The sequence below is a fragment of the Pseudaquabacterium pictum genome, from assembly GCF_005403045.1.
Taxonomy (GTDB): Bacteria; Pseudomonadota; Gammaproteobacteria; order Burkholderiales; family Burkholderiaceae_C; genus Pseudaquabacterium; species Pseudaquabacterium pictum.
Genome location: NZ_BJCL01000003.1, coordinates 340286 through 455628, shown reverse-complemented (window position 1 = coordinate 455628; position 115343 = coordinate 340286). Strand labels below are relative to the sequence as shown.

Below are 115343 nucleotides of genomic sequence, written 5' to 3'. Positions count from 1 at the left end.
TGGCCACCGTCGGACCGCATGCCCACATCTTCATGCATGAGCGGGCCACCGGCCAGGTGCGGCAGCTGACCTCGGGGCCGCATGTCAATTCCGAGCTGCGCTTCTCGCCCGATGGCCAGCAACTGGCGTTCTCGAGCAACCGCGATGGCAACCTCGAGATCTACACCATGCGCAGCGACGGCAGCGCCCAGCAGCGGCTGACCACGTTCGACGAGGACGACACCACGCCAGTGTGGAGCCCGGACGGCCGCCACATCGCCTTCCTGCGCAACCAGGACCGGCGCGATGTCTGGGTGATGCGCGCCGACGGCAGCGGGGCCCGCAACCTGACCAGCACGCCCAAGGTGGACGATGTCGAGCCGGTCTGGTCGCCGGACGGCAGCCGCGTGCTCTACGGCACCCGGCGCAACGACGCGGTGACGATCTCGTCGGTGGCGCTGGATGGCAGCGACCGGAAGACGCTGATCGCCAACCAGGCCTTCAACCACTCGCTGGCGTTCTCGCCGGATGGTCGGCAACTGGTCTGGGTCAGCAACACCGGCGGCAATGGCACCAGCAGCCTCTGGCTGGCAGACGCCGACGGCAGCGGCGCACGTGCGCTGACGCAGTCGACCCGCGAGGACCTGCATCCCGCCTGGCACCGCGATGGCCAGCGGGTGTTCTTCACCAGCACCCGCACCGTGCGTCCGGCGATCTTCAGCGTCGCCCGCGACGGCACCGACCTGCAGCAACTGACCTGGGTGACCGGCCAGGATCTCCAACCGCGTGTCCGGCCCGTGCCGGGTGCACGTGTCGCCGATGCCGGCACCCCGCGGCGCTGAGCGCCCCAGACAACCCCCGCCCGAGGAACACTGACATGGCACTGCACCGCCCCACCGCACCGCTGCGCGCATTGATCGCGGCAGGCGCGGTCTGCCTGGCCGCCTTCTCGGCAGCCTCGCTGGCCGTCACCAAGGTCTACACCGTGGACGCCGATTTCGACCTGGGCACGCTCGATGGCGTCAACCACGACGCCCCGGGCAACAACCAGCTGCAGCTCAACCGCATCGGCACCACCTTCCCGGTGCTGTGGATCGCCAATGCCGGCGAGGACACGCTGTCACGCATCGACACCAACCTGAACAAGGAGACGGCGCGCTACCGCACCGGCTTCGGCCCGGCCGGTCAGGCGGGCCATTCGTCGCACCTGGGCAATGCCTATGCCGGGCCAGCACCGTCGCGCACCGCGGTCGACATCAATGGCAACGCGTATGTGCTGAACCGCCACTTCGACGGCAAGAGCGCGGTGCTGATCAAGATCCTGGCCGAGGGCGGCATCGACCGCAACGGCAACACCGTCATCGACACCTCCAGCGATCTCGACAACAACGGTGTCATCAACGGTGCCGAGATCAAGCCGCTGGCCGACACCAACGGCAATGGCTACATCGATGCCAACGAGATCCAGGACGAGCGCATCGCCTGGGCCGTGCGGGTACCGGATGGTGTCACCGCCCCCTTCGTCAATGGGCGGCTCGGCCGCAGCCTGTGCATCGCGCCGGACGGCAACCTGTGGGTCGGCCTGTTCGACAGCCGCGCCTACTACAAGGTGTCGTCGTCCAACGGCGCCACGCTGAGCGGGCCGCATGCCTTCCCGGTCACGCCCTATGGCTGTCTGGTCGATTCGGCCGGCATCCTGTGGAGCGCCGACCTCGGCAACAGCCTGGGCCGGCTGGACACCAGCAACCCGAGCAATGTCACGTCGTTCAACTTCAGCATGTCGAACTATGGCATCGCCATCGGCAACAACCGCGTCTACCTGGCCACCTACGGTGGCGCCAACGGCAAGCCCTTCGCCCGTTTCAACCCGGGCACCAACACCTTCGACACCCCGGCAGCCAGCAACTACGGCGCACTGGGCATTGCGGTGGACGGCAGCGGCAACATCATCGCCGGCAACTATTCCAGCGGCGGGGTCACCAAGTTCGATTCCAGCGGCGCGGTGCTGTGGAGCCGACCCAACCAGGGTGGAACCGGCGAGGTGCGGGGTGTGGCCATCGATGCCAACAATGACGTCTGGCTGATCCACCGCACCACGGCCAATGTGTCGAAGTTCCGCGGCAGCGACGGCACGCCGCTGGGCGTGTTCCCGGTCGGCGACCAGCCCTACACCTACAGTGACGCGGCCGGCTTCGCCATCCGCAACTCGACCAACAACACCGGCACCTGGACGGCGGTGCTCGACGGCTCCAGCAACGGCCTGGCCTGGGGCACGTTGCAATGGAACGATCTGGTGCCGGCCGGCGCCAGCGTGCAGGTGCAGGTGCGAACAGCCGACACCGTGTTGGGCTTGCCGCTCGTGGCCTACGCCCCGGTGGCCAAGAACGTGGCCTTCAGCGCGACGGGCCGCTTCCTCCAGGTGCAGGTCCGGTTCAATGCCAACACCGCGGGCGAGTCGCCGCTTCTCTATGACCTGACGGTGCAGAGCCGCACGACTTCCTGCGACATCGACAACGATGGTGACGTCGACCGGAACGATGTCAGCCTGATCCGCGCCGCGTTGGGCCAGACGGTGGCGGTCAACGATCCGCGTGATCCGAACGGCGACCGCAAGATCACGGTGGTCGACACCCGCACCTGCGCCACCCGTTGCACACGGCCGAACTGCGCCCCGTGACCTCGGCTCCCATCACAGTCCTCGCCCGAAGGAGTTCCACCATGAAGTTCCACCGCATCGCAGCAGCCGCCATCCTCGGGATGTGCGGGCTCACCTCAGCGTTGGCGGCCCCCACGCTGTCAATCCTGCCCGCGCAGCAGACCATCGCGCTTGGCGACGCCGTCAACGTCGACATCGTCATCAGCGGCCTCGACAGCGTGGGTGAGATCGCCAGCGCCTACGACCTGAATCTGCTCTACAACCCCGGCGTGCTGAACATCTCGGTCATCACCCAGTTTCTGACGCAATTTGGCGGGTTCTCCAACGTGCTGGTCGACGCTTCAGCCGACCAGGCGGCAGGCAACGCAGGCGGTGACCTCACGTCGTTCCTCACTGACGACGAACTGCACGGTCTGCAAGGCGACGGCTTCACGCTGATGCGCTTCAGTTTCCTGGGCACGGCCGATGGCGTGTCGCTGCTGAACTTCGGCGCTGACCCTGACTTTGCGCGCCTGGTCACCGGCCGGCTGGACGCCCTGGGCAACGCCGGTGTGCTGGACCTGCGCTACGTCGGCGCCTGCGTTGCGGTGGGCACTGGCAGTTGCCCGACCGTGAGCGTGCCCGAGCCGGCGTCCTATGGCCTGGCGGCCCTGGCCCTGCTGGGCTGCGGCCTGGCCACCACACGCCGCCGCCGCACCGGCGCACCCGCCGCAGGCTGACAGCCTCCGCGCTGCAATGGAAAAAGGGCCGGCATCTGCCGGCCCTTCTGCGTTGGCGGGCCCGTGGCCGCCCAAAAAAGAGCCCCCGGCGCAACGCGCGCCGGGGGCAATGCTCCTCATCGCAAACGCCGCGGAAGGCTGCAACGCCGCTGCCGGCAACTTCACGGCAGCACGGGGTCAGCACGCCACGACAGGCCCAGCGTACGCCGATGGCCACACCATGCCATCGGTACAAATGCAGAGGAACCAAGGCGAGCGTGCAGACTCAACGCTCGGCGTGTGGATGGATCGTCCGGCAGCGGCTCAATCGCCCAGGCACACCCCCAGCGCACGGGCCGCGGCCAGCGTGGGGCTGTCTGACGGCACCGGGCGGTTGCGGCCGGCCACGTCGGCCAGCGGCACCAGGCCCAGGCGGTCGCCCTGCAGCACCACCATGCCGCCCCAGCAGCCCTGGCGCACCTGCTCGGCGGCATGCCAACCGAAGCGGGTGGCCAGCACCCGGTCGAACGGCGTCGGCGAGCCGCCGCGCTGCACATGGCCCAGCAAGGTGGCGCGCACCTCGCTGTGCAGCAGCGGCTGCAGCTGGTGGGCCAGCAGCGCGCCCACGCCACCCAGGCGCAGCGGGTCGGGGCTGTCGGCAATCGTCTGGGCCACGCTCAGGCCCGCACCGGCGGCGTGGGCGCCCTCGGCGATGCAGATCAGGCTGTAGCCCTCGCGGGCCTCGCGCGTGCGGCAGCGGGCGACCACCGCGTCCAGCGACCACGGCACTTCGGGCAGCAGGATCACGTCGGCCGCGCCGGCCATGCCGCCTTCCAGCGCAATCCAGCCGGCATAGCGGCCCATGGTCTCGGCGATCATCACCCGGCCATGGCTGCGTGCGGTGGTCTCCAGCCGGTCCAGCGCCTCGGCCACCACCGCCACCGCGCTGTCGAAGCCGAAGCTGCGGTCGGTGTGGCACAAGTCGTTGTCGATGGTCTTGGGCACGCCCACCACCGGCAGGCCCTTCTGGTGCAGTTGGTGGGCGATGGCCATGGTGCCATCGCCGCCGATGACCACCAGGCCGTCCAGCCCCAGCACCTTGGCGTTGGCCAGGGCCTGGTCGGACACATCGGCGCCGCCGGCGCCGAAGTAGTGGAACGGATCGCAGCGGTTGTGGGTGCCCAGAATGGTGCCGCCCTGGGCCAGGATGCCGGCCACCGCCGCCGCGTCCAGCGGCAGCACCTCGTTGGTCAGCAACCCGAGGAAACCGCGGCGGATGCCGGTGACCCGGGCGCCGCACTGGTGCACCAGCGCCAGCGTCACGGCGCGGATCACCGCATTCAGGCCCGGGCAGTCGCCGCCGCCGGTGAGGATGCCGATGTGCACGCGCCGCTCCGGCGCTCAGGCCGCCAGCCAGGCGGCCAGGTCGGCATGCAGCTGGGCCAGATCGGCCTGGCGGGTGTACATCATGTGGCCGGCATCGTAGTAGCGGTGGGTGATGCGCGCCAGCACGGCCGGCGGGGCGTCGAGCTGTGCTAGCGACCAATCGGTGGCGGAATACGGCGTGCCCAGGTCGTAGCGGCCGCTGGCCACCAGCACCTTCAGGTTCGGGTTGCGGCGCATGGCACGGGCCAGGTCGTCGCTGGTGGTGGTGAAGCCGGCCGAATCGCCGCCGGGTGAATCCGACGGGCCACGCACCCAGCGCCAGACCTTGTGGGCGTCGCCCGACATCACCTCATAGCGTTGGTCGGTCGGCAGACCCAGGCTGGCCTGGTAGGCCATGGCGGCCGCGGTGTAGGGCACCAGCACCGACTCGATGCCGGGGTCGAACAGCATGTCGCGCTCACGACGGGCACCCAGGGGCGCGGTGGCACGGCTGTCGAGCCGGCCCACCAGCAGGCCGCGGGCGCGCAGGCCCTCGACGAAGTAGCAGGCATCGCCGATGCGCAGGTTCTGTTCCTCGACCACGCCGCGGGGCAGGCCGGTCAGCTCGGCCACCCGCTGGGCGGTGCGGCCGAAGGCCTGGCTGGTGAGCCGGGCGCCGGCATGCAGCGCGGCCAGGTAGTCGCCTGACGCAAATTCCTCGGCCGCCACGCGGGCCGCCTCGGGCGAGGCGCCCAGCGCGCCTTGCAGGGCGCCGTGGTACTGCGCGGTGACGGCGAAGGCCGGCAGGAACAGCGCATACGGCAGGTCGTTCTTCGGCCGGAAGACCAGCGTCTGCAGGTCCATCGCGCAGGACACCAGGATCACGCCCGTGAAGGCCAGGCCCAGGTCGGTCATCTTGTCGGCCAGTGCGGCGCCGCGGGTGGTGCCGTAGCTCTCGCCGCACAGGTACAGCGGGGCGCCGAAGCGGCCGTTGGCGGCCAGCCAGCCGCGCATCACCTCGGCCAGCGCCTCGACGTCGCCGTCGACCGACAGGTGCTGCTTGCGGGCGTCTTCACTCGCGCTGACCGACCAGCCGGTGTGCGGCGGATCGATGAACACCAGGTCGAAGTGGTCCAGCCAGGTCAGCGGGTTGTCGATCACCGCATACGGCGGCGGCGGCAGGCTGGCGTCGTCATTGACCCGCACCCGCTTCGGGCCCAGCGCGCCCAGGTGCAGCCAGATCGACGACGAGCCCGGCCCACCGTTGAACGCGAAGCACACCGGGCGGGCCGGGCCGGCATCGCGCAGGCTGTAGGCGGTGGTGAAGACGGCCGCCTGCGGCTCGCTGGCCACCAGGCCCAGGCCCTGGCCGAGCACCGGGATGAAGCCGGCCTTCACCGTGTAGGCCAGCGTGCGGCCGTCGGCCAGCACCACGCTGTCGTCCTTGGTCACCGCGGGGCGGGTCAGCAGGCGCTCTGCGCGCTCGCGCAGCCGCTTGGCGGTGTCGTTGCTGTCGGCGGAGGTCTTGTCGGTGTCGGACATGTGGGGGCTCCTCAGGCCGGGGTGGCCAGCATTTCGGCATAGCGCGGCAGGTCGACATTGCCGCCGGACAGGATGACGCCCACACGGGCGCCGCGCCAGGTTTCCACGCCTTCCAGCAGCGCGGCGGCTGCCAGGCAGCCGGTGGGCTCGACCACCTGCTTCATCCGCTCGGCAAAGAACTGCATGCTGCGCACCAACTGTGCGTCGCTGACGGTGACGACGCGCGCCACCAGCGCCTGGATCACCGGGAAGGTGAGCTGGCCGCTGGCCTGGGTCTGCGCGCCGTCGGCGATCGTCTTGGGCACGTCGATGTGCACGATGCGGCCGGCGGCCAGGCTCTGCTGGGTGTCGTTGCCGGCTTCGGGCTCCACACCCACCACGGTGATGCCGGGAAGGCGGTGCTTGGCCGCCACCGCGCAGCCCGAGACCAGCCCGCCACCGCCCACGCAGACCAGCAGTGCATCGAGGTGGCCCACCTCGTCGATCAGCTCCAGTGCGGCGGTGCCCTGCCCGGCCATCACATGCGGGTGGTCGAACGGTGGAATCAGCGTCATGCCCCGCTCGGCGGCGATGCGCTGGCCGATGGCGGCGCGGTCTTCGGTGTAGCGGTCGTAGATCACCACCTCGCTGCCTGACTGGCCTTGCTGGTAGGCGCGGGTGGCCGCCAGCTTGGCGGCCGGCGCGTCGTGGGGCATCACGATCACCGTGGGAATGCCCAGCAGCCGGCCCGACAGCGCGATCGCCTGCGCATGGTTGCCCGAGCTGAACGCCAGCGCGCCGGCGCGGCGCTGCTCGGGCGTGAAGGCCGCCAGCGCGTTGTAGCCGCCGCGGAACTTGAAGGCGCCCATGCGCTGGTGGTTCTCGGCCTTGAAGAACACCTGGGCGCCGGTGCGCTCATCGGCGGTCCGGGAGCGCAACACCGGCGTGCGGTGGGCCACGCCGGCCAGGCGGGCGGCTGCGGCCTCGATGTCGGCGAAGGAGATGGCAAGTGCAGTCATGGCCGCAGCATAACCAGTGCCCTGGCGGCCTGGCCGCCAGGACCGGCGGGTGGGAATTCCAGCAGGCCGCACTGGCCCCGCCTCGGCGATACTCCAGTCAGGTTAAACGTTTAATCTTCGATCTGGAAGTTGCCATGTCGCTCGTCCATGTCTTGCTGACCGCCCTGCTGCTGACCGCGCTGCCAGGCCAGGCCCAAACCGCCACCGCCGCCCCGGCCACCCGCCACGCCGGCCAGTTCATCCTGGGCGCCGATGTGTCGACGCTGGACGCGGTGGAGCGTGGCGGCGGCCGCTTTGCCACCGCCGACGGCACGCCGGCCAGCGCGCTGCAGCTGCTGAGGGCAGCCGGCTTCAACTGGGCGCGGCTGCGGCTGTGGCACACGCCGGTCAATGCCGACGATGTGGTCGACAACGGCCGCGTGGTCTCGCGCGCCGGCGAGCCGGTGGGCGGCGGCAACAACGGCCTGGACGTGACCATCGCGCTGGCGCGCCGCGCCCAGGCCCAGGGCCTGAAGCTGCTGCTCGACATCCATTACAGCGATTTCTGGGCCGACCCCGCCCACCAGCGCAAGCCCGCCGCCTGGGCCGCGCTGCAGGGCCCGGCCTTGCAGGCCGCCGTGCGCAGCTACACCGCCGATGTGCTGCGCCAGCTGCACCAGGCCGGCGTGCGGGTGGACATGGTGCAGGTGGGCAACGAGATCAACGGCGGCATGCTCTGGCCCGACGGCAAGACCTGGCAGCAGACGCCGGGCGAAGCCATCGGCGGCACGGCCGGTTTCCATGCGCTGCTGAAGGCCGGCATCGCCGGCGTGCGCGACACCGATGCGCTGCGCGGCGGCGCGCCGTTGCCGGTGATGCTGCACCTGGCCAAGGGCGGCGACAACGCGCTGTTCCGCCGGGTGTTCGACGGCTTCCTGGCCGACGGCGTGGCCTTCGACGTGATCGGCCTGAGCTGGTACCCCTACTTCGACAGCGCGCTGGCCAGCCTGCGCAGCAACCTCACCGACCTGTCGACCCGCTACGGCAAGCCGCTGGTGGTGGTGGAGACGGCCTACGGCTGGACGGCCGAGCCGCCGGCCGGCCATCCCCAGGTGCTGAACCCGGAGCGGGTGGCCGCCTCGGGCTACCCGGCCACGCCGGCCGGCCAGGTGGCGCTGCTGGCCGATGTGGTGCAGGCGGTGGCCGACGTGCCGCAGGGCCTGGGCGTCTTCTACTGGGAACCGGCCTGGTTGCCGGTCCCCGGCGCCGGCTGGCGCACCGGCGACGGCAATGGCTGGGCCAACCAGACGCTGTTCACGCCCGAGGGCAAGCCGCTGCCCGGCCTGGGCGCCCTGCGTGCCGCCGCGCCCTGGGCGCCGCGCGCCGGCGCGCCGGTCAGCCCTTGACGCCGCCGGCCGTCAGGCCCGAGACCAGCCAGCGCTGCATCAGCATGAACATCAGCGTCAGCGGCAGGCCGGCCAGGATGGCGGTGGCGGCGAAGTCGCCCCAGAGGTAGCGCTGGTTGAACAGGAACAGCCGCGAGCCCACTGCCAGCGTCAGCTGCTGCTCGTCATGCAGCAGCACCGAGGCCACCGGGTACTCGATCATCGCGCCCAGGAAGGCCAGCACGAAGACGACGGCCAGCACCGGCCGGGCCAGCGGCAGCAGCACCAGCACGAAGGCCTGGAAGCGGCTGGCGCCGTCCACCGCGGCGGCCTCTTCCAATTCGGCTGGCACGCTGTCGAAGTAGCCCTTGATCAGCCAGATGTGCTGGGCCACCGCGCCGGTGTAGGCCAGGGCCAGGCTCCAGTGGCTGTTCAGGCCCAGCCAGGGCACCCAGTCGCCCAGCCGGTCGAACAGCGCATACAGCGCCACCAGGGCCAGCACCGACGGGAACATCTGCAGCAGCAGCATGGCGTTCAGCGTGGCCTGGCGGCCGGCAAAGCGCAGCCGCGCAAAGGCATAGGCGCTGGTCACCGACAGCAGCAGGCCGGCGGTGGCGCTGAGCAGGGCCACCTTCAGCGAGTTGGCGATCCACTGCAGCACCGGGAACGGCGGCGGCACCAGCTGGCCCTGCGCATCCAGCACCGGCAGGCCCAGGGCCAGGCGCCAGTGCTCCCAGCTGATCTCGCGCGGCAGGATGCTGCCGCCGGCGAAGTTGCCCGGCCGCAGCGAGATCGACACGATCATCAGCAGCGGCAGCAGCGACAGCGTGATGAAGCCGATCAGGAAGGCATGCAGGGCCAGCACGCGCCAGCGCTGCGAGCGTTTCATCACCATGGGCATGGGCGGTGTCTCCTGGCGGGTGGCGGTGGGTCAGCGGGCGGGCGGGCGCGGGCGGAACAGGCGCAGGTGCAGCACCGCCAGCGCCGCCACCAGCAGGAACACCAGGGTGGAGATGGCGCAGGCCAGCGCGTAGTTCTGGCCGCCGTCGTTGAAGGCGATGCGGTAGGTGTAGCTGGCCAGCAGGTCGGTGGCGCCCACCGGCACCTCGGTGTCCAGGCGGTCGGGCGCGCCCTCGGTCAGCAGGGCGATCAGCGTCAGGTTGTTGAAGTTGGCGGCGAACGAGGCCACCAGCAGCGGCGCCATCGGCCGCGCGATCAGCGGCAGGGTGATGCGGAACAGGTTGGTCAGCGGCCCGGCGCCGGCCAGGGCCGAAGCCTCGTACAGCTCGTCGGGGATGGCCTGCAGCAGACCCATCACCAGGATCATCATGTACGGGTAGCCCAGCCAGGTGTTGACCGCCAGCACCATGGCACGGGCCAGCGTGGCATCGCTGAACCAGCCGGGGCGCACGCCGAACAGCATGTCCAGCACCAGGTTGATCTCGCCCAAGTTCTCGTTGAACAGGCCGCGGAACACCGGGATCGAGATGAAGGCCGGCACCGCATACGGCAGGAACAGCGCCAGCCGGTAGACATGCCGCCCGCGCAGCGCCGGCCAGCTGACGGCCACCGCCAGCACCAGGCCCAGGCCGAAGGTGAACAGCGTGTTCAGCGTGGCGAAGCTCACCGTCCAGGCGAAGACCGAGATGAACGGCTGCAGGAAACGCGGATCGCCGAAGATGCGGGCGTAGTTGGCCAGGCCCACGCCGGTGCGGAAGCCCGGCTCGAGCGCGCGGCCGTCGGCATCGCGCCACTGGCCGGCGGCCAGGTCGGCGCGCAACGGGCGGCCGTCACGCAGGTCCTGCAGGGTCTGGGCATCGACCTGGCGGTAGCGCGGCGCCTGGTCGGCCACGCGCTGCAGGCTGGCCAGCCGGTAGGCCAGGCCGTCTGGCCCGGCCAGCGCCAGGGCCTGCAGCTGCGGCAGCAGGGCCACCAGCGCACGGGCGTCCAGCGGGGCGCTGGCCGGCGCATCGGCGGCGGGTTGCAGCGGCAGCGGCGCTCCGGCGGCCGTGGATGGCTGGAACGCCGCGCTCTGCCACGCCCGGCCGGCATCGTCGACCAGGTGGAAGCGCAGCTGGCCGCCATCGACCGGGTGCAGCCGGAAATCCATGCCGCGGCCCTGACTGTCGGTGCGGGCCAGCAGCACCGCCGTGGCGCGGTCGAAGGACAGCAGGTGGGCCGAGCTGTAGTTGGTCAGGCTGATGGCCAGGGTGAAGCCCATCGGCAGCACGATGAACAGCGCCACCGCCAGCAGACCCGGCAGCACATAGCGCCAGGCATAGAGCCGGCGCGACAGCATCAGCGCCACCAGCAGCGCGGCCAGCGCCAACGCGCCGGCGGCCCAGCCGGGCGCGCTGGCCCGGTGCATCAGCACGCTCAGCGCCAGCGCACCCAGCACCGCGAGTGCGCCGATGCCGCGCACCGCCCACAGCCAGCCGGTCACCGGCTTCATGCGCCGCCGCCCCGCACCCGCCGCGCCGCCCGCGCCAGGCCCGGGCCCACCGCCTCGCGGCCCTGGGTGATGCTCTGCACCGCGGTGTTCATCGCCGTCCAGAAACGGGCCATCTCGGGGATGTTGGGCATGGTCTCGCCCAGCGCCGCGGCGGCATGGGTGCCGGCGATCAGCGGGCTGCCGGCGCGCAGCTCGTCCAGCAGCGCGCGGTCGGCCGGCACGCCCAGCGGCACATGGTCATTCATCGCCCGCAGGCCGGCCGGGCTGAGCAGGTACTGCTCGATGAAGGTGGTCGCCAGCACCGGCTGGCGGCTGTTGGAGCTGAGCATGGCCCCCAGCACGCCCACCATCGGCCGGCCGGGCTGGCCGCCCAGCGCCGGCAGCGGCGCGGCGGCCACGCGCAGGCCGCTGCGGCGCAGGTTGTTCCAGGCCCAGGGGCCGTTGATCGTCATCGCCACGCGGCCCTCGTTCATGGCCGCTTCGCTTTCGGCATAGGTGGCCGTGCGTGGCACCAGGCCCTCGCCCACCAGGCGCTGCAGCAGCGCCATGCCGGCCTGGGTGCCGGGGTGGTCGATGCCGTTGTCGGCGGCGTCGAAGCTGCCGTCGCTGTGGCGGCGGAAGGCATAACCGCCACCGGCCGACATGATGGCGTAGGTGTAGTAGAACTCGTTGTACGGCCACATGATGGCCCGCTTGCCGCGGGTGCGCAGCTGGCGGTCGATGGCGAACACCGCCTCCCAGTCGCGCGGCGGCTCAGGCACCAGGTCGAGGTTGACGAGCAGCGCCACCGATTCGATGGCGATGGGCCAGCCCCAGGTGCGGCCACCCATCTGCCAGGCGCTCCAGGCCAGCGGCTCGATGGCTTCGCGCAGCCGGCGCGCCGGTGCCACCGGCCGGATCAGGCCGCTGGCGGCCCAGCTGCCGGCGCGGTCATGCGGCCAGATCCAGATGTCCGGGCCCTTGCCGGCGGCTGCCGCCTGCTCGAACTTCGAGACGCCGTTCTCCGGATGCTCCACCCGCAGCGGCACGCCGGTGTCGCGGGTGAAGTCGGCGCCGATGCGGGCGATGCCCTCGTAGCCCTTGTCGGCGTTGATCCAGAGCAGCAGGCCATCGCCCTGGGCCGGCTGGGCCGATGCCACCGCCGGCCCCAGGGCCAGGCCGGCCTGCAGCAGGGTGCGACGGCGCCAGCTCATGCCGCGGGCGTGAACAACGGGCCGCTGGCCGGCGCCAGGCTCTGCCCGTCGGCACCGAACAGATGGGCGTGGGCGGCGTCGGGCTGCAGCGCCAGCGCATCGCCCAGGGCTGGCGCGACCGTGGGCGGCAGACGCAGCGCCAGGTTCAGCCCGCCCGGCGTGGCCAGGAAGGCCAGGCTCTGGTCGCCCAGATGTTCCAGCCACTGCACCTTCGCCAGCAGCGCGGTGCTGGCCGCGGCAGCTGGTGGCTGCAGCTGCCAGTGCTCGGCGCGCACGCCCAGCGTGATGGCGCTGCCCACCGCGGGCATGGCCACACCCGCGGCCAGCGGCGGCAGCTGCAGCAGCACACCGCCGGCGTCCAGCTGCAACTGCAGGCCGGCGGCGGTGTGGCCCGCCACCTGGGCCGGCAGCAGGTTCATGCGCGGTGATCCCAGGAAGCCGGCAGCGAACAGATTGGCCGGCCGGTGGTACAGCGCCAGCGGCGCGCCGATCTGGGCCACGCTGGGCCGCAGCATGCCGGCGGCCGGCGGCTGCAGCAGCACCAGCCGGTCGGCCAGGGTCATGGCCTCGCCCTGGTCGTGGGTGACGTAGACACTGCAGGCCCGCGGCTGCTGGCGGTGCAGGCGGGCGATCTCCTGGCGCGTCTGCTGGCGCAGGGCGGCATCCAGGTTCGACAGCGGCTCGTCGAACAGAAACACGCCCGGCTGCCGCACCAGCGCGCGGCCGATGGCCACCCGCTGCCGCTGGCCGCCCGACAGCGCCTGCGGCAGGCGGTCGAGCAGGTGGTCGATCTGCAGCAGGCGCGCCACCTCGGTGGTGCGGCGGGTCACCTCGTCGCGCTTCAGCCCGGCCAGGCGCAGGCCGAAGCCCAGGTTGGCGGCCACGCTCAGGTGCGGGTACAGGGCGTAGTTCTGGAACACCATGGCCACGTCGCGCTCCGACGGGGCCAGGTCGTTGACGCGGCGGCCGCCGATCTCCAGCGTGCCGGAGGTGATGTCCTCCAGGCCCGCGATCATGCGCAGCAGCGTGCTCTTGCCGCAGCCGCTGGGGCCGACGAAGACGCAGAACTCGCCCTCGGCGATGGCCAGCGAGACGCCGTGCAGCGCGGCGGCGCCGTTGGCGTAGGTCTTGCCGACCTGGTGCAGGCGGATGTCGGCCATGCTCAGTCGCCGACGGCCGGCAGCGGCCGCACCCGGTCCACCGCCTCCAGTTGCAGCTGCGCGCCCTGCAGCACCGCGCCGCCATGGGCGGCCGCGGCCCGGGCCTGGGCCCGCGCGGCATCTTCCAGGAACACCGGCAGCTCGGGATCGATCGGCAGCGCCGTCAGCGCCAGCACCGGCCAGCCGCCGCCGGGCTGCTGCCAGCGGTCGACGGCCAGCGTCCAGGGCGAGCCGTCGAAGAAGCGATCGTCCACCACCGTGCCATCGGCCCAGAGGCGCAGCACATCGCCCACCACGTCGAGCTGCAGCCACAGCCGCGCGCCGGGCGAGCGGGCCTGCAGCGCAGCGAAGGCGGCGGTGGCCGCGGCTGGCAGCGGCAGCGCCCAGCGGGCGGCTGCGGCGTGGTCGGCCTCGTCGGGCACCAGCGGCACGGGGCCATCGCGCCAGGCCAGGTGCGGGCCCCAGCGCAGCGCTGGCGTGGGGCCCGGGGCCTGTTCAGCCACCGGCTGGAGCGGCCAGGGGCCGCTGTCGGCATCGGCGGCCACGCTGCGGGCCCAGGCGCCGGGCAGGCCGGGCAGCGGCAGCGGACCGGGCGCTGCTGACAGGCCCTCACCCGGCCACAGCTGCCACCAGCCGGGCTGGTGGGCCGGCCGGTGCAGCGCCAGTTCACCGGCCGGGCTGCAAGTGGCCGGGTGGCTGGACAGCAGCAGCCGCGGCTGGCCGCCGATCTGCACCCGCTGGCAGGCCTGGGCAAGCGCCTGGGGCAGCACCAGCAGCTGGTGCGCGTGGCCCTGCACATCGGTCAGCGCCAGCAGCAACGGCTGGTCGACGGTGCCCAGGCGCAGCAGCCAGTGGGTGCCCTGACGCTGCAACAGGCCGCCGCCGGCCAGCGCGGCGGTGGAGCCGTCGAGCGCCAGCAGCGGCAGCGGCTGCCCGTCCAGCGTGGCAGCCGCCAGGCCGTCGGCGTCGATCACCAGCTCGGCCGGCAGGCCGTCCAGCGCCACGCCCACCCAGGTGCTGGACGCACCGGCCTGCCAGCGGGTGAAGGGCTGCAGCGTGGCCTGGGCCAGGCGCACGCCGCCCAGCCGCTGGCCCACCGGCCAGATGGCGCACTGGCCCGGCTGCAGCGCCAGCGGCCCGCCCAGCGGCATCGGCTGCGCCGGTGTGCCCTCGGCCTGCAGCAGCCACTGCAACGCCGGCAGCGGCGGCAGCGGGTGGTGGCGCACATGGTGGTTGGCAAAGACGAAGCCGGCCACCGCATCGCCGCGGCCTGCCGCGCGCAGCGCCAGGCGCGGCTGGTCACGGTCGGCGGGATCGAACGGCCCGGCGGCAGGCAGCACCGCGGCCAGCGGCGCCAGCTGGTCGCCGAAGCCCTGCATGAAGCTGTGCAGCAGCCGCAGCCTGCCCCAGGAGGGCCGCACCTGTCCATGGGCGCCCAGCGGCGCATGGAAGTCATAGCCCCACTGCGGCACGTCATTCGGGTAGCCGCTGGCCTGGGTCTCGTTCAGCGGTCCGGTGGCGCAGACCGGGTTGGTGCCGCCATGGAACATGTAATAGCCGACCAGGTTGGCGCCCGAGCCCAGCTGCACCAGGATGGTGGCCACCACGTCGTCGGCGCCCAGCACCGGGCGGCGGTGGTAGCTCTGGTGCATGCCGCCGCCGGCCTCGGCCAGGCAGAACGGGTAGCGGCGGGTGTCGATCAGCCCGGCAGCGGGCGTGCCGTCGACATTGCCCATCTCGCCGATCACCCGCCGGGTGTTGAACAGGAACACGCCCGACGGCGGCAGCGGCCCGCGCGCGCCCTGCCAGAAGCCGTCGGCATAGGCGCCGGAGACCGGCAACACCTCGCGTGCCGGGATGTCCAGCGTGGGCCAGCCGGTGACGGTGTACAGCGGCACGGTGAGGCCGGCGTCCAGCGCCAGCTGCTTGAGCGCGCTGATGTGCTCGGCACCGCGGCCGGGGCCGGTCTCGCCGTACTCGTTCTCCAGCTGCAGGCCGATCACCGGGCCGGCATCGCGCCACAGCAGGCCGCGCACCTGCTGCGCCACCTGGCCGAACAGCGCCGCCACCCGCCCCAGGTAGCCGGCATCGTTGCAGCGCAGTGGGCCGGTGGCCGGCAGCCAGTCGGGGAAGCCGCCCAGCCGCACCTCGCCATGGCACCAGGGGCCGGGGCGCAGGTAGACCAGCAGGCCGGCCGCGGCCGCCAGCTGCAAGAAGCGGCGCAGGTCGCGCTGGCCGTCCCAGCGCCAGCGGCCGGGCTGCGGCTCATGGTGGTTCCAGAACACGTAGGTGGCCACCACGTCGACACCGCCGGCGCGCAGCTTGGCCAGCTCGGTGGCCCACTCGCCGGCCGGGCAGCGGCTGTAGTGGAACTCGCCCATCACCGGCATCCAGGGCCGGCCGTCGAGGCTGAGGTGCTGGCTGTCGATGGCCAGCGTGCGCAGCGGGTGAGGGTGGTGACCCAGGTTCAGGAAGCCGCGGTCCGGCACCGGCGGGGCCGGGGGCACGGCCAGCACAGGGCGGTGGTCTTCGGACAGGGCGGCCATGGCGCAGGGTCGGCAGTGCAGCGGGTTAATCGTTTAATCCACCATCAGTAGAGCAGCAGCCCACTGGCAGCGGCAATGCGGGTTAACCCGTGATCACGAGGGCACATGGCCACGCCGCTGGATGCAGTTCCCCCTGCGCCAAACCGTTGGCGCAGCGGCCTGGCCGCAGGCGGCCACGGTGGTTGACAGCCGCACCCGTCCCTTGCTCCAATCGAAGTTAATCGCTTAACTGAATCACACCGTGACCCTGGACGACCTGCCCCTGCGCCTGGGCGTTTGCTACTACCCCGAGCAATGGCCCCGCCACCTGTGGCGCGACGACGCCCGGCGCATGCGCGAACTGGGCCTGCGGGTGGTGCGCATCGCCGAGTTCGCCTGGGCGTTGATGGAGCCCGAAGCCGGCCGATTCGACTGGGCCTGGCTGGACGAGGCCATCGACACCCTGGCCGCCGAAGGCCTGCAGGTGGTGCTGGGCACGCCCACCGCGGCGCCGCCGCACTGGCTGGTCGATGCCCACCCGGACGTGCTGCCGATCGACGCCCAGGGCCAGCCCAAGGCCTTCGGCTCCCGCCGGCACTGCGACTTCAGCAGCCCGGCCTTCCTGGCCGCCAGCGACCGCATCGTCGGCGCGATGGCGCAGCGCTACGGCCGCCATCCGGCCGTGGTGGCCTGGCAGCTGGACAATGAATACGGCTGCCATGACACGGTGGCCTCGTACTCGCCGGCCGCGCTGGCCGCCTTCCGCCACTGGCTGGCGGCACGCCACGGCAGCATCGACGCGCTGAACGCCGCCTGGGGCACGGTGTTCTGGAGCGCCCAGTGGGCCCGCTTCGACGACATCGGTTTCCCGGTGGGCCAGCCCGGTGGCGCCCTGCCCGCCCATGCGCTGGACTGGCGCCGCTTCTGCGCCGACGCGGTGCTGGCCTACCACCGCCGCCAGCGCGCGCTGCTGGCCGTGCATGCGCCGGGCGTGCCGGTGCTGCACAACTTCATGGGCCTGTTCACCGATGTCGACGCCCATGCGCTGGGCGCCGACTGCGACATCAGCAGCTGGGACAGCTACCCGCTGGGCCACACCGACATCGCCCCCGGCCTGGACGAGGCCGAGCGCCTGCGCTGGGCCACCACCGGCGCGCCCGACATCACCGGCTTCCACCATGACCTCTACCGCGGCTGCGGCAGTGGCCGCTGGTGGGTGATGGAGCAGCAGGCCGGCCCGGTGAACTGGGCCGCCTGGAACGCCCTGCCCGCGCCGGGCATGGTGCGCGCCTGGACCTGGGAGGCCTTCGCCCACGGTGCCGAGCTGGTGTCGTACTTCCGCTGGCGCCAGCTGCCCTATGCGCAGGAGCAGATGCACTCCGGCCTGCACCGGCCCGATCTGGAACGCGACACCGGCGGCGACGAAGCCGCCGCGGTGGCCGCCGAGCTGGCCGCCCTGCCCGCCCAGCTGGCCCGCCTGGGTCTGGACGCCCAGGCCCTGGCGCCGCGGCCGGCGCCGGTGGCACTGGTGCTGGATTTCCCGTCGCTGTGGATGGCGGCGGTGCAGCCGCATGGCGCCGACATGCCCGGCCTGGGTGTGGCGATGCGTTACCACGCGGCGCTGCGGGGGCTGGGGCTGGACGTCGACATCCTGCCGCCGCACGCGCCGCTGCAGGGCTATGCGCTGGTGGTGGTGCCGTCGCTGCTGCATGCGCCGCCAGCCTTCACCGCCCAGGCGCTGGCCCTGCCCGGCGTGGTGGTGCTGGGCCCGCGTGCGGGCAGCAAGACGGCCGACATGGCCATCCCGGTGCCGCTGCCCCCGGGCGACCTGGCCGCCGGCCTGCCGATGCGGGTGCACGGCGTCGAATCCCTGCGGCCCGGCCGCCAGCTGCCGCTGCAGCAGCCCGATGGCCAGGCGCTGGCCGAAGGCGCCCACGGCCTGCAATGGCGCGACCTGCTGGCGCCGGCCGACGGCGTGCAGGTGCAGGCCACCTATGCCGACGGCTGGCCGGCCTGGCTGCAGCACGGCCGCTGGCATGCGCATGCCGGCGTGGTGGATGCCGGCACACTGGGCCAGTGGCTGGCCGCTGCCGCCGCCCAGGCCGGCCTGGTCACCACGCCGTTGCCCGACGGGCTGCGGCTGCGCCGCCGCGGCGCGCTGCAATTCGCCATCCACCGTGGCGAGCAGCCGGTGGCCGTGCCGGCGCCGCCGGGGGCGCAGTTCCTGCTGGGCGGGCCCACGCTGGCGCGTGCCGGCGTGGCGGCCTGGTGGGTGCCGGAAGGCCCGGCCGCATGACCACGCTGGTGGAGGTGGCACGCCATGCCGGCGTCACCGCGGCCACGGTGTCCAACGTGCTGCGTGGCCGCGGCAAGGTGGGCGAGCAGACCCGCCAGCGGGTGCTGGCCGCCGTGCAGGCCCTGGGCTACCAGCCCAACCTGATGGCCCGCGCCCTGGTCGAGGGCAAGCCGGCCACGCTGGCGCTGATCGTCTCCAGCATCGCCAACCCGTTCTATCCCGAGTTCGCGCTGGCGGTGGAGCAGGCGGCGCGGCAGGCCGGCTACTTCCTGCTGGTCTGCAACACCAATGACGACCCGGTGCAGGAGCGCGCCTACCTGGATGCGGTGGGCGGCGCCCTGGCCCAGGGCGTGATCGTGATGCACGGTGACTTCGTCGTGCCGCAGGCGCTGGCCGCGCTGCGCCAGCGCGGCGTGCCGGTGGTGCTGTGCATGTGGGAGCAACCCGACCAGCCGCCCGCCCTGCCCTGCGTGGCGGTGGACTTCCGCCAGGCCGGCGTGCTGGCTGCCGAGCACCTGCTGGCCCTGGGCCACCGCCGCATCGGCGTGGTGATGGCCAGCGAGCCCAGCGGCAACCACCGCTGGCGCTGCGCCGGCTTCGTCGACACGCTGGCGCGCGCCGGCGTGGCCCTGCCGCCGGCGCAGCTGCGCCATGGCCACGACAGCATCGACGACGGCCGCAATGCCGCCCACAGCCTGCTGGCCGCCACGCCCGGCCTGACGGCGCTGTTCGCCACCAACGACCTGCCGGCCATCGGCGCGCTGCAGGCCGCCGCCGAGCTGGGCCTGGAGGTGCCGCGCGACCTGTCGGTGATCGGCATCACCGACATCCAGCTGTCGCGGCAGATGCGCCCGGCACTCAGCACCGTGGCCGTGCCCACAGCGGAAGCTGCGCGGCTGGCGGTGGAGATGCTGCTGGCCGAGATCAGCGCCCGGCCCGACGGCGCACCGCCGATGGCGGTGACGGCGCCGCCGCGGTTGGTGGTGCGGGCCTCCACCGGCCGGCCGGTGTCACCCGCTTGACAGTGGATTCCCCCGCCCGGCGCACCGGGCTTTGGCGCCACCATGGCCGTCCCTGCCACGCTGGAGACTGCCCATGCCCACCCGTGCCGCGCTGCTGCGCACCCTGCTTGCCGTTGCCACCGGTCTGAGCCTTGGGGTTGGTGCCCAGGCCCAGACCTTCCCGATCGCCGGCAAACCGGTGCGCATCGTCGTGCCCTTCCCGGCCGGCGGGCAGACCGACATCCAGGCCCGGCTGCTGGCCAACAAGCTGCAGCCGCTGCTGGGCACCTCGGTGCTGGTCGACAACAAGCCCGGCGCGTCCAGCATCCTGGGCACGATGGAGGTGGTGCGCGCGCCGGCCGACGGCCACACCCTGCTCTACACCATCAGCGTCACCGCGGCGCAGAACCCGCACCTGTTCAGCAAGCTGCCGTACGACCCGTTCAAGGACCTGACGCCGGTGATGTTCGCCGCGCGCAGCACCACGGTGCTGACGGTGCCGGCCAACTCGCCGTTCAACAGCGTGATGGACATCGTCAAGTTCGCCAAGGCCAACCCGGGCAAGCTGAACTACGCCAGCTACTCGCTGGGCAGCACCTCGCACCTGGTGTGCGAGCTGCTGCAGCAGGCTACCGGCACGCAGATGACGCACATCCCGTTCAAGGGCTCGGCCGACGCCGGTCTGGCGCTGATGGGCGGCCAGGTGGATTTCCTGTTCGACGGCCCCACCACCGCGCTGGCCAATGCCAAGGGCGGCAAGGTGAAGATGCTGGCCTACACCGACCCCAAGCCCTACGTGGCGCTGGGCAAGCTGCCCAACATGGCCGAGGCCGGCGTGCCAGGCGTGGACGTGTCGGGCGGCCTGCAGTTCTTCGGCCCGGCCAAACTGCCGGCCGATGCGCTGGCCAAGATCAACGCCGCCCTGGCCACCGCGCTGAAGGACCCGGAGATCGTCAAGGCCTTCATCGATGGCGGCAGCGAAGTGCTGGCCTCCACCCCGGCCGAGCATGCAGCGGCGGTGAAGGAGCAGCACGAGCGCTGGGGCGGGGTGATCCGGAAGCTGGGGTTGAAGATGGATTGACGGCGGGCGGACGGCCCGTGCGGGCATGGCACGCGGTAGCATCCGGCCCGCGGCGCGTTCAGGGCGCCCCCGGATCCGCGGGCAGGGTTGAACCCACCTGAGCTGAGATGCCCTGCCGGGCGCTCTCGATGCCCTCAGTCGGCCTGAACCGCGCGGATCGCAGGCCCTGTGACTGGGAGGCCTCATGCCTGACTCCACTTCCCCTGCGGCCGCGCCGTCGGCCCGCCGACCGGGCGCTCTGCCCGACCATCCCCACCTCGACCATCTGCGCCGTCAGGCGCGCGACCTCCACCGCGCGCTGAAGCGGAGCGACGCCGCGGCGCTGGCACGCGCCGCACCGTACCGGGTCGACGCCGGGGCCTCGCTCGCGCAGGCGCAGCTGGTGCTCGCGCGCGACCTTGGATTCGCGAGCTGGCCGCTGCTGGTCGAGGAAGTCGAGCGGCGCCGCGCCCGCGCGGCTGACGATGCCGGCTTCTTTACTGCCTGGCTGCCGTGGGCGATCGGGCAGGGCTACAGCCGGCCGCGGCCCGAGCGTGCCTGGGCGCTGGCGCAGACGCGTGCGGTGGCGCAGCGCGATGGGGCGCTCGTCCTCGCGCTCGCCTGTGGCGACCTCGCCACCGTGCAGCGCTTGCTGCCGCCGCCGCAGGTGCACGCGCCGCTGCCGCCGCTGGCCGCGCCGCCGATCGCGATCGCCGCGTTCTCGGGCCTGGCGCGCATCGCCGCGTGCCGCGAGGGGCTGCGCGCCACGGTGCGCTGGCTGCTCGCGCAGGGGGCAGATGCCAACACCCGGCTGGGTCTGCCGGGCGTTGAACACCCTCTGCCAGTGCTCTACGGCGCCACGGCGCATGCCGGTGACGGCGAGACCGTGCGCGCGCTGCTGGCCGCCGGCGCCGATCCCAACGACAACGAATCGCTCTACCACGCCACCGAGCAGGCCGACCGGTCCATCCTCGACGCGCTGGTGCAGGCCGGTGCGCGCTGGGCCGGCACCAATGCGCTGTTCCGCCAGCTCGACCACGACGACCTGCCGGGCCTGCAACAGGCACTCGCGCTCGGTGCCGATGCGAACGAGCTGTCCCCCACCATCGGCATGCGGCCGCTGCACCACGCACTGATGCGCGGCCGCGGCCTGCCCGTCGTCCAGGCGCTGGTGGCCGCCGGCGCCGACCCGGCCGCGCACGACAGCCACGGCCTCGCCGTGGCCTGGCATGCCGAACGCGTGGGCATGGCCGATGTCGTCGCCTGGCTCGCCGCCATCGGCCATGCGGTGCCCGCGCACGACCTGCGGTCACGCTTCCTCGCCGCCTGCGCTGCGGCCGACGCAACCGGTGCCCGCGCCGCGCTCGCGGCGCAGCCCGGGCTGCTGCAGCAGCTCGGCCCGATGGACCTGCGCCTGCTGCCCGAGCAGGCGCAGCGTGGGCAGACCGCGTCGGTGCGGCTGATGCTGGCGCTGGGCTGGCCGGTGTCGGTGCCCGGGCCTTGGGACGCGAGCGCGCTCAACCAGGCGGCCTTCCGCGGTGATGCCGGGATGGTGGCGCTGCTGCTCCAGCACGGCGCCCGCTGGGACGAGCGCAACGGCTACGGCGGCAATGCACTCGGCAGCTGCCTGCACGCGGGTGTCGACGAACCGGTGCCAGGCGGCGACTACGCGGCCGTGCTGCAGCTCTTGCTGGACGCCGGCGCGCCGGTGCCACAGCCCGAGCCGCACTGGCCCGATGCGATGGCGACAGTTGCCGAGCAGGCGGCCGCTTCGGCGCCAAGGGGCAGCCGCCTCGGAACGTCCTGACGCGGCGGGACTTGACCCGGCACCCCGGTGCCGGGTTTAACCTCGGGCCCATGCAATCCACTTCTGCCAACCTCGCCGACCGGTCCGCCCGGCCCGGCCGCCCGCCGCGGACGGCCCGCCCGGCCGCCCCGCTCACCACCGCCCGGCTGTGCGCCGCGGCGCCCGCCACCCGCGGCATGCTGCGGCTGTACGAGCGCGAAGGGCTGATCCGCCCGCCGCAACGCAGCGCCAGCGGCTACCGGCACTACGCCCAGGACACGGTCGACCGGGTGCGCGCCATCCGGCTGCTGAAGGACCTGGGACTGTCGCTGCGCGAGATCGGCCTGCTGCTGTCTGAAAGCGACACCGACTGCCTCGACGCCGACCGCATGCGGGCGCTGGCCGGCGCCCAGCTGCAGCAGATCGACGCCCGCATGGCCCGCCTGGCGCTGCTGCGCAGCTACCTGGCCCCCTTGGCCGCCGGCGACTTCGGCGTGCTGGACCAGGATGCCGACTGCCGCTTCCTGGCCGACTTCCTGGCCGCGGCGCCGGTGGGCGCGGAGGCCCGCGCATGAGCACCCGCCGCAAATTCCTGCTGGGCACCGCCGGCGTCGCCGTGGCCGGCACTGCACTGGTGGTGGGCTGGGGCCTGTTGCCGGTGCGCCAGCGCCTGCAGACGAGCCAGCCGCTGCCCACCGCCGCCGGCCAGCAGGCCTTCAACGGCTGGGTCAAGATCGGCACCGACGACACGGTGACGGTGATGGTGCCCAAGAGCGAGATGGGCCAGGGCGTGCACACCGCGCTGGCCATGGTGCTGGCCGACGAGCTGGACGCCGACTGGGACCGCGTGCGCACCGAGCATCCGCCGCTCGATCCGATCTACAACAACCTGGCCACCGTGGTCGACGGCCTGCCCTTCCACCCCGACGACGACGGCCGCCTCAAGCGCCTGGCCGGCCACCTGACGGCCAAGACCATGCGCGAGATCGGCCTGCAGGTCACCGGCGGCTCGTCCAGCATCAAGGACCTGTGGGAGCCGATGCGCACCGCCGGCGCTAGCGCCCGCGCCATGCTGGTGGCCGCCGCCGCCCAGACCTGGGGTGTGCCGGTGGCCGATTGCACCGTGGCCAAGGGCGTGGTGATGCATGCCGCCAGCAACCGCCGCCTGCGCTTCGGCGAGCTGGCCGAGCGCGCCGCCACGCTGCCGCTGCCAGAGGCGCCGGTGCTCAAGACCCCCGCCCAGTTCACCCTGATCGGCCAGCCGCAGCGCCGGCGCGAGGCGGCGTCGAAGCACGACGGCAGCGCCCGCTTCGGCATCGACACGCTGCAGCCCGGCCAGCGCTTTGCCAGCGTGCTGCTGTGCCCCACGCTTGGCGGCACGGTGGCCTCGTTCGACGCCAAGGCCGCGCTGGCCCTGCCCGGCGTGCAGCAGGTGGTGGTGGTGCCGCCGCTGCATGGTGGCACCGGCGGCGTGGCCGCCATCGCCGCCACACCCTGGCAGGCCATGGCTGCCGCCAAGGCGGTGGTGGTGCAGTGGAACCACGGCCCTGCCGCTACCCTCAACAGCGCCGGCATCACCCAGCAGCTGAAGGCCCAGCTGGCCGCCGAAGACGGCTTTGCGTACTTCAAGCAGGGCGATCCCGCCGCCGCGCTGCAGCAGGCCGCGCGCAGCCTGCAGGCCGAGTACAGCGCGCCGCTGCTGGCCCATGCCACGCTGGAGCCGCAGAACTGCACCGTGCTGTACACGCCCGATGCCAAGGACGGCCCGCGTGCCACCGTGTGGGCGCCCACCCAGGTGCCCGGCCTGGGCCGTTGGGCCGCCGCCGAGGCCCTGGGGCTGGACAGCGACCAGGTGGCGATGCAGGTCACCCTGCTCGGCGGCGGCTTCGGCCGCCGGCTGGAGGTCGACTTCATCGCCCAGGCCGCCCACGTGGCCAAGGCCCTGCCCGGCGTGCCGGTGCAGACGTTCTGGAGCCGCGAGCAGGACAGCACGCATGACTTCTATCGCCCGCCCTGCGTGGCCCGCTACCAGGCCGGCTTCGACAGCCAGGGCCGGCTGACGGCCTGGGTGGCGGCCTCGGCCGGGCCGTCGATCGTGCACCAGTTCCTGGGCCGCCAGTTCGGCCTGCCGGGCAGCGGCCCGGACAAGACCACCGCCGAGGGCGCCTTCGACCAGCCCTATGCCTGGCCCACCGCGCGCATCAGCCATGCCATCGTGCCGCTGCCGGTGCCGGTGGGCTTCTGGCGCAGCGTGGGCCACTCGCACCAGGCCTTCTTCAAGGAGAGCTTCGTCGACGAGGCCGCCCATGTGGGAGGGCAGGATCCGCTGGCCTTCCGACTGGCCCTGCTGCAGGGCCACCCGCGCCATGCCGCGGTGCTGAAGCGCGCGGCCGACAAGGCCGGCTGGGGCCAGCCGCTGGCACCGGCGGCCGATGGCGCGCCCAAGGCCCGCGGCATCGCGCTGCACCAGAGCTTCGGCAGCATCGTGGCCCAGGTGGCCGAGGTGTCGCTGGACCCGGCGGACGCCAAGCGCATCCGGGTGCACCGGGTGGTGGCCGCCATCGACTGCGGCACCGCCATCAACCCCAACCACATCCGCCAGCAGATGGAGAGCGCGGTGGTGTTCGGCCTCGGCGCCGCGCTGTACGGCGAGGTGACGCTGGAAGCCGGCCAGGTGCAGCAGACCAACTTCCACCAGCAGCCGCTGCTGCGCGGATCGGACTGCCCGGTGATCGAGACCGAGATCCTGCCCAGCACCGCGCCGCCCGAGGGCGTGGGCGAGCCCGGCACGCCACCGATCGCCCCCGCCGTGGCCAATGCCCTGTTTGCCCTGACCGGCCAGCGGCTGCGCAGCCTGCCGCTGAAGTTGGCATGACCGCTGGCTTGAACGAGACCACCCGATGACCACCACCCTCCAAGTCAACGGCACGACCCAGACCGTGGCCGCCACCCCCGACACCCCGCTGCTGTGGGTGCTGCGTGGCGATCTGCAGATGACCGGCACCAAGTTCGGCTGCGGCATGGCCCTGTGCGGCGCCTGCACGGTGCAGATCGACGGCCAGCCCACCCGCAGCTGCGTGACGCCGCTGTCGGCCGTGGGCACGCGCAGCGTCACCACCATCGACGGCCTGCAGGGCCCCGAGATCACCGCACTGCGCCAGGCCTGGACCGAGCTGGACGTGGTGCAGTGCGGCTACTGCCAGAGCGGCCAGCTGGTCTCCGCCAGCGCACTGCTGAAGGCCACACCCAAGCCCACCGATGCCGAGATCGACGCGGCGATGGACGGCAACCTGTGCCGCTGCGGCACCTACCCGCGCATCCGCGCTGGCATCCACCGGGCGGCGGTGCTGCTGGCAGGCGCGGGCTGACCCGGGCGGGCCAGGGCGCTCAGCCGGCGCAGCCGCGCTGGCGCTGCTGCAGGAAGGCCCGCACCGCCGGATCGGCCTCCAGGCCGATGGCGCGGTCGTAGGCAGCGGCGGCTTCGGCGTGGCGGCCCAGGCGCTGCAGCAGGTCGGCCCGCGCGGCCCAGGCGGGCTGGTAGTCGGCCAGGCGGGCATCACCGCCCACGGCCTCCAGCGCGGCCAGGCCGGCGGCCGGGCCGGCGGTCTCGGCCAAGGCCACGGCGCGGTTCAGCGCCACCACCGGTGAATCGGTGAGCCGTGCCAGCGCGTCGTACAGCGCCACGATGGCCGGCCAGTCGGCCACGCCGGTGAAGCGGCGCACGCCGTGGGCCGACTGGATCGCCGCTTCCAGCTGGTAGCGGCCCACCCGCGCCACACCGGCGCCTGGCGCCAACGCCAGTGCGCCGGCGCGGTGCAGCAGGCGCTCGGCCTCGCGCAGCATGCGCGCATCCCACCGGGTGGTGTCCTGCGCGGCCAGGGGCACATAGCGGCCGGTGGCATCCCGCCGCGCAGCGCGGCGGGCATGGCTGTGCAGCATCAGCGACAACAAGCCCAGGGCCTCAGGCTCGTCGGGCAGCAGGCTGGCCAGCAGGCCACCCAGCCACAGCGCCTCGTCGGCCAGGTTGCGGCGCTGGGCATCGGTGCCGGCGGGGTCGCTCCAACCCTCGGCATAACAGGCGTAGACGGCATCCAGCACCGCCGACAGCCGCGCCGGCAGATCGGCCAGCGCCGGCACCGCGAACGGGATGCCGGCCTGGCGGATCCGGGCCTTGGCCCGCACCAGGCGCTGGCCCATGGTGGCCGGCGCCACCAGGAAGGCCGAGCCGATGGCGGCCGCATCGAAACCCAGCAAGGTCTGCAGCATCAGCGGCGCGCGCAGTGCCGCGTCGATGGCCGGGTGGGCGCAGGCGAACATCAGCGCCAGCCGGCGGTCGGGGATCTCGGTGCGCTGGCCGGCCACGTCGGTGGCGGCCTGGGCCCATTCGCCCAGCAGCAGCAGGGTGTCGGCCGCGGCCGCGTGGGTCTGGCGGGCGCGTGCGGCGTCGATCAGCCGGTGGCGCGCTGCCGTCAGCAGCCAGGCCTCGGGGTTGGCTGGCAGGCCATGGGCCGGCCAGTGGGCCAGCGCGGCGGCGAAGGCATCGCCCAGGGCATCTTCGGCGGCGGCCAGGTCGCGGGTGCGGGCCGACAGCAGCGCCACCAGCTTGCCGTAGCTGCGGCGCGCCACCGCCTCGGCGGTGGCGGCCGTGTCCGCATCGCCGGTCACATCTCCCAGACCGGCCTCACCTCGATGGTGCCGTGCGGCGCGCTGGGGCAGCGGGCGGCCCAGTGCAAGGCGGCGTCCAGGTCGGGCACGTCGATCATGAAGTAGCCGCCCAGCTGCTCGCGGGTGTCGGCATAGGGGCCGTTCAGCAACTCGGTCTTGCCGCCGCGGATGCGCACGCTGGTGGCATCGCCGGTGGGGCGCAGGCGCTCGCCGCCCACCATCACGCCGGCCTCGGCCATCGCGCCAGCATACGCGCCGTAGGCGGCCATCTCGGCCTGGGCGTCGGCTTCGGTCATCGTGGCTTCGGCCGCTTCGTTGGTGTAGATCATCAACAGGTATTTCATCGCAGGCTCCATCGGTGGACGACCGGTGCACCGTGCACCGGTTCTGACAATGACGGCCGGGCCGGCGGGGTTTCGACAGCTCGGGGAAAAAAAAATTGCTCAGGCCGCCACCACGATGTCGAAGCTGGCGCGCAAGCCGTCAGCGCCGGGCGTGAAGGGCACGGTCAGCGCGGCACGGTCGGCCTCGCTGAGCCGGCGCCACAGGAAGTCGGCGGCATTGCCAGGGTCACCAGCCACGTACAGCTGGGTGGTCAGCAAGGTGCGGCGGCCCTGCTTCACCTTGAGATGGATGTGCGGCGTGCGGCCGCTGTAGGCCACCGGGCGCATGGTGCGGAAGCGGTAGCGGCCCTGGGCATCGGCCACCACCCGGCCGAAGGCCTGGAAGGCCGGGTCAGCACGGTCGCCATCGCCGGGGTGGCGGTAGTGGCCCTCGGCATCGCACTGCCAGATCTCCACCACCGCACCGGCCAGCGGCTGGCCATCGGTGCCGCGCACCAGGCCATCCAGCCAGCAGGGCTGGCCCTTGGCGTAGGCGGCACCGCCCTGGCGCAGCAAGTCGAAATCGGTGTCGGCCGGCAGGCTGACGGGGTAGAACGGGCCTTCGGTCTGGGCCGGTGTCGGCCGCAGCGGCTGCCCGGCCGGCGCCTGCGCCCGCGCGGGCCGCCAGGCCACCACTGGCAGCAGCGCGGCCGCCAGCATCAGGCGGTGGCTGCGGCGGCGGCCGGGCAGCGCAGGGGTGGCGGGCAGGGATCGGTCCGTCGTGGTCATGCGGGTCTCCGGAGTGACAAGGTCGGGTCGGTTCCATTTTGCGGCCTGGTCCACCGCCGCACCAGCGCACGGGCATGGGCTGAACGGACCATGGCGCGGCCCTGTGCCGCCGTCACCAGGTCACCGCCGGCCGCGACCATGCGGCGCATCGGCAACACCGGGTCTGTCCAGCGCCCGGCGCGCACGACAAGACCTGACCCGAGGAGAACTCCCCCATGCGCTCCACCCTCACCGCCCTGGCCGCGGCCAGCCTGTGCCTGGCCCTGGCCGCCCCGGCCTCGGCCGCCTGCACACCCGGCACCGTGTCCGGCAACGTCAACCTGGGCACCCTGGCCACGGCCGTGCCCGACCGCTGCGGCGCCGACGGTCTGTCGGTGGACGACCGCATCGCCGATGAAGCGCCCTGGGGCAACCAGGCGGCCTTCCTGGCCCATGTGGGCAACGTGAGCCTGGCGCTGCAGCGCAGCGGCCTGATCAGCGCCACCGAGCGGGTGCGGCTGCAGATCGCCGCGCAGCAGTCGGGCATCGGCAGCACGGTGAAGGTGCAGCTGATCAGCTTCAACGACTTCCACGGCTACATCAAGCCAGGCGAAGGCTCGTCCGCCAACCCCGGCGTGGCCCGGCTGGCCACCCGCATCCAGGCGCTGAAGGCGGCCAACCCGCTGCATGCAGTGGTGTCGGCCGGCGACATGATCGGCGCCAGCCCGCTGACATCGGCCCTGTTCAAGGACGAGCCCACGATCGAGGCGATGAACCGCATCGGCATCGACTTCAACGCCGTGGGCAACCATGAGTTCGACGAAGGCAAGGCCGAGCTGCTGCGCATGCAGCACGGCGGCAACCACCCGACCGACCCGTACACCGGCCTGGGCCTGCCGCAGGACAAGCGCCCCGATGGCCAGTTCGCCGGCGCGAAGTTCGGCTTCCTGGCAGCCAACGTGGCGGAGGCGCTGACCAACAAGACCCTGTTTCCCGCCTATGGCGTGAAGGACTTCCTGGGCAACAAGGTGGCCTTCATCGGCATGACGCTGGAGGGCACACCCACCATCGTGTCGCCCGCGGGCGTGGCAGGGCTGAACTTTGCCGACGAGGCCGACACGGTGAACGCGCTGATCCCGCAGCTGCGGGCCCAGGGCATCCGCAGCATCGTGGTGCTGATCCACGAAGGTGGCCTGGCCACCGGCGGCCTGGCGGGCTGCCCCAGCATCTCGGGCGCGATCGTCGACATCGTCAACCGCCTGGATCCGGAAGTCGACCTGGTGATCTCCGGCCACACCCACCAGGCCTACAACTGCCTGGTGAACAAGGCCAATGGCCAGCCGGTGCGGGTGACCTCGTCGGGCTCAAACGGACGCAACCTGGGCGACATCCAGCTCACCATCGACACCCGCAGCAAGGATGTGACCGCGGTCAGCGCCAACATCCTGACCACCGGCACCACCACCGCCGAAGATCCGGCACTGACCGACCTGGTGGCGCACTACGACAGCCTGTCGGCCGTGCCCAAGGCGCGGGTGATCGGCAAGATCACCGCCGCCATCAGCCGCAGCACCAATGCCGCCGGCGAGTCGGCCTTGGGCGACGTGATCGCCGACGCCCAGCTGGCCGCCACCCACGGCGCCGGCACCGGCGCCGCGGTGGTGGCGTTCATGAACCCGGGCGGCATCCGCGCCGACCTGCCGTTCAATGCGGGCGGCCTGGTGACCTACGGCGACGCCTTCACCGTGCAGCCCTTCGGCAACAGCCTGGTGACGCTGACGCTGACCGGCGCGCAGATCAAGACCATGCTCGAGACCCAGTTCGCCAACTGCCTGGGCCAGACCAGCTTCGACCGCATCCTGCAGGTCTCGGCCGGGTTCAGCTACACCTGGACGGCGGCCAATGCCTGCGGCAGCAAGGTCAGCCAGATCGCCATCGGCGGCATGCCGGTGAACCCGACATCCAGCTACCGCGTCACCGTCAACAGCTTCCTGGCCGATGGCGGCGATGCCTTCGCAGTGCTGGCACAGGGCACCCAGCGCCTGGGCGGCGCGGTGGACACCGACGCCTTCGAGGCCTACCTGCTCAGCCAACCCGCCGGCGTGGCCCCCGGTCCGCAGAACCGCATCACCCGGCAATGACGGCACGCCGCGGCGTGCCGCGGCACCGCTCCGCGCGGACCACCCGCCCCCTCTCTTCAGGAACCACCATGCGCTTGAACACCCTTCCCCGACTGCACCACCTGGCCTTGGCCGCCGCCCTGCTGGGCACCGGCCTGGCCCAGGCCGCCGGCCTGGCCATCACCAGCGGCAGCGTGACCGGCCATCTGGACTTCCGGGCCGACGCCAACGGCCAGCCGATCAGCCGCAGCGCCAGCCTGGCCGATGCCTCGGGCCAGGACGTGCTGCTGGGCTTCGGCAACCTGGGCGACAGCCTGGCGCTGACCGGCAGCGGCAAGACCACCACGCTGGAGCCGCTGTGGGCGGCCAGTGCCTCGCTGGACGCCAGCGAGGCGACCCAGCTGAAGCTCAACCTCGACGCCACCAGCGTGCTGCGCCTGGGCGGTGACGGCAACTTCGGTGGCGGCACCGAACAGACCAGCCTGCTGCTGGAGGCGGAACTGGCCGTCACCAGCACCGGCGAGGCTGCCGGCACCGCCGTGCGCCTGGTCTTTGCCGGCACCGCAGACGCACTGGCCGGCAGCACCGGCCCGCTGCTGGATGTGACGCCCAGCTTCGACCTGGTGGTGCGCGATGCGCACAGCAACATCCTGGCCAGTTGGCAGGGCCTGGACGCCGGCAGCAGCGCTGCCTTCCGCTTCAGCCTGGACACCCGGGTGGGTGACAGCCTGTGGCTCAGCCTGAGCCATGCCAGCACCAGCCTGCTGGGCAGCGCCGACAGCCTGAGCGCCGGCGGCGACACGCTGGACACCACCGCCCTGCTCAGCGGCACGGTGCAGGTCACCGCCGTGCCCGAGCCCGGCACCTACGCCCTGCTGCTGGCCGGGCTGGCTGCCGTGGGCCTGCTGCACCAGCGGCAGGCGCAGCGCCGCCGCTGATGCCCGCAACCGCCCTGCCCCCGATTCCTCACACTGCCCTGGAGACTGCCATGCCTGCCCTGTCCCTTCTGCGCCGCAGCCTGCTCGCCGCCCTGGCCGGCGGCCTGCTGGCCACCAGCCTGCCGGCCGCTGCTGCCGGCGAGTACATCCGCCCCGGCGTCTCGTTCGCGCTGCTCGGCGACGTGCCCTACGGCGTGGCCGAAGAGCCCAAGTTCGACCGCGTGATCGCCGACATCAACGCGTCGCGCAATGTGCGCTTCGTGCTGCACACCGGCGATGTCAAGCAGGGCAGCGAGCGCTGCGACGACGCGGTGTTCATCAAGCGCTTCAACCAGTACCAGAAGTTCGACGACGCCTTCATCGTGACGCCGGGCGACAACGACTGGACCGACTGCCACCGCACCAACAACGGCAGCTACCTGCCCACCGAGCGCCTGGCCAAGTTCCGCGAGATCTTCTACCCGGCCATCGGCCGGAGCACCGGCAAGCGGCCGATGGCCCTGCTGTCGCAGGCCGCCACGCCAGGCCAGGCCGCGCATGCCGCCTATGTGGAGAACACGCTGTGGCAGTTTGCCGGAGCCACCATGGCCACGGTGCATGTGGTGGGCAGTGCCAACAACCTGGCGCCCTGGAACCAGCTGGCCGGCGGTGACCGCCCGGCCGAGCGCCAGGCCGAGTTCGACGCCCGCCTGGCCGCCAGCCTGGCCTGGATCGACGAGATCTTCAACCGCGCGGTGGCCGCCAACAGCGCCGGCGTGATGCTGGCCATGCAGGCCAACCCGGGGCTCGAGTACGCCGCCGGCAGCCCGCAGCGCCTGGGCTTCGACGAGGTGATTGCCCGGATCACGGCCCGCAGCATCGCCTTCGGCAAGCCGGTGCTGCTGGCCCATGGTGACAGCCACTACTTCCGTGTCGACAAGCCGCTGGTCAACGCCGGCGTGTCGCTGGAGAACCTGACCCGTGTCGAGAACTTCGGCTCGCCCAATGTGCACTGGGTGGAGGTGTTCGTCGATGCGCGCGACCCCAACGTGTTCAGCGTGGTGCCGCGCATCGTGCCGGGCAACGTGGTGACACGCTGAGCACCGCGGGGGCGCCGCGGGAGGCGGGGTAACCTCAAGCCCCGCCGACCGCACGCCGCCGCACCATGACCACCACCGTCTACGCCGCCCGCCGCATCCACACGATGAATCCGGCGCAGCCGGTCGCCACCCATGTGGCGGTGCGCGACGGCCGCATCCTGGCGGTGGGCGACCTGGACCGCATGGCCGCCTGGGGAGCCTTCACGCTGGACGAGCGCTTCGCCGACAAGGTGCTGCTGCCCGGGTTCGTCGAGGGCCACTGCCACCTGAAGGAAGGCGGCATGTGGGAGATGCCCTACCTCGGCTGGTTCGACCGCCGCGACCCGCAAGGCCGGGTGTGGCCCGGCCTGCGCAGCATGGATGCGGTGGTGGGCAAGCTGACCGAGCTGGACGCGCAACTGGCCGCCTCCGGCCAGCCGGCCAGCGCGCCGCTGGTCACCTGGGGCTTCGATCCGATCTACTTCGGCGGCGAGCGCATGACGGTGCAGCACCTGGACCGCGTGGGCGACGGCACCCGCCCCATCGTCGTCGCCCATGCCAATGGCCACCTGCTGAACGCCAACAGCGCGATGCTGGCCATCGCCGGCGTCGATGCCGACACCGACGTGGAAGGCGTGGTCAAGTTCGAGGCCGGCCCGCAGCAGGGCCAGCCCACCGGCGAGCTGCAGGAGCCGGCCGCCATGTCGCTGGTGTTCCGCCATGTCGGCAACGCCGGCCTGCTGGCGCCGCTGGACGATGCCGGGCTGCGCGCCTTCGGGTCGATCTGCCGGCTGCAGGGCGTGACCACCGCCACCGACCTGGTGAACCGCCTGGGCCCGCGGGACCTGGAGGTGCTGCGCCGCAACACCGGTGACGATGCCTTCCCGGTGCGCATCGTGCCGGCCTACCAGGGCTTCCACGGCAGCCAGGGTGCGGCCGAGGGCGCGGCCTACGTGCAGTCGCTGCTGCCCACCAGCACCGACCGGCTGCGCTTCGGCCTGGTGAAGATGATGCTGGACGGCTCGATCCAGGGCTACTCGGCGCGGCTGCGCTGGCCCGGCTATGTGAACGGTGCGCCCAACGGCATCTGGGTGACCGCGCCCAGCCAGTACGAGGCCGATTTCGAGGTCTACCACCGCGCCGGCCTGACCATCCACACCCACACCAACGGCGACGAGGCCAGCCTGGCCGCCATCGACGCGGTGCAGCGGGTGCTGGCCCGCGCGCCGCGCCCCGGCCACCGCCACACGCTGCAGCACGGCCAGATGATCGACCGGCCGATGTTCGAGCGCATGGCCGCGCTGGGCCTGGCCGCCAACCTGTTTGCCAACCACCTGTGGTACTGGGGTGACCAGCACCACGACATGACCATGGGCCCCGACCGCGCCCACCGGCTGGACGACTGCCGCGCTGCGCTGGACGCCGGCGTGCGCCTGGCCATCCACAGCGACGCGCCGGTGACGCCGCTGGCGCCACTGTTCACCGCCTGGTGCGCAGCCAACCGCGTCACGCCCAGCGGCCGGGTGCTGGGGCCGTCGCAGCGCCTGCGGGTGGACGAGGCGCTGCATGCCATCACCCTGGGGCCGGCCTGGACGCTGGGGCTGGAGCACGAGATCGGCAGCATCGAGGTGGGCAAGCGCGCCGACTTTGCGGTGCTGCACGACGATCCGATCGCCGGCGACCCGATGGCGCTGAAGGATGTGCGCGTGTGGGGAACGGTGCTGTCGGGCCGGGTGTTTCCCGCCGGCAGCTGACCGCAGCGCAGCGGCCGTGGACCGCATCCCGTTCACCGTGCTCGGCGGCTTTCTGGGCGCCGGCAAGACCACGCTCTTGAACCGCTGGCTGGCGGCGGCCGATGGCCTCCGCATCGCCGTGCTGGTCAATGACTTCGGCGCCATCAACATCGATGCCGGTCTGGTGGCGCAAGCCGGCAGCGACGCCATCGCGCTGAGCAACGGCTGCGTCTGCTGCGCCATCGGCGACGACCTGTCGGCCGCCATCGCCACGCTGCTGCAGGCCAGCCCGCCGTTCAACGCGGTGGTTGTCGAGGCCAGCGGCGTGTCCGACCCCTGGCGCATCGCCCAGCATGCGCTGGCCGAGCCGCGGCTGCAGTTGCAGGCGGTGCTGCTGCTGGTGGACGCCGCGGCGCTGGCCGGCCACCTGGCCGACCCGCTGCTGACCGACACCCTGACCCGCCCGCTGGCCCATGCCGACCTGGTGGTGCTGAACCATGCCGACCGCGCCAGCGCGGCCGATCTGGGCGCAGCCCGCGCCTGGGTGCAGGCCGACGCCGCACAGCGCGGCCAGCCGCCACCGCCGCTGCTGGAGGCCCGCCACGCCGACCTGCCGCTGGCCCTGCTGCAGGACACGCTGTACCAACCCCACGGCGGCGGCCTGCAACCGGCCGACCACGGCGCCCAGTTCCAGGCCTGGCAAGTGCAACCCGCCGGTGTGTTCGACGAGGCCAGGCTGCGCGCCTGGCTGCGCACGCTGCCGCCGGCGGTGCTGCGGCTCAAGGGCTGGCTGCCGCTGGCTGGCGGCCAATGGCTCAGCCTGCAGTGGGCCGGCCGCCATGCGGGCGTGCGGCGGCTGGCCGCGCCACCGGCCGGCGCCGCCGCCCTGGTGACCATCGGCCTGGCCGGTCAATTGCCGGTGGCCGCGCTGGCCGCCGGGCTGCAGGCCTGCATCGACGAAAATGGGGGCAAAGAACCCTGAAGGAGACAAACGATGGGCGACTCCACGCTCCACGTGCAACCGCTGGGCCCGGCCATCGGCGCCCTGGTCAACGGCCTGCAGCTGTCCGACGGCATCAGCGATGCCCAGCGTGACGCCCTGCTGGCCGCCCTGCTGCAACACCATGTGCTGTTCTTCGAGCAACAGGCACTGACGCCGCTGCAGCAGCGGGCGCTGGCCGCGCGCTTCGGCGACCTGCACATCCACCCGGTGTACCCGCAGGCACCCGGCGTGCCCGAGATCATCGTGCTCGACACCAGCGACAACAACCCGCCGGACAACGACAACTGGCACACCGACGTCACCTTCCTGGCCGCGCCGGCCATGGGCGCCATCCTGTCGGCCCAGCTGCTGCCGCCCAGCGGCGGCGACACGCTGTGGGCCAGCGGCGTCGCGGCCTATGCGGCGCTGTCGGCGCCGTACCGCCGCATGCTGGCCGGGCTGACGGCCGAGCATGACTTCCTGAAGAGCTTTCCGGCCCACCGCTTCGCCCGCACACCCGAGGAGAGAGTGCGCTGGGAGAAGGCCCGCCACGACCACCCGCCGCGCCTGCACCCGGTCATCCGCACCCACCCCATCAGCGGGCTGCAGGGCCTGTTCGTCAGCGAGGGCTTCACCACACGCATCGTCGAGCTGAATGCCACCGAGAGTGACGCGGTGCTGCGCCAGCTGTTCGCCCACCTGGCCAAGCCCGAGTTCACCGTTCGCTGGCGCTGGAAGCTGGGCGACGTGGCCTTCTGGGACAACCGCCTGACCCAGCACTACGCCACCGCCGACTACCTGCCCGCCCGCCGTGTGATGCACCGCGCCACCATCCTGGGCGACGTGCCGTTCTACCGGGCTGACGCGGACTGATCGGCGGGCTGGGCGTCTGGCGTCATGCCGGCCACTGCGGGTGCCGCCATCGTTGCCTGGACTGGCCACCCCGTGACGATGTTCCCGGGTTGACCGGAGACAAACAGCTCGATGTTGTCGACCAGTTGATCCGCCAGGGACTGCTGGGCTTCTTCGGACGCCCAGGCGACATGCGGCGTGAGGATCACGTTCGGCCGCGCGGCCACGCGCATCAGCGGATGACCGGCCGCGGGTGGCTCGCCCTCGGTCACGTCGAAGCCCGCGCCGCCCACCCAACCCTCGTCCAGCGCCTCCACCAGCGCCGCCTCGTCCACCAAACCACCCCGTGCCGTGTTGATCAGCAGCGGCCGACGTCGCATGGCACGGAACTCGGGCCGCGCAATCATGCCGCGCGTCTGCGGCGTCAACGGGCAGTGCAGCGTGATGACGTCGCTGGTCTCGATCACCTCCTGCCAGGGCGTGAATGCAGGCCCCATGTCGCTGCGGCCCTTGTGCGCGGCGATCAGCGGCACCATGCCGAAGGCCCGCGCCAGCGCAGCCACACGCTGGCCCAGCACACCTGCGCCGATGATGCCCAGCCGTGCGCCGGCCAGGTCGCGGATGGGGTGATCGAAGAAGCAGAAGCGGCCAGACGCCTGCCAGCGCCCGGCGATCACGTCCTGCCGGTAGGCGACGAGGTTGCGCCGCAGCGCCAGCATCAGGGCGAACGTGTGCTCGGGCACTGTGTGCACCGCATAGCCACGGATGTTGCAGACGACCACGCCATGCCGCTGGCAGGCCGCCTTGTCGATGCAGTCGGTGCCGGTGGCGGCCACGGCCACCAGACGCAGATCGGGCAGCCGCGCGAGCGCGGCGGCCGTGAGCGGCACCTTATTGAGGATGGCGATATGCGCGCCGGCCAGCCTTTGCACGACCTGGTCGGCTGCGGTGTCGGCGTGCTCGATCATCTCGTGGGCAAATGCCGGTGCGCGCAGCCGCACCTGCGGTGCCAGGGTTGAACGGTCGAGGAAGACGATGCGGTGCATCATGCCGGGCCGTGTGCGGGTTGGGGCGCCGTGGCGAGCAGCCGCTGCGCCTCGGCCACGATGGCCTCGGGCGTGATGCCGAAGTGCCGGTACAGCACATCGGCCGGACCCGAGGCACCAAAGCCACGCATGCCGACAAACCCGCCGCGATCGCCCAGCCAGCGGTCCCAGCCGAAGCGCATCGCGGCCTCGCAGCCCACCCGCACCGTGCCGGGGCCGAGCACCTGCGACCGGTACGCCGCGTCCTGTTCAGCGAACAGCTCCCAGCTCGGCATCGACACCACCGCGGTTGGTATGCCGGCAGCCTGCAACAGGTTGCGCGCAGCCAGCGCCAGGGCGACTTCAGAGCCGGTGGCCAACAGCGTGACCCGGCGCGGCCCGCCCTCGGCGTCGGCCAGCACGTAGGCGCCGCGCCGCGACAAGTTCTCTGCAGCCGCTGCGGTGCGCACATGCGGCAGCGCCTGTCGCGCGAAGACCAGCGTCGACGGGCCGGTGCGGTGCGCCAGCGCGATGGCCCAGCATTCGGCGGCTTCCACCGCATCGGCCGGCCGAAGCACCAGCATGTTGGGCATGGCGCGCAACGACGCCAGGATCTCCACCGGCTGGTGCGTCGGTCCGTTGCGGCCGATGCCGATGGAATCATGGCTGAACACGAAGTGCACCGGCAGCCCCATCAGCGCGGCCATGCGCATAGCCGGACGCTCGTAGTCGGCAAAGGCCAGGTAAGTCACGGCCAGCGGCACCGCGCCGCCGTGTGCGGCAATGCCGTTGGCCATGGCGCCCATCACATGCTCGCGCACGCCACAGTGCACATACGTGCCGGCCCGGTCCTGCGCGGTGAAGGCCTGCAGCCGGCGCTTGTGGTTGGTGGGTGCCTCGAGGTCGGCGCAGGCCACCAGGCGCTCGGGCATCAGCTCGGTCAGCGCGTCGTGGATCTCGGCCGAGATGAAGATGCCGCTGGCCAGCGGCTCGCGCGCCAAGGCGCTGCGCTGGTAGTTCGCCAACACGTCCTGCCAGCCCAGCGGCAGCTCACCCGCCAGCACGCGCTCGAACTCGGCGCGCTGCGCTGCAGGCAGCGCGGCCACGCGGGCCTGCCAGGCCTGTCGATCGCTGCGGTGGCGGGCGCCGGCAGCCAGCCAGGCATCACGCACCTCGGCCGGCAGCGCGAAGGGCGGATGGTTCCAGCCCAGCGCCTGGCGGGCCGCGGCAGCGTCCTCGGCGAACAGCTTGCCGCTGTGCCCGCCGCGCTGGCCCTGCAACCGCACGACGCCCTTGGCGATGACGGTGCGGCAGGCCAGCAGCGACGGCCGCGGGTCGGCGTGGGCCTGCTCCAGCGCGTCCGACACGGCCTCCAGGTCATGCCCATCCAGTTCCTGCACATGCCAGCCCGCCACGCGGAAGCGGTCGGCCACGTCCTCGCTAATGGACAGGTCGGTCGACCCATCGTCGGTGATGCGGTTGTCGTCCCACAGCAGCGTGAGCTTGCCCAGCCGCAGGTGCCCGGCCAGCGCGATCATTTCCTGGCCGATGCCCTCCTGCAGGCAGCCGTCGCCGACGAAGGCATAGGTGCGGTGGTCCACCAGGCCGGGGCCGAAGCGCGCGTTCAGGTGGGCCTCGGCCACGGCCATGCCGAAGGCGTTGGCAATGCCCTGGCCCAGCGGGCCGGTGGTGACCTCGATGCCCGATGCCAGGTCGCGCTCTGGGTGGCCTTCGCAACGCGAGCCGAAATCGCGGAAGGTGCTGACCTGGTCGATGCCCATGCGCGCATGGCCGGTCAGGTGCAGCAGGGCATACAGCAGCATCGAGCCATGGCCGTTGGACAGCACGACGCGGTCGCGGTCGGGCCAGGTCGGGTCGGCGGCGTCGAACTTCAGGTGCCGGGTGTAGAGCGCCGTGGCGATCTCGGCCATGCCCAGCGGCACGCCCTGGTGGCCCTCGCCGGCGCGAACGATGGCGTCGATGGACAGCATGCGGATGGCATTGGCCAGCATGCCGGCCACGGGAGCGTCTGGCAGCATGCTGGCCGGTGCAACAGTGGTGGACATCTCTAGGCCAGCCATGCCTTGATGCGGGCGCCCAGCACGCTGCGGCTGATGCCGTAGCGGTCATGCAGCGTGGGCAGCGCACCGGCGTCGAGGAAGGCATCCGGCAGCCCCGCCAGCAGGAAACCCGCCGGCTGCACCCGGTGGCGCAGCAGCGTGCTGGCCACGGCCTCGCCCAGGCCGCCGATGACCGAGTGGTTCTCGGCCACCACCACCAGTCGGTGCTTGTAGCGCACAGCCTCGAGGATGGCCGCCTCGTCCAGCGGCTTGATCGTGGGGCAGTGCAGCACCGCCACCCCCACGTTGTCGGCGGCCAGGTCCTGGGCCACCTCCAGCGCGCGCATCGTCAGGATGCCGCTGCTGATGACCAGCACGTCGCCGCCGTCGCGCAGCAGCTTGGCCTTGCCCAGCTCGAAGCGGTAGCCCTCGATCTCGTCCAGCACCATCGGCACCTGGCCGCGCAGCAGCCGCATGTAGACAGGGCCCTTGTGCGCGGCGATCTGCGGCACGGCCTGCGCGATGTCCAGCGCATCGCAAGGGTCCACGATGGTCAGGCCCGGGATGCCGCGCATCATGGCCAGGTCTTCGGTGGCCTGGTGGCTGGGGCCGTAGCCGGTGGTCAGCCCCGGCAGCGCACAGCAGATCTTGACGTTGAGGTTCTCCTCGGCAATGACCTGGTGGATGAAATCGTAGGCGCGCCGCGTGCCGAACACCGCGTAGGTGGTGGCGAAGGGCACCAGCCCTTCCTTGGCCATGCCGCCGGCCGCGCCCATCAGCAGTTGCTCGGCCATGCCCATTTGGAAGAAGCGCTCCGGGTAGGCCTGTGCAAACAGGTGCAGGTCGGTGTACTTGGCCAGGTCGGCGGTCAGGCCCACCACCTCGGGGTGGCTGGCGGCGTATTCCACCAACGCCTTGCCGAATGGCGCGGCCTGGACCTTCTGTCCTTCGGAGGCGATGGACGCGATCATCGCCGACGTGGTCAGGCGCGGCTTCTTCTCGGCGGTAGTGCTGCTCATGCCAGGGCTCCTTGGGGCTGGTTCTGGTCCAGGATGGCCAGCGCCTGCTGCCATTCAGGCGGGTCGACACGGATGAAGTGGTTCTTCTCGCGCTGCTCCAGGAAGGGCACGCCCTTGCCCATCAGCGTGTCGCACAGGATCACGCGCGGCTTCGCCTCGGTCAGGGCACGAGCGGTGTCGAAGGCCGCCAACACGGCGGGCAGGTCGTTGCCGTCCACACGCTGCACATGCCAGCCGAAGGCCGCCCACTTGTCGTGCAGCGGCTCGAAGCCCATCACCTTGCCCGAGGGACCGTCGGCCTGCTGGTTGTTGATGTCCACCAGGCAGATCAGGTTGCCCAGGCCGTGGTGCGCGGCGCCCATGGCAGCCTCCCAGGTGGAGCCTTCGTCGAGCTCGCCATCGGACATGGAGTTGTAGACAAAGGCCGGGTTGCCCTTCAGACGCAACGCCAGCGCCATGCCCACGCCAATCACCAGGCCCTGGCCGAGGGAGCCGCCGGACATCTCCATGCCCGGCGTGTAGGTGGCCATGCCCGACATCGGCAGACGGCTGTCGTCGCTGCCATAGCTGTCGAGCTCGCTCTCGGGGATCACGCCGGCCTCGATCAGTGCCGCGTAGTGGGCGATGGCGTAATGGCCGTGCGACAGCAGGAAGCGGTCACGGCCCTCCCATTCGGGGTCGGCCGGGCGCAGCTTCAGCGCATGGCCATAGGCCACGGCCAGCACATCGGCCCAGCCCAGGGCCTGGCCGATGTAGCCCTGGCCTTGCACCTCGCCCATACGCAGCGCATAGCGGCGGATGCGCCAGGCGGCCTGCGTCAGGGACAGCAACGGTTGGTTCATGCGGGATTCCTTGAGGGGGATTACTTGAGGATGCTGGCCGGCACGTACGACACCAGGGCCAGCACGCCGAAGGCGACCAGATAGAACGGCCCCAGTTCGCGCACTGTCTGCCCCACCTTCACCTTGGCCAGCGCGCTGGTGATGAACAGCGTGGTGCCCACCGGCGGCGTGTACAGGCCGATGGCCAGGTTGACGACCATCATGATTCCGAGCTGCGTCATGTCCATGCCGATGCCCTGGGCCAGCGGCACGAACACCGGGGTGAGCAGCAGGATGGCTGCCGGCAGGTCGATGAACATGCCCAGGAACAGCATCAGCAGATTCATCAGCAGGATCACCATCCACTTCACATGCACGTTCTCCTGCACCCAGTGGGCGATGCCCTGCGGCATCTGGTCGAAAGTCAGCAGCCAGCCGATGGCGCTGGATGCCATGATCACCAGCAGCACCACGCCCGTGGCCAGGCCGGCATGCACGATGGCGTCGTTCAGGCGCTTCCAGCCCAGATCGCGGTAGACCACGGCCGACACGAGGCCGGCGTACAACGTGGACAGCACGGCCACCTCGGTCGGCGTGGCGATGCCGAAGCGCAGGAAGATGATGATCAGCACCGGCAGCACCACCGCCGGTGAGGCGTACAGCAGGTGGCGGCGGAACGCCGGTCCGTTGAACGGCGTGAGGTCACGCGGCAGGTTGCGCCGCTTGCCCACCCACCAGCACGCCGCCATGAAGCCGCCGCACATCAGCAGGCCCGGCAGCACGCCAGCCACGAACAGCGCGGCGATGGATGCGTTGGAACTCAGCGCGAACAGGATCATCGGGATCGACGGCGGGATCAGGATGTCGATCGTGGCCGCCGAGGCCAGCGTGGCGGCCGAGAACGCCGGCGGGTAGCCCAGCCGCTTGTGCCAGGGGATCAGCAACGAGCCGATGGCCGAGGCGTCGGCCACCGCCGAGCCCGACACGCCACCGAAGAGCGTGGACGACAGCACGCCGACCTGCGCCGGGCCGCCGTGGAAGCGGCCGATCAGCGCCGACAGCACGCCCACCAGCGCCTCGCCCAGCTTGCCGCCCATCATCAGCGTGCCGGTGAGCATGAAAAATGGAATGGCGATGAGCGGAAAGCTCTGCACCTGCGACACCATCTGCTGCACCAGCAGATCCAGCGGCACGCGGTCGGAGGTGGCGGCGGCGGCCATCGCGGCCACCAGCAGCGCGTGGGCGATGGGCATGGCCGCCACGGCGGCCAGCATAAAGACGGCGAGGATCAATGCGCTCATGGCGACTCCTTGAAGAGGCGGGCCATCACCAGTGCGCCACCGGCACGCGCGGCGCAGCATCGGCCGCGGCCGGAGCCGTCGGATGCACGCGCCAGGCCCGGGCGGCCGACTGCAGGGCCAGCAGGGCCAGCAGCGCCATGCCCACCATCACGCAGGCGTAGGTGATGGAGCCGGGCACACCCAGGATGGGCGATTTCTCGTCGTGCACCAGTTCCAGCATGCGCAGCGTGGCCACGGCCAGCGTGCCGTACAACGCCGCCACCACCATCCAGCTGCCGGTGGCCACGATGCGGCCCACGCGGGCGGGCACCGCATCCATCAGGAAGGTGGTGGCGATGTGCGCGCCCTGCTGTGCGGCCAGTACCACGCCCGACATCACCAGCCACGGGAACAGCAGCTCCGGCACCTCGTTGGCCCATTGCAGGCTGGACCCGCTCGCATAGCGCAGCACCGTGTTGCCCACCAGGATCACGAAGATAATCACGGTGGACAGCCACAGCACGCCGCGGCACAGGCCGCCGATGGCCCGCTCCATCCATCCCGGCTGTGCAGCCTGCATGGTGTTCTCCTGTCAGTGGGCGGTGGGCCGGATCACTTCGCGCGCGCGGCGGCGATGACCTTCTTCACGTACGGGCCGATCGGGCCGGCCATCCACTTGTCGTCCACTGCCGAGGTGCCTTTTTCGAACGCGGCCTTGTCGACCGTGTCCACGCGCACGCCCTTGGCCTTGAGGTCGGCGATGAGCTTGTCGTCGGACTCCTGCGACAGCTTGCGCTGCAGCGCGGTGGCCTCGGCAGCCGCTTCCATCACGGCCTTGTGGTCGGCATCGCTCAGGCGGTCCCAGCTGCGCTTGCTCATCAGGAACGGCGTCATCTCGTACTTGTGGCCGGTCAGCGAGATGAACTTCTGCACCTCATACAGCTTGCTGGCGTGGATGTTCATCAACGGGTTCTCCTGCCCGTCGACCACGCCCTGCTGCAGCGCCACATACAGCTCGGCAAACTTGATCTGCTGCGCCTCGGCGCCCAGCGACTGCATGATGTCCACGGTCACGGCGTCGGGCGGCGTGCGCATCTTCATGCCCTTCAGGTCCTCGGGCTTGAGCAGCGGCTTCTTGCTGTTGCTCATGTGGCGGATGCCGTTGTCCCAGTAGCCCAGCACAACCATGCCCTTCTCGGCGGTGCGGTCGGCCAGCTCCTTGCCCAGCGGGCCGTCCAGCACCTTCCACACTTGCGGCAGGCTGGTGAAGAGGAAGGGCATGCCGAAGGCCGCGTACTCGGGCACCGCGTTGGCCAGCGCGCCCTGCGAGTTGGCGCTCATGTCCAGCGCGCCGGTGCGCAGCGCGGTGACCATGGCCGCGTCATCGCCCAGCTGCGCCGAGGGCGCCACCTGCACCTCGATGCGGCCGCCAGTCTTGGACTTCAGCACGTCCGCGAAACGGACGGCCGCCTCGTGGCGCGGGTTGCCGGGCGCGGCGCCATGGCCGAGCGTGAGCTTGGTGGCCTGCGCCTGGGCAGCCAACGGCAGCAGTGCGCAGGCAGCAGTGGCAACCAGGGTGCGGACGAAAGTGTGGCGTTGCATGGTGTCTTGTCTCCTTGTGTTGTGTGGGAAGGGCAGCGCGCGGGATCAGTGGATGAGCATCCCGCCGTTGACGTCGAGCGTCACGCCGGTGAGGTACTTGGCCAGGTCGCTGGCCAGGAAGACCACGCAGCCGGCCACGTCGTTGGGCTTGCCGATGCGGTTGAGCGGGATGCCTTCGAGGATGCCCTTCATGCGGTCCTCGGGGATCAGACCCTTGTTGATGTCGGTGGCGATCAGGCCCGGGGTGACGCTGTTGACGCGCACGTTGTCGATGCCGTACTCACGCGCCATCGCGCGGGCCAGGCCCAGCACGCCGGCCTTGGCCGCCGAGTAGTGCGGGCCGCCCAGGATGCCGCCGCCGCGCTGTGCGCTGACCGACGAGATGCAGACGATGGCGCCCGACTTCTGCTGGCGCATGGCCGGCAGCACCGCCTGCGACATGTACAGCGTGCCGCGCAGGCTCACGTCGAGCACGGCGTCGTAGTCGGCGCCGGTGATGTCCAGCGTCTTGCGCGGCTGCGTGATGCCAGCGTTGTTGACGAGGATGTCGATGCGGCCCAGCGCCTGGAGCACCTGCGCTGCGGCGGCGTCACACGAGGTCTTGTCGGTGACGTCGGCGACCACGCCCATGTGGTGGTCGCCCAGCCGGGCGGCGGCGGCTGCGGGTTCGGCGCGCGCCAGGTCGAGGATGACGACCCGGGCGCCGTGCTCGGCCATCTGCCGTGCGGTGGCGAAGCCCAGGCCGTTGGGGCCGGCACCGCCTGTGATGACCGCGATCTTGTCCTTGAGCAGCATGTTGGAGGTCTCCTGAGCGTGGGGTGTTGGGAAGGTGCCGGCATCTTCGGCAAACGCTTGCCTGACAGCAAGCGACGAGTTTTCAGCCCAAGGTGACAATCTGTCATCCAACAACCGGGTTGCCCCCATGTCCCTGTTGCCCCCCATCGCCAGCCTGCAGGCCTTTGAGGCCGTGGCGCGCCGCCGCAGCTTTGCGCTGGCTGCCGCCGAACTGCATGTCACCGCATCGGCCATCAGCCACCAGGTGGCGCGGTTGGAGGCCCAGCTCGGCGTCCGCTTGCTGGAGCGCAGCGCGCATGGCGTGCGCCTCAGCACCGCCGGCGAGCAGTACCTGTCACGCGTGGCCGGGGCGCTCACGGCCATCGGCGCCGCCACCGACGACGTGCGGCACGGCGTGGCCAACAGCCTGTACGTGCACGCCTCGCCGAGTTTCGCCACGCTGTGGTTGATGTCGCGGCTGCCGGCCTTCGCGCAGGCCAACCCGGGCATCTCGATGAACCTCTCGGCGGCGCACATCCACAGCGATTTCGCGCTCGGGCAGGCCGACCTGGACATCCGCTACGGTGTGCCGAACTGGCCCGATCTGGTGGTCGAACCGCTGTTCGAGGAGCGCATCCTGCCGCTGGCCAGCCCAGCATTCATCCGTGCGCACCGGCTCAAGCGCATCGAGCAGTTGCTGGACGCGCCGCTGATCCAGAGCAATGTGAGCGTGGTGCAGTGGATCGACTGGTTCCGCGCGTTTTCGGACAAACGCCCGCCGGAGCGCTTCACGCTGCGCTTCGACCGTGCGCAGATGGCGCTGGAGGCCGCTGTGCTCGGCCTGGGCGTGGCGCTGGAGAGCGCCACGCTGGCAGAGCGACACTTGAGCGAGGGCCGGCTGCGCCCGCTCTTCGGCTTTGACAAGAGTCTGCGCGTGAAAGCCCACTTCGCGGTTTACCCGGCCCGCCACGCCAAGCGTCCGCCCGTCGAGGCCTTTCTGGCCTGGATCCACAAAGAAGCCTCCCGCACCATGCAGGGTGTTGGCTGACGCCTCTGGGCTTGCTACAGACTTCCTGAATGGGCATTCGGGTGCGCTGAGGGGTGACCCGCTCCCCTCCGGCCTGACACCGACCGTGGCGGCGGTGGCGGAGCCGCTCCGCTACTTGTCCGTCTGACCGGGAAACGATTCAGACGCCGATGCATGCCGCCCATGGATGCATGACTCACTCCACCACGAAGAGCGGCTTGATTTGCGTGAGGCAACTGCCATTGGGCGCTTGCCTGGGGTTGGCAAGAAAGTCAGTGGCGATCTGGATCACGCAGTCCGTCGCCGGCATGCCCGGCGGCGGAAAGAACGACCCGTGACCCAGGCCGGGGAAGGTGTAGACATGGGCATGCTTCAGGTTCCTGGCCACGGCCTCCCCGTAGGGCTGGGGCGTCACCGGGTCGTAGGCGCCGTTCAGCACCAGCGTCGGGATCTCGCGATTTTCCAGGACAAACGGTGGCGTCAAGTCGGCTTGGAGAACGTCGCAGACCTTCATCACCGCTTCGCCTTCGCGGAGGCCCCAAGGAATGAGTTGCGGAAAGGCTGGCGGCAAGACCTGGGTGGGCGTCGCCTGCACCGATCTGGCCCGGGCGCAGAGCACGCTGTGGTACATCCCCTTCGCGCTGCCGTCACTGCTTTCCAGGTCCGCGGACAGGCTGTCTGCAACCCAGCCGAAGTTCCCCTGGCTTGCGGCCTGGATGTACCTGGGGATGGACGTGCCGCGGGCGGTGTTGCCGGAATAGGGCCGGGCCAGCAGAGGCAGCAAGGCCGTGGCAAAGGCATTGCCGTCAACTTGGCTCACGACCGCCTGCTTGCCCAACGGCGTGGTCAGGGTCAAGGCAACCGGCTTCTGGTTGAGCTGATCGACGATGGCCAGAAACTTCTGCTCAAGGTTGGGATAGGCCTGGCCACAACGTTGATCCTGGGCGCAGGCGTGAAACAGGTTGCGCAGGGCATGGCTCAGGGTGTGCCCCGCCGCCAGATTGAAGTCGATGTCCGGCCGGACGACGCCATCGAGGATCACGCTGCGGAGTTTCGCCTTGTGCTTGTCCGCCTGGGCGATGACGTATTGCCCCAGCAGCGTGCCGTAGGACACACCGTAGTAGTTGAATGACCGGATGCCCAGCGTCTCGGCGACGAAATAGACATCCGCTGCGTTCTCGCGGGTGTTGAAGGCGTTGAGGTTGATGCCCTGCGCCTTGAAGCGCTCCTGGCAGGTCTTGAACCAGCTGGGGTCGGTGTAGGCCATCTCGCCCTTGGCAACGGCGATGTTCCTGGCGTCGTACTCCGGGCAGGACAGGAAAGGCTTGGAATACCGCGTGCCCCGTTCCTCGACGAAGACCAGGTCACGGCGTTTCAGAACGGCTTGCAGTTCGGGCAGGTTCGGCACTGCCGAATCGACGATCACCCCGATGGTGGAGTCCCCCGGGCCACCCTGTTCGACAAACAGGGGATCGGCAGCAGCGCGCTTGCTGGTGCTGCGGATGCGCACCACGGCCAGCTGAATCGTGCGTCCCTTGGGCGCCGCGTGCTGTTCCGGCGCCGTGACATACCCGCAATCCGACTGGGCCGCCACGGCGGCAGGCACGTCGAAGGTCTTGCAGTCGACGGTTTGCCATGCCGCGCCGAACTTGGCGCGGGCGGAGGCCGCGGCCTGGGCGGCCGGGCTGCCGGCCATGACAGCCCCGACCGTGATGCCCAGCAGCAAGCGGCGATGCAACAGCGCACGTGCCAGGTTCGCCGCGCGGATGTTGCGGCCCAGGCCGGGCGCTGGACGTGCAGGTGCCGTCATGGTTGGAATCTCCGGATGGTGTTGAACGCCAGGGGGGCAGTTTCCGAGGCCGGCCGGCGGATGCACCACAGCGGCGGGGTCACGGCAGCGGATGTGCCAGGCGACGGGTGCATGGTCGGCGAAGTCGTCATGCTCGCATGGTCTGTCCGTGACGGCGGCAGCACGCATGCGTTGTGTGCCGGGCGTGGCGGCAGCCGTGCGCGTGCACGGGGGTCCGCGCCGACATCCGTCAACCCCCGGTCGCGGCCAACCGCCGTGGCCTGGGCCGCAGCGTCGCCGGAACAAGCGCGGTTGGCCAGCGTCTGTCGCGCATCGGTCGGCTGGGTCCGTGCACGCCACACGCCTCGGCGCTCTCCAGCACAATGCTGCGCTTGACCCGCTCGCCTCCACGCCTGATCACGCTGACGCTGCTCACCGCGCTGTCAGCACTGACCCTGAACATGGTCCTGCCGTCGCTGCCCTCCATGGCGCGCGACTTGGCCGCACGCGAATCGGTGACGGCGCTGGCGGTGTCCGGCTACATGCTGGCGTCGGCGCTGTTCCAGTTGGGTCTGGGGCCCGTCTCCGACCACTTCGGCCGCCGGCCAGTGATGCTGGGCGCCCTGCTGCTGTTCATCGGCGCGTCGCTGGGGTGCATGCTGGCGCCCAACGTGGCCGTGCTGCTGGCCTGCCGGGTGCTGCAGGCCGTGATCGTCGCCGGCGTTGTCGTGTCCAGCGCGGCCATCCGCGACCAGCACTCCGCCGTCGAGTCGGCCACCAAGCTGAGCCTGATCGCCTCGGCGATGGCCGTGGCGCCGATGCTGGGGCCCATGCTCGGTGGCGTTCTGGACGTGAGCCTTGGCTGGCGCGCGGTGTTCGCGCTGTATGCCCTGCTTGGCGGCGCGCTGCTGCTGCTGGCCTGGGCCGACATGGGCGAGACGCGTGCCCCGGGGCTGCCCGCGCCGCGGCTGGCGGACTGGGCGGCCTTGCTGCGCTCCAGCCGCTACTGGGCCTACGTCCTGTGCACGGCCTTCTCGGTGGGGGCCTTCTACGTGTTCGTCACCGGCGTGCCCTATGTCGGCAAGGCGGCCTGGGGTCTGTCGCCCGCCGAGGTGGGCCTCGGCGTGGGGTCGATCACCGGCGGCTTTCTCGTGGGCGCTGCCATCAGCGCGCGGCAGGCGCGCCGGCTGGGTGTGGGCGTGCCGCTGGTGGCGGGCCGGGTGGTGGCCGTGCTGGGCATGGCGCTGGGCCTCGGCGTGTTTGCGGCCGGTGCCGCGCACCCGCTGGCGCTGTTCGGCTTCACACTCTTCATCGGCCTGGGCAACGGCCTGACGCTGCCCAGCGCCAACGCCGGGACCTTGTCGGTTCGCCCGGCCTTGGCCGGCACGGCCGCGGGACTGGGCGGCGCGCTGGTGATGGCATGGGGGGCGGTGCTCAGCACGTTCACCGCCTTGGTGGTGGAGGTGTCGCCCACGCCCGTCGCCTTGCTCACGCTGCTCACAGGCTGCGTGCTGCTGTCGCTGGCGGCGGCGCTGGTGGCCCTGCGCCTGGAGCGCGCCGCAGCGCACGGGGCTGCGCCGCGCCCAGCCGAGGAGGAGACGGCGGGTGGCCTGCACGGTGCGTCACGCGACGCGTAGGCACCGCTGACTGGCCCAGCGGGCGTCCTGCGCCGGATGCACGGGCACCGCCCCGCACCTCGCTGTCGCGCCTAAGCCTGGCCCTGCGCGCCCACCGCCTGCTGCGCCCGCAACCGGGCATTCACGTACGCCCCCTGCGGCACATGCAGCAGATCGGCCACCCGCCACAGCACGTGGCGCTCATGGTCGGCCAGGTGGCCGTCGGCATAGGCCACCTGCCACATCAGCTCGACCATGTGCAGCTTCTGCGCCATGTCCAGGCGGTCGTTCAGCTTCGAGGTGAAGCCGAACAGATCGGTCGCCTGCTGCGCGGTGGTGGTGGCAAGCTCGGTCAGGCGGGCCGCTTCGTCGTCGTCGAGCGCGAACACCCGGCGCAGTGCTGCCAGCACGGCCTGGCGCTCTGCCGTGTGGAAGCTGGCATCGGCCCGCATCACCTCCACCAGCAGCACTGCAGTGGCCAGTTGCAGGGTGTGCTCGGCCGCCTCCGGCGTGCCGCCGGCCGGCGCCAGCAGGCTGTCGAACAGGTCTTTCAGGGTCTTCAGCATGCGGCCATGATCACACGGCCGGTGCCGGCTTGCTGACCCGCAGCAGCGCCAGCGCCGCGCCGCCCAGCACCAGCAGGAAGCCCAGCCAGTCGGTGGCCGACGGCCGGTCGCCCACCAGGGCCATCGCGCCCAGCACGCCCACCACGGGCACCGCCAGGGTGGTGAGTGACGACACCGTGGCGGTGGCCGATTCCAGCAGCCGATACCACAACACATAGGCCACTGCGGTGGCGATCAGCACATGCCAGGCCAGCGCCACCAGCACCCGCAGCGGCCACACCGTGGGCAGGTGCTCGCCGGCGGCCAGTGCCGCCACCGTGGCCACCAGCGCGCCGATGCCCAGCTGCCAGGCGGTGATGACGATGCGGTCGCCCGGCGGCGGCCAGCGCTTGGTGGCCACCGTGCCCAGCGCCCAGGCCAGCGCGGCGGCCAGCGGCAGCAACAGACCCCACAGCGCGGTACCCGGTGCGGGCGTCCCGGCACCGGACGCGCTGGCCGCGGCAGCCAGCGCCTGCCCCACCGGTACCGCCAGCATCGCCACGCCCAGCCCGCCCAGGCCCAGCGCCACCTGGCTGCGGCGGTCGGGCCGGTCGCCCAGCAGCCACCAGGCCAGGCAGGCCGACATCAGCGGCATGGTGAAGGTGAGCACCGCCGCCCGCGAGGTGCTGGTGGTCAGCTGCGCAAACGCCGTGCAGATGTTGAACACCGCCACCGTCAGCAGCCCGCCCACCCAGATGGCCGGCCAGGCACGCCGCTGCGGCCACAGCGCGGTGCGCCGCAGCAGCGCCAGGCCCAGCAGCAGCAGCACGCCCAGCCCCAGGCCCAGCGCCCGGGCGGAGAACGGCGGGATCACCGTCAGCATGGTCTTGACCGCCGGCCAGTTCAGGCCCCAGGCGACGGCCAGCACCGGCGGGATCAGCGCCGGGCGCAGCATGGGGGAAGCGAGGCCATGGGATCGCGGTGCGGCATGGCACCATGCTGGCACGCCGGCGGCGCCCCCTGCGTGCCGCAGGCGACAGCCGGCCAGCCATCCACCAGCCCGACGGAGACCCGCCCCCATGTCACCGGACACCGCCACCGCCACCGCGCCTGCCGTGCGCCGCTTCGACGACCTGCCCGGCCCGCGCGGCCTGCCGGTGGTGGGCAACCTGCTGCAGATCCAGCCGCAGCGCCTGCACCTGCAGATGGAGCAGTGGTGCCGGCAGTACGGCCCGGTGTTCCGGATGCAGCTGGGCCCGCGCCGGGCGGTGGTGTTCGGCGACCACACGCTGGTGCAGGCCACGCTGCGCGACCGGCCCGACGGCTTCCGCCGCACCAGCCGGCTGCGCGAGATCGTGGAGGAGATGGGCCTGCCGGTGGGCGTGTTCAACGCCACCGGCGACACTTGGCGGGCGCAGCGCCGGATGGTGATGCACGGCTTCGACCCCGGCCATGTGCGGCGCTACTTCCCGTCGCTGCAGGGCGTGGCCCAGCGGCTGGTGGCGCGCTGGCAGCAGGCCGCTGCCGGCCAGTCGGCCATCGACCTGCAGGCCGACCTGATGCGCTACACCGTGGACACCATCGCCGGCCTGGCCTTCGGCGCATCGGTGAACACGCTGCAGAGCGACGACGACGTGATCCAGCAGCACCTGGACCAGATCTTCCCGGCGATCACCCGCCGGGTGTTCGCGCCGCTGCCCACCTGGCGCTGGTTCCCGTCGCAGGCCGACCGCGACCTGCAGCGCAGCCTGGTGGCGGTGAAGGCCGCCGTGGACGGCTTCATCACCCAGGCCCGCGACCGCCTGGCCGCCGAGCCCGACCGCCGCACCCAGCCGCAGAACCTGCTGGAGGCCATGCTCACCGCCGCCGATGAACCCGGCAGCGGCATCGACGACAGCCAGGTGGCCGGCAATGTGCTGACCATGCTGCTGGCCGGCGAGGACACCACCGCCAACACCATCGCCTGGATGATCCACCTGCTGTGGGAGCATCCGCTGACCCTGGCCCTGGCCACCGAGGAGGTGCGCCGGGTCTGCGGCCGCAGCGCCCTGCCCACGCTGGAGATGGTGGAGCAGCTCGACTACGTGGAAGCCTGCTGCCACGAGACCATGCGCCTGAAGCCGGTGGCCCCGCTGATGCCGCAGCAGGCGCTGCGCGACTGCGTGGTCGGCGGCGTGCAGATCACCACCGGCATGATCGTCTTCGGCCTGATGCGGGTGGACTCGGTCAGTGATGCCCATGTGCCGCAGGCGGCGCAGTTCCAGCCGCAGCGCTGGCTCGCCGAGGGCAACCCGGGCCAGGCCGCCAGTGCGGCCAAGCGCATCTCCATGCCCTTTGGCGCCGGCCCGCGCATCTGCCCTGGCCGCTACCTGGCGCTGCTGGAGATGAAGATGGCGATGGCGGTGCTGCTGCAACACTTCGACATCGCCGGCGTGGCCACCGACGACGGCCAGCCGCCGGTGGAACAGCTGAACTTCACGATGACGCCGGTGGGGTTGCGCATGCGGCTGCAGGCGCGCGACCCGGCCAGCGCCTGAGGCTGCACAGGTCCGGAAACGGCCAGACCGCGCGGCGTGGCGCGGTCAGCATCGGTGCATGACTGCCCCTCTGCCTGTCCAGCCGACAACCACCGATCCATCCCGCCTGGCCACCCCGCTGCCTCCAGCCTTCCAGCGCCTGGCAGGCGCCAATTTGGCTGCACAGTCCGCCGAGCAGGTGAGCCTGGCGGCCGTGCCGATGGTGGCGGTGCTGGCGCTGGGCGCCGGGCCGGGCCAGATCGGCCTGCTGCACACGGTTCAGAGCCTGCCCTTCCTGCTGCTGGCCATTCCGCTGGGCCTGCTGGCCGACCGCCAGTCGCGCCGGCGGCTGATGGTGGTGGCCGAATCGCTGCGGGCGTTGTCGCTGGCCGCCCTGCTGCTGGGCACGACCACGGGGCAGTTGTCGCTGCTGCTGCTGGGCTTGCTGGGCTTCATCGGCGCAGCCGGCACGGTGGGCTTCAGCGTGGCGGCGCCCGCCCTGGTGCCGGCCCTGGTGCCGCGGGGTGCGCTTGGCGTGGCTAACAGCCGGCTGGAACTGGCGCGCAGCATCGCCTATGCCGGCGGCCCGGCGCTGGCCGGTGCGCTGGTGGGCTGGGCGGGCGGCGGCCTGGCCTTTGCGCTGGCCACCGGGTTGTCGCTGGCGGCCGTGGCGCTGCTGGTGCGCCTGCCCGAGCCGGCGCGCACACCTGCCCCGGCGCGCCACCCCTGGCTCGAGCTGAAGGAAGGCGCCGCCCAGGCCTGGCAACACCGGCTGCTGCGGCCCATCTTGCTGACCGCCGTGGCCTGGAACCTGTCGTGGTTCGTGCTGCAGGCGGCCTATGTGCCCTACGCCATGCGCAGCCTGGGGCTGGATGCCCAAGCCGTCGGTTTCACCCTGGCCGCCTACGGTGTGGGCATGGTGCTGGGCGCGCTGGCGGCGCCACGCATCCTGGGCGCCCTGCCCTTCGGCACGGTGGTGGTGTTGGGGCCGCTGTGCTCGGTGCTGGCCATGGCCACCATGGCGGCCAGCCTGCTGTGGCCCGCCGGTGCGCTGGCGGGCGCCAGTTTCTTCCTGTTCGGCGCCGGGCCGATCCTGTGGACCATCAGCAGCACCACGCTGCGCCAGACCGTCACGCCGCCTGCGCTGCTGGGCCGGGTGTCGGCGATCTTCCTGACGGTGAACATGGGCGCGCGACCGCTTGGCGCGGCCCTGGGCGCGGCGGTGGGGGCGCAGTGGGGCGCCGGCGCCTGCCTGCTGCTGGCGCTGGCCGGCTTCGGGCTGCAGGCGTTGGTGATCATCGCCTCGCCGGTGCGCACGCTGGCCGCGCTGCCCGCCCACGCCGCTTGACGCCGCCGTCAGCCGGGCGGATGCTGAAGACCATGCAACGCCGCACCCTCTGCCTGGCGCCGCTGTCGCTGCTGGCGGCCTGTGCCACGCCACCCGCCGCGGCGCCGTCCGACCTCTGGTTCATCCTGCTGGAGGCCGGCCGCCCCACCCCGCCCGACAAGGCCGCGGTGGCCGCGATGCAGACCGGCCACATCGACAACTTCAAGCGCCTGTTCGCGCAGGGCCGGCTGCTGGCGGCCGGGCCGCTGTCCGACCCCGGCGGCCCGCGGCGCGGCATCGTGGTGGTGCGGGCCGACAGCCTGGCCATGCTGACCGGCTACTTCGAACCCGACACCTATGTGCGCGAGGGCCACATGACGCTGAATGCCCGCCGCGCCGTGGCCCACCGGCCGCTGCACACCGAGGGCATCGACGCCAGCCGCATCGAGGAGGTGCGCATCGTGCTGATCGGCCGGCCTGCCGGACCCGATCCGTCGGCCGACCGCCGCAGCGCGCTGCTGCGCGGGCTGGTCGATGCCGGCCGGCTGGGCGCCTGGTACACACTGGCCGACGGCCCGGTGGCCGAGGTGCTGCTGGCCCGCGGCACCGACTCTGCCGCGCTGCAGTCGGCGCTGGCGCCCTACGCCGACGCCGGCCCAGCTGTCCGGGTGGAGGTGCTGCGGCAGTGGATCGCGCCGGGCGTGGTCGGCCCGCGCTGAGAAACCATCTCAGGGCCGCGTGCGGATGCCCGCGCCCAGGTGCTTCCACGGCAGGTCACCCGGATCGGCGGCCATCGGCCCGGCGGCCTTGGCCACCAGCACGCTGCTGGCGACGGGCGTGAAGTCGGCGCGGAAGTGGTTGCTGCTCTTGACCACGATGATGCGCATGGCCTCGGCGGTGATGCCCACCATGCGCAGCAGCTCGCGGTCGAGCAGCTGCTTCTTGCCGCTGACCACGGCCACCAGGATGCCGTCGATCTCCAGGCAGGCACTCGGCCCCAGGTTGACGGTGACGCCACGCATCATCGGGCCCTTCAGCGTCACCCGGCCGTCGCTGACCGCGCGCACCTTGAAGCGGCCGCGCACCGGCGGATCGCTCAGGCCACCGGCGAAGGTGGGCACCGCGGTGCCCAGCGCCAGGTCCAGCTCGGCGCCCACACCGGCCTCCAGCGCGGCACGGCCGGCGGCAGCGTCGAACACCATGCCCAGCGCCACCTGGCCCGGGAAGCGCCTGCCTGCGCCCTGGGCGATCAGCGCGTGCAGCAGGCCGGTGGTGTTGCTGTCGCCGCCGGCGCCGGGGTTGTCCTGGGTGTCGGCGATGACCACCGGCTTGCCGGCCCGGTCGGCCAGCGCCAGCGCCTGGCTGACGGCCTCGCGCGCCGGCAGGATCTGCTGCTGCCACTGCGCCGGGTCGGCCACCAGGGCGTAGAGCTGCTCCACCGCCGCTTCGGCGTGTTCACCATGGCCCCAGACCATCGGCGCGCATTCGTCGAAATCGCTGGCCGGGAAGCCCATGCAGAAGCTCAGCACCGTGCCGTGGCGCTTGTCCAGTTCGGCCAGCGCGGCGTACAGGTCCTGGGCGGGCTGCATCCAGGTGCTCTGCGCATTCAGCGGGATCAGGAAGGGCAGGCGCCGCGCATGCTGCGGCTCGCGCTGGCCGGCCTTCAGGCGGCGGGCCAGCAGCTGCGCCGCCAGCACGCCGGTGTCGGCCATGTCCACATGCGGATAGGTGCGGTAGCTGACCAGCGCATCGGCCTCGCGCAGCATGCGGTGGGTGACGTTGGCATGCAGGTCCAGGCTGGCCACGATGGGCAGCTTGGGGCCGACGATGGCACGCAGCCGGCCCAGCAGCTCGCCCTCGCTGTCGGCCGCATGCTCGGCCACGGCGGCGCCGTGCAGATCGAGGTAGATGCCGTCCAGCCCGCCGGCGGCAGCGGCGCGCACGTCGGCCACGATGGTGTCGGCGATGCGCTCGAAGGCCTCGCGGGTGACGAAGCTCGACGGGATGGCACCCGCCCAGCACGAGGGCAGCAGCGTCCAGCCATGCGCCTTGGCCGCATCGATGAAGCCGCCGATGGGGATGTTGACACCGGTCATCGCGTCCTGCATCGCCCGGCCCTGGCTGAAGGCAGGAAATGAATCACCACGGGTGAAGGCGGCCCAGTCGGCCAGGCTGGGCGCGAAGGTGTTGGTCTCGTGCTGGAAACCGGCGATCAGGATGCGGGGCATGGTGGAACGGGTCAGTGGACGGGCGCCGGCAGTATCGCCCGCCGGATGGTCTGGCTGGTGCGGCTCAGCTGCGGTCGGCCACGACCCGGTCGCGGCCCTGGGCCTTGGCCGCGTACAGCGCGCGGTCGGCAGCCACCATCAGGCGGTCGATGTCGGGTTCGCCATGGCCGAGGCCGGCCCATCCCGCCACGCCGATGCTGACCGTGAACGGCAGCGCTTCGCCGGCCACCTGGGCCGGCTGGGCCTGGATGCGCTGGCGCAGGCGCTGGGCCAGCACCACCGCACCGTCCAGCGTGGTCTGCGGCAGCAGCGCCGCGAACTCCTCGCCGCCGACACGGCCGAACACGTCGCCCTGGCGCATCACGCCCTCGGCGGTGGCGGCAAAGCTGCGCAGCACCGCATCGCCACCGGCATGGCCCAGGCGGTCGTTGACCGACTTGAAGTGGTCCAGATCCATCATCAGCAGCGCCACCGGCGTGCCGTGGCGCAGCGCGCGTGACAGCTCGTCGGACGCCAGGTCGGTGAAGCGGCGGCGGTTGAGCACGCCGGTCAGCGCGTCGGTGTGGGCCAGCCCCTCCAGCCGCACCTCGGTCTCCTTGCGGCGGGTGATGTTCATGCGCAACCCGGCCACGCGCAGCGGCTCGCCGTCGGGTGCGCGTTCCACCACCCGGCCGCGGGCCTGCATCCACACCCAGTGGCCCTGCTTGTGGCGGATGCGGAATTCGGCCTCGAAGGTGCTGGTGCTGCCCAGCAGGTGGGCCTCCCAGGCCAGGATGCGGGCGGTGGCATCATCGGGATGCACCAGCGCGTCCCAGGCATCCAGGGTGTCGGGCACGTCATCGCGGGCGTAGCCCAGCATGGCATGCCAGTGGCCGTTGACCGAGCTCATGCGGCCGGTGCGCAGGTCGGCGTCCCAGAACACCAGGTCGGCGTCCATCATCGCCAGGTCCATCAGCGCGGTCAGCTCCTGCTGCCGCTGCTGGTAGCGCAGCTCTTCGGTCACGTCCGACAGCACCGACAGGTGCACACCCGGCAGCACATTGGCCACGGCGTTGTAGAGCGCATCGACCTCGCTGCCGTCCTGACGGCGCAGGCGCACCCGGCCGCGGGCGCTGCCGCTCTGACGGAACTTGGCCCAGGTGGTGGGCGTGTCGGAGCGCTCGGGCACCACCAGCTCGGCCACCTGGCGGCCCACCAGCTGCGCATGGCTGTAGCCCAGCAGTGTGCAGGCGGCGGGGTTGGCGTCGATGTAGCGGCCATCGTCGCCAGCCAGCAGGATGGCATTCAACGCATGCTGGAAGATTGCCGTCAGCCGCGCCTGCGATTGCGCCAGCGCCTGCTCGGCGCGGTAGCGCTCGGTGATGTCGCGCCAGCGCACCACCAGGGCCGGCACGGCGTCCGGCACCTCCAGCGGCGAGACCTGGCGCTCGAACACCCGGCCGTCGCGGAGCACCAGGGTGTCGAACACCCGGCTCTGGTCGGTGGCCAGCAGGGCTTCCATGCCGTCCAGGTAGGCCTGCGGGTCCTGCAGCATGCCGGCGGTGTGGCGGCGCCACTCCATCGCGTCGCGCCGGGCCAGCATCGCATCGCTGAAGTTCAGCAGGTTGCGGTAGGCCCGGTTGTAGGCCAGGATGCGGCCATCGCGCGACAGCACCAGCACGCCGTCGGGCGCCGACTCGAACGACGCCCGCACCATGGCCGCATCGGCCTGCGGATCGGCCAGGGGCCCGAAACCGCCGGCCGGGCTGTCAGCCACGCTCAGCAGCGGCCACGGCCGGTCCGCAGTGTGTTTGCATGCTGCCCCACCATGGCGACGGTCGGCTTCGGCGTGCCCCGTCAGGCGGTGCCGAAGGCGAAGTCGCGGCCCGGTGCGGCCGCGAACAGCGCCTGGGTGTAGGCATGCTGTGGCCGGCCGAAGACCTGGTGCGCCGGGCCGTACTCCACCACCTCGCCCTTGCTCATCACCGCCAGGTGGTCGCAGACCTGGCTGGCCACCCGAAGATCATGGGTGATGAACAGCATGGCCAGGTTCAGACGGCTGCGGATCTCCTCGAACAGCTGCAGCACCTGGGCCTGCACCGACACATCCAGCGCGCTGACCGCCTCGTCGGCCACCAGCAGTTCGGGCTCCATCATCAGGGCGCGGGCGATGCAGATGCGCTGGCGCTGGCCGCCGCTGAACTGGTGCGGATAGCGGTCCATCGCGCTGCCGTCCATGCGCACCAGGGACAGCAGGTCGCGGGCACGCTGCATGGCGGCCGTGCGGCCCAGGCCGTAGTTCATCGGGCCCTCGATCATGGCCTCGGCCACGGTGCGGCGCGGGTTCAGCGAGCGGTACGGATCCTGGAAGACGATCTGCACCCGCTGGCGCAGCGGCCGCAGGCGGGCGGCCGACATCATCGCGATGTCCTCGGCCTGTTCGCCGGGGCGGTCGCCGCCCAGCATCACGCTGCCGCCGCTGGGGTCGATCAGCCGCACGATGCAGCGCGCCACGGTGGATTTGCCCGAGCCGGATTCACCGACGATGCCCAGCGTCTGGCCACGCTTGATCTCGAAGCTGACCGCCTTGGCCGCATGCACGTTGCGCGCGGCACCGAACCAGCCCTTGCTGCTGTAGACCTTTTCCAGTCCCTGCACCTTCAGCACCACCGGTGCGGCGGGGTCGCTGGGGCGCTCCTTCAGGTGCAGCGTGGGCACGGCGGCCATCAGCATGCGGGTGTAGTCGTGCTGCGGCCGCTGCAGCACATCGGCCTTGGGGCCGATCTCGACCAGGTCGCCCAGGCGCAGCACCGCCACGCGGTGGGCCACCTCGGCCACCACGCCGAAGTCATGGGTGATGAACAGCACGCCGGCGCCGTGGCGGTGCTGCAGGTCCAGCACCAGCTTCAGGATCTGCGCCTGGGTGGTGACGTCGAGCGCGGTGGTGGGCTCGTCGGCGATCAGCAGCACCGGGTCGAGCACCAGGGCCATCGCGATCATGATGCGCTGGCGCTGGCCGCCCGACAGCTGGTGCGGGTAGCTGGCCACCATGCGCTCGGGGTCGGGCAGCAGCACCTCGCGCACGATGTTCAGCACCTTCTCGCGCCGCTCGGCCTGCGACAGGCTGGTGTGCTGGCTGAGCACCTCGTCGATCTGGTCGCCGCAGGTCATGACCGGGTTCAGGGCCGTCATCGGCTCCTGGAAGATCATGCTCATGCGGGTGGCGCGCAGTTCCCGCAGGCGGCTCAGCGGCGCATGGGTGATGTCCTCGCCTTCGAGCAGGATCTGCCCGCCCTGCACCGGCAGGCTCTTGGGCAGCAGGCCCATCACGCTCTGCGCGATGACGCTCTTGCCCGAGCCGGATTCACCGACCAGGCAGACGATCTCGCCGCGGCCGACGCTGAAGGAGACATTGCGCACCGCGGTGGCACGGTCGCCGCCCGCGGGCAGCGCGATGGTGAGGTTCTTGACCTCGAGGATGGGGCCGGCGCTGCTCATCCGCGTTTCGCCATCTTCGGGTCGAGCGTGTCGCGCAACCCATCGCCCAGGATGTTGACCGCCAGCACCGTCACCGCCAAGAAGATGCCCGGGAAGAAGATGTTGTGCGGGTACTCGTTGAACTGTGCCCGGCCTTCGGCCATCACATTGCCCCAGGTCGGGATGTCCGGCGGCAGGCCCACGCCCAGGAACGACAGCGCCGCCTCGGTCAGGATGCCGGCGGCGCAGATGAAGGTGCCCTGCACCACCAGCGGCGCCACGGTGTTGGGCAGGATGTGCCGGCCCATGATCTTCCAAGTGGGCGTGCCCAGCGAGATGGCGGCCTCCACATAGGGCTCTTCACGGATGGTCAGCACCAGCGAGCGCACCAGCCGCACCACCCGCGGGATCTCGGGGATGGCGATGGCGATCACCACCGTCGTCAGGCTGCCGCGCCACATGGCCACCAGGGCAATGGCGATCAGGATCGCGGGGATGGCCATCACGCCGTCCATCACCCGCATCAGCGGGCCGTCCAGCCAGCGCAGGAAGCCGGCCAGCAGGCCCAGCACGATGCCGAAGGCCAGCGCCACCAGGGCGGTGAACAGACCGACGATCAGCGACACCTGGGTGCCGTAGATCACCCGGCTGTAGATGTCGCGGCCGAAGCTGTCGCTGCCCATCAGGAAGCGGTGCTTCAGCTGCTCGCCTTCCAGCGTGGTGATCTCGCCGGTCTTGCCGGGCAGCAGGTCGCGGCTGGCGGGGTCGAACAGCGACGGGTCCACCGTGCCCAGCCAGGGCGCAAACAGCGCCACCAGCACCAGCAGCAGCATCACCGTGCCGCCGATGCGCACCGACAGGTTGCGCCGCACCCGTTGCCAGGCACTGAGCTGCACATGGACCGTCGCGCTCTCGACCGACAGCGCCTCGAAGTCTGGAGTGGCGGCCATGTCAGTAGCGGATGCGGGGATCGAAGAAGACGTACGACAGGTCGACCAGCAGATTGACCATCACGTAGATGAAGGAGAACAACAGGATCACGCCCTGGATGGTGGGGAAGTCGCGCGCCAGCACCGCGTCCACCGTCAACCGGCCGAGGCCGGGAATGGCGTAGACCGATTCGGTGACCACCACGCCGCCGATCAGCAGCGCGACGCCGATGCCGATGACGGTGGCGATCGGCACCGCGGCGTTGGCCAGCGCATGGCGCATCAGCACCGCCACCTCGGGCAGGCCCTTGGCGCGGGCGGTGCGGATGTAGTCCTCGCCCAGCGTCTCCAGCACGCTGGCGCGGGTGACCCGGGCGATCAGCGCGATGTAGACCAGGCTCAGCGTGATGGCCGGCAGCACCAGGTGGTACAGCCAGGGCCCGATGCCGTCGCCGATGCGCTTGTAGCCCTGCACCGGCAGCCAGCCCAGGTGCAGCGAGACCAGCCAGATCAGCAGGTAGGCGCTGACGAACACCGGCACCGAGAAGCCCAGCACCGAGAAGGCCATCAGCCCCTTGTCCAGCCAGCCGCCGAAGCGCCAGGCCGCCAGCACGCCCAGCGGCACGGCGATCAGCACGGCCAGGGTGATGGTGATCGCCGCCAGCGAGACGGTGGGCTCCAGCCGCTGGCCGATCAGCGTGGTGACGGCGGTCTTGTAGTAGTAGCTCTGGCCGAGGTCGCCCTGCAGCAGGTGGCCGGCCCAGATGAAGAACTGCTCGGGGATGGAGCGGTCCAGCCCCAGGCTGGTGCGGATCTGGGCGATCTGTTCGGTGCTGGCGGCGTCGCCTGCCAGCACGGCGGCCGGGTCCCCGGGCGTGAGCCGGAGCATCAGGAACACCAGCACGGAGACGATCAGCAGGACGGGCAGCGTGGACAGCAGCCGCTTGACAAGGAAGTTCAGCATCGGGTTGGTGGCAGCTGGCCCGGGGCCGCCTCAGCGGCGGCCCCGGTGCGCGGCAGGCCTCACTGCTTCTTCAGGTTCCAGTAGATGTTGCCGTTGGTGACGAAGAAGCCGCTGATGTTCTTGCGCGCGGCCATCGGCTGCATGTACTCGCCCAGCGGCGCATGGGTGGCCACCTCGTAGGCACGGGCGTGCAGCTGGTCGGCCAGCTTCTTCTTCTGGCCATCGTCGGTGGCGCGCATGAACTCGTTGCGGATGGTGACCATCTTGTCGTCCGAGGCCCAGCCGAACCAGCCCGACTTCTCGCCGCGGGTGTCCATCGTCGGGTTGGCGATCGGGCTCCAGACGTCGAAGGTCTGCCAGGCGGTCAGGAACATGTGCCAGCCGCCCTTGTCCGGTGCGTCCTTCTTGGCGCGGCGGCCAACCAGGGTCTGCCAGTCCATGGCCTGCAGGTCGACCTTGAAGCCGGCCTGGCGCAGCAGCTGGGCGGCCACGTCGGGCAGCTTCTGGATGCTGGCCAGATCGGTGGGCTTCATGATGACGATGGGCGTGCCGTCGTAGCCGCTGGCCTTGAGCAGGTCCTGCGCCTTCTTCATGTTGCTCTTGCCCTGGATGTCGCTGCCGGCGGTGGTGCCGTAGGGCGTGCCGCAGATGAACATCGAGTAGCAGCTCTTGTACAGCTCCTTCACGCCGACCTGGGCGCGCAGGAAGGGCTCCTGCGTCATCGCGGCAATGGCGGCCTGGCGCACCTTGGCATTGTCGAAGGGCTTGTGCAGGTGGTTGAAGCGCGCCATGTACTGCAGGCCGTAGGTGGCGTACTTCGGCATCTGGATGTTGGCGTCGGCCTTGGCGGTCTCGAAGTGGTCGAAGCCCAGCGCCTCGATGATGTCGACCTCGCCCTTCTGCAACGCATTGACCTGGGCCTGCGCATCACGCAGCGCCAGGTTCCATTCCACCCGGTCGACGTAGACGTTCTTGCCGCCGGTGGTGCCCGACGGCGGCTCGCTGCGCGGCACGTACTTCGGGTTCTTCAGGTAGACGGCCTTGTCGCCGGGCTTGAACTCGTCGCGCTTGAAGATGTAGGGGCCCGAGCCGATGTGCTCCTCGATCTGCTTGAAGGCATCGGTCTCGGCGATGCGCTTGGGCATGATGAAGGGCACGTTGGAGCTGGGCTTGCCCAGCGCCTCCAGCATGAAGCCGTTGGCCTCGCCCAGGAAGATGCGGAAGGTGTCGGGCGTGGGCGAATCCATGCGCTGGATGAACTGGAACAGCGCCGAGCCCATGGCATCCCGCTTGCCCCAGCGGGTGAGCGAGGCGATCACGTCCTCGCCGGTCACCGGCTTGCCGTCGTGGAATTCCAGGCCCTTGCGCAGCTTGAAGGTCCACAGCCGCTTGTCGGGGCTCTCGGTCCAGCTCTCGACCATCTGCGGCTTGACCTTGGCGTTCTCGTCGGTGCCGAACAGGGTGTCGTAGATCATGTAGCCGTGGTTGCGGCTCATGTAGGCGGTGGTCCAGATCGGGTCGAGGATGGCCAGGTTGGAGTGCGGCACGACACGCAGCACGGTGCCCTGGGCCAGGGCCGGCAGCGCGGTGGACAACGACAGCACGGACAGTGCGGCAGCAGCGGCCAGGCGACGGTTCAAGTTCATGTGAGTCAGGCTCCGGAAGAAGTCGGGCAAACCGGGCAGGCTGCCCGGATCGGCGCCGCAACGCTAACCGATTCCGGCAGCCCGATCGCTCGGGGTTTTCTCAAACTGGACAGCAAGTCCTGCGCCAGCCCGCCGCGGTCCAGGGCCCCGGCTCAGGCATCGATCGGCCAGCGCGGCCGGCGGATGTGCCGGTAGGGCAGCTGGCGCAGATCGGCCGACACCGTGCCCGGTGCGGCGCAGTACAGCACCTGCACCGCCAGCGGCGCATAGGCCGCGCGGAAGTGCTGCGACGACTTCACCACCACGATGCGCTGCGCGGCCAGGTCGCAGCCCAGCTGGGTGAACAGGTCGGTGCCCATGGCCTGGCTGCGGCGGCTGATCAGCACGACCTGCACGCCGTCATCACCGCCGATCCGCACCAGCGCGCAGTCGCCCAGCGGCTGGGTCGTGCCGGCCAGCGCCGACATCGCCATGTCGCGCTGCAGCGCCAGCACGGTGCAATCGGCATCCAGCGGTGCACCGGACAGCGGCCCGACCTTGCCGCCCAGGCGCAGCGGCAGCCGCGCGCCGATGCCGGCCTCGAAGGCGATGCGCACCGCCTGCGGATCCCACAGCGGGCCCAGCGCCGCTCTGCGGATGCCGCGCTCGACCAGGCGGCGCAGCACGAAGGTGCTGTCGCCGGCCGCACCGCCGCCGGGGTTGTCGGCGCTGTCGGCGATGACCACCAGGCCGGGCGGCGCAGCCAGCGCCGCGTCCAGCGCGGCATCGATGCCCAGCCAAGGTGTCTCCAGGTCGTCGCGCAGGGCCACCAGCTCATCGGCCAGCTGGCGGGCCAGGGCATCGCCGACATCGGGCCGGCCGTCGGTGTAGACCAGCACCTGGGTGCCCATGTCGGGCACGTCGCCCCAGGGAAAGCCGTGGGTCAGGCTGATCGACAGCACGCCGTCGCGGCCCTCCAGCGCCTGCAGCCGCTGAACGAAGCCCTGCGCCGGCTCGCGGGTGGTGTGCACCATCACGGCCATGCCGGTGTCGACCACCGAGGGCACCGGCCGCCGGCCATGGGCCACCTGGGCGGCGCACAGGTCGACCAGTTCCTGCGCCCGCTCCAGGATGTCGGTGTGCGGGTACTGCTTGAAGGCGATCAGCAGGTCGGCCTGGGCCAGCATGGCGCGGCTGAGGTGGTGGTGCGGGTCCAGCTCGGCGCCGACCACCACGCCGGGGCCGACGATCTGCCGCACCCGGGTGAGCAGGTCGCCCTCGCAGTCGGGGTAGCCGTCGGCCACCATCGCGCCGTGCAGGCCCAGCAGCACCATCTGCACCGGCAAGGCGGCACGCAGGTCGGCCAGGATCTGGTCGCGAAGCGTCTCGTAGGCCAGGCGGGTGGTGGTGCCGCCGGGCTGGGCCGCGGCCACCAGGCCCTCGACCACCGTCCAGCCCAGCGTCTGCGCCCGCTGGCGGGCGGCGTGCAGCGGGCCGGCGAACATGCTCATCGCGGCCGGATGGGCGCCGCCGGGAAAGTAGCCACCCTCGTCGCGGAACGACGCCAGCCCGGTGGGCATGGGCGCAAAGGTGTTGGTCTCGGTGGCCAGGCTGGCAGTGAACACGCGCATGGAAGTCGGCATCGGCAGAGTACGGAGCCCCACGCTAGCCCAGGCCCGGTCGCAAGGTCAATGCTGGTGCACACCGGCCCGCGCAGGAACGGTGTTACGGTCGAGTAAATCCAGGACCCCCATGAAAACCCTCAGACCGTTGCAGCACCCGACGAAGCTGCGCCCATGATCCGGCTGCGCCTGCAACTGGAACTGGATTACCTCGTCGCCCCGCCGGGCTGCGACTTCATCTTCAACATCCATGCCGCGCACACCGCCCGCCAGGTGGTGCTGCAGGAGCAGCTGACGCTGAGCCAGGATGTCCCTTCGCGCGTGGACACCGACCCGGCGACCGGCAACCGCTACCTGCGGCTGAGCGCCCATGCCGGGCCGCTGCGGGTGGGCTACAGCGCCACCGTCGACCTGGTGCACCACAAGGCCTGGCCGGCGGCCATTGCCGAAACGCCGGTGGCCCAGCTGCCCACGCCGGTGCTGGGCTACATCTACCCCAGCCGCTACTGCCAGAGCGACCGCCTGACCCGCCTGGCCACGCGGGAGTTCGGCCAGCAGTGGCAGGGCCACGGCCGGGTGCAGGGCATCCGCGACTGGGTGCTGCAGCGCACCGCCTTCACGCCCAACACCAGCAATGCCAACACCTCGGCGATGGACACGCTGGTTGACGGCGTGGGCGTCTGCCGCGACTTCGCCCACCTGATGATCGCGCTGTGCCGGGCGGTGAACATCCCGGCGCGCTTTGCCACCGGCATCGACTACGGCGCCGACCCGGCCCTGGGCCCGACCGACTTCCATGCCTACGTGGAGGCCTACCTGGACGGCCGCTGGTACATCTTCGACCCCTCGGGCACCGCCATCCCGATGGGCTTCGTGCGCTTCGGCACCGGGCGGGATGCAGCGGACGTGGCCTTCGCCACCATCTTCGGGCCGGTGCAGTCGTCGGCGCCGCGCATCACCATCGAGGTCCTGGCGGGCGATGATGGCCGGCTGGAGATGCCCTGGCATTGCGCCGAGGCCTTGTCGACCGACGGCTGAGCCGAGGCGCCGGACTCAGGCCGCCATCGCCTGGCCCATGCGGATGGGGCCACCGGGTGCCCAGGCCGGGTTGAACCGCAGGCCCTGCATCTGCGCGCGGGTGAACAGCATCACCACGGTCGATCCCAGCAGGAAGCGGCCCATCTCGGCGCCGCGGTCGAGTTGCACGGCCTGGTCGCCGGTGTAGTGCCAGTCACGCACCGTGCCGGGCCGCGGCGGGTTCACCAGGCCATGCCACACAGTGGCCATGCTGCCGACGATAGTGGCGCCCACCAGCACCAGCACGAAGGGCCGGCCGGCCGCATCGTCGAACACGCAGACCACCCGCTCGTTACGGGCGAAGAGTCCGGGCACGCCGCGGGCGGTGGTCGGGTTCACCGAGAACAGATCGCCCGGCACATGGAGCATGCGGCGCAGCCTGCCGGCGCAGGGCATGTGGATGCGGTGGTAGTCGCGCGGGCTGAGGTACAGCGTGGCGAAGTCGCCATCGGCAAACGGCGCGGCCAACGCCGCGTCGCCACCCACCAGCGCGGTGGCGCTGTAGCTGTGGCCCTTGGCCTGGAACACCTGGCCCTGCTGCACCGGGCCGAACTGGCTGATCGCGCCATCGACCGGGCACAGCAGCGGCGCATCGGCCAACGGGCGAGCGCCGGACCTGAGCGCGCGGGTGAAGAAGTCGTTGAAGCTGGCGTAGGCCTCGATGCGCGGGTCGGCGGCCTCGGCCATGTCGACGCCATAGCGGGCGACGAAGCGGCGGATCAGCGCGGTGGTGAAGGCGCCACCACGGCGCCGCGCCACGGCGCCAGCCAGCTGGGTCAGCGCCTGCTTGGGCAGCAGGTATTGCGGCAGGACGGCAAGGCGGTCGGACACGGGCGGTGGGGCAACGGCGGCGGGGCGCCAGTGTATCGGCGCCGGTGGGCATGGCGGGCCCGGCGCGGACCACGGGCTGCGGCGGCAGCAGGCCCTCAGACCGCCGGCAGCTCCCAGCTCACCGCCAGGCCGCCGCGCGGCAGGTCGAACACCGAGAAGATCAGGTCTGCCAGCAAGGCCACCACCTCGTCGACATCGGCCTCGCCCGCCGGCCCGAAGCCGCGGGCAAAGGCCAATCCCTGCCCGGTGAGCACCTGGAAGCCCAGTTCATCGGTGAGCCGCTTGCGGGCCGGGTGGGCCAGGCTCAGCACCTGCGGCAGTTCCTTGTTGCCCCACACGGCCACCAGCAAGTCGCCGGAATCACCGACGAAGGCACACAGCAGGTCGGCCCGGGCATCACCGGCCAGCGCGAACACCCGCAGTTCGGACCCGACGCTGCGGTCGTAGAGCAGGCGGCTGATGCTGTCGTTCAGATCGGCCTTCATGTCGGCCAGCAGGTGGCTCCAGACGGCCTGCTCCTGGGCCTGCGCGCCCGCGGGGGCGACGATCACCGGGCCGGCATGCACGGACTGCGCCGCTGGCGGCGCCTCAGGCACGCTGGCCGCGGCATCAGCAGCGTCGATCAGCCGCTGCAGGATGGAGGTCAGCAGCGTCGCCAGATCGGACGTGGCCACGCTGCACGGCACGTAGAGCACTGTGCCGTTGGGTGCGACCACCTGGGTCTTGTCCTTCACCGTGAAGACTTCGCCACATTGGGCCATGAGCACCATGTCCGACCACTGCAGATGGAAGTCCTTGGTGTCCCCATGGTCGTGGTGGTAGTCGATCCCGATCGGCCCGATCAGCAGCGCGTCGCTGGCCGATCCGAAGACCGTGAGGTCGAGCAGACCGAGCACCGGCTCGTCCGATGGCACGTTGCAGGACCGGCGTGCCCGGTCGAGCTTGGCGGCGGGAATCTTCGGCGCCACATGCAGGTCGCCGCCATGGCCGCACTCGGCAAGGACCGTGGCCACCACCTCGACGACGTCGACGTCGGCCAGCAGATCCTCCTGCTCGGCGGCCACCGGGGCGGGCGCAGGCACAGGCGCATCCAGGATGCCGAAGATGTCGTCCAGGTCCGCTGGCGGAAGCGGCGCCGGCGCAGGCGGTGGCTCGGGCAGCGCCGCCGCCGCCGGCGGGACCTGAGGCACCGGCGGGGCCGCAGCCATGGGTGGGGCGGCTGGCACTGGCGGCGCCGGTGGGGCAGGTGGTGCCGGGGGCACCACGGGCGCCGCGGCAACCGCCTCTCGCGCCCGCTGGTGGCGTGCCTCGGCCTCGGCCAGGATCGGCGCCTCCACGCGGTCGGCATCCTCGTCCTTCAGGCCGAGGTCGCGCCGGCGCAGCTTCAGGTCTTCACGCAGCTGCTCGCCGATCGGGTATTCCTCGTCGATCACCTTCAGCAGGGTGCGCTTGTAGCGCTCCAGATCCTCGCTGTACTTGGTCAGCGGCTCGGCCGCCTTGGCCTCGATCGCCCGCGCCTCGGCTGGCGTGAGCTTCAGGTCGTCGCGCAGCTCGTCCAGCGTGTCGCGTTCGACCGGCGAGATGCGGCCGTCCGACAGCATCTCCAGCACCTTGGTCTGGTAGCGCTCGCGGGCAGCGTCGCGCTGCAGCGCCTGCTGGCGGCGCAGCTCCAGCACCCGCATGGCCTCCTCGCGGATGCCTTCGGCCACGATGACGTAGGCCTCATCGCGGTCGGCCCAACCGTTGATGGCCTTCTTGTCGCGCGGCAGGCTCTGCAGGTGGGCCACCGGCGAGGCGCTCCAGGTGAAGGTGCGCAGCACCACCGGGATCACCACCGCCTCGCCCGCGGCATGGCGCGCCAGCGCGGCCGGGATCTCGTGGACGGCGCAATAGTCGGACGCGAGGTAATCGGGGCTGAGCAGCAGCACGATGATGTCGGCAGCGCGCAGCTTGGACTGGATGGCCGCATCCCATTCGGTCCCGGCGCTGATCTTGCGGTCATGCCAGGCGGCGATCAGCCTGTCGCGGCGCAGCGGCGCCAGGTGCACGTCCAGCGCGTTGCGCAGTTCTTCGTCCTTGTGTGAATAGGAGAAGAAGACCGAGACCGAATCCACCACCGCGTTCCCCTCGTGCCGGACTGCAGGCCGGCTCCCGTCGATCCATTGGACGGTCAAGCACCGCGGGCGTCAAGGCTGGCAAGCGCCCATGCGGCGCCGTCCGCCTGCCGTGCAGTGGACGCGGCCCGGCGCGCGGTCAGTAGGTGCCCGGGTAGGCGCCGCCGTCGATCAGCAGGTTCTGGCCGGTGATGTAGCCGGCCTGCAGGCTGCACAGGAAGGCGCACAACTCGCCGAACTCGGCCGGCGTGCCGAAGCGCTGCGCCGGCACCAGCACGCGGCGGCGGTCGGCCAGTTCCTCGGGCGACACGCCGGCCTTGGCGGCATTGGCCTTGAAGCCCTGCTTGAGCCGGTCGGTGTCGAAGGAGCCGGGCAGGATGCTGTTGATCGTCACGCCGCGGCCGGCCAGCTGCGGCTGGCGGGCCACGCCGGCGACGAAGCCGGTCAGGCCGCTGCGGGCACCGTTGCTCAGGCCCAGGAAGTCGATCGGCGCCTTCACCGACGACGAGGTGATGTTGATCACCCGGCCATAACCCCGTGCCGCCATGGCATCGACCGTGGCCTTGATCAGCTCGATCGGCGTGAACATGTTGCCCTCCACCGCGGCCAGCCAGGCGGCGCGGTCCCACTGGCGGAAGTCGCCCGGCGGCGGGCCGCCGGCGTTGTTGACCAGGATGTCGACCTGCGGGCAGGCGGCCAGCGCCGCGGCGCGGCCGGCCTCGGTGGTGATGTCGCCGGCCACGGTGCGCACCTGCACGCCGGGGGCCATCCGGCGGATGTCGGCGGCCGTGGCTTCCAGCGCCTCGGCACCGCGCGCGGTGATGACCACGTTGACGCCTTCGCGCGCCAGCGATTCGGCGCAGCCGCGCCCCAGCCCCTTGCTGGCGGCACACACCAGCGCCCACTTGCCTGCGATGCCCAGATCCATGCGTGCTCTCCTCGTTGGTTGGATGAATCGGTGAAGCCTACCGTGTGCGCGCCAGCAGCGCCACGCCGCCCAGCACACACAGCGTGCCGGCGGCCACCCAGGCGGTGAACGGTTCGCCCAGGATCAGCACGCCCATGGCGATGGTGGTCACCGGCCCGACCATGCCGTATTGCGCCGCCTTGGCCGAGCCGATGCGCTCGATGGCCATCATCACCATCAGCACCGGCAGCACGGTGCACAGCGTGCCGTTGACCAGGCTCAGCCACAGCACCGGCGCCGGGATGTCGGCCACGCCCGCCAGCGGCCGCAGCAGCGCGAACTGCGCCAGGCACAGCACGCAGGCCACTGCGCTGGCCCAGCCGGTGAGCCGCAGCGCGCCGATGCGCTGCACCACCTCGCCGCTGTAGAGCAGGTAGCCGGCGTAGCTGAGCGTGCTGGCGACCACCAGCGCCGTGCCCAGCGCCACGCGCGGGCCCTCCAGCGTCAGCTCGTGGCCGAACACCAGCACCAGGCCGAAGTAGGCCAGCGCCATCGCCAGCCACTGCCGCGCGCTGGCCCGGCGGCCATACAGCGCCCAGGACAGCAGCAGCACCACCGACGGCGTCAGGTACAGGATCAGCCGCTCCAGACTGGCGGTGATGTGCTGCAGGCCGAGGAAGTCGAGAAAGCTCGACAGGTAGTAGCCGCTGAAGCCCAGCGCGGCGGCGATCCAGCGGTCGCGCCAGGGCAGCGGCGTGCGGCCGCGGCCGGCCCACCAGCACATCAGCAGGAAGAACGGCAGCGCCACCGCCATGCGCAGCATGATCAGCGTCACCGCATCCACGCCATGGCGGTAGGCCAGCTTGACGATGATGGCCTTGCCGGAGAAGGCGACCGCGCCGGCCATGGCCAGCAGCGGGCCCACCCAGCGGGCCTGCAGTGGCAGCGTGGTCATGCCGGGATTCTAGGGAGCCCGTGCCCAGCCGGGCCACGCCGGCTGCTGCGCCATACTTGCCGGCACTCGACAGCAGCAACAACAACATGAACGAGTCGTCCACCACGGCCAACGCCCTGCCCCGCACCGAACCCGAGACCGACAGCCTCGCCCACATCGTCCTCCGCGGCCTGGCCCTGGCCGTGCTCTGCGCGGCCCTGCAGGCGCTGCTGCCGGCCTACACCCTGGGCACGGCCATGCTGGTGCCACTGTCGGTGGTGCTGGGCGTGGCCGCCGCGGCCGCCATCGCCCGCGGCCGCTGGACGGTGCCGGCCGCGCTGGCCGGTGTGCTGGTGGCCGACCTGGCGGTGCGCGGCATCGCCTGGCAACCGGCCCTGCTGGCCACTGCGGTGCTGGGCCTGCAGGCCACGCTGGTGGGCTGGCTGATGCGCCATGCCGCCGATCCCGACCTGCTGCTGCTGGACACCTGGCCGCGGCTGCGCCGCCTGGTGCTGGTGGCGGCGCCGGCAGCGGCCGCACTGGGCGTGCTGGGCGGCGCGCTGGGCACCTGGGTCCAGGAGACCGTCACGGCGGCCCAGCTGCGGCCGCAGCTGGCCGGCGCGGTGGGCCGGTTCATCGCCGATGCGGCCGGCATCATCGTCACCGCCCCGGTGCTGCTGTGCTGGCTGGCCCGCCCCGCGGCCCCCTGGCGGCCACGCCGCCGATTGGTGGCGCTGCCGCTGGTGCTGATGGTGGCCGTGCTGCTGCCGGGCCTGCACCAGGTGGCCAGCCGCGACGAACAGCGCCTGCAGGTGTACTTCGACCGCGAGGCCAACCTGCGCCGGGTGCGGGTGCAGCAGTTGCTGGCCACGCCGATGGATGCGGTGCTGACGCTGCGCGGCGTGCTGACCGTGGCCGGCGGCCAGGACACGGCCCTGTTCAACCAGCTCAGCAACGGCTGGATGGGACGCATCGCCGGCCTGCGCGCCACCGGATGGCTGGAACGCGGCAGTGCAGACGGTGAACTGTTGCTGCCCCATGCGGTGCAGCAGACCGGCGAAGCCACTGCCCTGCCCGCACTGCGGCCCGGCGCCAATGGCCAGCTGCAGCCCGATGCCGGCCTGGCCGCGGCCGTGGAGCGGGCGCTGGCAGGGCCTGGCCAGCCGGTGCTGCACCCGCTGGTGGCGGCCGCACCGGCCGCAGCCCAGCTGCTGGTGCTGCAGGGAGTGGCCCCGGCGGCGGCCGGCAGTGCGGCCACCCGGCTGGTGTTTGCCCGGGTCGACGCCCATGCGCTGCTGGCCCCGGTGCTGCCCGACGACGACGACCCCAACCTGCGCGTCTGCCTGCTGGAGGGCAACAGGGATGCCGGCAAGGGCAGCCGCCAGCGCCTGGCCGGCCCCCGTGGCTGCGAGGCCGACGTGCCGGCACGCGCGCTGCGGGCAGCGGCCTATGCGCTGACCGTGGGCGAGCAGCGGCTCGACCTGCTGGTCACCGAGCCGCCCACTGCCGACAACCGGCTGTTCACTGCCGTGTGGCTGCTGGCCCTGCCAGCGGTGGCCGGCATGGCCATGCTGGGCGCGCTGCTGCTGGCACTGAGCGGCCGGCTGCGCCGCATCGAGGACCGGGTGCAGGAGCGCACCGCCGCCCTGCGGGCCGAGGTCGACGAACGCCGCCAGGCCGAGGCCCGGCTGGCCGTCAGCGAGCAACGCTTCCGCGCCATCTTCGACGGCGTGAACATCGGCGTCACCGTGGTCGACCCGGCCGGCCGCATCACCGAGGTCAACCCCGCCTTCTGCCAGATGATGGGCTGCCCGCCGGACGCGCTGCTGCAGCGCCCGCTGGCGGACTTCCGCCTGCCCGACGTGGCCGAGGACGACGGCACCGCCGCGGCCATGGGTGGCGGCCAGGCGCGGCGCCAGCGCTTCCTGACGCCCGACGGCCGGGTGCTGCAGGTGGCCGCCAGTCTGCGCACCCTGCACGACGCCAGCGGCGCGCCGGTGGCCACCGTGGGCGCACTGCAGGACCTGACCCAGGTGCTGCGCCTGCGCGAGGCCGAACGCGAGCGCGACCAGGCCGAGGTGGCCAGCCGCACCAAGAGCGACTTCCTGGCCCGGCTGAGCCATGAGCTGCGGGCACCGCTGAATGCCATCCTCGGCTTTGCCCAGATGCTGGGCAATGACGACATGGCCGGCGGCGAAGGCCTGCAGCCGCAGCAGCGCCACGGCCTGGCGCAGATCCGCCAGGCCGGCTGGCACCTGCTGGACATGATCAACGACGTGCTCGACCTCTCGCGCATGGAGGCCGGCGGCCTGCGGCTGACGCTGGAACCGGTGTCGCTGCCCGACGTCGCGCAGGAGGCCATGGCCATGGTCGAGCCGGCGGCGCAGCAGGCGCAGGTGCAGGTTGAACTGTCGCTGAGCCCGCAGGCCGAATGGGTGCAGGCCGACCCGGTGCGGCTGCGCCAGGTGCTGGTCAACCTGCTGGGCAATGCGGTGAAGTACAACCGCCGCGGCGGCCAGGTGGTGCTGCGCACCCGGCCGGGCGCGGTGGGCGAGGTCAGCATCGAGGTGGAGGACACCGGCATCGGCATGGACGCAGACCAGCTGGGCGCGCTGTTCACGCCGTTCAACCGCCTGGGCCGCGAGCAGAACGGCGTGCCCGGCCAGCCCGGCAGCCAGGGCACCGGCATCGGCCTGGTGATCTGCCGCAAGCTCACCGAGCTGATGGCTGGCACGCTGGAGGTCAGCAGCCAGGCGGGCCAGGGCTCGGTCTTCAGCCTCGCCCTGCCACGGCCGGCCGGAGAGCCACAGCGCACCGTGGTCAATGCCGGCGCCCTCCGGCTGCCGCAGGTGAGCATCGGCAAGGTGCTCTACATCGAGGACAGCACCGCCGACACCACCGCCATGCAGGCCCTGCTGGCCCAGCGCCCGGGCGTCACCCTGGTGTGCGCCGGCACCGCCACCGAGGGCCTGGCCCTGGCCGCCGACGCCGACCTGGTGCTGCTGGACCTGGACCTGCCCGACCACCCCGGCATCGAGGTGCTGCGGGCGCTGCGCGCCGACTCACGCTGGAAGACGCTGCAGGTGATCGTGGTCTCGGCCGAGAGCCGCCCACAACGCATCGACGAGTGCTTTGACGCCGGCGCCTCCCAGTTCCTGACCAAGCCGCTGGATGCGCAGCAGGTCTTGCGCGCGGTCGACGAGGCGCTGCGCCACTGATCCACCGGGCGGCACGCCGAACGCGCCGAGCAGAAGTGCCGACGGCCCCTTGCGGGGCCGTCAGACAGACAAGTGCAACGCCGGCGTCAGTCGTCGACGAAGGCTTCCCGGCGCTTGGCCTTGATCGAGGGCAGCATGACCACCACCACCATCAGCAGCGCAGCTGCCAGCAGCGCTGCCGACAACGGCCGGGTGGCGAAGGTGGTCCAGTCGCCGCGCGACAGCAGCAGCGCGCGGCGCAGGTTCTCCTCCATCATCGGGCCCAGGATGAAGCCCAGCAGCAGCGGCGCCGGCTCGCAGCCCAGCTTGTAGAAGGCATAGCCCACGACCGCGAAGATGGCCGTCATGTACACGTCGAACGGGTTGTTGTTCAGCGTGTAGCTGCCGATGCAGCAGAAGGTGACGATGGCCGGGAACAGGAAGCGGTAGGGCACGGTCAGCAGCTTGATCCAGATGCCGATCAGCGGCAGGTTCAGGATCACCAGCATCAGGTTGCCGACCCACATCGACGCGATCAGGCCCCAGAACAGTTCGGGGTTGCTGGTCATCACCTGCGGGCCGGGCTGGATGCCCTTGATCGTCATGGCGCCCACCATCAGCGCCATCACCGCGTTCGGCGGGATGCCCAGCGTCAGCATCGGGATGAAGCTGGTCTGCGCGCCGGCGTTGTTGGCAGCCTCGGGGCCGGCCACGCCGCGGATGTTGCCCTGGCCGAAGGGCACCTGGTCGGGGCGACCGCGCATCTTCTTCTCGAGCGTATAGGCCGCGAACGAGGCCAGCAGTGCACCACCGCCGGGCAGGATGCCCAGCAGCGAGCCCAGCGCGGTGCCGCGCAGCACGGCGGGCGCGGCATCCTTGAAGTCCTGCGCGTTGGGCCACAGACCGGTCACGTTCTTGGTGAACACCTCGCGCGACTCGGCCGGGCGGCCCAGGTTGGAGATGATTTCGCCAAAGCCGAACACGCCCATCGCGATGGCCACGAAGCCGATGCCGTCGGTCAGCTCGGGGATGTCGAACGAGAAGCGCGGCACGCCGGAGATCACGTCGGTGTTGATCTGGCCAAGCAGCAGGCCCAGGATGATCATCGCGATCGCCTTGACCAGCGAGCCCGAGGCCAGCACCACCGCGCCGATCAGGCCCAGCACCATCAGGCTGAAGTATTCGGCCGGGCCGAACTTGAAGGCCACTTCGGTCAGCGGCGGCGCGAAGGCCGCGATGATGATGGTGCCGACGCAGCCAGCGAAGAACGAGCCCAGGCCCGCAGCAGCGAGCGCGGCCCCTGCCCGGCCTTTTCTGGCCATCTGGTAGCCGTCGATGGCCGTCACCACCGAGCTGGATTCACCCGGCACGTTGATCAGGATGGCGGTGGTCGAGCCACCGTACTGCGCGCCGTAGTAGATGCCGGCCAGCATGATCAGCGCCGGCGTGGCGTCCAGCGCGTAGATGCTGGGCAGCAGCATCGCGATGGTGGCCACCGGCCCCAGGCCCGGCAACACGCCGATCAGGGTGCCGAGCACCGCACCGCCGAAGGCGTACAGCAGGTTGGTCAGCGTGAAGGCCACGCCGAAGCCCAGCACCAGGTTGTTCAAGAGTTCCATGATCGGCTCCTCAACCGGTGATGAACGACGGCCACAAGGGGATGACCAGACTGAGCCCCTTGATGAAGATGAGCCACGAGCCCAGGGTCAGCACGACCACGCTGATCACCGAGTCCTTCCAGTGCCATTCGTCGCCGGCCAGGGCCGAGATGATGATCAGCAACGGCAGCGACAGGATCATGCCCAGCTTGGGCAGGATGAAGCCGAACATCACCACCGAGCCGGTGATGATGATCAGCGGCTTCCAGGCGATGGCGCCGATGCGGTCGCCATCTTCGGTTTCGACAGTGATCGAGGCGAACCACACCAGGGCGCCCATGATGGCCAGCAGGATGCCCAGGCCGAAGGGGAAATAGGCCGGGCCGGGGCGGGCCGACGAGCCGAAGCTGTAGTTGGTGGCACCCCAGGCAAAGCCCAGGCCGATCGCCACAAACATCAACCCTGACCAGAAGTCTCTCTGGCTCTTGATTTTCATGGGGGAGTTCTCCTCGAGACGGCGTTTCAGTTGTGCCGGATTCTAGGGAGGCCCCCCCATGGGGCCGGTGTGGTTTCCACGTAAGCCCGGGCCCCATGCACCCGGGGGTGTCGCTGCCGGGACAGGCCGGCCGCGCACCCCGCGCGACCTCGGTGCACGGGCCTCAGGATTCGGACCACGCGGGCGTGGCCCGCAGCACCTCGTCGACCGTGGTCTGGCCCTCGGCCACCTTCATCATGCCGGCCAGGCGAAGCGGCCGCATGCCGTCCTTCACCGCATGCCGGCGCAGCGCGGCCATGTCATGGGCCGGGTGCACCGCGCGGCGCGCCTCGTCGCCCAGCACGAGCAGCTCGTACAGGCCCACGCGGCCGCGGTAGCCGGTCTGCCGGCAGGCCAGGCAGCCCACCGGCTTGTAGGGCCGCACGCCGCCGGCAAGGCGCCAGGGCTGGGCCAGGGCATCCAGGGTCTCGCGGGTGGTGGTCTCGTCGCGTGCCTTGCAGGCCGGGCACAGCGTGCGCGCCAGGCGCTGCGCCAGCACGCCGATCACCGTGGCCGAGATCAGGTACGGCGGCACGCCCAGGTCGATCAACCGGGTGATGGCCGAGGCGGCATCGTTGGTGTGCAGGGTGCTGAAGACCAGGTGGCCGGTCAGCGCAGCCTGGATCGCCATCTCGGCGGTGGCCAGGTCGCGGATCTCACCGACCATGATGATGTCCGGGTCCTGCCGCATCAGCGCCCGCAGGCCCTCGGCAAAGCCCATGTCCAGCGCGGCCTGCACCTGGGTCTGGTTGAAGGCAGGCTCGATCATCTCGATCGGGTCTTCCACGGTGCAGACGTTCACCGCATCGGTGGCCAGGCTCTTGAGCGTGGAGTACAGCGTGGTGGTCTTGCCGCTGCCGGTGGGACCGGTGACCAGGATGATGCCGTGGGCCTGGCCGATCAGCTGCGCCCAGCGCTCGCCGTCATGCGCCGAGAAGCCCAGTGCCTCGACGCTCTTGACCACCGTCTCCGGGTCGAACACCCGCATCACCATCTTCTCGCCGAAGGCGGTGGGCAGGGTCGACAGGCGCATCTCGACCTCGTCGCCAGCGCCTTCGGCCGTGTCGGGACGCTTGGTCTTGATGCGACCGTCCTGCGGGCGGCGACGTTCCACCACGTCCATGCGGCCCAGCAGCTTGATGCGTGCGGTCATCGCATTCATCACCGTCAGCGGCACCTGGTAGACGGTGTGCAGCACGCCGTCGATGCGGAAGCGGATGGCGCCCATCTCGCGGCGCGGCTCCAGGTGGATGTCGGAGGCGCGCTGGTCGAAGGCGTACTGCCACAGCCAGTCGACCACCTGCACCACGCCCTGGTCGTTGGCATCGAGCTGCTTGTTGGCCTTGCCCAGCTCCACCAGTTGCTCGAAGCTGGCGGTGGCTGCGGTCTCGCCGCTCTTCTGCGCATTGCGCACCGAGCGGGCCAGGTTGTAGAACTCGCTGGTGTAGCGGGCCACGTCCTCGGGGTTGGCGATCACCAGCTTGACCCGGCGGCGGCTGTGCGACTCGATCTCGCTGACCCAGCCGGTGTCGAAGGGCTCGCTGGTGGCCACCGTCACCGCATCGGCCGCCACGCTGACCGGCAGCACCTTGCGCATCTCGGCGTACTGCAGGCTCATCACCTCGGCCACGCGGCCCACATCCACCTTCAGCGGGTCGATGCGCAGGTAGGGCAGCTGCACCCGCTGGGCCAGCCACTCGGTCAGCGCCTCGCAATCGAGGCTGCGGCCCTGGTGCTGCAGCCCGGCACCGCCCAGGCGCACCAGCGCATGCAGGCTGCTGGCACCGCCGCCGAAGCGGCGGATCACGCGCTGAGCATCGTCGTCGCTGACCAGGCCATCGTCGCGCAACCAGCCCAGCAGCTGGTGCCAGTCCAGGCGGCCGCGGGGACGCGCGGCGTCCAGCCTGGGGGCAGCCGGAGCGGCAGCAGACACGGGTGCGGCCGGTGGCCGCTGGCGGGGGGCGATGGACGTCATGCAGGAGCCCGGGGCAGGCGGCCAGGCAGGCCGCCAACCCATGTTAGCCCCGCAAGGCCGTCGCTGGTCGGGCGAGAACCGGCAGGTGACGACGCCACCTCAGTGCCGCGGCCAGATGCGGCGCAGCAGATCCAGGTAGCCGGGTGGCTGCTCGGCCTCGCCGATGCGGTGGTTGTAGTCGCGCAGGCGGCGCAGTTCCTGCACCACTGCAGGCGGGAACCCGGCGCGGCCGCCGCGGCGGTCGGTCAGCAGGTCGTCGAGCAACTCATGCGCCTGCACCGGGTCGGACCAGTGCCAGGCGATCAGGTTGGCCAGGCGCGGGAACTGCATGCACAGCTGCTGCGGCCGGCGGCCGGAGGGCAGCTTGCGCAGCCAGGCCCGGGCGGTGCCGGTGAGCGCCTCGTCGGAGTGGCGGGGCGGGCGCCGCACCGCATCCCAGGAATCTGCCGCGGGCGGCTGACCCGGCAGACCATGTCTCGGCAGATGTCGCATGGCCGGTCTATCGGCGGCGCATCGGCCGACTTGAGCCACGCGCAGAGCGCGCAAAACAAAGGCGCCGGGCTGTTGCCAGCGCGGCGCCTTGTCGTCCTGCTGCCCCTTGCGGGGCTTGTCTTGGTGGAGCCGGGGGGAATCGAACCCCCGTCCGCAAGCCATCACCGGCCAGTTCTACATGCTTAGCTGTCTGATTTCAGTCTCGTGGGCCGTGTCGCGCAGCAGCACGCTACCCGGCCCACCAGTCACTTGAGTCTCGCTCCCGGCTGAATGACGCAGCCGGGCACCAGCCAATGTGAATGACTTCGCAGCCATCAGCGCCAATTGCTTGGCACCTCCGGCCCGGCCCATCGGCCAACCGTTGCGAAGCTCACCGGTTTTTAAGCGGCGAGAGCGTACGAGGTATCGTTCGCAGTTACTTTGTTTCCAGTGGTTTTACGAGCGAACTGGTGCTCGGCATGCCCTGAACCGACTCCGCACCCACGTCGAAGCCAGGTCGGCCCCTGGAACTCGACAGTTTAGGCCAGATCCAGCCATTGCAAGAGCTGATGCGGTGCAGACAGCACATGATCGGCGCCCCAGGCCTCGATCGGCTCGCCTTGCCCCAGGTAGCCCCAGGCTGCGGCCAGCGTGGCCATGCCTGCGGCGCGGCCGGCCAGCATGTCGCGGTGGTCGTCGCCGATGTAGGCACAGGCCGTGGGGGCCACGCCGATGCGCCGCGCAGCCTCCAGCAGCGGCTCGGGATGCGGCTTGGCATGCGGCGTGGTGTCGCCGGCGATCACCACCTGCGCCCGTTGTGCCAGGCCCAGGCCATCAACCAGCGGCGCGGTGAAGCGCATCGCCTTGTTGGTCACGATGCCCCAGCCCAGGCCAGCACGGTCCAGCGTGTCGAGCACCGGCAGCACCGTGTCGAACACCCGGGTGCTGTGCAGCAGCCGTTCGGCGTAGCGCGCCAGGAACGCGTCCTTCAGCCCGTCGAAGCGTGCATCGCCAGGCGCCACGCCGAAGGCCACGCCCACCATGCCGCGGGCGCCTGCGCCCACCATCGGACGCAGGTCTGCATGGGGCAGCGGCGGCAGACCGTGGGCAGCGCGCAGGTCGTTGGCCGCGCCGGCCAGGTCGGGCGCACTGTCGATCAGGGTGCCGTCCAGGTCGAACAGCAGGACAGGCCGCGCCGTCATCCCGGCACCCGGCAGGCCAGCATGTAGTTCACCGAGATGTCATCGGTCAGGCTGTAGCGCTGCGTGAGCGGGTTGTAGCCCAGGCCCTTGAAGGCACCGGCAGCCAGGCCGGCCTCCCGCGCCCAGCGGGTCAGTTCGCTCGGGCGGATGAAGCGCTGGTATTCGTGCGTGCCCACCGGCAGCAGCTTGAGCAGGTGCTCGGCCGCGACGATGGCCTGCAGCCACGCCTTGGCATTGCGGTGGATGGTGGAGAAGAACACCCAGCCGCCAGGCTTGGCCAGGCGTGCGCAGGCCTGCACTGCCGACGCCGGTTGCGGCACGTGCTCCAGCATCTCCATGCAGGTGACGACATCGAAGCTCCCCGGCAGTTCGTCCGCCAGGGCCTCCACCGCGACCTCGCGGTAGCGCAGCGCGGTGACACCGGCCTCCAGCGCATGCAGCTGCGCCACCCGCAGGGGCTTGGTCGACAGATCGATGCCCAGCACGTCGGCACCACGCAGGGCCATCGACTCCGACAGGATGCCCCCACCGCAGCCGACATCCAGCACGCGCTTGCCGGCCAGCCGCGCCTGCTGGTCGATCCAGTCCAGCCGCAGCGGGTTGATCTGGTGGAGCGGGCGGAAGTCGCCCTCGGTGTCCCACCACTGGTGGGCCAGGTCGCCAAACTTGGCGAGTTCCTGGGGGTCGGCGTTCAGGTTCATGCGGACATCGTAACGGCTGGGCAGCACTGCGACAGGCCGGCCCAGAAACGCCAAACCCCGCCGTGGCGGGGTTTGGGCACAACACCGGCCTGGCAGCCGGCGCGCAATGGCAAGGCCCGAAGGCCTGCGATCACTTCTTGGCGCGGGTACCAACCACTTCGATTTCCACGCGGCGGTTCTTCGCGCGGCCTTCGGCGGTCTTGTTGTCGGCCACGGGCTGCTTCTCGCCCTTGCCTTCGGTGTACACGCGGTTCTTCTCGATGCCCTTGCTGGTCAGGTACGCCTTGACGGCTTCCGAACGGGCGACCGACAGCTTCTGGTTGTAGGCATCGGTACCGGCCGAGTCGGTGTGGCCGACGGCGATGATGACTTCCAGCGCGATGGCCGAGGTCTTGCCGACCAGGTCGTCCAGCTTGGCCTTGGCTTCGGGCTTCAGCACCGACTTGTCGAAGTCGAAGAAGGCATCGGCGGCGAAGGTGACCTTCTCGCTGACCGGGGCGGCAGGAGCTGGGGCCGGAGCGGGTGCCGGGGCCGGAGCAGGCGCGGCGACCGGGGGCGGCGGGGGCGCCGGGCGGGCTGCAGGGGCCGGAGCCGGGGCCGGAGCGGGTGCGGGCGGCTTGATGGCGCCATCGCAAGCCTTGTCGGCCGTGGCCGGCGTCCAGTTGGCATCACGCCAGCACAGCTCGTTGGAACCGTTCTTCCAGACGGTGCCGTCGGTGGCGCGCCAGTTGTCCACCGACGCGGGCATGCCACCACTGTGGGCTGCAGCCTGGGCAGCGATGGGAGCAGCGAGTGCAGCAGACGCAAACAGCATCGCCACCTTGTTGAGTTTCTTCATGATTCTCCTCTCGAGGAAAGCCGCAGATGCCTGCGTAATGTCCAAATCGGAAGCAAGAAAAGCCGGCAAACACCCGGTTTGGCAAGCGTTTGCCACCGATGAATCATTGTGCCATAGGGCCTTCTGCCAACCTGATTTTCAGCCGCCAACTGCGTTGAGGCGGGTCTGTTGTTGCATGGCTGCGACACCTGGGCGCCGCATAGAATCGCCGGCTGCCACGCGGACTGGTCCGCGCCCGCACCCCCTGCCCCACGGCGCCGCCCCGCCGCACCTGCATGACGCCCTTCGCCAAGGAAACACTGCCCATCAGCCTCGAAGAGGAGATGCGCCGCTCGTATCTGGACTACGCGATGAGCGTGATCGTGGGCCGCGCCCTGCCCGATGCGCGCGACGGCCTCAAGCCGGTGCACCGCCGCGTGCTGTTCGCGATGCACGAGCTGAACAACGACTGGAACCGCGCGTACAAGAAGAGCGCGCGCATCGTCGGCGATGTCATCGGCAAGTACCACCCGCACGGCGACACCGCGGTGTACGACACCATCGTGCGCATGGCGCAGGACTTCAGCCTGCGCCACATGCTGGTCGACGGCCAGGGCAACTTCGGCTCGGTCGACGGCGACAACGCGGCGGCGATGCGCTACACCGAGATCCGGCTGTCCAAGATCGCCCACGAGATGCTGGACGATCTGGACAAGGAAACGGTCGACTTCGCGCCCAACTACGACGGCTCCGAGAAGGAGCCGACGGTGCTGCCGGCCAAGCTGCCCAACCTGCTGGTCAACGGCGCTGCCGGCATCGCGGTGGGCATGGCCACCAACATCCCGCCGCACAACCTCAACGAGATCGTCGACGCCTGCCTGCACCTGCTGAAGGTGCCCGAGGCGACGATCGAGGAGCTGATGGAGATCGTGCCGGCGCCCGATTTCCCCACCGCCGGCATCATCTACGGCATCAACGGCGTGCGCGAGGGCTACCGCACCGGCCGCGGCAAGGTGGTGATGCGGGCCAAGTGCCACTTCGAGGACATCGACAAGGGCTCGCGGCAGTCGATCATCGTCGACGAGATTCCCTACCAGGTGAACAAGAAGACGCTGCTCGAGCGCATCGCCGAGCTCGTCCACGAGAAGAAGATCGACGGCATCAGCCACATCCAGGACGAGAGCGACAAGTCCGGCATGCGGGTGGTGATCGAGCTCAAGCGCGGCGAAGTGCCCGAGGTGGTGCTGAACAACCTGTACAAGCAGACGCAGCTGCAGGACACCTTCGGCATCAACATGGTGGCGCTGATCGACGGCCAGCCGCGCCTGTGCAACCTGAAGCAGCTGCTCGACATCTTCCTGGAGCACCGGCGCGAGGTGGTGACGCGCCGCACGGTGTTCGAGCTGCGCAAGGCGCGCGAGCGCGGCCATGTGCTCGAAGGCCTGGCGGTGGCGCTGGCCAACATCGACGAGTTCATCGAGACCATCAAGTCCAGCCCCACGCCGCCGGTGGCCAAGGCCGCGCTGATGGCCAAGAGCTGGGACTCGAGCATGGTGCGCGAGATGCTGCAGCGCACCGAAGGCCAGTCCGTGGGCGGCGCCAAGGCGTACCGGCCCGAGGGCCTGCCCGACAGCGTGGGCCTGCAGCCCGACGGCCTGTACCGCCTGAGCGACGACCAGGCCAGCGAGATCCTGCAGATGCGCCTGCAGCGCCTGACCGGTCTGGAGCAGGACAAGATCCTCGGCGAGTACAAGGAGGTGATGGCCGTCATCGCCGACCTGCTCGACATCCTGGCCCGGCCCGAGCGGGTGACCACCATCATCAGCGACGAGCTGCTGGCCATCAAGGCGGAGTTCGGCCAGACCAAGCTGGGCGCGCGCCGCAGCGTGATCGAGCACAACGTGCAGGAGCTCGGCACCGAGGATCTGATCACGCCCACCGACATGGTGGTGACGCTGAGCCACACCGGCTACATCAAGAGCCAGCCGCTGGCCGAGTACCGCGCCCAGAAGCGCGGCGGCCGCGGCAAGCAGGCCACGCAGACCAAGGACGATGACTGGATCGACCAGCTGTTCATCGCCAACACCCACGACTGGATCCTGTGCTTCTCCGACCGCGGCCGGGTCTACTGGCTGAAGGTGTGGGAGGTGCCGCAAGGCTCGCGCAACTCGCGCGGGCGGCCGATCGTCAACATGTTCCCGCTGCAGCCGGGCGAGAAGATCACCGTGGTGCTGGCGCTGACTGGCGAGTTCCGCCGCTTCCCGGCCGATCACTTCATCTTCATGGCCACGGCGCTGGGCACGGTGAAGAAGACCGCGCTGGATGAATTCAGCAACCCGCGCAAGGCCGGCATCATCGCCGTCGACCTGGACGAGGGCGATCAGCTGGTGGGCGCGGCGCTGACCGACGGCAAGCACGACGTGATGCTGTTCTCCGACGGCGGCAAGGCGGTGCGCTTCGACGAAGACGATGTGCGCCCGATGGGCCGCCAGGCCCGCGGCGTGCGCGGCATGATGCTGGAAGACGGCCAGAACGTGATCGCGATGCTGGTGGCCGAGGACGAGACGCAGAGCGTGCTCACCGCCACCGAGAACGGCTACGGCAAGCGCACCAACATCCAGGAGTACACCCGCCACGGCCGCGGCACCAAGGGCATGATCGCCATCCAGCAGAGCGAGCGCAACGGCCGCGTGGTGGCGGCCACCCTGGTGCGGCCGGCCGACGAGATCATGCTGATCACCGACCGCGGCGTGCTGGTGCGCACCCGGGTCAGCGAAATCCGAGAACTGGGCCGCGCCACGCAAGGCGTCACCCTGATCGCGCTGGACGACGGCAGCAAGCTGTCGGGCCTGCAGCGCATCGTCGAGAACGACGCCAATGTGGACGCGCAAGGCGACGATGCCGACGGCGCGTCCGACGCTTCCAACCCCGAATCCCCCAACCTGGACACTCCATGACGTTTTTCACCCGCCTGGCCTGCACCGCCCTGCTTTCCACCGTGGCGGCTGCCGCCATGGCGCAAGGCGCCGTTTCCCCGGCCAAGAAGGAACTGGTGCAGAAGGTGCTGACCCTGCAGCAGGCCGGCATCGAGGGCATCGGCAATGCGCTGGCCAACCAGACCGCCAACCAGGTGCTGCAGGTGGCCGGCCAGGCCGTGGCCCGCGTGCCGGCCGAGAAGCGCGAGGCCCTGGCGGCCGAGTTGCAGGCCGAGGTCAAGAAGTTCTTCGACGACATCGCCCCGGTGCTGCGCGCCAGCGCTGTGAAGACCGCACCGACCACCATCGGCACCGCGCTGGAGGAGAAGTTCAGCGAGGACGAGCTGAAGGTGCTGGTCACCTGGCTGGAATCGCCGGTGAGCAAGAAGTACCAGCAGATGTCGGGGGAACTGCAGCAGTCCCTGGGCCAGAAGCTGGTGGCCGACACCCGGCCGCAGATCGAGCCCAAGCTGAAGGCGCTGGAAGGTGTCCTGGGCAGCAAGCTGCAGGCTGCCGCAGGCGAATCGGGTGGTGCTGCGCCAGGGGCTGCCGCCGCCCGTCCGGCCGGTCCCCGGGCCTCGGGCCCCGCCAAGAAGTAAGCCTGCTGCCAGGAGCCCCGGGCATGCGCCCCTACAACTTTTCCGCCGGCCCGGCGGTGCTGCCCGAGCCGGTGCTGGCCCAGGCCGCCGCCGAGATGCTGGATTGGCACGGCAGCGGCATGGGCGTGATGGAGATGAGCCACCGCGGCCGCGAGTTCATCAGCATCTATGAACAGGCCGAGGCCGACCTGCGCAGCCTGCTGGCCGTGCCGGCGCAGTTCCGCATCCTGTTCATGCAGGGCGGTGGACTGGGCGAGAACGCCATCGTGCCGCTGAACCTGTCGCGCGGCGGCCAGGTGGACGTGGTGGTCAGCGGCGCCTGGTCGCAGAAGTCGGCTGCCGAGGCACGGCGCTATGCCGACGTGGCGGTGGCCGCCAGCAACGAAACCGATGGCCACACCAGCCTGCCGGCACCGGCCAGCTGGCAGCTGCGTGATGGCGCCCGCTACGTGCACCTGTGCAGCAACGAGACCATCCACGGCGTGGAATACCAGCAGCTGCCCGACCTGGCCGCGCTGGGCTGCAGCGCGCCGCTGGTCATCGACTGCTCCTCGCACATCCTGTCGCGGCCGATCGACTGGCAGCGTGTGGGCCTGGCCTTTGCCGGTGCGCAGAAGAACATCGGCCCGGCCGGGCTGACGCTGGTGATCGTGCGCGAGGACCTGATCGGCCATGCGCTGCCGGTGTGCCCCAGCGCCTTCGACTACAAGACCGTGGCCGACAACGGCTCGATGTTCAACACCCCGCCCACCTACGCGATCTACATCGCCGGCCTGGTGTTCCAGTGGTTGAAGGCCCAGGGCGGCGTGGCGGCGATGGAGGCGCGCAACATCGCCAAGGCCGAGCTGCTGTACGGCTACCTTGATCGCTCGGGCCTCTACCGCAACCGGGTGGCGCCGGAGGGCCGCTCGCGCATGAACGTGCCGTTCTTCCTGCACGACGAGCGCCTGAACGACAGCTTCCTGGCCGGCGCCAAGGAGCGCGGCCTGCTGCAGCTCAAGGGCCACAAGAGCGTCGGCGGCATGCGCGCCTCGATCTACAACGCCATGCCCCTGGACGGCGTGCAGGCCCTGGTGGCCTACCTCAAGGACTTCGCCCAGCGCCATGGCTGACCAACCCAAGCTGCCCGCAGACAGCAACGCCAACCCTGCCCTGCTGGCGCTGCGCCAGCGCATCGACGCGCTCGACCGCGAACTGCTGGCCCTGCTGAATCGCCGCATGCAGGTGGTGGTGGAGGTGGGCGAGCTGAAGAAGCACGAAGGCTCGCCGGTGTTCCGCCCCGAGCGCGAGGCCCAGGTGATCGACGGCCTGAAGGCGATCAACACCGGGCCGCTGAAGGACGAGTGCGTGGCGCCGATCTGGCGCGAGATCATGTCGGCCAGCCGTGCGCTGGAGGCGCCCACCCGCGTGGCCTACCTGGGCCCGGCCGGCACCTTCAGCGAGGAAGCGGCGCTGGGCTACTTCGGCAGCTCGATCGCCCGCGTGCCCTGCGCCAGCTTCGACGAGGTGTTCCGCACCACCACCGCCGGCGCGGCCGATTTCGGCGTGGTGCCGGTGGAGAACAGCACCGAAGGCGTGGTGGCCCGCTCGCTGGACCTGTTCCTGACCACGCCGCTGTTCATCATCGGCGAGACCAGCCTGATCGTGCGGCACAACCTGCTGCGCAAGACCAACAGCCTGGCCGGCATCACCGCGGTGTGCGCCCATCCGCAGGCACTGGCCCAGTGCCACGGCTGGCTGAGCCACCACCTGCCGGATGTGGAGCGCCGCCCGGTGTCCAGCAATGCCGAGGGCGCGCGCCTGGCCGGCCTGGATGCCGGCGTGGCAGCGATCGCCAGCGTGCGCGCTGCGGCCGAGTTCGGCCTGCACACGCTGGCCCCGGCGATCCAGGACGACGCCCACAACCGCACGCGGTTTGCCATCGTCACCCACCCCGACCGCCATCCGGCACCCAAGCCCTCGGGCCATGACTGCACCAGCCTGATCGTCAGCGTCGACAACAAGCCCGGCGCGGTGCACGACCTGCTGGTGCCGCTGAAGGAGCATGGCGTGTCGATGACCCGCTTCGAGTCGCGCCCGGCGCGCTCGGGCCAGTGGGAGTATTACTTCTACATCGACATCGAAGGCCATCCCGACGAGCCGCATGTGGGCACCGCCCTGCGCGCGCTGCGCGAGGCCTGCGCCTTCTTCAAGGTGCTGGGCACCTACCCGATCGACGTGCACTGAACCCGGCCATGTTCAACCAACTCGGCGTCATTGGCTGCGGCCTGATGGGCGGCTCCTTCGCGCTGGCGCTCAAGCGGGCCGGCCTGGTGCAGCATGTGGTGGGCTACAGCAAGTCGCCCACCACCACCGAGCTGGCCAAGCGCATGGGCGTGATCGACGTCGCGGCTGAATCCGCGCTGCGGGCGGTGGCCGGTTCGGACGTGGTGCTGATCTCGGTGCCGGTGGCAGCCACCGAGGCCACCTTCAGTGCCATCCGCGCCGGCATCAAGGACGGCATGCTGGTGATGGACGTGGGCTCGACCAAGCGCGACGTGGTCGACACCGCCCGCCGGGTGCTGCGCGACCCCAAGCAGATTGCGAGCTTCGTGCCTGCCCACCCGATCGCCGGCAGCGAGCAATCCGGCGTGGCCCACGCCGATGCCACGCTGTACAACGGCCGCCAGGTGATCCTGACGCCGCTGGCCCAGACCCAGCCCGAGCTGCTGCAGAAGGCCACCGATGTGTGGACGGCCATCGGCGCCCAGGTGCTGCGCATGACGCCGGAGAACCACGACGCCGCGTTCGCCGCCGTCAGCCACCTGCCGCACCTGCTGGCCTTCGCCTGCTTCTCGGCCATCGCCAACCAACCGGCCGGGCGCGATTTCCTGTCCCTGGCCGGCCCCGGCTTCCGCGACTTCACCCGCATCGCCGCCAGCGACCCCGCGGTGTGGCGCGACATCCTGCTGGCCAACCGCGAAGAGGTGCTGAAGCAGAGCCAGCGCTTCCGCTTCGCGCTGGACGCGCTGGAGCACGCCATGCTGGCCGGCAACGCGCAGGCGCTGGAGGACATGATCCGCAGCGCCAGCGAGGCGCGTGGCGTCTGGCAGATCGCCGGCAAGAAATGACCCTGACCCACATCGATCTGCCACCGCTGCGTGGCGCGGCCGGCAGCGTGCGCCTGCCCGGCAGCAAGAGCATCTCCAACCGCGTGCTGCTGCTGGCCGGCCTGAGTGCCGGCACCACCGTCGTGCGGGACCTGCTCGACAGCGACGACACCCGGGTGATGCTGGACGCGCTGCGGGCCCTGGGCTGCACCCTGGAGCGCCATGCCGACGGCGCCCTGGCCGTCACCGGCCTGGGCGGGCAGCTGCGGGTGCACGAGGCTGCGCTGTTCCTGGGCAATGCCGGCACGGCGATGCGCCCGCTGACCGCCGCACTGGCGGTGCTGGCCGCGCTGCAGGGCGGCCGCTTCACGCTGCACGGCGTGCCGCGCATGCATGAGCGTCCGATCGGCGACCTGGTCGACGCGCTGCGCCAGCTGGGCTGCGGTGTCGACGACCTGGGCGCGCCCGGCTACCCACCGCTGGCGGTGCACGGGACGGCGGGCGGCACGCTGCAGACCCAGCGCGAGATCCGCGTGCGCGGCGATGTGTCCAGCCAGTTCCTCACTGCCCTGCTGCTGGCGTTGCCGCTGGCGTCAGCCGCCGGCCCGGTGGTGATCGCCGTCGATGGCGAACTGATCAGCAAGCCCTACGTCGAGATCACGCTGAACCTGCTGGCGCGCTTCGGCATCACGGTGCAGCGCGAGGGCTTCGCGCGCTTCACCATCCCGGGCGGCAGCGCCTACCGCACACCCGGTGAGCTCCATGTCGAGGCCGATGCCTCGTCGGCCTCGTACTTCATCGCGCTGGGCGCCATTGCAGCAGGGACGGCGGCCACCACCGAACCGCTGGTGATCGAAGGCCTGGGCCTGGACGCGATCCAGGGCGACATCCGCTTCGTCGAGGCGGCGCAGGCCATGGGCGCCGATGTGCAGGGCAGCCCCGGCCGCCTGACGGTGCGCCGCGGCGCCTGGCCGCTGCGCGCCATCACGCTGGACTGCAACCACATCCCCGATGCGGCGATGACGCTGGCGGTGATGGCGCTGTACGCCGAAGGCACCACCCGGCTGACCAACATCGCCAGCTGGCGGGTGAAGGAGACCGACCGCATCGCCGCCATGGCGGCGGAGTTGCGCAAGCTGGGCGCCGTGGTCACCGAGGGCGCCGATTTCATCGAGGTCACCGCGCCGGCGCCCGGCGCCTGGCAGCCCGGCGTGATCCACACCTACGACGACCACCGCATCGCGATGTGCCTGTCGCTGGCGGCCTTCAACCCGCTGGTGGCCACGCCGGGCACCGAGGTGCCGGTGCGCATCCTCGATCCCCACTGCGTGGCCAAGACCTTCCCCGACTACTTCCCGGTGCTGTTCAGCGTGGCCCAGGCGGCCGAGGCCGACATCCCGGTGATCACCATCGACGGGCCCACCGCCTCGGGCAAGGGCACGCTGGCCTCCAGCGTGGCGCAGCGGCTGGGCTGGCACCAGCTGGATTCGGGCCTGCTGTACCGCGCCACCGCGCTGGCGGCCCAGCGCCAGGGCGTGGCCGCCGACGACGAGGCCGGTGTCGCCCGCGTGGCCTCGGCGCTGAACCTGCGCTTCGATGGCGAGGCGGTGCTGCTCGACGGCGAGGACGTGGCCACCGCGTTGCGCCAGGAGGCGGTGGGCAGCATGGCCTCGCGCATCTCCGCCCACCCCGCCGTGCGCGGCGCATTGCAGGCACTGCAACTGGGTTTCCGGCGCCTGCCCGGCCTGGTGTGCGACGGCCGCGACATGGGCACGGTGATCTTCCCCGGGGCGCCGCTGAAGGTGTTCCTGACGGCCAGCCCGGCCATGCGCGCCGAGCGCCGGTATAAGCAATTGATTTCAAAGGGAATTCCGGCTACACTCGCCGACCTTCGCGCAGACTTGGAAGCGCGGGATGAACGGGACCGCAACCGCGCCGTCGCCCCGCTGAAGCCTGCCGACGATGCCCTGCTGCTCGACAACTCCGGCCAGACCATCGATCAATCGGTGGATCAGGTGCTGGATTGGTGGGCACAACGGCAGCCGTTCCAGGTGGTGCCCCGCAGCGCCTGAAACAACAAGCGCCGGCCGCAAGGCCGGCAACTCGCAAGTGCGGGCCGCAAGGCCCGCGTCGGTGCTGGTTGTCCCTCCCGCCGTGGCCGTCAGGCCCTCTGGGGACAACTGGTGTGTTCAACCCAACCGCAACGCCCTGTTGCACATCCCGCCGGCTCCACTCCTTCACTTGGCTTCCGCCGGCACCAAGGACATCCATCAATGGCCCAAACCCAATCCCTCGACCACATCCCTGACAGCCCCTTCGCCACCGACAGCTTCGCTGCGATGTTCGAAGAGTCGCTCAAGAAGAACGACATGCGCGCCGGCGAGGTCATCTCTGCCGAAGTCGTGCGCATCGAGCACAGCCACGTGGTGGTCAACGCCGGCTTGAAGAGCGAAGCCTACGTGCCGATCGACGAGTTCAAGAACGACCAGGGCGAGCTGGAAGTCGAGGTGGGTGATTTCGTCTCGGTGGCCATCGACGCCATCGAGAACGGCTACGGCGACACCATCCTGTCGCGCGACAAGGCCAAGCGCCTGGCCTCGTGGCTGAGCCTGGAGACCGCGCTGGAATCCGGCGACTTCGTCACCGGCACCGTCAGCGGCAAGGTCAAGGGCGGCCTGACCGTGCTGGTCAACGGCATCCGCGCCTTCCTGCCGGGTTCGCTGATCGACACCCGTCCGGTCAAGGACCTGAGCCCGTACGAGGGCAAGACCCTGGAATTCAAGGTCATCAAGCTCGACCGCAAGCGCAACAACGTGGTGCTGAGCCGCCGCGCCGTGGTGGAAGCCAGCATGGGCGAAGAGCGCGCCAAGCTGCTCGAGACCCTGACCGAAGGCGCCATCGTGCACGGCGTGGTCAAGAACATCACCGAGTACGGTGCGTTCGTCGACCTGGGCGGCATCGACGGCCTGCTGCACATCACCGACATGGCCTGGCGCCGTGTCCGTCACCCGAGCGAAGTGGTGACGGTCGGCCAGGAGCTGTCGGCCAAGGTGCTGAAGTTCGACGCCGAGAAGAACCGCGTCTCGCTGGGCATCAAGCAGCTGGGTGACGACCCGTGGCACGGCGTGTCGCGCCGCTACCCGAGCAACACCCGCCTGTTCGGCAAGGTCACCAACATCGCCGACTACGGCGCGTTCGTCGAGATCGAACCCGGCATCGAAGGCCTGGTGCACGTCTCCGAGATGGACTGGACCAACAAGAACGTCGCCCCCAGCAAGATCGTCGCCCTGGGCGACGAGGTGGAGGTGATGGTGCTCGAGATCGACGAGGACAAGCGCCGCATCAGCCTGGGCATGAAGCAGTGCAAGGCCAACCCCTGGGAAGAGTTCTCGGGCAACGTGCACCGCGGCGACAAGGTCAAGGGCCCGATCAAGTCGATCACCGACTTCGGCGTGTTCGTGGGCCTGGCCCAGGGCATCGACGGCCTGGTGCACCTGTCCGACCTGTCCTGGCACGAGCCGGGCGAGCAGGCGGTGCGCAACTTCAAGAAGGGCCAGGAAGTCGAAGCCATCGTGCTGGCCATCGACGTCGAGCGCGAGCGCATCAGCCTGGGCATCAAGCAGCTGGATGGCGACCCGTTTGCCAACTACACCTCGGTCAATGACCGTGGTGCCCTGGTCAACGGCAAGGTCAAGACCGTCGACCCGCGCGGCGCCGAGATCCAGCTGAACGACGACGTCACCGGCTACCTGCGCGCCAGCGAGCTGAGCCGCGACCGCGTGGAAGACGCCCGCAACGTGCTGAAGGAAGGCGACGAAGTCAGCGTGATGATCATCAACGTGGACCGCAAGGCCCGTTCGATCCAGCTGTCGATCAAGGCCAAGGACGCCGCCGACCAGCAAGAGCAGATGCAGCGCCTGGCCCAGACCAGCGAGCGCGAGAACGCCGGCACCACCAGCCTGGGCGCCCTGCTGCGCGCCAAGCTGGACAACCGGGAATAAGTGGAGCCTCCCCGGCGCCTGGCGCCGGGGCTCCATGGAGACAAGCTCTGATCCAGTCGGCGGCCCTACCAAGACTTCATGACCCGCAGTGACCTCGTCAACAAGCTGGCCGAACGCTTCACCCAGCTGACGCAGCGCGACACAGAGTTCGCGGTCAAGACCATCCTCGATGCGATGAGCGACGCCCTGGCGCGTGGCCACCGCATCGAGATCCGTGGCTTCGGCAGCTTCTCGATCAACCGGCGGCCGCCGCGGCTGGGGCGCAATCCCCGCAGCGGCGAGAAGGTCACCATCCCCGAGAAGCTGGTGCCGCATTTCAAGCCCGGCAAGGCGCTGCGTGAATCGGTGGACGAACGTCTGCCGGTGCATGACGAGCCGCCGGCGGCCTGATCCGCCGCATCAGCACCACCAGGGCCCGCCAGGGCCCTTTTTCATGGCCGCCCCTGGCAGGCGGCTGGCCGCGCCGGCCTCCTTAGAATGGGCGCTCGATGCGCGTCTTCCTCTGGGCCTTCCGGCTCTTCATCTTCTTCACGCTGTTCGCCTTTGCGCTGAACAACGAGCAGCCCGTGGTGGTGCACTGGTTCTTCGGCGCGCAGTGGACGGCGCCGATGGTCATCGTGGTGCTGGCGGCCTTTGCCGGCGGTGCTGCGGTGGGCGTGCTGGCCATGGTGCCAGCCTGGTGGCGGCACCGCCGCGTGGCCCGCCGCCATGCCCCGCCACCACCGCCGCCGCAGCGCACCGCACCCGACACGGTGACCCAGGCGCCCAGCGAGTTCGGCCCCGAGCACCCGCCGCGGGAAGGTCTGTAAGCGATGGAGCTCGACACACCCGGGCTGCTGCTGGCCCTGCTGGTGGCGCTGCCTGCCGCCTTCCTGCTGGGATGGGCGGCCTCGCGCTTCGACCTGCGCCAATGGCGACGCAGCGACCGGCAGGCACCCAAGGCCTACTTCAAGGGCCTGAACCTGCTGCTCAACGAGCAGACCGACAAGGCCATCGATGCCTTCATCGAGGCGGTGCAGCACGACCCCGACACCAGCGAGCTGCACTTCGCCCTGGGCAACCTGTTCCGCCGCCGCGGCGAGTTCGAGCGTGCCGTGCGGGTGCATGAGCACCTGTTGCAGCGCGCCGACCTGAGCCCTGGCGACCGCGAGCGCGCCCAGCATGCGCTGGCGCAGGATTTCATGAAAGCCGGCCTGTTCGACCGCGCCGAGGCCGCCTTCCGGGCGCTGATGGGCACGCCCTTCGAGACCGAGGCCCGGCTGGCCCTGCTGTCGCTGGCCGAGCGCTCACGCGACTGGCATGCCGCCGCCGAGGTGGCCGCGCAGTTGGAAAAAGCCGGCACCGGCTCGTTCAGCCACCGCCTGGCGCACTACCAGTGCGAGTTGGCGCGGGAGGCCGATGCCAAGGGTGACAGCGCCACCGCCACCACCCTGCTCGACAAGGCCCAGGCCCTGGCGCCGCAGGCCGCCCGGCCGGCCGTGCAGCGCGCCCAGCGCCTGGCCAAGGCCGGTGATCACGCCGCGGCCCTGGTGGTGTGGGACGGCCTGCGCCAGCGCAACCCCGAGGCCTTCGGCCGCCTGGCCGGCGAGTACGTGGCCTGCGCCCAGGCCGCCGGCCAGGCCGATGCCGCGCGCGCGGCGCTGACCGCGCTGTTCCGCCAGGCGCCGGGCATCGACCTGCTGCGCGCCCTGGCCACGCTGGACGGCACCCGCCCCGGCACCTCACCCTGGCTGATGGACCTGCTGCGCGACCAGCCCAGCCTGTCGGCCGCGCTGGAACTGCTGGACACCCCTCGCGCCGACTGGCCCGACAGCGCCCGCCAAAGCGTGCGCGATGCGGTGGCCCGCGCTGCCCGCGCCGGCCAGCGCTACCGCTGCGCGGCCTGCGGCTTCGAGGCCCAGCGCCATTTCTGGCAATGCCCAGGCTGCCTGGGCTGGGACACCTTTCCGCCCCGGCACATCGAGGAAGATTGAGCATGCTGCACAACAAGACCATCCTGATCACCGGCGGCACCGGCTCGTTCGGCCACACCTTCGTGCCGATGACGCTGGCGCGCTTCAACCCGAAGAAGCTGATCATCTACTCGCGCGACGAGATGAAGCAGTGGGAGATGGCCAAGAAGTTCCAGGGCGACAAGCGGGTGCGCTTCTTCATCGGCGACGTGCGCGACCGCGACCGCCTGTACCGCGCGCTCGACGGCGTCGACCATGTGGTGCATGCCGCGGCCACCAAGATCGTGCCCACCGCCGAGTACAACCCCTTCGAGTGCGTCAAGACCAATGTGCTGGGCGCGATGAACCTGATCGACGCCTGCATCGACAAGGGCATCCAGCGGGTGGTGGCGCTGTCGACCGACAAGGCCAGCAGCCCGGTCAACCTGTACGGTGCCACCAAGCTGGCATCGGACAAGCTGTTCGTCGCCGGCAACTCCTACGCCGGCGGCCACGACACCCGCTTCGCCGTGGTGCGCTACGGCAACGTGATGGGCTCGCGTGGCTCGGTGATCCCGTTCTTCATGCAGGTGCGCGCCAGCGGCGAGCTGCCGATCACCGACCCGCGCATGACCCGCTTCATGATCAGCCTGGAACAGGGCGTGGAGCTGGTCTGGCATGCCTTCGAGGACATGGTCGGCGGCGAGGTCTATGTGAAGAAGATCCCGTCGATGAAGATGACCGATCTGGCCACCGCCGTGGCGCCCGAGGCAGCGCAGAAGGTGGTGGGCATCCGCCCCGGCGAGAAGCTGCACGAGCAGATGATCGGGCCGGAGGATTCGTACTACACCTATGAATACGACCAGCATTTCAAGATCCTGCCGGCCATCCACAACTGGGACACTTCCACCGAGCGCATCAAGAATGGCGTCAAGGTGCCCGAAGGCTTCGAGTACGCCAGCAACACCAACCCCGAGTGGATGAGCATCGAGCAGTTGCGTGCATGGATCGCCGCCAACGAAGCCAAGATCGGAGCGATCTGATGATTCCCTACGGCCGCCAGCACATCACCGCCGACGATGAAGCCGCGGTGCTGGCCGCGCTGCGCAGCGACTGGATCACCCAGGGCCCGGCCATCCCGCGCTTCGAGCAGGCGCTGGCCGCGCGCGTGGGCGCCCAATTCGGCGTGGCCGTCAGCAATGCCACCGCGGGCCTGCACATCGCCTGCCTGGCACTCGACCTGGGCCCGGGCGACCGGCTGTGGACCAGCCCCAACACCTTCGTCGCGTCGGCCAACTGCGGCCTGTACTGCGGCGCCACGGTCGATTTCGTCGACATCGACCCGCTGTCGCTCAACATGAGCGTGCCAGCGCTGGCCGCCAAGCTGGAGGCCGCCGCCGCCAGCGGCACGCTGCCGAAGGTGGTGGTGCCGGTGCACTTTGCCGGCCAGAGCTGCGACATGCAGGGCATCCATGCACTGGGCCAACGCCACGGCTTCCGCATCATCGAGGATGCCTCGCACGCGGTGGGCGGCAGCTACCTGGGCCAGCCGGTGGGCAACGGCCGGTTCAGCGACCTCACCGTCTTCAGCTTCCATCCGGTGAAGATCATCACCACCGCCGAGGGCGGCATGGTGATGACCAACGACCCGGCCATGGCTGCGCGGCTGGAGCGCCTGCGCAGCCACGGCATCACCCGCGACCCGGCGGTGATGGAGGGCGAACCTGAAGGCCCCTGGGTCTACGAGCAGGTGGAACTGGGCCTGAACTACCGGCTGACCGACCTGCAGGCGGCGCTGGGCTTCTCGCAGTTGTCGCAGCTGGAGGCTTCGGTGGCGCGCCGCCACCAGATCGCCCGCCGCTACGACGCCGAACTGGCCAGCCTGCCGCTCACCACGCCCTGGCAGAGCCCGGATGCGCACTCGGCCCTGCACCTGTACCCGATCCAGGTGGATCCGGCGCGCAGCCCGCTGACGCGCCGCCAGCTGTTCGACGGCCTGCGCGCCGCGGGCATCGGCGTCAACGTGCACTACATCCCGGTGCACACCCAGCCGCACTACCGCCGCCTGGGCTTTGCGCCAGGGCAGTTTCCGGCGTCCGAGGCCTACTACGCGCAGGCCATCTCGCTGCCGATGTTCCCCACGCTGACCGAGGCCCAGCAAGGCGAGGTGATCGCCGCGCTTCGGCGCCTGCTCGGCTGAGCGCTGCGCGGACGACCATGCGGCTGGCCGTCATTCCCGCCCGCGGCGGCAGCAAGCGCATTCCGCGCAAGAACATCCGGCCCTTCGCCGGCCGGCCGATGATCGCGTGGTCCATCGACGCCGCGCTGACGAGCGGCTGCTTCGACCGGGTCATCGTCTCCACCGACGATGCCGAGATCGCCGCCGTGGCCCGGGATGCAGGCGCCGAGGTGCCGTTCCTGCGGCCGGCGGCGCTGTCGGACGACCACACCGGCACCATCCCGGTGGTGGCACATGCGGTGCAGTGGTCTGTCGACGCCGGCCAGGCGCCCGACCAGGTGTGCTGCCTGTATGCCACCGCGCCCTTCGTGCAGCCCGCCGATCTGCAGCGCGGCCTGGCGCTGCTGGACTCCAGCGGCGCGCAGTACGCCTTCTCGGTCACCAGCTATGCCTTCCCGATCCAGCGCGCCATCCGGCTGACGCCCGAGGGCCGGGTGGCGATGTTCGACCCGGCGCAGTTCAACACCCGCAGCCAGGACCTGGAAGACGCCTTCCACGATGCCGGCCAGTTCTACTGGGGCCGGGCCGGCGCCTGGCTGCAGGGCCTGCGCATCTTCTCGCCCGAGTCGGTGCCGGTGCACCTGCCCCGCCACCGGGTGCAGGACATCGACACGCCCGAGGACTGGACCCGCGCCGAATGGCTGTGGCGGGCGATGCAGGCGGACTTGGGCGGATGAGCTCGCCGCTGCGCGTGGCCGTGCGTGCCGATGCCGGCCCGGCGCTGGGCAGCGGCCATGTGATGCGCTGCCTGACACTGGCCGCGGCGCTGCGCCAGCGTGGCGCCCAGGTGCACTTTGTCTGCCGTGACGGCGCCGGCCACCTGGGCGGCCGCATCGCCGCCGACGGCCATGGCCTCACGCTGCTGGGCAAGACGCTGACAGCCGAGCAGGATGCACACCACAGCCGCGCCGCGCTGGCCGAAGCCTGGCGCGGCGCCGGCTGCGATCTGCTGCTGGTCGACCACTACCAGCTGGACGCCAGCTGGGAACAGGCACTGCGGCCGGCCTGCCGCCGCCTGGCCGCCATTGATGACCTGGCCGACCGACCGCATGCTGTCGACCTGCTGCTCGACCAGAACCTGGGCCGCATGGTGGGCGACTACGCCGCCCTGCTGCCCGCCGCGGCTGTGCGGCTGATCGGCCCGCGCTACGCCCTGCTGCGCCCCGAATTCGCCGCAGCCCGCACCACCAGCCTGGCGCGGCGCGGCACCGGCAGCTGGCGCCACCTGCTGCTCAGCCTGGGCGGTGCCGACCCGCACCAGGGCACGCTGCACTGCCTGCAGGCCCTGGCTGCCTGCCCGCTGCCGCCCGACGTCCAGGTGACGGTGGTGCTGGGGGCCCTGGCATCGACACGCCCGTCCATCCAGGCCCTGCTGCCGACCCTGCCGTTTGCCACCCGCCTGCTGACCGACGTGGCCGACATGGCCCCGCTGCTGGCCGAGGCCGATCTCGCCATCGGCGCGGCCGGCGGCAGCGCCTGGGAGCGCTGCTGCCTGGGCCTGCCCAGCCTGCTGCTGGTGCTGGCCGACAACCAGCGCCCCGGCACGCAGGCCCTGGATGCGGCCGGCGCTGCACTGTCGCTGGGCGGCATCGACGACCTGGCCGCGCGCCTGCCCGCCGCGCTGCAGCAGCTGGCCCAGCCGGGCCGGCTGGCAGCCCTGTCGGCTGCAGCTTCCGCCATCACCGACGGCCAGGGCGCGGCACGCGTGGCCGACGCGCTGCTGGCGCTGCACCAAGGCTGAAGCATGACCGCCGACACTTTGCAACCGCTGCAGGCCGATGACCTGGCGACGGTGCGCGCCTGGCGCAACCACCCCGATGTGCAGCGCCACATGTTCAGCACCCACACCATCGGCGAGGCCGAGCACCAGCAATGGTTCGCCCGCCAGCAGGCCGACCCGACGCGGCGGCTGTGGCTGTTCCGGCGTGGCGGCCAGCCGCTGGGCTTCGTGCATTTCAGCGGCGTGGCGCCGGGCGGCGTGGCCGAATGGGGCTTCTATGCCGCGCCGGGTGCACCCAAGGGCACCGGCCGGGCGCTGGGCCAAGCTGCGCTGGCGCGGGCCTTCGGTGCCGAGCAGCTGCACAAGGTCTGCGGCCAGGTGCTGGCCGGCAACACCGCCTCGCTGGCCTTCCACCGCCGCCTGGGCTTTGCCGAGGAAGGCGTGCTGCGCCAGCAGCACCGCAGTGCCGACGGCGCCCACTACCATGACGTCCATTGCTTCGGGTTGCTGCGTGCCGACTGGCCCGGCCCCGCGCTGGAGACCACCCCATGACCTCGCCCCTGCCCGCCATCCACATCGCCGGCCGGCGCATCGCCGCCGATGCGCCGCCCTACGTGATTGCCGAGCTGTCGGCCAACCACAACGGCAGCCTGGACACTGCGCTGGCCATCGTCGACGCCGCCCAGGCCGCCGGCGCCGATGCGGTGAAGCTGCAGACCTACCGGCCCGACACCATCACGCTGGACAGCGATGCCGAGGGCTTCGTCATCGAGGGCGGCCTGTGGCATGGCCGGCGCCTCTATGACCTGTACCAGGAAGCCCACATGCCCTGGGACTGGCATGCGGCGCTGTTCGACCGCGCCCGCCAGCGCGGCATCACCATCTTCAGCTCGCCCTTCGACACCACCGCGGTCGACCTGCTGGAAGACCTGGGCGCACCGGCCTACAAGATCGCCAGCTTCGAGGCGGTGGACCTGCCGCTGATCCGCTACGTGGCGCGCACCGGCAAGCCGATGATCATCTCCACCGGCATGGCCGATGCGGACGAGATCGACGAGGCCGTGGATGCCGCCCGCGCCGGCGGCTGCACCCAGCTGGCGCTGCTGCACTGCGTCAGCGGCTACCCGGCGCCGGCAGCCGACTACAAGCTGCGCACGCTGTCGGACATGATCCAGCGCTGGGGCGTGGTCACCGGCCTGTCCGACCACACGCTGGACAACACCACCGCGATCGCCTCGGTGGCGCTGGGCGCGGCGCTGATCGAAAAGCACTTCACGCTGGACCGCGCCGGCGGCGGACCCGACGACAGTTTCAGCCTGATGCCCGCCGAGCTGGCCCAGCTGTGCCAGGGCGCCAAGACCGCCTGGTCGGCGCTGGGCCAGGTCGACTACGGCCGCAAGAGCAGCGAGATCGGCAATGCGCAGTTCCGCCGCTCGCTGTATTTCGTCAAGCCGCTGCGTGCCGGCGACACCATCACCGCCGATGCGGTGCGCAGCGTGCGGCCCGGCTTCGGCCTGGCGCCCAAGCACTGGGATGCGGTGGTCGGCAAGCGCGCCGCGCGCGACATCGCGGTGAACACGCCGGTGGCGTGGGATGCGCTGGCGTGAGCAGCGGCACCACGGGCAGCGCACCGATCCAGCTGCTCTGCGTCTCCACCGCCGCCAACACCGATGCGGCCCTGCACGCCCTGGTGCAGCAGGCCGCCGGTCGCATCGAACTGGTGCTGCACCTGGGCAGCACCGACGCCGACTTCAAGGCCTCGGCCGTCTCGCGCATGAACCTGCGCCGCGGCAAACGCGGCCACCTCACCGAAGGCACGCGCTTCAGCGGCCAGGCCCACGGCCTGTTCATGCAGCCGGGCTACGACGCGCTGGTGGATGACTTCATCGACCACCTGCACCGCCGCGCCGAGCCCTTCGCCCACCTGCCGCACCCGCTGAGCGGCTTCCATGCCTACTGGGACTACCACCACATCCTGGCCGACGTGCTGGCGCAGCGCATCAGCGACAGCGGCGCCACCCACATGCTGTTCTTCAACGTGCCGCACCTGGTGCACGACACCCTGGTCTACCAGGTGGGCAAGGCACTCGGGCTGCAGTGCCTGATCATCACGCAGAGCCTGTTCCCCAACACCTTCTTCTCGATGCCGGCCATCGAGGCCTACGGCCGCCTCACACCCGGCCAGCCGGTGGCCGCACCGCACCCGATCAACCGCGACGAGACCCTGCAGCACTTCTACATGAAGGGCATCGCCCAGCAGCGGGCCGAGGGCGGGCGCGTCAGCGCCAAGGCCATCGGACAGCTGGCGGCGTTCCTGCTGCTCAAGCGCCGCTGGCGGGCGCTGAATCCGTTCTACGTGGCCGGGCTGCTGCGGCGCATGCAGCGCATCTACGGCGGCCTGCCGGCCTGGCGCGACCCCTTCGCCCGCTTCTTCCATGAAGACGAGCTGGCCTACTTCGAGCACCTGCTGCAGTTCGAGGACGGGCCGATCGACCTGGACGGGCCGTATGTCTACTTCGCCATGCAGCTGCAGCCGGAGATGACCACCTCGGCCCTGGGCGGACCGTTCAAGGACCAGGCCCTGGCCATCGAGGCGCTGGCGCGCATGCTGCCGCCGGGCGTGCGCATCCTGGTCAAGGAGAACCCCAAGCAGGGCGCCTACATGCGCGGGCCGATGTTCTTCCACCGGCTGGCGCGCATCCCGCAGGTGCAGTTCATGCCCTCGCACGCCAGCACCCACGAGCTGACGGCGCGGGCGCTGTACGTGGCCAGCATCAGCGGCACCGTGGGCTGGGAGGCGGTGCGCAAGGGCAAGCCGGCGCTGGTGTTCGGCCACACTTGGTATGCCAGCCTGCCGGGCGTGCACACCTGGCACCCCGACCTGACCCACGACGCCATCGTCGGCGGCCCGCCCGACCACGCTGCACTCGAACAGGCGGTGGGCCAGCTGCTGGCCCAGGGCCATGGCGGCATCGTCGAGCGGCACTACACGACGCTGGTGCCTGGCTATGACGACACCCGCAACGCCCAGGCCGTGGCGCAGGCGCTGTTGCCGCTGCTGCTGGGCGAGGCGCCCACCAGCTTCCGCTGAGGTGATGGTGGCCTGGTGGCGGTTGGCGGTGCTGGGCGCGCTGCTGCATGGCGCAGCACTGGCGGCCGGCTTCATGGAAGCCAAGGACCTGGCCAAGATGGCGCTGTGGTGGCTGGTGGCCGGCAGTGCGCTGTGGTCGTTGGCTGGCCGTGCCGGCCCGCGCGCCCAGCGCTGGACCGGCCTGGCGCTGACCCTGGTGTTTGCCGCCGACATCGGCAGCCAGGGCGTGGTGCGCGGCTACTTCGGCACCGATCCGCAGCCCGGCGTGATCGCCGAGAGCCTGGCCAACACCACGGCGGGCGAGGCGGCAGGCTTTCTGAAGGAGCAGGCCGGCGCCATCGGCCGCGCGGTGGCCTTCAGCCTGCTGGCGCTGCTGGTGGCAGGGGCCCTGCTGCGCCCCGGACAGCGGACCTCCAGACCACCCAGGCGTGGCAGCCTCTGGCTGCTGGCCGGCCTGCTGGGGCTGGCCGCGCTGCTGCACTTCAACCCGGCGATGCTGCGCCAGCAGCCGCTGCTGCGCTGGGGCGTGGTCTACGCCCGGCATGTGCAGGCCGAGCGCGAGATCCGCGGGCTGGATGCCGCCCGTGCCCAGGTGGCCGCACAGCGCGACAGCTGGCAGGTGCGGCGCCTGGACGACGCGCCGCGCACCGTGGTGCTGGTGATCGGCGAGAGCGACAACCGGCTGAACTGGGGTGCCTTCGGCTACCCGCGCGACACCACGGCGCCGCTCACCCGCGCGCTGGCCGCCCTGCCCGGCCGCGCCGTGCTGTTCAGCGAGGGCTGGTCGGCCGAGGCCTTCACGCTGCCATCCCTGCGGCTGGCACTGACCCCGGCCACCCGCGCCACCGCCGCCGACTGGCAGCGCGTGCCCGACATCACCCAGCTGGCCCAGGCCGCCGGCTACCAGGTGGGCTGGCTGTCGAACCAGCCGGCGCACGAGGGCTGGTTCGCCGCGATGGCCCAGACGGCCGAGCGCCGCCGCTTCGTCAACGCCGGCAACTGGCGCGACAGCAACGCCACCGATGCCGACCTGCTGCCGCCGCTGCGCGACTGGCTGGCCACGCCGCCGCCGCCGCGTGAATTCATCGTGCTGCACCTGCTGGGCCAGCACTTCCACTTCCGCCAGCGCTGCCCGGCCGGCGTGCACCCCTGGCGTGACGTGGCCGATGACGCGGTGATGCAACAGTTGAAGGCGGCCGGACGCTCCGCCAGCATCCGCCAGGCCCGCAACGACTTCGACGACGCGGTGCAGTGCGGCGCCACGGTGCTGGGCCAGGTGGTGACGCTGCTGCACCAGCAGCGGCCCGGCCGGGCGGTGGACCTGCTGTACTTCAGCGACCATGGCCAGGAAGTCGGCCACCACCGCGACTTCGCCGGCCACAGCCTGCAGGATGCCTCGGGCTATGCGATCCCGATGGTCTGGTGGTCGCGCACGGCCGACGGCCAGGCCCCAGCGGTGCCCGATGGCCTGGCGGCACGGCCCTTCCGGCTGGACCACATCGACCAGGCGTTGCAGCACCTGCTGGGCATCACCAGCCGCTGGTACGAGCCGGCGCAGGATGTGCTGGCGCCGGCCTACCAGCCGCCGGCCGACGTCACGCCGGCATCTGTGCCAGCACCCGATCGACCATCACCCCGCTCTGGCCCAGGTAGCGGGCCGGGTCCAGCATCTCCAGCAGCTGGTCGCGGCTGACATGGCGGCTGATCTCGGGATGCGCGGCCAGCAGCTCGATCAGCGGTGCCTTGGTCTGCAGTGACTGGCGGCACAGGTCATAGACCAGGTCGTGCGCGTACTCGCGGCCGATGTAGGGGCCCAGGCCCATCATCACCGCCTCGCTCATCACCAGGCCACCGGTCATGTCGATGTTGCGGCGCATCGCCTCGGCGTCGACCTCCAGGCCATCGACCACGGCGCGCATCTGCCTGAGCGCGCCCGCCAGCAGGCAGAACGCCTCGGGCAGCACGATCCATTCGATCTGCCAGGGGCCGGTGGACCGCTCATGGTCGGCCACCATCGCGTCCATCAGCGCGGCCGCATGCTGGCGCAGCACGCTGATGGCGCCGTGGGTGTAGGCGCTGCTGATCGGGTTGCGCTTCTGCGGCATGGTGCTGCTGCTGCCGCGGCCGTGGTGGTAGGGCTCGTAGACCTCGCCCACCTCGGTCTGCATCATCAGCTTCACATCCATGCTCAGCTTGCCCAGCGTGCCACCGATCAGGCCCAGCACGCAGCCCACCTCGGCGATGTTGTCGCGGATGGTGTGCCAGGCGATCACCGGCTGGCCCAGGCCCAGCTCGGCGCACAGGCCGGCCTGGGTCTCCATCGCGCCGGTCTGCAGGCTGGCCAGGGTGCCGGCGGCACCGGCGAATTCACCCACCAGCACCCGCTCGCGCAGCTGGGTGATGCGTTCGCGGTGGCGCAGCACCGCGCTCAGGATGCCGGCCATCTTGTAGCCGAAGGTGACGGGAATCGCCTGCTGCAGGTTGCTGCGGCCGATCACCGGCGTGAGGCGGTGGTCCTTGGCCAGCCTGGCCAGGCCGGTGGCCAGCGCGGCCAGGTCGGCATCGACCAGGTCCAGCGCCTGGCGGATCTGCAGCACGGTGGCGGTGTCGGTGATGTCCTGGGTGGTGGCGCCCCAGTGCACATACTCGCCCAGCTTGTCGCGACACAGCTGGTTGAGCTGGGTCACCACGCCCAGGATCGGGTAGCCGATGCGCTCGGTCTGCTGGCGCAGGCGGTCCATGTCGATCTGGTCGAGGTGGCAATGGCTGACGATCTCGTCGGCCGCCTCCTGCGGGATCAGCCCCAGCCGTGCCTGCACGATGGCCAGCGCCCGCTCGATGGCGATGTACTGCGCGGTGCGGTTCTGGTCGCTCCACACCTGGCGCATCGCGTCGGTGGTGAAGATGCCCTGGAAGATCTGTGAATCGATGATGCTGGCGGCCATGCGGGTTCCTTGTGGTCGTTGTTCAGGGCGCAGCGCCCGGACGGGCTAGACCGCGCCGGCCTGGCGCAGGCGGTCGATGGCGGCGGAATCCAGGCCGAGGCTGGCCAGGATGGCGTTGGTGTGCTGGCCCAGCGCGGGCACGGCGTCCATGCGCGGATCGACCTCGGTCCAGCTGCCGGGCGGCAGCAGCGCCGGCACCGGGCCGGCCGGCGTGTCCACCGTGCGCCAGCGACCACGCGCCTGCAGCTGCGGATGGGCCCAGACATCGGCCATGGTGTTGACGCGGGCGTTGGCAATCTGCGCCGCCTCCAGCCGCTGCACCACCTGCGGCGTGCTCAGGCAGGCAAAGGTCTCGACGATGAGGGCCCGCAACGCATCCCGCGCCGCCACGCGGGCAGCGTTGCCGGCAAAGCGCGGGTCGGTGGCCAGCGCCGGCTGGTGCAGCACCTGGGCACAGAAGGCCACCCACTCCCGCTCGTTCTGCAGGCCCAGCATCACCGTGCCACCATCACCGGCCGGGAACGGACCGTAGGGGTAGATGGTGGCGTGGGCGGCGCCGGTGCGCGGCGGCGGCGGCTGGCCCTCGAAGGCGTAGTACAGCGGGTAGCTGGTCCACTCGGCCAGCGCTTCCAGCATCGAGATGTCGATGCGCTGGCCGCGGCCGGTCAGCCCACGCTGCAGCAGCGCCGCCAGGATCTGGCTGTAGGCATACATGCCCGCGGCAATGTCGGCGATCGACGGGCCGGCCTTGCAGGCCTCGTCGGGCGTGCCGGTCACCGACACCAGGCCCGATTCACTCTGGATCAGCAGGTCGTAGGCCTTCTTGTCGCGGTAGGGCCCGGGGCGGGCCGGGTCGTCGCCGTAGCCGGAGATGTCGCAGACGATCAGCCCGGGCTTCAGCGCCGACAGCGTGTCGTAGCCCATGCCCAGCCGGTCGGCCGCGCCCGGCGCCAGGTTCTGGATCAGCACGTCGGCCTGCTCCAGCACCAGGCGCTGGAGCAGCGCGTTGGCCTCGGGGTGCTTGACGTCCAGCGTCAGGCTCTCCTTGCTGCGGTTGGTCCACACGAAGTGGCTGGCCAGGCCGCGCACCCGGCTGTCGTAGCCACGGGCGAAATCGCCCACGCCGGGGCGCTCGATCTTGATCACGCGGGCGCCCAGATCGGCCAGCTGCCGGGTGGCAAAGGGCGCGGCGATCGCGTGTTCCAGGGTGACGACGGTCAGGCCTTGCAGGGGTTGCATCGGTGGTGCGGCAGCAGGAGTGGGGAAAGGGGCTAACGCAGCGTTGCCACGGCGTCCATGGTCAGCCAGCCGGCATGGTCCTGGGCCCAGAGCTTGATCGTCTTGCCGTCGGCTTGGGGCTGCCCGTTGACCTGCAGCGTGGCGCCGTCGAAGGTGGGCCGCACCGCCTTGAAGCGGAACGTGGCCACGTCGGCGCCAGGCATCTCGCGGCGCAGCAGGTCCATCAGCAGCGTGGCGATCAGCGGGCCGTGCACGATCAGGCCTGGATAGCCCTCGACCTGGGTGACGTAGCGCCGGTCGTAGTGGATGCGGTGGCCGTTGAAGGTGAGCGCGCTGTAGCGGAACAGCATCACGTCGTCGGGCGTCCAGGGCCGTTGCCAGGCGGCACCGGTGGGTGCGGCCGTGGGCGCGGGCTCCACATCGTCGGGGCGCTTGGCCTCGCGGTAGACGATGTCGTGGAACTCGGTGATCGACGGATCGGCGGCGCCGATCACGCGCAGGTCATGCTGCACCTTGACGAACACCAGGCGGCCGGTGCGGCCCTCCTTCACCGTGACATCGGCGATGGTCGAGGTGCGCTGCATCGCATCGCCCACCCGCACCGGCCGGTGGAACTCCAGCTGGCTGCCGGCCCACATGCGCCGCGGCAGCGGCACCGGCGGCAGGAAACCGCCGCGGGTGGGGTGGCCGTCCTCGCCCAGCTCGCTGTGGCGGTAGGTGGGCAGGAAGTACATCCAGTGCCACAGGTGGGGCAGCGCGCTGCCGGGCGCGGCGGCGGTCGGCGGATAGTCCAGCGTCGCATGCAGCGCGACCACCGGCTGGGGCACGATGCTGTCGTGCAGCGTCTCGCTGCGGCCGATCCAGTCACGCAGGCCGGCCAGGTCGGCCGGGGCTTGGGGGGGAGTGGTGGAGGTGGTCATGGCGTCGATTCTGGACCCGGCCCTGGCGGTGCCGCGTCAATCGGCGGACAGCTTGGCGCGCTGCACCACGGCCTTCCACTTCACCAGCTCGGCCTTGACCAGCGCGCCGAACTGCTCCGGCGTGCTGCCCTCCACATCGGCGCCATGGTCCTCGATGCGCTTGATGATGTCCTTGTCGTTGAGCACCTGGTTCAGCGCCTTGTTCAGCTGCTCGATGACCGGCTTGGGCGTCTTGGCCGGCGCAAAGAAGCCGTACCACTGCTGCACGTCGACACCATCCACGCCGGCCTCCTTCAGCGTGGGCACGTCGGGCAGCAGCGGGCTGCGCTTGGGGCCGGCCACCGCCAGTGCCTTGAGCTTGCCGGCCTTCACATGCGGCAGCGCGGTGAAGAAGCTGGGGAACATCACCTGCGTCTGCCCGCCGATGGTGTCGCTGACCGCCGGCGCCGAGCCCTTGTAGGGCACGCCCAGCATCAGCACGCCGGCATTCAGCTTGAACAGCTCGGCCGCGTAGTGCGGCGCCGTGCCGTTGCCGGCCGAGGCATAGGCGTACTTGTCGGGCTTGGCCTTGAGCTGGGCCACCAGGTCCTTCACGTCCTTGATCGGCACGGCGGCGTTGGCCACCATCAGCGTGGGCGAGTAGCCGACCAGGCCCACCGGCTCGAAGTCGGCCACCGGGTCGTAGCGCAGCTTCTGCAGGGCCGGGTTCATCGCATGGGTGGCGATGTAGCCGAACATCAGCGTGTGGCCATCGGGTGCGGCGCGGGCCACGAACTCGCTGGCGATCGAACCGTTGGCACCGGCGCGGTTGTCGATGATGATGGTCTGGCCCAGCAGCGGCCCCAGCTTCTGCGCGATGGTGCGGGCCATCGCATCGTTGCCGCCGCCGGCGGCGGTGGGCACCACCAGGGTGATGGTCTTGTCGGGCCAGGCCAGCGCCGCCGGCGCGGCAGTGGCCAGGGCGGCTGCGGCCAGGGCCGGGGCGATCAGCTTCTTCATTGCGTCGTCTCCTTGTGTGGATCTTGAAAACACATAGTCGGGGATGTGCAGGTCGCCCTGCAGGATCTTGCGCGCGGTGCGCACCAGGGCGGCGCGCTCGATGCGGGCGTCGGCGCCGGCACCGCCGATCACCACCTCCACATCGATGCGGCCCTGCGGGTGCAGCACCGAGACCATGCGCGGGCCCGAGGTCTGCAGCGCGGCGCTGGCCACGGTGCCGGGCAGCGCGAAGGCGGTGGCCACGCCGATGGCGCCGGTCACTGCATGGCTGGCATGGCAGCGCCGCGGCGTGAAGTAGCGCGAGGTGATGCTGTGGGCATCGTCACCGGCGCTGGCGATCACCGGCTTGGGCACCACGCTGGTCGACACATCGCCCAGCCCCATGGCCAGGCCGGCTTGCAGGCGGATGGCCTCGATGCGGGCCAGCAGTGCGCGGTCGGCATCCAGGTCGGCCGGCAATTCGCGGCCGCGCAGGCCCAGGTCGGCGGCACGCATCACCACCAGCGGCATGGCGGCATCGATGCAGGTGACTTCGATGCCGTCGATCACGTCGATGCGCTGCCCGGTGGGGAACACCGAGCCGGTCACCGCGCCCCAGGCATCCAGGAAGTTCAGCCGGATCGGCGCCGCCGTGCCGGCCACGCCGTCGATGCCGGTGCGGCCCTCGTAGGTGACGCGGCCGCCCGGGGTCAGCACCGTCACGTCGATGCGCGAGCGGGTGTTGACGTTGAACACCCGCACCGTGGTCTCGCCGTCCTGCGCGGCCACCAGGCCCTGCTCGATGGCGAACGGCGCCACGCCCGAGAGCATGTTGCCGCAGTTGGGCCGGGTGTCGACGCTGCGCTGGCCCACGCCCACCTGGGCGAACAGGTAGTCGACATCGCAGCCGGGCTCGGCCGACTTGGAGACGATGGCCACCTTGCTGGTCAGCGTGCTGCCGCCGCCCACGCCGTCGACCTGCAGCAGGTCGGACGCGCCGATGGCGCCGATCAGCGCCTCGTCACGGGCGGCCTCGTCGGCCGGCAGCCAGTGGCGCAGGAAGAACGGCCCGCGGGAGGTGCCGGCACGCATCAGGACGCAGGGAATCACGGAAGCCATGGGTCGGCATCATGGCCAGCCGATTCATACCTGTGAATTGCGGATTCAGGATCGATTGATCCAGAATCGGCATCAGTCAAGCCAACCTGGGTGCAGCGCGATGGCCATCAACTTCGACCTGAACGACCTGCTGGCCTTCCGCGCGGTGGCCGAGCTGGGCAACTTCCGCCGCGCGGCGGAATCGGTGCACCTGTCTCAGCCGGCGTTCAGCCGGCGCATCGACAAGCTGGAGCAGGCCCTGGGCGTGCGCCTGCTGGAGCGCACCACCCGGCGGGTGACGCTGACCACCGTGGGCCGCGAGTTCGAGCACAAGGTGCGCGACCTGCTGTCCGACCTGGACAGCACGCTGCTGGGCATCCGCGGCGTGGCGGCCACCCGCATGGGCGAGGTCACCGTGGCCTGCGTGCCATCCACGGTGTATTACCACCTGTCCGAGGTGCTGGCGCGGTACCACGCCGTCAGCCCCAAGGTGCGGGTCAAGGTGATGGACGCCGGCGCGAATGACGTGCTGCTGGCGGTGCAGCGCGGCGAGGCCGATTTCGGCCTGAACTTCATCGGCGCGCAGGAGACCGACATCGACTTCACCACGCTGGCCGAGGAGCGCTTCGTCGCCGCCTGCCGGCGCGACCACCCGGTGGCCCGGCTGCCGAAGGTGAGCTGGGCGCAGCTGGCGCAGCATGACTTCATCGCCGTCAACCGCAGCTCGGGCAACCGCCTGCTGCTGGACCAGGCGCTGGCCGGCGTGGCCCACCGGCCGCAGGCCATCTTCGAGACGCAACACGTCACCACGCTGCTGGGCCTGGTGGAAGCCGGCCTGGGCGTGGCCGCCGTGCCGGCCATGGCCATGCCGGGGGCCGACCATCCCACGCTGGTGAGCGTGCCGCTGGTCGAGCCGTCGGTCACCCGCCACATGGGCCTGATCCGGCGGCGCGGGCGGGCGCTGTCGCCGGCGGCGCAGCAGCTGTTCGACCTGTTCACCGCGGTGAAGCCGGCACCGCGCAAGCGCAGCGGCGGCAAGCCGCGTTGATGCACGCAGCGGATCAATCGATTCCGATTCTGCAATTCTCCAAACAGGCCGATCTGGTCACCATCCGGGGACGGGCGCTGCCGTGCGCAGGCGCCTGCACATCCACCAGACCCGGAGACAACCCCATGCAGATTCCTTCCCACGTCCGCCACCGCCTGGCCCTGCTGGCGCTGTGCGCCGCCGCCCCCTGGCCCGCCGCCGCCCAGAGCAGCGTCAGCATCTCCGGCATCCTGGACCTGGCGGTCCGCAACGTCAGCAACGAGGGCGTGGGGTCGATGAAGTCGATGGTCAGCGGCTCCAACTCCACTAGCCGCCTCATCATCAGCGGCCGCGAAGACCTTGGCAACGGCCTGTCGGCCGGCTTCCATCTGGAGCACGGCATCCTGGCCGACACGGGCGCAACGGCGGGCGGCGCCAAGTTCTGGGACCGCCGCACCACCGTCAGCCTGTCCAGCAAGACGCTGGGCGAGCTGCGCCTGGGCCGCGACTTCGTGCCCAGCTACACCAACTGGAGCCGTTACGACCCGTTCGCCTACGTGGGCGTGGCGCGCACCGCCAACCTGGTGTCGGCCACGCCGCAGGGGCCGATCCGTGCCGCCTTCGGCAGCAACGCCAACACCACGGTGCGGTCGGACAACGCGCTGCAGCTGCTGCTGCCGGCCAATCCGGGCGGCCTGGTCGGCCTGGAAGGCGGCCTGATGCTGGCCCCCGGCGAGGGCGGCGCGGTGGCCAGCGGCCTGGCCAAGCTGGTGGGCCTGCGCCTGGGCTATGCCGGCAAGGGCTTCGGCGTGTCGGCGGCCAGCACCACATCGGACAACAGCCAGACCACGGCCGGCAAGTTCCGCGACACCGTGGTCGGTGGCCAGGTGGATGTGGCCAATGTGCGCCTGAGCGGCGCCTGGCGCGAGTTCAAGTACGCCACCAGCAAGCAGACGCTGCTGCTGATCGGCGCCACCGCCACCTTCGGCCTGCATGAGGTCAAGGCCTCGTGGACGCAGGCCAACCTGTCGGGCCGGGTGGGCACCACCGCGGTGGACGCCAACGACGCCAGCCAGTGGGGCCTGGGCTATGTCTACAACCTGTCCAAGCGCAGCGCGCTGTACGCCAGCGTGGCCCAGATCCAGAACGACGGCGCCCAGCGCTTCGTGATCAGCGACGGCGCGGCCGGCATCGTGGCCGGCGGCAGCTCACGCGGCTACGAGGCCGGGCTGCGCCACCGGTTCTGAGCGGTTCTCAGTCGTGCCCGCGGCCGTGGCCCTTGCCATGGCCGTGGCCATGGCCGCGGCGGTCATCACCCCGGTCGCCACGGCGGTCGTCCCAGCGGTCGTCCCGGTCGCCCCGGCGGGGTTCTGGGCGCACCACATGCTCCTGGTACCAGCGCTCCTGCACGAAGTACACCGGCGTGCCGCAGGCGCCGTAGGCACGGCAGTGCTTGCGCCAGTTCTGCCGGTGGCCGGGCGGCACATGCAGGTAGATCGGCGCGGGGCGCACCGTCTGCTGCAGCACCAGCACAGGCCGTTGCACGATCACCTGGGGTTGGGGATAGCGGCCGATGTCGATGCGGCCGTACACGCCCGGCTGATTGATGCCGATCGACACGCCGATGTCGACATCACCCGCCTGGGCGGTGGCAGCGGCCAGCAGCAGGCCGGCCAGGGCAGGCCCGCGCAGCCAGCGGGCAGGGTTGCAGATCTTCAAGTCCGTCTCCTTCGGACGCGCGACGGCGCGCCTGTCTCCATTGAACGCGGACACCGCGTCGGGGGCTGGCATCCGGCAGCGCAACGGCAGGTCGGACAGCAGAGCGCCGGCGTGTGGGCGTTGTCTGACACGCCGGGTGGCCAGGCCGGTCTGGCGCATTTTTCCTATCCTGCGCAGGGCCCCGGCAGCGACAGTGCGGCCACTTCCACCACCGCGCACCGCCATGCCGCTCCCCGCCCTGCCCGCCCCGCTGCGCACCGCCCTGCTGGCCCTGGCCGCCGCCGGCCTGGTGCTGCCCTGGATCTGGAACATCCGCTGGTTCCTGGCCGGCGGCAGCGTGGCGCCGCAGGTGTTCTGGCCGGCGGCGATGGCCAACGCGCTGACCACCGCGATCACGCTGGATGTCTACCTGGCCGCCGCCAGCTTCTCGCTGTGGGTGCTGTGGGAGCGGCGGGTGCGCCGGCCGGTGCTGGTGGTGCTGGCCTGCTTCGGCCTGGGCCTGGCGTTTGCGCTGCCGCTGTACCTGGCCTTGCGCCGGGCCGACGGCACGCCGGTCAACGGCTGAGCTGCCAGCCCACCGCCAGCGGCCAGTGCGCCGTGCCGGCGCCCTGCCGGGCGCCCTGCACCAGCCGGCCCAGCGGCGCGCCGGCCAGACGGCGCAAGTCGCGCGCCAGGTGCGACTGGTCGTAGTAGCCCGCCTGCAGCGCCAGATCGGCGCCGCCGCTGTGCGCCGCGCCATGCAGCGCCTGCTGCAGCCGGGCGATGGTCTGGAACTGCTTGGGCGCCATGCCGAAGTGGGTGCGGCACAGCCGCTCCAGCTGCCGGCGGCTGGTGGCGAGACCACGGCAGGCCTGGTCCAGCGGGCCTTGCAGCGCCTGCGCCAGGCCTTGCAGCAAGGCACGGTACTGATCGGCCTCGGGCCCGGCCACCGCGGCGCGCAGTGTGTTGAACAGCAGGCCCAGCCGCGCCTCGTCGTCCGGCGCGGCCTGCACTTGCGCCGGCACATCGGCCCAGCCAGGGCCGCCCACGTTGGCCAGCGCCACCTGGGCATTGACCAGCCGTCCGCCTGGCACGCCCAGCAGCACCGGCAGCGCCTCGGGCCGGATCAGCAGGCCCACCGCATGCACAGCGCCGTGGTGCTGGTACTGGCTGGGCCGCGTGCAGGGCCCGATCAGCGCCGCCGCCGGCACCGGCCCCACGCCCGCGCGGTGCACCGCACCGGCCAGCCGCAGCACCAGCATGCTGCCCACCATGGCCGGAAAACTGCTGGCCGGCAGCGTGGCCGGCGCCTGCACCACCACGCCGCCGTCGGTCCACGGCCGCAGGTCGTCAGGCGGCGCCACCCAGCGCATCGCCGCCGCCCGGCTCAGGACGCCTCGTAGACGATCTCGGCCCGGCCGCCGTGGGCCAGGGCCTTGCAGCGGGCCAGGGCTTCGTCGCTGGGCCAGAAGCGGCCGTCCTCGCCCAGGTCCAGCTCGGCCTGGGCACTGGCTCCGGCCGTCCGGCGGGCGATCTGCAGCCGCAGCGGCAGGCCCAGCACCCGCTGCAGGCCGTCGTCGCCGGTCTCGCGCTTGGCGGGCCAGGTGTTCACCAGATCGGCCAGCGGCGCCACGCCGCCACCGTTCATCGCCAGTGCCAGGTAACGGCCGAAGCGGGCCCGGGCCGCGGCCAGGTCCCACACCGCGTTGACGTTCAGCCGCAGGCCACCCGAGAAGCGGTCGGGCTGCACCTTGCCCTGCACGATCAGCAGTTCATCCTCGACGAACAGCGCCTTGTTGGCCTCGATCAGTTCGTCATTGGCCACGGCCTCGATGGCCTCGCTCTGGTCGTCGAGCTTGAAGATCGCCACCCGACCGCGCTGGCCGTTGACGAAGCGCAGGTCGCTCACGATGCCGGCCAGCAGCTGCGGATCGCGGCTGTCGACCAGATCGCCGATGCGCCGCTTGCAGAAGCGCCGCACCTCGGTCTCGCTCTGCTGGAACAGGTGGCCCGACAGGAAGAAGCCCACCGCCGTCTTCTCGAACAGCAGCCGCTCCTTGATGCTCCAGGGTGCGGCGGGGATCAGCGGCGGCTCCTGGGTGGACGAGCCATGGTCGCCGTCGTCGAACAGCCCGCCCTGGCTGGCGTTGACCACCTGGTGTTCGGCAAACTCGAAGCCCAGGCCGATGCTGGCGACCAGGCTGGCGCGGTCGGCGTGCAAGGCATCGAAGGCGCCGGCCTTGACCAGCGCCTCCACCGCCCGCTTGTTGACCCGCTTGCGGTCGACGCGGGCGCAGAAGTCGAAGAAGCTGTGGAACCGGCCGCCAGCCTCGCGCGCTTCCACGATGGCCTCCACCGCGCTCTGCCCCGTGCCCTTCACGGCGCCCAGCGCATAGCGCACCCGCTTCTTCTCCAGCGGCTCGAAGCGGTAAGTGCCTTCGTTGACATCGGGCGACGAGAAGCTGATGCCGAACAGCTTGGCATCGTTGAGCAACACCTTGAGCTTGTCGGTGTCGTCCATCTCGATGGTCATGTTCGCGGCATAGAACTCGGCCGTGTGGTGCACCTTCAGCCAGGCCGTGTGGTAGGCCAGCAGGCTGTAAGCGGCGGCATGGCTCTTGTTGAAGCCATAGCCCGCGAACTTCTCCATCAGGTCGAACACCTCGTCGGCCTTCTCCTGGCCGATGCCCTGCTTGCCGGCCCCCTCGCGGAAGATCTCCCGGTGCTTGGCCATCTCCTCGGCCTTCTTCTTGCCCATGGCCCGGCGCAGGAGGTCGGCGCCACCCAGGCTGTAGCCACCCAGGATCTGGGCGCTCTGCATCACCTGCTCCTGGTAGACCATGATCCCGTAGGTCTCGCTGAGCACCTGCTCCAGCAGCGGATGCGGGTACTCCACCACCTCCTTGCCGTGCTTGCGCGCCACGAAGCTGGGGATCAGGTCCATCGGGCCCGGCCGGTACAGCGCGTTCAGCGCGATCAGGTCTTCCAGCCGGCTGGGCTTGGCATCGCGCAGCATGCCCTGCATGCCGCGGGATTCGAACTGGAACACGCTCTCGGTCAGGCCGTCGGAGAACAGCTTGTAGACCCGCGGATCGTCCAGCGGGATGTTGTCGAAGCTGAAGTCCTTCTTGTCGGGGTTGCGGGCAACAATGAAGTCCTTCGCCAATTCCAGGATGGTCAGCGTGGCCAGGCCCAGGAAGTCGAACTTCACCAGGCCGATGGCTTCCACATCGTCCTTGTCGTACTGGCTGACCGCCGAATCACTGCCCGGCTGCTGGTACAGCGGGCAGAAGTCGGTGATCTTGCCCGGGGCGATCAGCACGCCGCCGGCATGCATGCCGATGTTGCGCACGATGCCTTCCACCCGGGTGGCCAGGCTCAGCAGCTCGGCCACCTCTTCCTCGGCGGCCTCGCGCTGTTCCAGCTCGGGCGCCTCCTTGCGGGCATAAATCAGGCCAGGGTCGGGGTTCTCGGGCACCTTGGCCAGCGTCACCGTCTTGCCGGGCGGCGCCGGGATCAGCTTGGCCACGCTGTCCACATGGCCGTAGCCCATGCCCAGCACCCGGCCGATGTCGCGCAGCGCGGCCTTGGCGGCCATGGTGCCGAAGGTGGCAATCTGGCTGACTGCGGCGCGGCCGTACTTGTCCTTGACGTAGTCGATCACCCGGTCGCGGTTGCCCTGGCAGAAGTCGATGTCGAAGTCGGGCATCGACACGCGTTCGGGGTTCAGGAAGCGCTCGAACAGCAGCTTGTAGTGCAGCGGGTCCAGGTCGGTGATCTTCAGCGCATAGGCCACCAGGCTGCCGGCGCCCGAGCCGCGGCCCGGGCCCACCGGGCAGCCGTTGTTCTTGGCCCAGTTGATGAAGTCGGCCACGATCAGGAAGTAGCCGGGGAAGCCCATCTTCAGGATGGTGGTGATCTCGAATTCCAGCCGCTCCACATAACGCGGGCGTTCAGCGTCGCGCTTGGCGGCATCGGGGAACAGCTGCAGCAGGCGCTGCTCCAGGCCCTCGAAGCTGGCCTGGCGGAAGTAGTCGCCCATCGGCATGGGCGTGCCGTCGTCGAGCAGCGGCGTGGGGAAGTCGGGCAGGTAGTTCTTGCCCATGGCCAGCGTCAGGTTGCAGCGCTGGGCAATCGCCAGGGTGTTGGCCACCGCACTCGGCACATCGGCAAACAGCGCCTCCATCTGCGCCTGGGTCTTGAAATACTGCTCGCGGCCGAAGCGCTTCACCCGCTTGGGGTTGGCCAGGGTCTCGCCTTCGGCCACGCACACACGCGCCTCGTGGGCGTCGAAGTCATCGGGCTCGGCAAATTCGATCGGGTGGGTGGCCACCACCGGCAGGCCCAGGGCCGCGGCCAGCGGCACGGCGGCACGCACATGCGGCTCATGCGTGGCCAGGCCGGCGCGCTGCAGCTCGATGTAGAAGCGGCCGGGGAACAGGCTGCTCAAGCGCTGCGCCACGGCGCGGGCGCGTTCGGTGTCGCCGGCCAGCAGGGCCTGGCCGACAGCGCCCAGGTCGGCGCCCGACAGCGCGATCAGCCCGCCGCCCAGCTCGGCCAGCCAGTCCCAGGTGATCCAGGCCTGGGCGCGCTGGGCGTTCTGCACCCAGCCGCGGGCCAGCAGTTCACACAGGTTCAGGTAGCCCTGGCGGTTCTGCACCAGCAGCAGCAGGCGGCTGGCCACCGGGGTGCTGCCAGGGATGGCCTGCTCCGGCTCGACGAAGATGTCGGCGCCGATGATGGGCTTGACGCCCTTGCCGCGGCAGGCCTTGTAGAACTTGACCGCGCCGAACAGGTTGGACAGGTCGGTGATCGCCAGCGCCGGCTGGCCATCGGCCTTGGCCGCCGCAGCGGCATCGTCGACGCGCAGGGTGCCGTCGACGACGGAGTATTCGGAGTGGGTGCGCAGGTGGACGAAGGGCATGCCGCCGATTGTAGGAAGCCCACCCGCGCACCCGCTCAGGGTGCCGGTGCGCGCAACGCCCGGTTGGCCGTGGCCACGTACAGCCGCACGTTCTGGTCGGTGTAGGTGCGGAAGAACAGCTCCCGGTACACCAGGGCATGGCTGCCCGCGCCCAGGCAGGCCGTGGCCAGCGCATCCTTGCCGAACAGCGTGCCGCCGTAGCTGGCCGACGCCCCCACCTGGGTGGCCGAGCGCGCCACGTTCACCCCGCTGGTGCTGACCAGCGGGGTGCTGCTGCAGCCGCTGGTTGCCGGCGCCACCGCGAAGGCACCGTTCCACCAGTAGAAGTTCGCACCGGGGATGGCATCGAGCTGCGCCGCCAGCTCGGCATCGCTGGTCCACAGGCTGCTGGTGGTGGCCGTGCCGTCCCAGGCACGGGACAGCGGCCCGCGGATGCCGACGCCGGGCGTGGCGCGGTAGACCTCGGCATACAGGCCGATGCGGTCGGCACCGAACGCACCGCGGGGCGTGGTCCAGTCCAGCGTCACGCTGCCGGTCACGGTCTGGTTCACGCTGTCCGTGCTGCCGTCGAAGTCGAGGTAGCGGCGCAGGCTGTCGGTGCTGAACTCGGGCACCTGGCGGCTTTCCACGTAGGCGCGCGCCAGGTTGGCCTCGGGCAGGCGGCCGAGGAAGCGGCTCTGCATCACCGCACGCAGCTTGCCGTCGGTGTCGAAGACCTCGAAGGTCAGCGGCGGGTTGGCCTCCAGCGCGCTCTTCACGCTGCCGGTGGGC

Annotated in this window: 93 protein-coding genes and 1 other RNA gene (2 of these 94 running past the window's edge); 45 read left to right on the top strand and 49 right to left on the bottom strand. The window is 71.0% G+C overall.

What is annotated here, in order from left to right; genetic code table 11:
• The 3 genes in view from FFT10_RS09000 to FFT10_RS08990 are tightly spaced (at most 41 nt apart) and all read left to right on the top strand, a layout consistent with a single transcriptional unit that may run on beyond the window.
• Nucleotides 1-821, top strand: the 3' portion of a protein-coding gene (locus FFT10_RS09000; protein ID WP_137732454.1) for a TolB family protein. The gene continues 232 nt to the left of window position 1, outside the view; 821 of the gene's 1053 nt are visible here — the last part of the coding sequence; its start codon lies off the left edge, out of view; the stop codon is at nt 819-821.
• 35 nt (nt 822-856) lie between these two features.
• On the top strand, nt 857-2656 hold the full coding sequence (locus FFT10_RS08995; protein WP_137732453.1) for a Vgb family protein: 1800 nt from the start codon (nt 857-859) through the stop codon (nt 2654-2656).
• A gap of 41 nt (nt 2657-2697) precedes the next feature.
• Nucleotides 2698-3354 (top strand): PEP-CTERM sorting domain-containing protein, encoded by a 657-nt coding sequence (locus FFT10_RS08990; protein ID WP_137732452.1) that lies wholly within the window; start codon nt 2698-2700, stop codon nt 3352-3354.
• Nucleotides 3355-3657: 303 nt separating this feature from the next.
• On the opposite strand, the gene FFT10_RS08985 is transcribed toward FFT10_RS08990, so the two are convergent.
• From FFT10_RS08985 to FFT10_RS08975, 3 genes are read right to left on the bottom strand one after another with little or no spacing between them, the layout of a single operon-like run.
• On the bottom strand, nt 3658-4719 hold the full coding sequence (locus tag FFT10_RS08985; protein WP_137732451.1) for a 6-phosphofructokinase: 1062 nt from the start codon (nt 4717-4719) through the stop codon (nt 3658-3660).
• Nucleotides 4720-4734: 15 nt separating this feature from the next.
• The gene (locus FFT10_RS08980; protein WP_137732450.1) at nt 4735-6240 is read right to left on the bottom strand and encodes a S10 family peptidase; all 1506 of its coding nucleotides are present in this window, start codon (nt 6238-6240) and stop codon (nt 4735-4737) included.
• Nucleotides 6241-6251: 11 nt separating this feature from the next.
• Nucleotides 6252-7238 carry a threo-3-hydroxy-L-aspartate ammonia-lyase gene (locus FFT10_RS08975; RefSeq protein WP_137732449.1) on the bottom strand — a complete coding sequence of 329 codons (987 nt, stop codon included), beginning with the start codon at nt 7236-7238 and terminating at the stop codon, nt 6252-6254.
• A gap of 134 nt (nt 7239-7372) precedes the next feature.
• Between FFT10_RS08975 and FFT10_RS08970 the strand changes: the two genes are divergently transcribed.
• On the top strand, nt 7373-8623 hold the full coding sequence (locus FFT10_RS08970; protein ID WP_137732448.1) for a glycoside hydrolase family 53 protein: 1251 nt from the start codon (nt 7373-7375) through the stop codon (nt 8621-8623).
• Here the strand turns inward: FFT10_RS08970 and malG are convergent.
• From malG to FFT10_RS08945, 5 genes are read right to left on the bottom strand one after another with little or no spacing between them, the layout of a single operon-like run.
• On the bottom strand, nt 8613-9503 hold the full coding sequence (gene malG / locus FFT10_RS08965; RefSeq protein ID WP_137732447.1) for a maltose ABC transporter permease MalG: 891 nt from the start codon (nt 9501-9503) through the stop codon (nt 8613-8615). The genes FFT10_RS08970 and malG overlap by 11 nt on opposite strands.
• A 30-nt stretch (nt 9504-9533) precedes the next feature.
• On the bottom strand, nt 9534-11054 hold the full coding sequence (gene malF / locus FFT10_RS08960) for a maltose ABC transporter permease MalF (protein ID WP_137732446.1): 1521 nt from the start codon (nt 11052-11054) through the stop codon (nt 9534-9536).
• A complete protein-coding gene (gene malE / locus FFT10_RS08955) occupies nt 11051-12247 on the bottom strand; it encodes a maltose/maltodextrin ABC transporter substrate-binding protein MalE (RefSeq protein ID WP_137732445.1) in 1197 nt (398 codons plus the stop codon). Before malE ends, malF begins: the two co-directional genes overlap by 4 nt.
• A complete protein-coding gene (locus tag FFT10_RS08950) occupies nt 12244-13407 on the bottom strand; it encodes an ABC transporter ATP-binding protein (RefSeq protein ID WP_137732444.1) in 1164 nt (387 codons plus the stop codon). Before FFT10_RS08950 ends, malE begins: the two co-directional genes overlap by 4 nt.
• A gap of 2 nt (nt 13408-13409) precedes the next feature.
• Nucleotides 13410-15953, bottom strand: coding sequence for a beta-galactosidase (locus FFT10_RS08945; protein ID WP_137732443.1), 2544 nt, complete (start codon nt 15951-15953; stop codon nt 13410-13412).
• Between the two features lie 262 nt (nt 15954-16215).
• On the opposite strand from FFT10_RS08945, the gene FFT10_RS08940 reads away from it, so the two are divergent.
• The 7 genes from FFT10_RS08940 (at nt 16216) to FFT10_RS08910 (ending at nt 25443) form a co-directional block, all read left to right on the top strand.
• Entirely contained in the window at nt 16216-18228 is a 2013-nt protein-coding gene (locus tag FFT10_RS08940; protein ID WP_137732590.1) for a beta-galactosidase, read from the top strand.
• Nucleotides 18225-19250 carry a LacI family DNA-binding transcriptional regulator gene (locus FFT10_RS08935; RefSeq protein ID WP_137732442.1) on the top strand — a complete coding sequence of 342 codons (1026 nt, stop codon included), beginning with the start codon at nt 18225-18227 and terminating at the stop codon, nt 19248-19250. The genes FFT10_RS08940 and FFT10_RS08935 overlap by 4 nt, the downstream gene beginning before the upstream one ends.
• 73 nt (nt 19251-19323) lie before the next feature.
• Nucleotides 19324-20310 (top strand): Bug family tripartite tricarboxylate transporter substrate binding protein, encoded by a 987-nt coding sequence (locus tag FFT10_RS08930; RefSeq protein WP_137732441.1) that lies wholly within the window; start codon nt 19324-19326, stop codon nt 20308-20310.
• A gap of 184 nt (nt 20311-20494) precedes the next feature.
• Nucleotides 20495-22096: an ankyrin repeat domain-containing protein gene (locus FFT10_RS08925; RefSeq protein ID WP_137732440.1), complete on the top strand. Its 1602-nt coding sequence runs from the start codon at nt 20495-20497 to the stop codon at nt 22094-22096.
• Between the two features lie 50 nt (nt 22097-22146).
• A complete protein-coding gene (locus FFT10_RS08920; RefSeq protein ID WP_137732439.1) occupies nt 22147-22650 on the top strand; it encodes a MerR family transcriptional regulator in 504 nt (167 codons plus the stop codon).
• On the top strand, nt 22647-24950 hold the full coding sequence (locus FFT10_RS08915; RefSeq protein WP_137732438.1) for a xanthine dehydrogenase family protein molybdopterin-binding subunit: 2304 nt from the start codon (nt 22647-22649) through the stop codon (nt 24948-24950). The genes FFT10_RS08920 and FFT10_RS08915 overlap by 4 nt, the downstream gene beginning before the upstream one ends.
• Before the next feature lie 25 nt (nt 24951-24975).
• Nucleotides 24976-25443, top strand: a complete 468-nt coding sequence (locus FFT10_RS08910; RefSeq protein ID WP_137732437.1) for a (2Fe-2S)-binding protein — start codon at nt 24976-24978, stop codon at nt 25441-25443.
• A gap of 19 nt (nt 25444-25462) precedes the next feature.
• On the opposite strand, the gene FFT10_RS08905 is transcribed toward FFT10_RS08910, so the two are convergent.
• The 3 genes from FFT10_RS08905 to FFT10_RS08895 all read right to left on the bottom strand — a co-directional run bounded on the left by FFT10_RS08905 (nt 25463) and on the right by FFT10_RS08895 (nt 27852).
• Entirely contained in the window at nt 25463-26740 is a 1278-nt protein-coding gene (locus tag FFT10_RS08905; RefSeq protein WP_137732436.1) for an RNA polymerase sigma factor, read from the bottom strand.
• Complete coding sequence (locus FFT10_RS08900) at nt 26737-27084, bottom strand: YciI family protein (protein ID WP_137732435.1); 348 nt, start codon at nt 27082-27084, stop codon at nt 26737-26739. The genes FFT10_RS08905 and FFT10_RS08900 overlap by 4 nt, the downstream gene beginning before the upstream one ends.
• Nucleotides 27085-27183: 99 nt before the next feature.
• Nucleotides 27184-27852 carry a dioxygenase family protein gene (locus tag FFT10_RS08895; protein ID WP_373282485.1) on the bottom strand — a complete coding sequence of 223 codons (669 nt, stop codon included), beginning with the start codon at nt 27850-27852 and terminating at the stop codon, nt 27184-27186.
• Between the two features lie 215 nt (nt 27853-28067).
• On the opposite strand from FFT10_RS08895, the gene FFT10_RS08890 reads away from it, so the two are divergent.
• The 6 genes from FFT10_RS08890 (at nt 28068) to tauD (ending at nt 35535) form a co-directional block, all read left to right on the top strand.
• Nucleotides 28068-29972, top strand: a complete 1905-nt coding sequence (locus tag FFT10_RS08890) for a bifunctional metallophosphatase/5'-nucleotidase (RefSeq protein ID WP_137732434.1) — start codon at nt 28068-28070, stop codon at nt 29970-29972.
• A 68-nt stretch (nt 29973-30040) separates the two neighbouring features.
• On the top strand, nt 30041-30889 hold the full coding sequence (locus FFT10_RS08885) for a PEP-CTERM sorting domain-containing protein (protein ID WP_137732433.1): 849 nt from the start codon (nt 30041-30043) through the stop codon (nt 30887-30889).
• A 50-nt stretch (nt 30890-30939) separates the two neighbouring features.
• Nucleotides 30940-31968 carry a metallophosphoesterase gene (locus FFT10_RS08880; protein WP_162520725.1) on the top strand — a complete coding sequence of 343 codons (1029 nt, stop codon included), beginning with the start codon at nt 30940-30942 and terminating at the stop codon, nt 31966-31968.
• A gap of 65 nt (nt 31969-32033) precedes the next feature.
• Nucleotides 32034-33701 (top strand): amidohydrolase, encoded by a 1668-nt coding sequence (locus FFT10_RS08875; RefSeq protein ID WP_137732431.1) that lies wholly within the window; start codon nt 32034-32036, stop codon nt 33699-33701.
• Nucleotides 33702-33717: 16 nt separating this feature from the next.
• Entirely contained in the window at nt 33718-34662 is a 945-nt protein-coding gene (locus FFT10_RS08870) for a CobW family GTP-binding protein (RefSeq protein WP_228027016.1), read from the top strand.
• Nucleotides 34663-34674: 12 nt separating this feature from the next.
• Nucleotides 34675-35535, top strand: a complete 861-nt coding sequence (gene tauD / locus FFT10_RS08865; RefSeq protein WP_137732429.1) for a taurine dioxygenase — start codon at nt 34675-34677, stop codon at nt 35533-35535.
• On the opposite strand, the gene FFT10_RS08860 is transcribed toward tauD, so the two are convergent.
• The 8 genes from FFT10_RS08860 to FFT10_RS08825 are packed head-to-tail and all read right to left on the bottom strand — an operon-like array spanning nt 35514 to nt 44116.
• Nucleotides 35514-36560, bottom strand: coding sequence for a D-2-hydroxyacid dehydrogenase (locus FFT10_RS08860; RefSeq protein ID WP_137732588.1), 1047 nt, complete (start codon nt 36558-36560; stop codon nt 35514-35516). The two genes, tauD and FFT10_RS08860, sit on opposite strands and share 22 nt — an antisense overlap.
• Nucleotides 36560-38605 (bottom strand): transketolase family protein, encoded by a 2046-nt coding sequence (locus FFT10_RS08855; RefSeq protein ID WP_228027015.1) that lies wholly within the window; start codon nt 38603-38605, stop codon nt 36560-36562. The genes FFT10_RS08860 and FFT10_RS08855 overlap by 1 nt, the downstream gene beginning before the upstream one ends.
• A gap of 2 nt (nt 38606-38607) precedes the next feature.
• Nucleotides 38608-39618 (bottom strand): transketolase family protein, encoded by a 1011-nt coding sequence (locus tag FFT10_RS08850; RefSeq protein ID WP_137732428.1) that lies wholly within the window; start codon nt 39616-39618, stop codon nt 38608-38610.
• Nucleotides 39615-40460, bottom strand: a complete 846-nt coding sequence (locus FFT10_RS08845) for a transketolase (RefSeq protein ID WP_137732427.1) — start codon at nt 40458-40460, stop codon at nt 39615-39617. The genes FFT10_RS08850 and FFT10_RS08845 overlap by 4 nt, the downstream gene beginning before the upstream one ends.
• A 20-nt stretch (nt 40461-40480) precedes the next feature.
• A complete protein-coding gene (locus tag FFT10_RS08840) occupies nt 40481-41740 on the bottom strand; it encodes a TRAP transporter large permease (RefSeq protein ID WP_137732426.1) in 1260 nt (419 codons plus the stop codon).
• Between the two features lie 25 nt (nt 41741-41765).
• Nucleotides 41766-42299, bottom strand: a complete 534-nt coding sequence (locus FFT10_RS08835) for a TRAP transporter small permease (RefSeq protein WP_228027014.1) — start codon at nt 42297-42299, stop codon at nt 41766-41768.
• Between the two features lie 32 nt (nt 42300-42331).
• Entirely contained in the window at nt 42332-43321 is a 990-nt protein-coding gene (locus tag FFT10_RS08830) for a TRAP transporter substrate-binding protein (RefSeq protein WP_137732425.1), read from the bottom strand.
• A gap of 45 nt (nt 43322-43366) precedes the next feature.
• The gene (locus FFT10_RS08825; protein ID WP_137732424.1) at nt 43367-44116 is read right to left on the bottom strand and encodes an SDR family NAD(P)-dependent oxidoreductase; all 750 of its coding nucleotides are present in this window, start codon (nt 44114-44116) and stop codon (nt 43367-43369) included.
• A gap of 127 nt (nt 44117-44243) precedes the next feature.
• Here FFT10_RS08825 and FFT10_RS08820 point away from each other — a divergent pair, with 127 nt between their 5' ends.
• Nucleotides 44244-45143: a LysR substrate-binding domain-containing protein gene (locus FFT10_RS08820; RefSeq protein ID WP_137732423.1), complete on the top strand. Its 900-nt coding sequence runs from the start codon at nt 44244-44246 to the stop codon at nt 45141-45143.
• 175 nt (nt 45144-45318) lie between these two features.
• Here FFT10_RS08820 and FFT10_RS08815 read toward each other — a convergent pair whose 3' ends face one another.
• The gene (locus tag FFT10_RS08815) at nt 45319-46932 is read right to left on the bottom strand and encodes an alpha/beta fold hydrolase (protein ID WP_162520724.1); all 1614 of its coding nucleotides are present in this window, start codon (nt 46930-46932) and stop codon (nt 45319-45321) included.
• Nucleotides 46933-47303: 371 nt separating this feature from the next.
• Here FFT10_RS08815 and FFT10_RS08810 point away from each other — a divergent pair, with 371 nt between their 5' ends.
• The gene (locus tag FFT10_RS08810) at nt 47304-48548 is read left to right on the top strand and encodes a Bcr/CflA family efflux MFS transporter (protein WP_228027013.1); all 1245 of its coding nucleotides are present in this window, start codon (nt 47304-47306) and stop codon (nt 48546-48548) included.
• A gap of 71 nt (nt 48549-48619) precedes the next feature.
• On the opposite strand, the gene FFT10_RS08805 is transcribed toward FFT10_RS08810, so the two are convergent.
• Entirely contained in the window at nt 48620-49093 is a 474-nt protein-coding gene (locus FFT10_RS08805) for a tellurite resistance TerB family protein (RefSeq protein ID WP_137732421.1), read from the bottom strand.
• Nucleotides 49094-49103: 10 nt separating this feature from the next.
• Nucleotides 49104-50027: a DMT family transporter gene (locus FFT10_RS08800; protein WP_137732420.1), complete on the bottom strand. Its 924-nt coding sequence runs from the start codon at nt 50025-50027 to the stop codon at nt 49104-49106.
• Nucleotides 50028-50151: 124 nt separating this feature from the next.
• On the opposite strand from FFT10_RS08800, the gene FFT10_RS08795 reads away from it, so the two are divergent.
• Genes FFT10_RS08795 through FFT10_RS08785 form a run of 3 tightly spaced genes read left to right on the top strand, consistent with a single transcriptional unit; the run spans nt 50152 to nt 53634 of the window.
• The gene (locus FFT10_RS08795; protein ID WP_137732419.1) at nt 50152-51609 is read left to right on the top strand and encodes a cytochrome P450; all 1458 of its coding nucleotides are present in this window, start codon (nt 50152-50154) and stop codon (nt 51607-51609) included.
• Between the two features lie 58 nt (nt 51610-51667).
• Complete coding sequence (locus FFT10_RS08790; RefSeq protein WP_137732418.1) at nt 51668-52936, top strand: MFS transporter; 1269 nt, start codon at nt 51668-51670, stop codon at nt 52934-52936.
• Nucleotides 52937-52968: 32 nt separating this feature from the next.
• The gene (locus FFT10_RS08785; RefSeq protein ID WP_137732417.1) at nt 52969-53634 is read left to right on the top strand and encodes a YciI family protein; all 666 of its coding nucleotides are present in this window, start codon (nt 52969-52971) and stop codon (nt 53632-53634) included.
• Between the two features lie 9 nt (nt 53635-53643).
• Here FFT10_RS08785 and FFT10_RS08780 read toward each other — a convergent pair whose 3' ends face one another.
• The 7 genes from FFT10_RS08780 to FFT10_RS08750 form a co-directional block, all read right to left on the bottom strand.
• Nucleotides 53644-55143 (bottom strand): M81 family metallopeptidase, encoded by a 1500-nt coding sequence (locus FFT10_RS08780; RefSeq protein WP_137732416.1) that lies wholly within the window; start codon nt 55141-55143, stop codon nt 53644-53646.
• Nucleotides 55144-55207: 64 nt separating this feature from the next.
• A complete protein-coding gene (locus FFT10_RS08775; protein ID WP_137732415.1) occupies nt 55208-56899 on the bottom strand; it encodes a sensor domain-containing diguanylate cyclase in 1692 nt (563 codons plus the stop codon).
• An 80-nt stretch (nt 56900-56979) separates the two neighbouring features.
• Nucleotides 56980-58620, bottom strand: coding sequence for an ABC transporter ATP-binding protein (locus FFT10_RS08770; protein WP_137732414.1), 1641 nt, complete (start codon nt 58618-58620; stop codon nt 56980-56982).
• Nucleotides 58617-59432 carry an ABC transporter permease gene (locus FFT10_RS08765; RefSeq protein WP_444544324.1) on the bottom strand — a complete coding sequence of 272 codons (816 nt, stop codon included), beginning with the start codon at nt 59430-59432 and terminating at the stop codon, nt 58617-58619. Before FFT10_RS08765 ends, FFT10_RS08770 begins: the two co-directional genes overlap by 4 nt.
• A 118-nt stretch (nt 59433-59550) precedes the next feature.
• Complete coding sequence (locus tag FFT10_RS08760) at nt 59551-60492, bottom strand: ABC transporter permease (protein ID WP_137732412.1); 942 nt, start codon at nt 60490-60492, stop codon at nt 59551-59553.
• Between the two features lie 59 nt (nt 60493-60551).
• Nucleotides 60552-62138, bottom strand: a complete 1587-nt coding sequence (locus FFT10_RS08755) for an ABC transporter substrate-binding protein (protein ID WP_137732411.1) — start codon at nt 62136-62138, stop codon at nt 60552-60554.
• A gap of 152 nt (nt 62139-62290) precedes the next feature.
• Complete coding sequence (locus tag FFT10_RS08750) at nt 62291-63748, bottom strand: M81 family metallopeptidase (protein WP_137732410.1); 1458 nt, start codon at nt 63746-63748, stop codon at nt 62291-62293.
• A 165-nt stretch (nt 63749-63913) separates the two neighbouring features.
• Between FFT10_RS08750 and FFT10_RS08745 the strand changes: the two genes are divergently transcribed.
• On the top strand, nt 63914-64777 hold the full coding sequence (locus FFT10_RS08745) for a transglutaminase-like domain-containing protein (RefSeq protein ID WP_137732409.1): 864 nt from the start codon (nt 63914-63916) through the stop codon (nt 64775-64777).
• A 15-nt stretch (nt 64778-64792) separates the two neighbouring features.
• Here the strand turns inward: FFT10_RS08745 and asd are convergent, their stop codons facing one another.
• The 4 genes from asd to FFT10_RS08725 all read right to left on the bottom strand — a co-directional run bounded on the left by asd (nt 64793) and on the right by FFT10_RS08725 (nt 69623).
• Complete coding sequence (gene asd / locus FFT10_RS08740) at nt 64793-65647, bottom strand: archaetidylserine decarboxylase (protein WP_137732408.1); 855 nt, start codon at nt 65645-65647, stop codon at nt 64793-64795.
• Nucleotides 65648-65742: 95 nt separating this feature from the next.
• Entirely contained in the window at nt 65743-67764 is a 2022-nt protein-coding gene (locus FFT10_RS08735) for a toll/interleukin-1 receptor domain-containing protein (protein WP_162520723.1), read from the bottom strand.
• Between the two features lie 136 nt (nt 67765-67900).
• Nucleotides 67901-68689: an SDR family oxidoreductase gene (locus tag FFT10_RS08730; RefSeq protein ID WP_137732406.1), complete on the bottom strand. Its 789-nt coding sequence runs from the start codon at nt 68687-68689 to the stop codon at nt 67901-67903.
• A gap of 37 nt (nt 68690-68726) precedes the next feature.
• Nucleotides 68727-69623: a DMT family transporter gene (locus FFT10_RS08725; RefSeq protein WP_137732405.1), complete on the bottom strand. Its 897-nt coding sequence runs from the start codon at nt 69621-69623 to the stop codon at nt 68727-68729.
• Nucleotides 69624-69709: 86 nt separating this feature from the next.
• Here FFT10_RS08725 and FFT10_RS28580 point away from each other — a divergent pair, with 86 nt between their 5' ends.
• Nucleotides 69710-72820 (top strand): ATP-binding protein, encoded by a 3111-nt coding sequence (locus FFT10_RS28580; RefSeq protein WP_137732404.1) that lies wholly within the window; start codon nt 69710-69712, stop codon nt 72818-72820.
• An 86-nt stretch (nt 72821-72906) separates the two neighbouring features.
• On the opposite strand, the gene FFT10_RS08715 is transcribed toward FFT10_RS28580, so the two are convergent.
• The 8 genes from FFT10_RS08715 to ompA all read right to left on the bottom strand — a co-directional run bounded on the left by FFT10_RS08715 (nt 72907) and on the right by ompA (nt 80119).
• Nucleotides 72907-74418: a tripartite tricarboxylate transporter permease gene (locus FFT10_RS08715; RefSeq protein ID WP_137732403.1), complete on the bottom strand. Its 1512-nt coding sequence runs from the start codon at nt 74416-74418 to the stop codon at nt 72907-72909.
• 10 nt (nt 74419-74428) lie between these two features.
• Complete coding sequence (locus tag FFT10_RS08710; RefSeq protein WP_137732402.1) at nt 74429-74893, bottom strand: tripartite tricarboxylate transporter TctB family protein; 465 nt, start codon at nt 74891-74893, stop codon at nt 74429-74431.
• Between the two features lie 163 nt (nt 74894-75056).
• Nucleotides 75057-76907, bottom strand: coding sequence for a type IV pilus assembly ATPase TfpB (gene tfpB, locus FFT10_RS08705; RefSeq protein ID WP_137732401.1), 1851 nt, complete (start codon nt 76905-76907; stop codon nt 75057-75059).
• 99 nt (nt 76908-77006) lie between these two features.
• Nucleotides 77007-77336 carry a hypothetical protein gene (locus tag FFT10_RS08700; protein WP_137732400.1) on the bottom strand — a complete coding sequence of 110 codons (330 nt, stop codon included), beginning with the start codon at nt 77334-77336 and terminating at the stop codon, nt 77007-77009.
• A 184-nt stretch (nt 77337-77520) separates the two neighbouring features.
• Nucleotides 77521-77903, bottom strand: a transfer-messenger RNA (tmRNA) gene (ssrA, locus tag FFT10_RS08695).
• A gap of 14 nt (nt 77904-77917) precedes the next feature.
• Nucleotides 77918-78580 (bottom strand): phosphoglycolate phosphatase, encoded by a 663-nt coding sequence (gene gph / locus FFT10_RS08690; protein ID WP_137732399.1) that lies wholly within the window; start codon nt 78578-78580, stop codon nt 77918-77920.
• Nucleotides 78577-79281, bottom strand: a complete 705-nt coding sequence (ubiG, locus tag FFT10_RS08685; RefSeq protein WP_137732398.1) for a bifunctional 2-polyprenyl-6-hydroxyphenol methylase/3-demethylubiquinol 3-O-methyltransferase UbiG — start codon at nt 79279-79281, stop codon at nt 78577-78579. The genes gph and ubiG overlap by 4 nt, the downstream gene beginning before the upstream one ends.
• 130 nt (nt 79282-79411) lie before the next feature.
• Nucleotides 79412-80119, bottom strand: a complete 708-nt coding sequence (gene ompA, locus FFT10_RS08680; protein ID WP_137732584.1) for an outer membrane protein OmpA — start codon at nt 80117-80119, stop codon at nt 79412-79414.
• Nucleotides 80120-80394: 275 nt separating this feature from the next.
• Between ompA and gyrA the strand changes: the two genes are divergently transcribed.
• The 18 genes from gyrA (at nt 80395) to FFT10_RS08590 (ending at nt 101436) form a co-directional block, all read left to right on the top strand.
• A complete protein-coding gene (gene gyrA / locus FFT10_RS08675) occupies nt 80395-83055 on the top strand; it encodes a DNA gyrase subunit A (RefSeq protein WP_137732397.1) in 2661 nt (886 codons plus the stop codon).
• Nucleotides 83052-83672, top strand: coding sequence for a DUF2059 domain-containing protein (locus FFT10_RS08670; protein WP_137732396.1), 621 nt, complete (start codon nt 83052-83054; stop codon nt 83670-83672). Before gyrA ends, FFT10_RS08670 begins: the two co-directional genes overlap by 4 nt.
• A 23-nt stretch (nt 83673-83695) precedes the next feature.
• Nucleotides 83696-84784 (top strand): 3-phosphoserine/phosphohydroxythreonine transaminase, encoded by a 1089-nt coding sequence (gene serC / locus FFT10_RS08665; RefSeq protein WP_137732395.1) that lies wholly within the window; start codon nt 83696-83698, stop codon nt 84782-84784.
• Nucleotides 84777-85898, top strand: coding sequence for a prephenate dehydratase (gene pheA, locus FFT10_RS08660; protein ID WP_137732394.1), 1122 nt, complete (start codon nt 84777-84779; stop codon nt 85896-85898). Before serC ends, pheA begins: the two co-directional genes overlap by 8 nt.
• Nucleotides 85899-85906: 8 nt before the next feature.
• Nucleotides 85907-86782 (top strand): prephenate dehydrogenase, encoded by an 876-nt coding sequence (locus FFT10_RS08655; protein WP_137732393.1) that lies wholly within the window; start codon nt 85907-85909, stop codon nt 86780-86782.
• Entirely contained in the window at nt 86779-88833 is a 2055-nt protein-coding gene (locus tag FFT10_RS08650; protein ID WP_137732392.1) for a bifunctional 3-phosphoshikimate 1-carboxyvinyltransferase/cytidylate kinase, read from the top strand. Before FFT10_RS08655 ends, FFT10_RS08650 begins: the two co-directional genes overlap by 4 nt.
• Before the next feature lie 201 nt (nt 88834-89034).
• The gene (rpsA, locus tag FFT10_RS08645) at nt 89035-90762 is read left to right on the top strand and encodes a 30S ribosomal protein S1 (protein ID WP_137732391.1); all 1728 of its coding nucleotides are present in this window, start codon (nt 89035-89037) and stop codon (nt 90760-90762) included.
• Nucleotides 90763-90840: 78 nt separating this feature from the next.
• Entirely contained in the window at nt 90841-91152 is a 312-nt protein-coding gene (locus FFT10_RS08640) for an integration host factor subunit beta (RefSeq protein ID WP_137732390.1), read from the top strand.
• Between the two features lie 98 nt (nt 91153-91250).
• Nucleotides 91251-91571 carry a lipopolysaccharide assembly protein LapA domain-containing protein gene (locus tag FFT10_RS08635; RefSeq protein WP_137732389.1) on the top strand — a complete coding sequence of 107 codons (321 nt, stop codon included), beginning with the start codon at nt 91251-91253 and terminating at the stop codon, nt 91569-91571.
• A gap of 3 nt (nt 91572-91574) precedes the next feature.
• Complete coding sequence (gene lapB, locus FFT10_RS08630) at nt 91575-92735, top strand: lipopolysaccharide assembly protein LapB (RefSeq protein ID WP_137732388.1); 1161 nt, start codon at nt 91575-91577, stop codon at nt 92733-92735.
• A gap of 2 nt (nt 92736-92737) precedes the next feature.
• Complete coding sequence (pseB, locus tag FFT10_RS08625; RefSeq protein ID WP_137732387.1) at nt 92738-93736, top strand: UDP-N-acetylglucosamine 4,6-dehydratase (inverting); 999 nt, start codon at nt 92738-92740, stop codon at nt 93734-93736.
• A complete protein-coding gene (gene pseC, locus FFT10_RS08620; RefSeq protein WP_137732386.1) occupies nt 93736-94893 on the top strand; it encodes a UDP-4-amino-4,6-dideoxy-N-acetyl-beta-L-altrosamine transaminase in 1158 nt (385 codons plus the stop codon). The genes pseB and pseC overlap by 1 nt, the downstream gene beginning before the upstream one ends.
• 17 nt (nt 94894-94910) lie before the next feature.
• Nucleotides 94911-95609: a pseudaminic acid cytidylyltransferase gene (gene pseF / locus FFT10_RS08615; protein ID WP_137732385.1), complete on the top strand. Its 699-nt coding sequence runs from the start codon at nt 94911-94913 to the stop codon at nt 95607-95609.
• The gene (gene pseG / locus FFT10_RS08610) at nt 95606-96673 is read left to right on the top strand and encodes a UDP-2,4-diacetamido-2,4,6-trideoxy-beta-L-altropyranose hydrolase (RefSeq protein ID WP_228027012.1); all 1068 of its coding nucleotides are present in this window, start codon (nt 95606-95608) and stop codon (nt 96671-96673) included. Before pseF ends, pseG begins: the two co-directional genes overlap by 4 nt.
• A 3-nt stretch (nt 96674-96676) precedes the next feature.
• Complete coding sequence (pseH, locus tag FFT10_RS08605; protein ID WP_137732384.1) at nt 96677-97204, top strand: UDP-4-amino-4,6-dideoxy-N-acetyl-beta-L-altrosamine N-acetyltransferase; 528 nt, start codon at nt 96677-96679, stop codon at nt 97202-97204.
• A complete protein-coding gene (gene pseI / locus FFT10_RS08600) occupies nt 97201-98259 on the top strand; it encodes a pseudaminic acid synthase (RefSeq protein ID WP_137732383.1) in 1059 nt (352 codons plus the stop codon). Before pseH ends, pseI begins: the two co-directional genes overlap by 4 nt.
• Nucleotides 98256-99743 (top strand): capsular polysaccharide export protein, LipB/KpsS family, encoded by a 1488-nt coding sequence (locus tag FFT10_RS08595; RefSeq protein WP_137732382.1) that lies wholly within the window; start codon nt 98256-98258, stop codon nt 99741-99743. Before pseI ends, FFT10_RS08595 begins: the two co-directional genes overlap by 4 nt.
• A 4-nt stretch (nt 99744-99747) precedes the next feature.
• Complete coding sequence (locus FFT10_RS08590; protein ID WP_162520722.1) at nt 99748-101436, top strand: phosphoethanolamine transferase; 1689 nt, start codon at nt 99748-99750, stop codon at nt 101434-101436.
• Here FFT10_RS08590 and FFT10_RS08585 read toward each other — a convergent pair.
• Genes FFT10_RS08585 through FFT10_RS08570 form a run of 4 tightly spaced genes read right to left on the bottom strand, consistent with a single transcriptional unit; the run spans nt 101339 to nt 106944 of the window.
• A complete protein-coding gene (locus tag FFT10_RS08585; RefSeq protein WP_137732380.1) occupies nt 101339-102688 on the bottom strand; it encodes a class-II fumarase/aspartase family protein in 1350 nt (449 codons plus the stop codon). The genes FFT10_RS08590 and FFT10_RS08585 overlap by 98 nt on opposite strands.
• Before the next feature lie 45 nt (nt 102689-102733).
• Nucleotides 102734-103927 carry a CaiB/BaiF CoA transferase family protein gene (locus FFT10_RS08580; protein WP_137732379.1) on the bottom strand — a complete coding sequence of 398 codons (1194 nt, stop codon included), beginning with the start codon at nt 103925-103927 and terminating at the stop codon, nt 102734-102736.
• Nucleotides 103928-103959: 32 nt separating this feature from the next.
• Nucleotides 103960-104847 carry an HTD2 family dehydratase gene (locus FFT10_RS08575; protein ID WP_137732378.1) on the bottom strand — a complete coding sequence of 296 codons (888 nt, stop codon included), beginning with the start codon at nt 104845-104847 and terminating at the stop codon, nt 103960-103962.
• Nucleotides 104848-104883: 36 nt separating this feature from the next.
• On the bottom strand, nt 104884-106944 hold the full coding sequence (locus FFT10_RS08570) for a 4-oxalomesaconate tautomerase (RefSeq protein WP_137732377.1): 2061 nt from the start codon (nt 106942-106944) through the stop codon (nt 104884-104886).
• 100 nt (nt 106945-107044) lie between these two features.
• On the opposite strand from FFT10_RS08570, the gene FFT10_RS08565 reads away from it, so the two are divergent.
• Both FFT10_RS08565 and FFT10_RS08560 read left to right on the top strand, forming a co-directional pair.
• Nucleotides 107045-107971, top strand: a complete 927-nt coding sequence (locus FFT10_RS08565) for a LysR family transcriptional regulator (protein ID WP_137732376.1) — start codon at nt 107045-107047, stop codon at nt 107969-107971.
• Between the two features lie 125 nt (nt 107972-108096).
• A complete protein-coding gene (locus tag FFT10_RS08560) occupies nt 108097-109197 on the top strand; it encodes a porin (protein WP_137732375.1) in 1101 nt (366 codons plus the stop codon).
• Nucleotides 109198-109204: 7 nt separating this feature from the next.
• Here FFT10_RS08560 and FFT10_RS08555 read toward each other — a convergent pair whose 3' ends face one another.
• Nucleotides 109205-109669: a hypothetical protein gene (locus tag FFT10_RS08555; RefSeq protein WP_228027011.1), complete on the bottom strand. Its 465-nt coding sequence runs from the start codon at nt 109667-109669 to the stop codon at nt 109205-109207.
• A 223-nt stretch (nt 109670-109892) separates the two neighbouring features.
• Here FFT10_RS08555 and FFT10_RS08550 point away from each other — a divergent pair, with 223 nt between their 5' ends.
• Complete coding sequence (locus tag FFT10_RS08550) at nt 109893-110234, top strand: DUF2834 domain-containing protein (RefSeq protein ID WP_137732374.1); 342 nt, start codon at nt 109893-109895, stop codon at nt 110232-110234.
• On the opposite strand, the gene FFT10_RS08545 is transcribed toward FFT10_RS08550, so the two are convergent.
• The 3 genes in view from FFT10_RS08545 to FFT10_RS08535 are tightly spaced (at most 35 nt apart) and all read right to left on the bottom strand, a layout consistent with a single transcriptional unit that may run on beyond the window.
• Nucleotides 110224-111021 (bottom strand): helix-turn-helix domain-containing protein, encoded by a 798-nt coding sequence (locus FFT10_RS08545; RefSeq protein ID WP_137732373.1) that lies wholly within the window; start codon nt 111019-111021, stop codon nt 110224-110226. The two genes, FFT10_RS08550 and FFT10_RS08545, sit on opposite strands and share 11 nt — an antisense overlap.
• A 14-nt stretch (nt 111022-111035) precedes the next feature.
• Entirely contained in the window at nt 111036-114572 is a 3537-nt protein-coding gene (gene dnaE / locus FFT10_RS08540) for a DNA polymerase III subunit alpha (RefSeq protein WP_137732372.1), read from the bottom strand.
• Between the two features lie 35 nt (nt 114573-114607).
• A protein-coding gene (locus FFT10_RS08535; RefSeq protein ID WP_137732371.1) for a hypothetical protein crosses the window boundary here: on the bottom strand, nt 114608-115343 show its end. It continues 1733 nt past the right edge of the window; the window shows 736 of its 2469 coding nt (coding positions 1734-2469); its start codon lies beyond the right edge, outside the window — the gene reads right to left on this strand; it ends in the stop codon at nt 114608-114610.

Coding starts and splice junctions, on each gene's coding strand:
- FFT10_RS08995 (WP_137732453.1), top strand. CDS start 857: ATGGCACTGCACCGCCCCACCGCACCGCTGCGCGCATTGATCGCGGCA.
- FFT10_RS08990 (WP_137732452.1), top strand. CDS start 2,698: ATGAAGTTCCACCGCATCGCAGCAGCCGCCATCCTCGGGATGTGCGGG.
- FFT10_RS08980 (WP_137732450.1), bottom strand. CDS start 6,240: ATGTCCGACACCGACAAGACCTCCGCCGACAGCAACGACACCGCCAAG.
- FFT10_RS08975 (WP_137732449.1), bottom strand. CDS start 7,238: ATGACTGCACTTGCCATCTCCTTCGCCGACATCGAGGCCGCAGCCGCC.
- FFT10_RS08970 (WP_137732448.1), top strand. CDS start 7,373: ATGTCGCTCGTCCATGTCTTGCTGACCGCCCTGCTGCTGACCGCGCTG.
- malG (WP_137732447.1), bottom strand. CDS start 9,503: ATGCCCATGGTGATGAAACGCTCGCAGCGCTGGCGCGTGCTGGCCCTG.
- malF (WP_137732446.1), bottom strand. CDS start 11,054: ATGAAGCCGGTGACCGGCTGGCTGTGGGCGGTGCGCGGCATCGGCGCA.
- malE (WP_137732445.1), bottom strand. CDS start 12,247: ATGAGCTGGCGCCGTCGCACCCTGCTGCAGGCCGGCCTGGCCCTGGGG.
- FFT10_RS08950 (WP_137732444.1), bottom strand. CDS start 13,407: ATGGCCGACATCCGCCTGCACCAGGTCGGCAAGACCTACGCCAACGGC.
- FFT10_RS08945 (WP_137732443.1), bottom strand. CDS start 15,953: ATGGCCGCCCTGTCCGAAGACCACCGCCCTGTGCTGGCCGTGCCCCCG.
- FFT10_RS08935 (WP_137732442.1), top strand. CDS start 18,225: ATGACCACGCTGGTGGAGGTGGCACGCCATGCCGGCGTCACCGCGGCC.
- FFT10_RS08930 (WP_137732441.1), top strand. CDS start 19,324: ATGCCCACCCGTGCCGCGCTGCTGCGCACCCTGCTTGCCGTTGCCACC.
- FFT10_RS08925 (WP_137732440.1), top strand. CDS start 20,495: ATGCCTGACTCCACTTCCCCTGCGGCCGCGCCGTCGGCCCGCCGACCG.
- FFT10_RS08920 (WP_137732439.1), top strand. CDS start 22,147: ATGCAATCCACTTCTGCCAACCTCGCCGACCGGTCCGCCCGGCCCGGC.
- FFT10_RS08915 (WP_137732438.1), top strand. CDS start 22,647: ATGAGCACCCGCCGCAAATTCCTGCTGGGCACCGCCGGCGTCGCCGTG.
- FFT10_RS08910 (WP_137732437.1), top strand. CDS start 24,976: ATGACCACCACCCTCCAAGTCAACGGCACGACCCAGACCGTGGCCGCC.
- FFT10_RS08900 (WP_137732435.1), bottom strand. CDS start 27,084: ATGAAATACCTGTTGATGATCTACACCAACGAAGCGGCCGAAGCCACG.
- FFT10_RS08895 (WP_373282485.1), bottom strand. CDS start 27,852: ATGACCACGACGGACCGATCCCTGCCCGCCACCCCTGCGCTGCCCGGC.
- FFT10_RS08890 (WP_137732434.1), top strand. CDS start 28,068: ATGCGCTCCACCCTCACCGCCCTGGCCGCGGCCAGCCTGTGCCTGGCC.
- FFT10_RS08885 (WP_137732433.1), top strand. CDS start 30,041: ATGCGCTTGAACACCCTTCCCCGACTGCACCACCTGGCCTTGGCCGCC.
- FFT10_RS08880 (WP_162520725.1), top strand. CDS start 30,940: ATGCCTGCCCTGTCCCTTCTGCGCCGCAGCCTGCTCGCCGCCCTGGCC.
- FFT10_RS08875 (WP_137732431.1), top strand. CDS start 32,034: ATGACCACCACCGTCTACGCCGCCCGCCGCATCCACACGATGAATCCG.
- tauD (WP_137732429.1), top strand. CDS start 34,675: ATGGGCGACTCCACGCTCCACGTGCAACCGCTGGGCCCGGCCATCGGC.
- FFT10_RS08860 (WP_137732588.1), bottom strand. CDS start 36,560: ATGCACCGCATCGTCTTCCTCGACCGTTCAACCCTGGCACCGCAGGTG.
- FFT10_RS08855 (WP_228027015.1), bottom strand. CDS start 38,605: ATGTCCACCACTGTTGCACCGGCCAGCATGCTGCCAGACGCTCCCGTG.
- FFT10_RS08850 (WP_137732428.1), bottom strand. CDS start 39,618: ATGAGCAGCACTACCGCCGAGAAGAAGCCGCGCCTGACCACGTCGGCG.
- FFT10_RS08845 (WP_137732427.1), bottom strand. CDS start 40,460: ATGAACCAACCGTTGCTGTCCCTGACGCAGGCCGCCTGGCGCATCCGC.
- FFT10_RS08840 (WP_137732426.1), bottom strand. CDS start 41,740: ATGAGCGCATTGATCCTCGCCGTCTTTATGCTGGCCGCCGTGGCGGCC.
- FFT10_RS08835 (WP_228027014.1), bottom strand. CDS start 42,299: ATGCAGGCTGCACAGCCGGGATGGATGGAGCGGGCCATCGGCGGCCTG.
- FFT10_RS08830 (WP_137732425.1), bottom strand. CDS start 43,321: ATGCAACGCCACACTTTCGTCCGCACCCTGGTTGCCACTGCTGCCTGC.
- FFT10_RS08825 (WP_137732424.1), bottom strand. CDS start 44,116: ATGCTGCTCAAGGACAAGATCGCGGTCATCACAGGCGGTGCCGGCCCC.
- FFT10_RS08820 (WP_137732423.1), top strand. CDS start 44,244: ATGTCCCTGTTGCCCCCCATCGCCAGCCTGCAGGCCTTTGAGGCCGTG.
- FFT10_RS08815 (WP_162520724.1), bottom strand. CDS start 46,932: ATGACGGCACCTGCACGTCCAGCGCCCGGCCTGGGCCGCAACATCCGC.
- FFT10_RS08805 (WP_137732421.1), bottom strand. CDS start 49,093: ATGCTGAAGACCCTGAAAGACCTGTTCGACAGCCTGCTGGCGCCGGCC.
- FFT10_RS08800 (WP_137732420.1), bottom strand. CDS start 50,027: ATGCTGCGCCCGGCGCTGATCCCGCCGGTGCTGGCCGTCGCCTGGGGC.
- FFT10_RS08795 (WP_137732419.1), top strand. CDS start 50,152: ATGTCACCGGACACCGCCACCGCCACCGCGCCTGCCGTGCGCCGCTTC.
- FFT10_RS08790 (WP_137732418.1), top strand. CDS start 51,668: ATGACTGCCCCTCTGCCTGTCCAGCCGACAACCACCGATCCATCCCGC.
- FFT10_RS08785 (WP_137732417.1), top strand. CDS start 52,969: ATGCAACGCCGCACCCTCTGCCTGGCGCCGCTGTCGCTGCTGGCGGCC.
- FFT10_RS08780 (WP_137732416.1), bottom strand. CDS start 55,143: ATGCCCCGCATCCTGATCGCCGGTTTCCAGCACGAGACCAACACCTTC.
- FFT10_RS08770 (WP_137732414.1), bottom strand. CDS start 58,620: ATGAGCAGCGCCGGCCCCATCCTCGAGGTCAAGAACCTCACCATCGCG.
- FFT10_RS08765 (WP_444544324.1), bottom strand. CDS start 59,432: ATGCTGCTGCTGGTGCTGGTGGCGCTGTTTGCGCCCTGGCTGGGCACG.
- FFT10_RS08760 (WP_137732412.1), bottom strand. CDS start 60,492: ATGCTGAACTTCCTTGTCAAGCGGCTGCTGTCCACGCTGCCCGTCCTG.
- FFT10_RS08755 (WP_137732411.1), bottom strand. CDS start 62,138: ATGAACTTGAACCGTCGCCTGGCCGCTGCTGCCGCACTGTCCGTGCTG.
- FFT10_RS08750 (WP_137732410.1), bottom strand. CDS start 63,748: ATGCGCGTGTTCACTGCCAGCCTGGCCACCGAGACCAACACCTTTGCG.
- FFT10_RS08745 (WP_137732409.1), top strand. CDS start 63,914: ATGATCCGGCTGCGCCTGCAACTGGAACTGGATTACCTCGTCGCCCCG.
- FFT10_RS08730 (WP_137732406.1), bottom strand. CDS start 68,689: ATGGATCTGGGCATCGCAGGCAAGTGGGCGCTGGTGTGTGCCGCCAGC.
- FFT10_RS08725 (WP_137732405.1), bottom strand. CDS start 69,623: ATGACCACGCTGCCACTGCAGGCCCGCTGGGTGGGCCCGCTGCTGGCC.
- FFT10_RS28580 (WP_137732404.1), top strand. CDS start 69,710: ATGAACGAGTCGTCCACCACGGCCAACGCCCTGCCCCGCACCGAACCC.
- FFT10_RS08715 (WP_137732403.1), bottom strand. CDS start 74,418: ATGGAACTCTTGAACAACCTGGTGCTGGGCTTCGGCGTGGCCTTCACG.
- FFT10_RS08710 (WP_137732402.1), bottom strand. CDS start 74,893: ATGAAAATCAAGAGCCAGAGAGACTTCTGGTCAGGGTTGATGTTTGTG.
- tfpB (WP_137732401.1), bottom strand. CDS start 76,907: ATGACGTCCATCGCCCCCCGCCAGCGGCCACCGGCCGCACCCGTGTCT.
- gph (WP_137732399.1), bottom strand. CDS start 78,580: ATGACGGCGCGGCCTGTCCTGCTGTTCGACCTGGACGGCACCCTGATC.
- ubiG (WP_137732398.1), bottom strand. CDS start 79,281: ATGAACCTGAACGCCGACCCCCAGGAACTCGCCAAGTTTGGCGACCTG.
- ompA (WP_137732584.1), bottom strand. CDS start 80,119: ATGAAGAAACTCAACAAGGTGGCGATGCTGTTTGCGTCTGCTGCACTC.
- gyrA (WP_137732397.1), top strand. CDS start 80,395: ATGACGCCCTTCGCCAAGGAAACACTGCCCATCAGCCTCGAAGAGGAG.
- FFT10_RS08670 (WP_137732396.1), top strand. CDS start 83,052: ATGACGTTTTTCACCCGCCTGGCCTGCACCGCCCTGCTTTCCACCGTG.
- serC (WP_137732395.1), top strand. CDS start 83,696: ATGCGCCCCTACAACTTTTCCGCCGGCCCGGCGGTGCTGCCCGAGCCG.
- pheA (WP_137732394.1), top strand. CDS start 84,777: ATGGCTGACCAACCCAAGCTGCCCGCAGACAGCAACGCCAACCCTGCC.
- FFT10_RS08655 (WP_137732393.1), top strand. CDS start 85,907: ATGTTCAACCAACTCGGCGTCATTGGCTGCGGCCTGATGGGCGGCTCC.
- FFT10_RS08650 (WP_137732392.1), top strand. CDS start 86,779: ATGACCCTGACCCACATCGATCTGCCACCGCTGCGTGGCGCGGCCGGC.
- rpsA (WP_137732391.1), top strand. CDS start 89,035: ATGGCCCAAACCCAATCCCTCGACCACATCCCTGACAGCCCCTTCGCC.
- FFT10_RS08640 (WP_137732390.1), top strand. CDS start 90,841: ATGACCCGCAGTGACCTCGTCAACAAGCTGGCCGAACGCTTCACCCAG.
- FFT10_RS08635 (WP_137732389.1), top strand. CDS start 91,251: ATGCGCGTCTTCCTCTGGGCCTTCCGGCTCTTCATCTTCTTCACGCTG.
- lapB (WP_137732388.1), top strand. CDS start 91,575: ATGGAGCTCGACACACCCGGGCTGCTGCTGGCCCTGCTGGTGGCGCTG.
- pseB (WP_137732387.1), top strand. CDS start 92,738: ATGCTGCACAACAAGACCATCCTGATCACCGGCGGCACCGGCTCGTTC.
- pseC (WP_137732386.1), top strand. CDS start 93,736: ATGATTCCCTACGGCCGCCAGCACATCACCGCCGACGATGAAGCCGCG.
- pseF (WP_137732385.1), top strand. CDS start 94,911: ATGCGGCTGGCCGTCATTCCCGCCCGCGGCGGCAGCAAGCGCATTCCG.
- pseG (WP_228027012.1), top strand. CDS start 95,606: ATGAGCTCGCCGCTGCGCGTGGCCGTGCGTGCCGATGCCGGCCCGGCG.
- pseH (WP_137732384.1), top strand. CDS start 96,677: ATGACCGCCGACACTTTGCAACCGCTGCAGGCCGATGACCTGGCGACG.
- pseI (WP_137732383.1), top strand. CDS start 97,201: ATGACCTCGCCCCTGCCCGCCATCCACATCGCCGGCCGGCGCATCGCC.
- FFT10_RS08590 (WP_162520722.1), top strand. CDS start 99,748: ATGGTGGCCTGGTGGCGGTTGGCGGTGCTGGGCGCGCTGCTGCATGGC.
- FFT10_RS08585 (WP_137732380.1), bottom strand. CDS start 102,688: ATGGCCGCCAGCATCATCGATTCACAGATCTTCCAGGGCATCTTCACC.
- FFT10_RS08580 (WP_137732379.1), bottom strand. CDS start 103,927: ATGCAACCCCTGCAAGGCCTGACCGTCGTCACCCTGGAACACGCGATC.
- FFT10_RS08575 (WP_137732378.1), bottom strand. CDS start 104,847: ATGACCACCTCCACCACTCCCCCCCAAGCCCCGGCCGACCTGGCCGGC.
- FFT10_RS08570 (WP_137732377.1), bottom strand. CDS start 106,944: ATGGCTTCCGTGATTCCCTGCGTCCTGATGCGTGCCGGCACCTCCCGC.
- FFT10_RS08565 (WP_137732376.1), top strand. CDS start 107,045: ATGGCCATCAACTTCGACCTGAACGACCTGCTGGCCTTCCGCGCGGTG.
- FFT10_RS08560 (WP_137732375.1), top strand. CDS start 108,097: ATGCAGATTCCTTCCCACGTCCGCCACCGCCTGGCCCTGCTGGCGCTG.
- FFT10_RS08550 (WP_137732374.1), top strand. CDS start 109,893: ATGCCGCTCCCCGCCCTGCCCGCCCCGCTGCGCACCGCCCTGCTGGCC.
- FFT10_RS08545 (WP_137732373.1), bottom strand. CDS start 111,021: ATGCGCTGGGTGGCGCCGCCTGACGACCTGCGGCCGTGGACCGACGGC.
- dnaE (WP_137732372.1), bottom strand. CDS start 114,572: ATGCCCTTCGTCCACCTGCGCACCCACTCCGAATACTCCGTCGTCGAC.